Origin of the sequence: Rhodococcus sp. CH91, assembly GCF_022554085.1 — a bacterium.
Lineage (GTDB): Bacteria > Actinomycetota > Actinomycetes > Mycobacteriales > Mycobacteriaceae > Rhodococcus.
Genome location: NZ_JAKFYR010000007.1, coordinates 57,373 through 172,715 on the forward strand (window position 1 = coordinate 57,373; position 115,343 = coordinate 172,715).

108 protein-coding genes (2 of these 108 only partly in view) are annotated in these 115,343 nt (G+C 68.9%); 86 read left to right on the top strand and 22 right to left on the bottom strand.

Going from position 1 to position 115,343, the window contains the following annotated elements; translation table 11 throughout:
* The 17 genes from MOM01_RS14745 to MOM01_RS14825 form a co-directional block, all read left to right on the top strand.
* Window positions 1-1,284: the 3' portion of a UDP-N-acetylmuramoyl-tripeptide--D-alanyl-D-alanine ligase gene (locus MOM01_RS14745; protein WP_241386173.1), read on the top strand. 249 nt of this gene lie to the left of the window's left edge; only the last 1,284 of its 1,533 coding nucleotides appear in the window; its start codon lies off the left edge, out of view; its stop codon occupies window positions 1,282-1,284.
* The gene (gene mraY, locus MOM01_RS14750) at window positions 1,281-2,360 is read left to right on the top strand and encodes a phospho-N-acetylmuramoyl-pentapeptide-transferase (RefSeq protein ID WP_241386174.1); all 1,080 of its coding nucleotides are present in this window, start codon (window positions 1,281-1,283) and stop codon (window positions 2,358-2,360) included. Before MOM01_RS14745 ends, mraY begins: the two co-directional genes overlap by 4 nt.
* A gap of 1 nt (window position 2,361) precedes the next feature.
* Window positions 2,362-3,858 (top strand): UDP-N-acetylmuramoyl-L-alanine--D-glutamate ligase, encoded by a 1,497-nt coding sequence (gene murD / locus MOM01_RS14755; RefSeq protein ID WP_241386175.1) that lies wholly within the window; start codon window positions 2,362-2,364, stop codon window positions 3,856-3,858.
* 65 nt (window positions 3,859-3,923) lie between these two features.
* Window positions 3,924-5,321, top strand: coding sequence for a putative lipid II flippase FtsW (ftsW, locus tag MOM01_RS14760; RefSeq protein ID WP_241386357.1), 1,398 nt, complete (start codon window positions 3,924-3,926; stop codon window positions 5,319-5,321).
* A complete protein-coding gene (gene murG, locus MOM01_RS14765) occupies window positions 5,318-6,472 on the top strand; it encodes an undecaprenyldiphospho-muramoylpentapeptide beta-N-acetylglucosaminyltransferase (protein WP_241386176.1) in 1,155 nt (384 codons plus the stop codon). The genes ftsW and murG overlap by 4 nt, the downstream gene beginning before the upstream one ends.
* Entirely contained in the window at window positions 6,469-8,037 is a 1,569-nt protein-coding gene (gene murC, locus MOM01_RS14770; RefSeq protein ID WP_241386177.1) for a UDP-N-acetylmuramate--L-alanine ligase, read from the top strand. The genes murG and murC overlap by 4 nt, the downstream gene beginning before the upstream one ends.
* Before the next feature lie 95 nt (window positions 8,038-8,132).
* A complete protein-coding gene (locus MOM01_RS14775) occupies window positions 8,133-8,792 on the top strand; it encodes a cell division protein FtsQ/DivIB (RefSeq protein ID WP_241386358.1) in 660 nt (219 codons plus the stop codon).
* Between the two features lie 246 nt (window positions 8,793-9,038).
* Complete coding sequence (ftsZ, locus tag MOM01_RS14780) at window positions 9,039-10,289, top strand: cell division protein FtsZ (protein ID WP_241386178.1); 1,251 nt, start codon at window positions 9,039-9,041, stop codon at window positions 10,287-10,289.
* Window positions 10,286-11,056: a peptidoglycan editing factor PgeF gene (gene pgeF, locus MOM01_RS14785; protein ID WP_241386179.1), complete on the top strand. Its 771-nt coding sequence runs from the start codon at window positions 10,286-10,288 to the stop codon at window positions 11,054-11,056. Before ftsZ ends, pgeF begins: the two co-directional genes overlap by 4 nt.
* A complete protein-coding gene (locus tag MOM01_RS14790; RefSeq protein WP_241386180.1) occupies window positions 11,053-11,787 on the top strand; it encodes a YggS family pyridoxal phosphate-dependent enzyme in 735 nt (244 codons plus the stop codon). The genes pgeF and MOM01_RS14790 overlap by 4 nt, the downstream gene beginning before the upstream one ends.
* A gap of 32 nt (window positions 11,788-11,819) precedes the next feature.
* Window positions 11,820-12,479: a cell division protein SepF gene (locus tag MOM01_RS14795; protein ID WP_241386181.1), complete on the top strand. Its 660-nt coding sequence runs from the start codon at window positions 11,820-11,822 to the stop codon at window positions 12,477-12,479.
* A 145-nt stretch (window positions 12,480-12,624) separates the two neighbouring features.
* Complete coding sequence (locus tag MOM01_RS14800) at window positions 12,625-12,915, top strand: YggT family protein (RefSeq protein WP_006554132.1); 291 nt, start codon at window positions 12,625-12,627, stop codon at window positions 12,913-12,915.
* Between the two features lie 149 nt (window positions 12,916-13,064).
* Window positions 13,065-13,910 carry a DivIVA-like cell division protein Wag31 gene (gene wag31 / locus MOM01_RS14805; RefSeq protein ID WP_241386182.1) on the top strand — a complete coding sequence of 282 codons (846 nt, stop codon included), beginning with the start codon at window positions 13,065-13,067 and terminating at the stop codon, window positions 13,908-13,910.
* A gap of 46 nt (window positions 13,911-13,956) precedes the next feature.
* Entirely contained in the window at window positions 13,957-14,229 is a 273-nt protein-coding gene (locus MOM01_RS14810; protein ID WP_241386183.1) for a hypothetical protein, read from the top strand.
* A gap of 289 nt (window positions 14,230-14,518) precedes the next feature.
* Complete coding sequence (ileS, locus tag MOM01_RS14815) at window positions 14,519-17,668, top strand: isoleucine--tRNA ligase (RefSeq protein WP_241386184.1); 3,150 nt, start codon at window positions 14,519-14,521, stop codon at window positions 17,666-17,668.
* An 88-nt stretch (window positions 17,669-17,756) separates the two neighbouring features.
* Entirely contained in the window at window positions 17,757-19,067 is a 1,311-nt protein-coding gene (locus tag MOM01_RS14820) for a DNA polymerase IV (RefSeq protein WP_241386359.1), read from the top strand.
* A gap of 122 nt (window positions 19,068-19,189) precedes the next feature.
* On the top strand, window positions 19,190-19,696 hold the full coding sequence (locus tag MOM01_RS14825) for a hypothetical protein (protein ID WP_241386185.1): 507 nt from the start codon (window positions 19,190-19,192) through the stop codon (window positions 19,694-19,696).
* A 127-nt stretch (window positions 19,697-19,823) separates the two neighbouring features.
* Here MOM01_RS14825 and MOM01_RS14830 read toward each other — a convergent pair whose 3' ends face one another.
* Window positions 19,824-20,780, bottom strand: coding sequence for a hypothetical protein (locus tag MOM01_RS14830; RefSeq protein ID WP_241386186.1), 957 nt, complete (start codon window positions 20,778-20,780; stop codon window positions 19,824-19,826).
* A 67-nt stretch (window positions 20,781-20,847) separates the two neighbouring features.
* Here MOM01_RS14830 and lspA point away from each other — a divergent pair, with 67 nt between their 5' ends.
* From lspA to dnaE, 5 genes are all read left to right on the top strand, one after another.
* On the top strand, window positions 20,848-21,480 hold the full coding sequence (lspA, locus tag MOM01_RS14835; RefSeq protein ID WP_241386187.1) for a signal peptidase II: 633 nt from the start codon (window positions 20,848-20,850) through the stop codon (window positions 21,478-21,480).
* A gap of 14 nt (window positions 21,481-21,494) precedes the next feature.
* On the top strand, window positions 21,495-22,403 hold the full coding sequence (locus MOM01_RS14840; RefSeq protein ID WP_241386360.1) for an RluA family pseudouridine synthase: 909 nt from the start codon (window positions 21,495-21,497) through the stop codon (window positions 22,401-22,403).
* A 3-nt stretch (window positions 22,404-22,406) separates the two neighbouring features.
* Window positions 22,407-23,048: a hypothetical protein gene (locus MOM01_RS14845; RefSeq protein ID WP_241386188.1), complete on the top strand. Its 642-nt coding sequence runs from the start codon at window positions 22,407-22,409 to the stop codon at window positions 23,046-23,048.
* A gap of 62 nt (window positions 23,049-23,110) precedes the next feature.
* Window positions 23,111-24,007 (top strand): EamA family transporter RarD, encoded by an 897-nt coding sequence (gene rarD, locus MOM01_RS14850; protein WP_308196998.1) that lies wholly within the window; start codon window positions 23,111-23,113, stop codon window positions 24,005-24,007.
* A gap of 38 nt (window positions 24,008-24,045) precedes the next feature.
* Window positions 24,046-27,582 carry a DNA polymerase III subunit alpha gene (dnaE, locus tag MOM01_RS14855; protein ID WP_241386189.1) on the top strand — a complete coding sequence of 1,179 codons (3,537 nt, stop codon included), beginning with the start codon at window positions 24,046-24,048 and terminating at the stop codon, window positions 27,580-27,582.
* A 48-nt stretch (window positions 27,583-27,630) separates the two neighbouring features.
* Here the strand turns inward: dnaE and MOM01_RS14860 are convergent, their stop codons facing one another.
* Window positions 27,631-27,855 carry a hypothetical protein gene (locus MOM01_RS14860; RefSeq protein ID WP_241386190.1) on the bottom strand — a complete coding sequence of 75 codons (225 nt, stop codon included), beginning with the start codon at window positions 27,853-27,855 and terminating at the stop codon, window positions 27,631-27,633.
* Window positions 27,856-27,970: 115 nt separating this feature from the next.
* Between MOM01_RS14860 and MOM01_RS14865 the strand changes: the two genes are divergently transcribed.
* From MOM01_RS14865 to ilvA, 3 genes are all read left to right on the top strand, one after another.
* Window positions 27,971-28,405 (top strand): nitroreductase family deazaflavin-dependent oxidoreductase, encoded by a 435-nt coding sequence (locus MOM01_RS14865; protein WP_241386191.1) that lies wholly within the window; start codon window positions 27,971-27,973, stop codon window positions 28,403-28,405.
* Between the two features lie 4 nt (window positions 28,406-28,409).
* Entirely contained in the window at window positions 28,410-30,176 is a 1,767-nt protein-coding gene (locus tag MOM01_RS14870) for a pyruvate dehydrogenase (RefSeq protein WP_241386192.1), read from the top strand.
* An 81-nt stretch (window positions 30,177-30,257) separates the two neighbouring features.
* A complete protein-coding gene (gene ilvA / locus MOM01_RS14875) occupies window positions 30,258-31,613 on the top strand; it encodes a threonine ammonia-lyase IlvA (RefSeq protein WP_241386193.1) in 1,356 nt (451 codons plus the stop codon).
* Here ilvA and treZ read toward each other — a convergent pair.
* A complete protein-coding gene (treZ, locus tag MOM01_RS14880) occupies window positions 31,610-33,358 on the bottom strand; it encodes a malto-oligosyltrehalose trehalohydrolase (protein ID WP_241386194.1) in 1,749 nt (582 codons plus the stop codon). The genes ilvA and treZ overlap by 4 nt on opposite strands.
* A 110-nt stretch (window positions 33,359-33,468) precedes the next feature.
* Here treZ and MOM01_RS14885 point away from each other — a divergent pair, with 110 nt between their 5' ends.
* A complete protein-coding gene (locus MOM01_RS14885) occupies window positions 33,469-34,155 on the top strand; it encodes a TetR/AcrR family transcriptional regulator (protein WP_241386195.1) in 687 nt (228 codons plus the stop codon).
* A gap of 5 nt (window positions 34,156-34,160) precedes the next feature.
* Here the strand turns inward: MOM01_RS14885 and MOM01_RS14890 are convergent, their stop codons facing one another.
* The gene (locus MOM01_RS14890) at window positions 34,161-34,574 is read right to left on the bottom strand and encodes a YchJ family protein (protein WP_241386196.1); all 414 of its coding nucleotides are present in this window, start codon (window positions 34,572-34,574) and stop codon (window positions 34,161-34,163) included.
* Between the two features lie 157 nt (window positions 34,575-34,731).
* Between MOM01_RS14890 and MOM01_RS14895 the strand changes: the two genes are divergently transcribed.
* Entirely contained in the window at window positions 34,732-35,217 is a 486-nt protein-coding gene (locus MOM01_RS14895) for a TIGR00725 family protein (RefSeq protein WP_308196994.1), read from the top strand.
* 75 nt (window positions 35,218-35,292) lie between these two features.
* Here the strand turns inward: MOM01_RS14895 and MOM01_RS14900 are convergent, their stop codons facing one another.
* Window positions 35,293-36,564: an amidohydrolase family protein gene (locus MOM01_RS14900; protein WP_241386198.1), complete on the bottom strand. Its 1,272-nt coding sequence runs from the start codon at window positions 36,562-36,564 to the stop codon at window positions 35,293-35,295.
* A gap of 366 nt (window positions 36,565-36,930) precedes the next feature.
* Here MOM01_RS14900 and MOM01_RS14905 point away from each other — a divergent pair, with 366 nt between their 5' ends.
* The gene (locus MOM01_RS14905) at window positions 36,931-37,152 is read left to right on the top strand and encodes a helix-turn-helix transcriptional regulator (protein ID WP_241386199.1); all 222 of its coding nucleotides are present in this window, start codon (window positions 36,931-36,933) and stop codon (window positions 37,150-37,152) included.
* Complete coding sequence (locus MOM01_RS14910; RefSeq protein WP_241386200.1) at window positions 37,149-37,661, top strand: DUF2029 domain-containing protein; 513 nt, start codon at window positions 37,149-37,151, stop codon at window positions 37,659-37,661. The genes MOM01_RS14905 and MOM01_RS14910 overlap by 4 nt, the downstream gene beginning before the upstream one ends.
* Before the next feature lie 10 nt (window positions 37,662-37,671).
* On the opposite strand, the gene treY is transcribed toward MOM01_RS14910, so the two are convergent.
* Genes treY through MOM01_RS14925 form a run of 3 tightly spaced genes read right to left on the bottom strand, consistent with a single transcriptional unit; the run spans window position 37,672 to window position 44,460 of the window.
* On the bottom strand, window positions 37,672-40,044 hold the full coding sequence (gene treY / locus MOM01_RS14915) for a malto-oligosyltrehalose synthase (protein WP_308196995.1): 2,373 nt from the start codon (window positions 40,042-40,044) through the stop codon (window positions 37,672-37,674).
* Between the two features lie 26 nt (window positions 40,045-40,070).
* On the bottom strand, window positions 40,071-42,329 hold the full coding sequence (gene glgX, locus MOM01_RS14920) for a glycogen debranching protein GlgX (protein WP_241386201.1): 2,259 nt from the start codon (window positions 42,327-42,329) through the stop codon (window positions 40,071-40,073).
* A gap of 49 nt (window positions 42,330-42,378) precedes the next feature.
* Window positions 42,379-44,460, bottom strand: a complete 2,082-nt coding sequence (locus MOM01_RS14925) for an acyltransferase family protein (protein WP_241386202.1) — start codon at window positions 44,458-44,460, stop codon at window positions 42,379-42,381.
* A gap of 150 nt (window positions 44,461-44,610) precedes the next feature.
* On the opposite strand from MOM01_RS14925, the gene MOM01_RS14930 reads away from it, so the two are divergent.
* The 7 genes from MOM01_RS14930 to MOM01_RS14960 all read left to right on the top strand — a co-directional run bounded on the left by MOM01_RS14930 (window position 44,611) and on the right by MOM01_RS14960 (window position 51,706).
* Entirely contained in the window at window positions 44,611-45,906 is a 1,296-nt protein-coding gene (locus MOM01_RS14930) for an adenosylmethionine--8-amino-7-oxononanoate transaminase (protein ID WP_241386203.1), read from the top strand.
* Between the two features lie 34 nt (window positions 45,907-45,940).
* Complete coding sequence (locus MOM01_RS14935) at window positions 45,941-47,080, top strand: 8-amino-7-oxononanoate synthase (protein WP_241386204.1); 1,140 nt, start codon at window positions 45,941-45,943, stop codon at window positions 47,078-47,080.
* Window positions 47,077-47,790 (top strand): dethiobiotin synthase, encoded by a 714-nt coding sequence (bioD, locus tag MOM01_RS14940; RefSeq protein ID WP_241386205.1) that lies wholly within the window; start codon window positions 47,077-47,079, stop codon window positions 47,788-47,790. Before MOM01_RS14935 ends, bioD begins: the two co-directional genes overlap by 4 nt.
* Before the next feature lie 78 nt (window positions 47,791-47,868).
* Window positions 47,869-48,156: a hypothetical protein gene (locus tag MOM01_RS14945; RefSeq protein WP_241386206.1), complete on the top strand. Its 288-nt coding sequence runs from the start codon at window positions 47,869-47,871 to the stop codon at window positions 48,154-48,156.
* Entirely contained in the window at window positions 48,153-48,989 is an 837-nt protein-coding gene (locus MOM01_RS14950; RefSeq protein ID WP_374112310.1) for a hypothetical protein, read from the top strand. Before MOM01_RS14945 ends, MOM01_RS14950 begins: the two co-directional genes overlap by 4 nt.
* Window positions 48,990-49,041: 52 nt before the next feature.
* Complete coding sequence (locus tag MOM01_RS14955; RefSeq protein ID WP_241386207.1) at window positions 49,042-50,958, top strand: fumarate reductase/succinate dehydrogenase flavoprotein subunit; 1,917 nt, start codon at window positions 49,042-49,044, stop codon at window positions 50,956-50,958.
* Window position 50,959: 1 nt separating this feature from the next.
* Window positions 50,960-51,706 (top strand): succinate dehydrogenase/fumarate reductase iron-sulfur subunit, encoded by a 747-nt coding sequence (locus MOM01_RS14960; protein WP_241386208.1) that lies wholly within the window; start codon window positions 50,960-50,962, stop codon window positions 51,704-51,706.
* A gap of 21 nt (window positions 51,707-51,727) precedes the next feature.
* On the opposite strand, the gene MOM01_RS14965 is transcribed toward MOM01_RS14960, so the two are convergent.
* Window positions 51,728-52,723: an ABC transporter substrate-binding protein gene (locus MOM01_RS14965; protein ID WP_241386209.1), complete on the bottom strand. Its 996-nt coding sequence runs from the start codon at window positions 52,721-52,723 to the stop codon at window positions 51,728-51,730.
* A gap of 116 nt (window positions 52,724-52,839) precedes the next feature.
* On the opposite strand from MOM01_RS14965, the gene MOM01_RS14970 reads away from it, so the two are divergent.
* Window positions 52,840-54,426, top strand: a complete 1,587-nt coding sequence (locus tag MOM01_RS14970; protein ID WP_241386210.1) for an MFS transporter — start codon at window positions 52,840-52,842, stop codon at window positions 54,424-54,426.
* 16 nt (window positions 54,427-54,442) lie between these two features.
* Here MOM01_RS14970 and MOM01_RS14975 read toward each other — a convergent pair whose 3' ends face one another.
* The 6 genes from MOM01_RS14975 to MOM01_RS15000 are packed head-to-tail and all read right to left on the bottom strand — an operon-like array spanning window position 54,443 to window position 62,301.
* Complete coding sequence (locus MOM01_RS14975) at window positions 54,443-55,594, bottom strand: VWA domain-containing protein (protein ID WP_241386211.1); 1,152 nt, start codon at window positions 55,592-55,594, stop codon at window positions 54,443-54,445.
* Window positions 55,591-57,792, bottom strand: coding sequence for a DUF5682 family protein (locus MOM01_RS14980; RefSeq protein WP_241386212.1), 2,202 nt, complete (start codon window positions 57,790-57,792; stop codon window positions 55,591-55,593). Before MOM01_RS14980 ends, MOM01_RS14975 begins: the two co-directional genes overlap by 4 nt.
* Window positions 57,789-58,907 carry an ATP-binding protein gene (locus tag MOM01_RS14985; protein WP_241386364.1) on the bottom strand — a complete coding sequence of 373 codons (1,119 nt, stop codon included), beginning with the start codon at window positions 58,905-58,907 and terminating at the stop codon, window positions 57,789-57,791. The genes MOM01_RS14980 and MOM01_RS14985 overlap by 4 nt, the downstream gene beginning before the upstream one ends.
* Window positions 58,908-58,930: 23 nt before the next feature.
* Window positions 58,931-60,343 carry a DUF5691 domain-containing protein gene (locus MOM01_RS14990; protein WP_241386213.1) on the bottom strand — a complete coding sequence of 471 codons (1,413 nt, stop codon included), beginning with the start codon at window positions 60,341-60,343 and terminating at the stop codon, window positions 58,931-58,933.
* Window positions 60,340-61,632: an SWIM zinc finger family protein gene (locus tag MOM01_RS14995; protein WP_241386214.1), complete on the bottom strand. Its 1,293-nt coding sequence runs from the start codon at window positions 61,630-61,632 to the stop codon at window positions 60,340-60,342. Before MOM01_RS14995 ends, MOM01_RS14990 begins: the two co-directional genes overlap by 4 nt.
* A gap of 42 nt (window positions 61,633-61,674) precedes the next feature.
* A complete protein-coding gene (locus MOM01_RS15000) occupies window positions 61,675-62,301 on the bottom strand; it encodes a TetR/AcrR family transcriptional regulator C-terminal domain-containing protein (protein ID WP_241386215.1) in 627 nt (208 codons plus the stop codon).
* A gap of 157 nt (window positions 62,302-62,458) precedes the next feature.
* Here MOM01_RS15000 and bioB point away from each other — a divergent pair, with 157 nt between their 5' ends.
* The 3 genes from bioB to MOM01_RS15015 all read left to right on the top strand — a co-directional run bounded on the left by bioB (window position 62,459) and on the right by MOM01_RS15015 (window position 64,423).
* Window positions 62,459-63,472, top strand: coding sequence for a biotin synthase BioB (gene bioB / locus MOM01_RS15005; protein ID WP_241386216.1), 1,014 nt, complete (start codon window positions 62,459-62,461; stop codon window positions 63,470-63,472).
* On the top strand, window positions 63,472-63,672 hold the full coding sequence (gene bsaP / locus MOM01_RS15010) for a biotin synthase auxiliary protein BsaP (RefSeq protein ID WP_241386217.1): 201 nt from the start codon (window positions 63,472-63,474) through the stop codon (window positions 63,670-63,672). Before bioB ends, bsaP begins: the two co-directional genes overlap by 1 nt.
* A gap of 127 nt (window positions 63,673-63,799) precedes the next feature.
* On the top strand, window positions 63,800-64,423 hold the full coding sequence (locus tag MOM01_RS15015) for an SOUL family heme-binding protein (RefSeq protein ID WP_241386218.1): 624 nt from the start codon (window positions 63,800-63,802) through the stop codon (window positions 64,421-64,423).
* On the opposite strand, the gene MOM01_RS15020 is transcribed toward MOM01_RS15015, so the two are convergent.
* Window positions 64,312-64,959, bottom strand: coding sequence for a DUF488 domain-containing protein (locus MOM01_RS15020; RefSeq protein ID WP_241386219.1), 648 nt, complete (start codon window positions 64,957-64,959; stop codon window positions 64,312-64,314). The genes MOM01_RS15015 and MOM01_RS15020 overlap by 112 nt on opposite strands.
* A gap of 89 nt (window positions 64,960-65,048) precedes the next feature.
* On the opposite strand from MOM01_RS15020, the gene MOM01_RS15025 reads away from it, so the two are divergent.
* Window positions 65,049-65,213, top strand: a complete 165-nt coding sequence (locus tag MOM01_RS15025; protein WP_241386220.1) for a hypothetical protein — start codon at window positions 65,049-65,051, stop codon at window positions 65,211-65,213.
* A 16-nt stretch (window positions 65,214-65,229) separates the two neighbouring features.
* Here the strand turns inward: MOM01_RS15025 and MOM01_RS15030 are convergent, their stop codons facing one another.
* The gene (locus MOM01_RS15030; RefSeq protein WP_241386221.1) at window positions 65,230-65,940 is read right to left on the bottom strand and encodes an NUDIX hydrolase; all 711 of its coding nucleotides are present in this window, start codon (window positions 65,938-65,940) and stop codon (window positions 65,230-65,232) included.
* Window positions 65,941-66,025: 85 nt separating this feature from the next.
* On the opposite strand from MOM01_RS15030, the gene nadA reads away from it, so the two are divergent.
* From nadA to nadC, 3 genes are read left to right on the top strand one after another with little or no spacing between them, the layout of a single operon-like run.
* Complete coding sequence (gene nadA / locus MOM01_RS15035; RefSeq protein ID WP_241386222.1) at window positions 66,026-67,057, top strand: quinolinate synthase NadA; 1,032 nt, start codon at window positions 66,026-66,028, stop codon at window positions 67,055-67,057.
* On the top strand, window positions 67,054-68,625 hold the full coding sequence (locus tag MOM01_RS15040) for an L-aspartate oxidase (RefSeq protein ID WP_241386223.1): 1,572 nt from the start codon (window positions 67,054-67,056) through the stop codon (window positions 68,623-68,625). The genes nadA and MOM01_RS15040 overlap by 4 nt, the downstream gene beginning before the upstream one ends.
* Window position 68,626: 1 nt before the next feature.
* Entirely contained in the window at window positions 68,627-69,493 is an 867-nt protein-coding gene (gene nadC, locus MOM01_RS15045; protein WP_241386224.1) for a carboxylating nicotinate-nucleotide diphosphorylase, read from the top strand.
* Between the two features lie 45 nt (window positions 69,494-69,538).
* On the opposite strand, the gene MOM01_RS15050 is transcribed toward nadC, so the two are convergent.
* Window positions 69,539-70,699, bottom strand: coding sequence for a lycopene cyclase family protein (locus MOM01_RS15050; RefSeq protein ID WP_241386225.1), 1,161 nt, complete (start codon window positions 70,697-70,699; stop codon window positions 69,539-69,541).
* Window positions 70,700-70,898: 199 nt separating this feature from the next.
* On the opposite strand from MOM01_RS15050, the gene MOM01_RS15055 reads away from it, so the two are divergent.
* Window positions 70,899-72,383, top strand: coding sequence for a WS/DGAT/MGAT family O-acyltransferase (locus MOM01_RS15055; RefSeq protein WP_241386226.1), 1,485 nt, complete (start codon window positions 70,899-70,901; stop codon window positions 72,381-72,383).
* A gap of 62 nt (window positions 72,384-72,445) precedes the next feature.
* Here MOM01_RS15055 and MOM01_RS15060 read toward each other — a convergent pair whose 3' ends face one another.
* Window positions 72,446-73,921 (bottom strand): MDR family MFS transporter, encoded by a 1,476-nt coding sequence (locus MOM01_RS15060; RefSeq protein ID WP_241386227.1) that lies wholly within the window; start codon window positions 73,919-73,921, stop codon window positions 72,446-72,448.
* A gap of 111 nt (window positions 73,922-74,032) precedes the next feature.
* Here MOM01_RS15060 and MOM01_RS15065 point away from each other — a divergent pair, with 111 nt between their 5' ends.
* The 13 genes from MOM01_RS15065 (at window position 74,033) to MOM01_RS15125 (ending at window position 85,377) form a co-directional block, all read left to right on the top strand.
* Entirely contained in the window at window positions 74,033-74,647 is a 615-nt protein-coding gene (locus MOM01_RS15065; RefSeq protein ID WP_241386228.1) for a TetR family transcriptional regulator, read from the top strand.
* 66 nt (window positions 74,648-74,713) lie between these two features.
* The gene (locus MOM01_RS15070) at window positions 74,714-75,040 is read left to right on the top strand and encodes a DUF2470 domain-containing protein (RefSeq protein ID WP_241386229.1); all 327 of its coding nucleotides are present in this window, start codon (window positions 74,714-74,716) and stop codon (window positions 75,038-75,040) included.
* A gap of 271 nt (window positions 75,041-75,311) precedes the next feature.
* Window positions 75,312-76,634: a histidinol dehydrogenase gene (gene hisD / locus MOM01_RS15075; protein ID WP_241386230.1), complete on the top strand. Its 1,323-nt coding sequence runs from the start codon at window positions 75,312-75,314 to the stop codon at window positions 76,632-76,634.
* Complete coding sequence (locus MOM01_RS15080; RefSeq protein WP_241386231.1) at window positions 76,631-77,764, top strand: histidinol-phosphate transaminase; 1,134 nt, start codon at window positions 76,631-76,633, stop codon at window positions 77,762-77,764. The genes hisD and MOM01_RS15080 overlap by 4 nt, the downstream gene beginning before the upstream one ends.
* Complete coding sequence (hisB, locus tag MOM01_RS15085; RefSeq protein WP_241386232.1) at window positions 77,761-78,375, top strand: imidazoleglycerol-phosphate dehydratase HisB; 615 nt, start codon at window positions 77,761-77,763, stop codon at window positions 78,373-78,375. The genes MOM01_RS15080 and hisB overlap by 4 nt, the downstream gene beginning before the upstream one ends.
* A gap of 3 nt (window positions 78,376-78,378) precedes the next feature.
* Window positions 78,379-78,534 carry a hypothetical protein gene (locus MOM01_RS15090; RefSeq protein ID WP_241386233.1) on the top strand — a complete coding sequence of 52 codons (156 nt, stop codon included), beginning with the start codon at window positions 78,379-78,381 and terminating at the stop codon, window positions 78,532-78,534.
* Window position 78,535: 1 nt separating this feature from the next.
* A complete protein-coding gene (locus MOM01_RS15095) occupies window positions 78,536-79,693 on the top strand; it encodes an MFS transporter (protein ID WP_241386234.1) in 1,158 nt (385 codons plus the stop codon).
* A 10-nt stretch (window positions 79,694-79,703) separates the two neighbouring features.
* A complete protein-coding gene (gene hisH / locus MOM01_RS15100; protein ID WP_241386235.1) occupies window positions 79,704-80,339 on the top strand; it encodes an imidazole glycerol phosphate synthase subunit HisH in 636 nt (211 codons plus the stop codon).
* On the top strand, window positions 80,336-80,590 hold the full coding sequence (locus tag MOM01_RS15105; protein WP_241386236.1) for a hypothetical protein: 255 nt from the start codon (window positions 80,336-80,338) through the stop codon (window positions 80,588-80,590). Before hisH ends, MOM01_RS15105 begins: the two co-directional genes overlap by 4 nt.
* A 122-nt stretch (window positions 80,591-80,712) precedes the next feature.
* Entirely contained in the window at window positions 80,713-81,792 is a 1,080-nt protein-coding gene (locus MOM01_RS23350) for an isopenicillin N synthase family dioxygenase (RefSeq protein ID WP_241386237.1), read from the top strand.
* Window positions 81,793-81,882: 90 nt separating this feature from the next.
* Window positions 81,883-82,959 (top strand): ABC transporter substrate-binding protein, encoded by a 1,077-nt coding sequence (locus MOM01_RS15115; RefSeq protein WP_241386365.1) that lies wholly within the window; start codon window positions 81,883-81,885, stop codon window positions 82,957-82,959.
* On the top strand, window positions 82,956-84,587 hold the full coding sequence (locus MOM01_RS15120) for an ABC transporter permease (protein ID WP_241386238.1): 1,632 nt from the start codon (window positions 82,956-82,958) through the stop codon (window positions 84,585-84,587). Before MOM01_RS15115 ends, MOM01_RS15120 begins: the two co-directional genes overlap by 4 nt.
* Before the next feature lies 1 nt (window position 84,588).
* Complete coding sequence (locus MOM01_RS15125; RefSeq protein WP_241386239.1) at window positions 84,589-85,377, top strand: ABC transporter ATP-binding protein; 789 nt, start codon at window positions 84,589-84,591, stop codon at window positions 85,375-85,377.
* A 1-nt stretch (window position 85,378) separates the two neighbouring features.
* Here the strand turns inward: MOM01_RS15125 and MOM01_RS15130 are convergent, their stop codons facing one another.
* Window positions 85,379-86,365, bottom strand: a complete 987-nt coding sequence (locus tag MOM01_RS15130) for a helix-turn-helix transcriptional regulator (protein ID WP_241386240.1) — start codon at window positions 86,363-86,365, stop codon at window positions 85,379-85,381.
* Window positions 86,366-86,427: 62 nt separating this feature from the next.
* On the opposite strand from MOM01_RS15130, the gene MOM01_RS15135 reads away from it, so the two are divergent.
* The 17 genes from MOM01_RS15135 (at window position 86,428) to MOM01_RS15215 (ending at window position 103,812) form a co-directional block, all read left to right on the top strand.
* On the top strand, window positions 86,428-88,737 hold the full coding sequence (locus MOM01_RS15135) for an ATP-binding cassette domain-containing protein (protein WP_241386241.1): 2,310 nt from the start codon (window positions 86,428-86,430) through the stop codon (window positions 88,735-88,737).
* Between the two features lie 5 nt (window positions 88,738-88,742).
* Complete coding sequence (gene priA, locus MOM01_RS15140; RefSeq protein ID WP_241386242.1) at window positions 88,743-89,477, top strand: bifunctional 1-(5-phosphoribosyl)-5-((5-phosphoribosylamino)methylideneamino)imidazole-4-carboxamide isomerase/phosphoribosylanthranilate isomerase PriA; 735 nt, start codon at window positions 88,743-88,745, stop codon at window positions 89,475-89,477.
* A gap of 3 nt (window positions 89,478-89,480) precedes the next feature.
* Window positions 89,481-90,323, top strand: coding sequence for an inositol monophosphatase family protein (locus MOM01_RS15145; RefSeq protein ID WP_241386243.1), 843 nt, complete (start codon window positions 89,481-89,483; stop codon window positions 90,321-90,323).
* Entirely contained in the window at window positions 90,320-91,093 is a 774-nt protein-coding gene (gene hisF, locus MOM01_RS15150; RefSeq protein WP_241386244.1) for an imidazole glycerol phosphate synthase subunit HisF, read from the top strand. The genes MOM01_RS15145 and hisF overlap by 4 nt, the downstream gene beginning before the upstream one ends.
* Window positions 91,090-91,452, top strand: coding sequence for a phosphoribosyl-AMP cyclohydrolase (gene hisI / locus MOM01_RS15155; protein WP_241386245.1), 363 nt, complete (start codon window positions 91,090-91,092; stop codon window positions 91,450-91,452). The genes hisF and hisI overlap by 4 nt, the downstream gene beginning before the upstream one ends.
* A gap of 26 nt (window positions 91,453-91,478) precedes the next feature.
* Window positions 91,479-91,658: a tautomerase family protein gene (locus tag MOM01_RS15160; RefSeq protein WP_241386246.1), complete on the top strand. Its 180-nt coding sequence runs from the start codon at window positions 91,479-91,481 to the stop codon at window positions 91,656-91,658.
* A 109-nt stretch (window positions 91,659-91,767) separates the two neighbouring features.
* Window positions 91,768-92,904 (top strand): acyl-CoA dehydrogenase family protein, encoded by a 1,137-nt coding sequence (locus MOM01_RS15165; protein WP_241386247.1) that lies wholly within the window; start codon window positions 91,768-91,770, stop codon window positions 92,902-92,904.
* On the top strand, window positions 92,901-94,181 hold the full coding sequence (locus MOM01_RS15170) for an acyl-CoA dehydrogenase family protein (RefSeq protein ID WP_241386248.1): 1,281 nt from the start codon (window positions 92,901-92,903) through the stop codon (window positions 94,179-94,181). Before MOM01_RS15165 ends, MOM01_RS15170 begins: the two co-directional genes overlap by 4 nt.
* An 80-nt stretch (window positions 94,182-94,261) precedes the next feature.
* Window positions 94,262-95,845: an anthranilate synthase component I gene (locus MOM01_RS15175; protein ID WP_241386249.1), complete on the top strand. Its 1,584-nt coding sequence runs from the start codon at window positions 94,262-94,264 to the stop codon at window positions 95,843-95,845.
* Window positions 95,842-96,507 carry a TIGR02234 family membrane protein gene (locus MOM01_RS15180; RefSeq protein WP_241386250.1) on the top strand — a complete coding sequence of 222 codons (666 nt, stop codon included), beginning with the start codon at window positions 95,842-95,844 and terminating at the stop codon, window positions 96,505-96,507. Before MOM01_RS15175 ends, MOM01_RS15180 begins: the two co-directional genes overlap by 4 nt.
* Before the next feature lie 91 nt (window positions 96,508-96,598).
* Window positions 96,599-97,408: an indole-3-glycerol phosphate synthase TrpC gene (trpC, locus tag MOM01_RS15185; protein WP_241386251.1), complete on the top strand. Its 810-nt coding sequence runs from the start codon at window positions 96,599-96,601 to the stop codon at window positions 97,406-97,408.
* Between the two features lie 113 nt (window positions 97,409-97,521).
* Window positions 97,522-98,784 (top strand): tryptophan synthase subunit beta, encoded by a 1,263-nt coding sequence (gene trpB, locus MOM01_RS15190; RefSeq protein WP_241386366.1) that lies wholly within the window; start codon window positions 97,522-97,524, stop codon window positions 98,782-98,784.
* Window positions 98,781-99,584 carry a tryptophan synthase subunit alpha gene (trpA, locus tag MOM01_RS15195; protein WP_241386252.1) on the top strand — a complete coding sequence of 268 codons (804 nt, stop codon included), beginning with the start codon at window positions 98,781-98,783 and terminating at the stop codon, window positions 99,582-99,584. Before trpB ends, trpA begins: the two co-directional genes overlap by 4 nt.
* Window positions 99,581-100,567: a prolipoprotein diacylglyceryl transferase gene (gene lgt / locus MOM01_RS15200; RefSeq protein WP_241386253.1), complete on the top strand. Its 987-nt coding sequence runs from the start codon at window positions 99,581-99,583 to the stop codon at window positions 100,565-100,567. Before trpA ends, lgt begins: the two co-directional genes overlap by 4 nt.
* Window positions 100,564-101,415 carry a TM2 domain-containing protein gene (locus MOM01_RS15205; protein WP_241386254.1) on the top strand — a complete coding sequence of 284 codons (852 nt, stop codon included), beginning with the start codon at window positions 100,564-100,566 and terminating at the stop codon, window positions 101,413-101,415. Before lgt ends, MOM01_RS15205 begins: the two co-directional genes overlap by 4 nt.
* A 91-nt stretch (window positions 101,416-101,506) precedes the next feature.
* Window positions 101,507-102,928 (top strand): pyruvate kinase, encoded by a 1,422-nt coding sequence (gene pyk, locus MOM01_RS15210; RefSeq protein ID WP_241386255.1) that lies wholly within the window; start codon window positions 101,507-101,509, stop codon window positions 102,926-102,928.
* A complete protein-coding gene (locus MOM01_RS15215; RefSeq protein WP_241386256.1) occupies window positions 102,925-103,812 on the top strand; it encodes an acyl-CoA thioesterase II in 888 nt (295 codons plus the stop codon). Before pyk ends, MOM01_RS15215 begins: the two co-directional genes overlap by 4 nt.
* On the opposite strand, the gene MOM01_RS15220 is transcribed toward MOM01_RS15215, so the two are convergent.
* Window positions 103,772-104,305: a MarR family winged helix-turn-helix transcriptional regulator gene (locus tag MOM01_RS15220; RefSeq protein ID WP_241386257.1), complete on the bottom strand. Its 534-nt coding sequence runs from the start codon at window positions 104,303-104,305 to the stop codon at window positions 103,772-103,774. The genes MOM01_RS15215 and MOM01_RS15220 overlap by 41 nt on opposite strands.
* On the bottom strand, window positions 104,302-104,919 hold the full coding sequence (locus tag MOM01_RS15225) for a DJ-1/PfpI family protein (protein ID WP_241386258.1): 618 nt from the start codon (window positions 104,917-104,919) through the stop codon (window positions 104,302-104,304). The genes MOM01_RS15220 and MOM01_RS15225 overlap by 4 nt, the downstream gene beginning before the upstream one ends.
* 363 nt (window positions 104,920-105,282) lie before the next feature.
* On the opposite strand from MOM01_RS15225, the gene MOM01_RS15230 reads away from it, so the two are divergent.
* The 11 genes from MOM01_RS15230 to nuoF all read left to right on the top strand — a co-directional run.
* Window positions 105,283-106,311, top strand: coding sequence for an isopenicillin N synthase family dioxygenase (locus MOM01_RS15230; RefSeq protein WP_241386259.1), 1,029 nt, complete (start codon window positions 105,283-105,285; stop codon window positions 106,309-106,311).
* A gap of 45 nt (window positions 106,312-106,356) precedes the next feature.
* On the top strand, window positions 106,357-107,193 hold the full coding sequence (locus MOM01_RS15235) for a MetQ/NlpA family ABC transporter substrate-binding protein (protein WP_241386260.1): 837 nt from the start codon (window positions 106,357-106,359) through the stop codon (window positions 107,191-107,193).
* Window positions 107,193-108,212, top strand: a complete 1,020-nt coding sequence (locus MOM01_RS15240) for a methionine ABC transporter ATP-binding protein (protein ID WP_241386261.1) — start codon at window positions 107,193-107,195, stop codon at window positions 108,210-108,212. The genes MOM01_RS15235 and MOM01_RS15240 overlap by 1 nt, the downstream gene beginning before the upstream one ends.
* Window positions 108,213-108,225: 13 nt before the next feature.
* Window positions 108,226-108,894, top strand: coding sequence for a methionine ABC transporter permease (locus MOM01_RS15245; RefSeq protein WP_241386262.1), 669 nt, complete (start codon window positions 108,226-108,228; stop codon window positions 108,892-108,894).
* Between the two features lie 360 nt (window positions 108,895-109,254).
* Window positions 109,255-109,536, top strand: coding sequence for a hypothetical protein (locus MOM01_RS15250; RefSeq protein ID WP_241386263.1), 282 nt, complete (start codon window positions 109,255-109,257; stop codon window positions 109,534-109,536).
* 30 nt (window positions 109,537-109,566) lie between these two features.
* Entirely contained in the window at window positions 109,567-109,965 is a 399-nt protein-coding gene (locus tag MOM01_RS15255) for a hypothetical protein (protein WP_241386264.1), read from the top strand.
* A gap of 296 nt (window positions 109,966-110,261) precedes the next feature.
* The gene (locus MOM01_RS15260) at window positions 110,262-110,621 is read left to right on the top strand and encodes an NADH-quinone oxidoreductase subunit A (RefSeq protein WP_241386265.1); all 360 of its coding nucleotides are present in this window, start codon (window positions 110,262-110,264) and stop codon (window positions 110,619-110,621) included.
* Between the two features lie 42 nt (window positions 110,622-110,663).
* Window positions 110,664-111,218, top strand: coding sequence for a NuoB/complex I 20 kDa subunit family protein (locus MOM01_RS15265; RefSeq protein ID WP_241386266.1), 555 nt, complete (start codon window positions 110,664-110,666; stop codon window positions 111,216-111,218).
* On the top strand, window positions 111,215-111,931 hold the full coding sequence (locus tag MOM01_RS15270; protein ID WP_241386267.1) for an NADH-quinone oxidoreductase subunit C: 717 nt from the start codon (window positions 111,215-111,217) through the stop codon (window positions 111,929-111,931). The genes MOM01_RS15265 and MOM01_RS15270 overlap by 4 nt, the downstream gene beginning before the upstream one ends.
* Before the next feature lie 92 nt (window positions 111,932-112,023).
* Complete coding sequence (locus tag MOM01_RS15275) at window positions 112,024-113,289, top strand: NADH-quinone oxidoreductase subunit D (protein ID WP_241386367.1); 1,266 nt, start codon at window positions 112,024-112,026, stop codon at window positions 113,287-113,289.
* On the top strand, window positions 113,286-115,343 hold the 5' portion of the coding sequence (gene nuoF / locus MOM01_RS15280; RefSeq protein ID WP_241386268.1) for an NADH-quinone oxidoreductase subunit NuoF. Its footprint extends 99 nt past the window's final position; the window shows 2,058 of its 2,157 coding nt (coding positions 1-2,058); its start codon is at window positions 113,286-113,288; its stop codon lies beyond the right edge, outside the window. Before MOM01_RS15275 ends, nuoF begins: the two co-directional genes overlap by 4 nt.

Here is a 115,343-nt window from a genome sequence, read left to right on the forward strand (position 1 = left end):
CCGATTCCGCCCGCGCAGACCAACGCCCTCGCGCTCGAACACGACAGGGACGGCGCCGGGGCGGCTGTACTCGCCGCTCTCGCGAAGCTCGCCCGATACGTCGTGGACACGCTCACGGAGGCGGGTCTGACGGTGGTCGGTGTCACCGGTTCGGCCGGGAAGACCTCGACGAAGGACATGATCGCAGCCGTGCTCTCACCGCTGGGTGAGGTAGTGGCCCCGCCCGGCTCCTTCAACAACGAACTCGGCCACCCCTGGACGGCGCTCCGGGCGACGGAGACCACCCGTTTCCTCGTCCTCGAGATGTCGGCACGCGGTCCCGGCCACATCGCCGCTCTGGCCCGTATCGCTCCGCCCCGGATCGGTGTGGTGCTCAATGTCGGCACCGCCCACATCGGGGAGTTCGGTTCCCAGGAGGTCATCGCGCGCACCAAGGGCGAGCTCGTCGAAGCCCTTCCGGCTGCGGCCGGGGGTGGTGTGGCGATCCTCAACGCCGACGACACGCTCGTGGCGGCGATGGCGTCGCGCACCACCGCCCGCATCGTGAACGTCGGCACTGCGCCGCAATCGGACTACCGCGCCGAGGATCTACGGCTCGACGACCGGGCGCGCGCCTCCTTCACGGCCGTGGCCCGCGTGGACGGCCGTGAGCATCGCGTGCCCGTGCGTCTCGCCGTGCACGGCGAGCACCAGGTCGGCAATGCGCTGTCCGCTATCGCGGTGGCGGTCGAATGCGGCGCGACGCCCGAGCAGGCCGCCGACGCCCTCGCGACGGCCGGGCCGGTGTCCGCACATCGCATGGCGGTGCAGACACGCTCGGACGGGGTGACCGTCATCGACGACGCCTACAACGCGAATCCCGACTCCATGCGCGCCGCCGTGAAAGCGTTGGTGACGATGGCGCGTTCCGGCCCGGTGCGCCGCCGCACCTTCGCGGTGCTGGGGGAGATGGCCGAACTCGGCGACGACAGCGTCGTCGCGCACGACGCCATCGGCCGGCTCGCCGTCCGCCTGGACGTCACCCGCATCATCGCGGTCGGCGCCACGCGCCCGGTCCGGGGTCTGTTCCAGGGCGCAGTGATGGAAGGATCCTGGGGTGAGGAAGCAAGCCATGTACCGGACGCCGACGCCGCGATCGCGTTGCTACGACAGGAACTGGAACCGGGTGACATCGTGCTGGTGAAGGCATCACAGGCGGTGCGGCTGTGGACGGTCGCCGAAGCCGTCCTCGCGGATGATCCCGGGAACACCGACGGTGTCGCGAGGACGGAGGACGCCCGGTGAGACAGATCCTGTTCGCGGCGGGTATCGCTCTCGCAGTATCGATCCTGCTCACCCCTGTCCTCATCAAGATGTTCTCGAGGCAGGGCTTCGGCCAGGAGATCCGCGTCGAGGGTCCCCAGAGTCACCAGTCGAAGCGCGGTACCCCCACCATGGGTGGCGTCGCGATCCTGGCGGGCCTGTGGGCCGGTTACTGGGGCTCGCATCTCATCGGGATGGGCTACGACGCGGAGGGGCCCACCGCATCGGGCCTGCTGGTGCTGGGACTGACGACGGCGCTCGGTGGTGTCGGTTTCCTCGACGACTTCATCAAGATCCGTAAACAGCGCAATCTGGGACTGAACAAGACCGCCAAACTCGTCGGTCAGCTCGTCGTCGCGGTGGCGTTCGGCATCCTCGCCTTGCAGTTCCGCAACGCGGACGGCCTGACCCCGGCCAGCACCGATCTGTCCTACGTGCGCGACATCGCGACGGTCTCGATGGGCTCCGTCGTGTTCATCCTGTTCGTCTACCTGCTGGTCAGCGCGTGGTCCAATGCGGTGAACCTCACCGACGGCCTCGACGGTCTCGCCGCAGGGTCGATGGCCCTGGTGCTCGGCGCCTACGTCATCATCACCTTCTGGCAGTACCGCAATGCCTGCGCGGTGGAGCCGACCGCCGGTTGTTACGACGTCCGCGACCCGCTCGACCTCGCGTTGCTGTGCGCTGCCGGTGCCGCCGCCTGTATCGGTTTCCTGTGGTGGAACGCCGCCCCGGCCAAGATCTTCATGGGTGACACCGGGTCGCTCGCCCTCGGCGGCATGCTCGCCGGTCTGTCCGTCACGACCCGCACCGAGCTGCTCATGGTCGTCATCGGCGCGCTCTTCGTCGCGGAGGCCGCCTCGGTGGTCATCCAGGTGGCGGTCTTCCGGTCGAGCCGCCGGCGGGTGTTCAGGATGGCGCCCTTCCATCATCACTTCGAACTCGGCGGCTGGGCCGAAACCACGGTGATCATCCGGTTCTGGTTGCTCGCCGCCATCGCATCGGCGATCGGGCTGGCCCTGTTCTACAGCGAGTACCTCGCGGCGATCGGGGACTGACATGGTGAACGGAGTGGAGTGGCTCAGGGGCCGGCGGGTGCTGGTCGCCGGTGCGGGGGTTTCGGGTCGCGCGACGATCCGGCCCCTCACCGACCTCGGCGCCGAGGTCACCGTCACGGACCGTAACGAGCGCGCCCTGGCCGAGTGCGCGGCGTTCGGTGCGCGGACGGTGGACCTCGACGAGCTCGTCGACGACGCGGCGGCGCTGCGCGACTACGCCCTCGTGGTCACGAGCCCCGGTTTCCCGCCCGGCGCGCCGCTGCTCTCGCGCGCGGCCGGTGCCGCGGTGCCGATCTGGGGCGACATCGAACTGTCGTGGCGGATCGACCGCGCCGAGATCTACGGACCGTCCCGGCGATGGCTCGTGGTCACCGGAACCAACGGCAAGACCACCACGACCATGATGCTGCACGCGATCCTCGAAGCTGCCGGTCGAAACAGTGTCGCCTGCGGCAACATCGGACTTCCCGTACTGGACGCCCTGCGCCGCGACGACCCGCGCGCCGACGTGCTCGCGGTGGAACTGTCGTCCTTCCAGCTGCACTGGGCGCCGTCCGTGCGCCCGGATGCCGGTGTCGTGCTCAACATCGCCGAGGATCACCTGGACTGGCACGGCGGCATCGAGAACTACGTCGAAGCCAAGCTCGGTGCCCTCACCGGTGCGGTGGGTGTACTCGGTCTCGACGACCCGATCGCCGGGAGCCTGCGCGACCGTTCCCGGGCGGTGTTCACCGTCGGGTTCACGCTGGGATACCCGAAGGAAGGCGAACTCGGGATCAGCGGTGAGTTACTCGTCGATCGGGCGTTCGCGGATTCCGCGGTGCTCGCCCACGTCGACGATGTCACCCCACCGGGGCCGGCCGGTCTGTCCGACGCACTGGCGGCGGCCGCGCTCGCCCGGGCCGTCGACGTCCCGGAATCGGCCGTGCACGACGGTCTGCGCCGGCATCGGGTCGGTCCGCATCGCGCCGCGCCGGTCGGGCAGGTGGACGGTGTCCGGTACATCGACGATTCGAAGGCGACCAACCCGCACGCGGCACGCAGTTCGCTGCTGGCCTGCGACCGTGCGGTGTGGATCGCGGGCGGACTGCTCAAGGGCGCCCGCGTGGACGACCTGGTGGCGGAGGTGGCTCCGCGCCTGTCCGGGGCCGTCCTGCTGGGCCGGGATGCGGGCGAGATCGCGCAGGCACTCGCGCGACACGCCCCCGAGGTCCCGGTGGTCCTGGTGGACACGCGCGACGATGAAGCGATGACCGATGCCGAGGGGACGAGCGCGACCACGGCCGAGAAGGTACGGCGGATCGCCGAGCCGGGTGCCGACGGTCCGGCCGCGATGCGCCGGGCCGTCCGCGAGGCCGCTGCCCTCGCCTCACCGGGGGAGACGGTGCTGCTCGCGCCCGCCGCCGCGTCGCTGGACATGTTCGCCGACTACGCGGAACGCGGACGCAGTTTCGCGTCGGCGGTCGAGGAACTCCGCGGGGGCGGGACGCCGCGGTGACCTCTCGGGCAGGGGCGACCTCCGACGATCCGGTGGCGGGAGTGCGCGGCCGGTTCGGCGCGTGGATGGCGCGGCCGCTCGCGTCCTTCCACCTCGTCGTGACCATCGCTGTGCTGCTCACCGTGCTCGGTCTGGTCATGGTGCTGTCCTCGTCGAGCGTCGGTGCGGTGGCCACCGCCGGGTCGGCGTACGGATTGTTCACCTCTCAGGTGATCTTCGCCGTACTCGGCATGGTGATCTTCTACATCGCGTTGCAGATCCCGATCCGTCTGCTCCGGCGATTCGCCTTCCCTGCCTTCGCCTTCTCCGTGGTGCTGCTGGTCCTGGTGCTCATTCCCGGTATCGGCACCGTGTCGCAGGGCACCCGGGGCTGGTTCGTCATCGCCGGGGTGTCGTTGCAGCCGGCCGAGATCGCCAAGATCACACTCGCGGTGTGGGGTGCCCATCTGCTCGCCTCCCGGCGCGGCGAGAATTCGACCCTGCGGGAGATGCTGATCCCGCTCGTCCCGGCCGCGCTGCTGGTGACCGGCCTGATCGTGCTGCAGCCGGACCTCGGCACGACGGTCTCGATCGTGATCATCGTGCTCGCCCTGTTGTGGTTCGCAGGTCTACCGCTGAAGGTGTTCCTCGGGATCGTCGGCACAGCGGTCTCCCTCGCCGTGGTCCTGGCACTGACGGCCGGTTACCGCTCCGAGCGTGTGCGGGCCTTCTTCAACCCGGGTGACGACCCACAGGGAGCCGGTTATCAGGCGCGACAGGCGAAGTTCTCGCTCGCGGACGGTGGCCTGTGGGGTCGCGGGCTCGGTCAGAGCCGGGCCAAATGGAGCTATCTGCCCAATGCGCACAACGACTTCATCTTCGCGATCATCGGTGAGGAGCTCGGCTTCCTCGGCGGCGTCGCGGTCATCGGTTTGTTCGGACTGTTCGCCTACGTCGGGCTGCGGATCGCGATGCGTTCGGTCGATCCCTTCCTGCGGTTGTTCACCGCGACCGCGACGACGTGGATCATCGGGCAGGCGCTCATCAACATCGGCTACGTCGTGGGACTGCTTCCGGTGACCGGTCTGCAGTTGCCGCTCGTGTCGGCCGGTGGCACGTCCACCGCGACCACACTGCTCATGTTCGGCCTCATCGCCAACGCGGCCCGGCACGAACCCGAGGCGATCGCCGCGCTGCACGCCGGCCAGGACGGCCGGTTCGCGCGACTGCTGCGGCTGCGCAAGCCGGAACCTTATCGAGCGGGCCGTACGACGGCGCGCCGCCGGCGGCCCCCGGCCCCGCCCGAACAGCGCGGCGCGACCCGGGCAGGGCGGCCGGCGGAGGGCCGGAACCAGCCCCGGAAGGGAGCGGGCAGGGCACGACGCGCGCAGCCCGCGCAGGACCCGGGACGGGGCCGGCAACAGACGAACCGCGCGAGACGCGGAGCGAACGGACGAAGCGGAGAGCGAGGGAATCGCAGGTGAGTGGGGAGAGGCCGGCACTGTCGGTGGTGGTGGCCGGAGGCGGCACTGCCGGACACATCGAACCGGCGCTCGCGGTGGCCGACGCCGTCCGGGCCCTCGTGCCGGACGCGCGGATCACCGCGCTCGGCACCGAGCGCGGACTGGAGACGAACCTGGTGCCGCGCCGCGGCTACCCCCTCGAACTCATCCCGCCCGTGCCGCTGCCCCGCAAGCCGACGGTGGATCTGCTGAAGCTTCCGGGCAGGATCGTCGCTTCGGTGCGCCGCACTCGGCAGATCCTCGACGAGGTCGAGGCGGATGTGGTCGTCGGTTTCGGGGGATATGTGGCGTTGCCCGCCTACCTCGCGGCCGGGTCCGGTCCGTTTCGCCGACGCCGACGCATCCCGGCCGTCGTCCACGAGGCCAATGCGAGTGCGGGTCTCGCCAATCGGATCGGCGCCCTCCGGGCGGAAAGGGTGCTCGCTGCGGTTCCGGGATCGGGAATCGTGCGCCGCGGTGACGCCGGGATCGTGGGGATCCCGGTCCGGTCGTCGATCACCGGGCTCGACCGGGCCTCGTTGCGCGCGGAGGCGAGGCGGCATTTCGGCCTGCCCGACGACGTGCCCGTCCTGCTCGTGTTCGGCGGCTCGCAAGGGGCACGTTCACTCAACGAGGCGGTTTCCGGAGCCTCCGCCGCGCTCGCGGACGCCGGTATCGCCGTGTTGCACGCCCACGGACCGAAGAACACCGTGGACGTCCCTGTGCACCCCGGGCATGCGCGCGCTCCCTATGTCACCGTGCCCTACCTCGAACGGATGGATCTCGCCTACTCGGCGGCCGACGCCGCGGTGTGCCGATCCGGCGCGATGACGGTCGCGGAGGTGTCCGCGGTGGGACTTCCCGCGGTGTACGTACCCCTCCCGCACGGGAACGGCGAACAGGAACTCAACGCCCGCCCGGTCGTCGAGGCAGGGGGTGGCATCCTCGTCGCGGATGCCGCCCTGACCTCGGATTACGTCGCGACCGAGGTCGTGTCGCTGCTCGGAGACCGGCAGCGGCTCGCGGAGATGGGCCGCCACGCCGCCTCCGCCGGACACCGGAGCGCGGCGGACGAGATGGCACGCATAGTGCTCGAGGTTGCCGGAGTGGAACCGAACAGGAGTGAACGATGAGTGCGCAGTTGCCCGCCGAACTCGAGCGGGTGCACATGGTCGGTATCGGCGGAGCCGGGATGTCGGGCATCGCCCGGATCCTGCTGGCACGCGGGGGGCAGGTGTCGGGTTCCGACGCCAAGGAGAGCCGAGGTGTGCTCGCCTTGCGGGCGCGGGGTGCGCAGGTCCGCATCGGGCACTCCGCAGAGGCCCTCGACCTGCTCGACGGTGGCCCCACCGCCCTGGTCACGACGTTCGCGGCGATTCCGCAGGACAATCCCGAACTGGTCGCCGCGCGGGAGCGGGGGATCCCGATCCTGCTGCGCCCCACGGTCCTCGCATCCCTGATGCGCGGGAACCGCACGTTCCTGGTCTCGGGCACCCACGGCAAGACCTCGACGACGTCGATGCTCGTCGTCGCCCTGCAGCACTGCGGCTTCGATCCGTCCTTCGCGGTGGGCGGTGAACTGAACGAATCGGGCACCAACGCTCATCACGGAAGCGGCGACGTGTTCGTCGCCGAAGCGGACGAGAGCGACGGGTCGCTGCTGCAGTACGACCCGAACACCGTCATCGTCACCAACATCGAGGCCGACCATCTGGACTATTTCGGGACACCGGAGGCGTACACCGCGGTCTTCGACGAGTTCGTCGCCCGGATCGCATCCGGGGGCCTGCTCGTGGTGTGTCTCGACGATCCGGGTTCTGCCGCCCTCGCCGAACGTGTCGTCGCGCTCGGGCGAGACGACCTGCGGGTCCAGGGCTACGGCACCGCCGACGTCCTCGGGACCGAGGGGGACCACCGAGGCGTTCCCGTCGGAGTGAGGCTGCTGCGCTGGGAAGCCAAGGACGTCGGGGGTGTCGCCGAGTTCCACCTGGCAGGGGAGGATTCCCCGCGGACGGTGCGGCTGTCGGTCCCCGGGCGCCACATGGCGCTGAACGCTCTCGCCGCCCTGCTCGCGGCGCTCGAGGCCGGGGCGCAGGTCGACGAGGCGCTCGAGGGCCTGGCCGGTTTCGGTGGTGTACACCGCCGCTTCCAGTACACCGGCCGTGAGTACGGCGTGCGCGTCTTCGACGACTACGCCCACCATCCCACCGAGGTTCGGGCGGTGCTGGCGGCTGCCGCGGAACTCGTCGCCGGCGAGCCCCTGCGCTACACCGAGACCGGCACCGAACGACCCCGGGTGATCGTGGTGTTCCAGCCGCACCTCTATTCGCGGACCGAGGCGTTCGCGACCGAGTTCGGAGCGGCGCTCGACCTCGCCGACGAAGTGGTGGTGCTCGACGTCTACGGCGCCCGGGAGGAGCCGATCCCGGGGGTGAGCGGAGCGCTGGTCGCCCGTGCGGTGACCAAACCCGTGCACTACCAGCCGAACCTGTCCGCGGTTCCCCGCCAGGTCGCGCGTCTGACCAGGCCCGGCGATGTCGTGATCACCATGGGTGCCGGGGACGTGACGATGCTGGGCCGGCAGATCCTCGATGCGCTGCACAGCAAGCCGGGCCGCTTCCGCCCGTCCCCCTCCGCGCCGGATCCGGGCGGTTTCCGTGCCGGCGGCGGTGCCGGATCGGAGTCGACGGGCCCGTGACACCCACCTCGGTATCCTCGCGCGAGCGCCGTGGACGGCCCTCGCGGGCGCGTCGTGAACGTGAACGCGCTGCCCGCCGGCCGTTCGGCCGGTCGGTGCGGTTGAGGACCGTGTTCGTCGGGGCGGGTGTGGTCGCGGTGCTGCTCGGCGCGATCGCGGTCGCCTGGTTCTCACCGCTGCTGTCGGTCCGGACGATCGAGGTGACCGGGATCGATGTCGTCACCCACGAGGACGTGGTCACCGCTCTCGACGTCGCCGAGGGCACGCCGCTGCTGCAGGTGGACACGGCGGTGGCGGCCCAACGGGTCGCGACCATCCCGCGTGCGGCTTCGGTGCGGGTACAGCGGGTGTATCCGTCGACCCTGCGCGTCACGGTCACCGAGCGGCAGGCAGTGGTCTTCTTCGAATCGCCCGAGGGCACCCATTCGGTGGACAGGGAGGGGGTGGACTTCGCGGTCGAACCTCCACCGATGTTCACTCCGCGGCTGGTGACGCCCTCGCCGGGCACGGGTGATCCCGCAACCCGGGCTGCCGTGCAGGTGCTCGATTCGCTGCCGCCGGATCTGCGGGTCCAGGTCGAGTCGATCGAGGCGTCCTCCGAGTCCGATATCGCTCTCGTTCTCACCGACGGGCGGGTCGTGGTGTGGGGCGGGATCGATCGTTCCGAGCGCAAGGCCGCGGTGATCGGTCCGCTCCTGACACAGCCGGGGCAGCGATTCGACGTCGCGAGCCCCGACCTGCCGACGGTGAGGTGAGCGAGTCGGTGAAATTCGTGCGGCGTGTTCGGCGCGTCTGCTGGCTAATCCCTGCACCCGTGCCATAGCGTCTCGGGCAGTCGACTACTTGACATAACCTTCAAGCTGTGGTTGAGGGTTGGTGGAGAGTCGACACCCGCGAGGATCGTCACCATGACGGACAGACGTGACCGACATCCAGCGTGACCCAGACCCAGCATCACCCGGAGCCATGCACCACCCGGAACTTCAGGAAGGCGAGAGCACATGACGCCCCCGCACAACTACCTCGCCGTAATCAAGGTCGTCGGTATCGGCGGTGGCGGCGTGAACGCGGTCAACCGCATGATCGAGCAGGGACTCAAAGGAGTCGAGTTCATTGCCGTCAACACCGACGCGCAGGCACTGCTCATGTCGGACGCCGACGTCAAGCTCGATGTCGGACGGGAACTGACCCGCGGACTCGGCGCCGGCGCAGACCCGGAGGTCGGCCGCAAGGCCGCCGAAGACCACAAGGACGAGATCGAGGAAGTGCTCAAGGGCGCCGACATGGTCTTCGTGACGGCCGGCGAGGGCGGTGGAACCGGTACCGGCGGCGCTCCCGTCGTGGCGAGCATCGCCCGCAAGCTCGGCGCGCTCACCGTCGGCGTCGTCACCCGGCCGTTCTCGTTCGAGGGCAAGCGCCGCGGCGGCCAGGCCGACACCGGTATCCAGACGCTGCGCGAATCCTGCGACACGCTCATCGTCATCCCGAACGACCGGCTCCTGCAGCTCGGCGACGCCGCCGTGAGCCTCATGGACGCCTTCCGTTCCGCCGACGAGGTGCTCCTCAACGGTGTGCAGGGCATCACCGACCTGATCACGACTCCGGGCCTGATCAACGTCGACTTCGCCGACGTCAAGGGCGTGATGTCGGGTGCCGGCTCGGCGTTGATGGGCATCGGCTCGTCGCGAGGTGAGGGCCGGGCCATCAAGGCCGCCGAAGCGGCGATCAACTCGCCGCTGCTCGAAGCGTCGATGGAAGGTGCACGGGGCGTCCTGCTCTCCATCGCGGGCGGATCGGATCTCGGCCTGTTCGAGATCAACGAAGCCGCCTCGCTGGTCCAGGAAGCAGCGCACATCGACGCGAACATCATCTTCGGCACCGTCATCGACGACTCGCTCGGAGACGAGGTCCGCGTCACTGTCATCGCGGCCGGCTTCGAAGGGGGGACCCCGGCGCGCCGTCCCGTCGACGTGGGCCAGCAGCAGTCCGGCCAGCAACAGCAGCAGCAACAGCAGCAACAGCACCAGCAGCAGCAACCGGCCGGTCGCCCCGGCACGATCGGGGTCGGACGCGCAGGCGATCTCGGTCGCCCCGAGCGTGAGAGCGCCGAATCGAATCCGGTGCGCGAGCCTGCGCCGGCCCCCGCCGGACAGCCCCCCGTGGGGGCGGGCAACACCAGCGCACCCCGCAGCGCGGACATCGACGACGACGGTGACGACGACGTCGACGTGCCGATCTTCATGCGCCGTTGACCGCTCCGCAACGACTGCTGCGCGCCCGCCGGGTCGTGACCACACGATCCGGCGGCGTGTCCGCTCCTCCCTACGACAGCTTCAATCTCGCCGATCACGTCGGTGACGACCCTGCGGCCGTCACCGCCAATCGTCGCCGGCTCGCGTCGGCCGTCGGGCTTCCGCCCGAGCGCTTCGTCTGGATGGAACAGATCCACAGCCGCAACGTCACCGTCGTGGACGGACCGGTGGACGGGCCCGTGCCCGCCACCGATGCACTGGTCACCCGGGAGGTCGGACTCGCGCTCGCGACCCTCAGCGCCGACTGCGTGTCGATCCTGCTGGCCGACGAGACGGCCGGCGTGATCGCCGCAGCGCACGCCGGCCGGGTGGGTGCGCGCATCGGGATCCTGCCGCGCGTCCTCGATGCCATGGTCGAGCTCGGGGCACGCCCCGGCCGCATCGGCGCATTGCTCGGACCGGCCGCGAGCGGTCGCAACTACGAGGTGCCTGCTGCCATGAGAGCCGACGTCGAGAGGCATCTTCCGGGAAGCGCCACCCGCACGAGTCGCGGTACTCCCGGTCTCGACCTGCGTGCGGGTCTGCGCCGGCAGCTCGCCGAGTACGGCGTGACGGCCGTTGCGGAGGATCCGCGGTGCACCGTGGAGGACACGACGCTGTTCAGTCACCGGCGCTCGGCGCCCACCGGCAGGTTCGCATCCGTGATCTGGCTCGAGGATGTGGACCGCGGTGCCGGAGTCGGCGAAGGCGAGGAGGGAACGGCGTGAGCGATGACGCCTCGGCGCACCGGCGCCGGGAACTCGCCGACCGCCTCGCCGCCGTCCACGAACGGCTGGCCGACGCCGCTCGCGCGGCCGGCCGGGATCCGTCCGAGGTCGCCTTGCTGACGGTCACCAAGTTCTTTCCCGCCTCGGACGCCGTTCTCCTCCACGAGCTGGGGTGCACTCGTTTCGGTGAATCCCGCGAGCAGGAGGCGAGCGCGAAGATCGCGTCCTTCCGGGAGTCCGTCACGGAGCCGGTCGAATGGCACATGATCGGACGCGTGCAGCGCAACAAGGCGCGCGCGATCGCTCGCTGGGCCCACACGGTGCATTCCGTGGACAGCGTCCGGCTCGCCCGGGCCTTCGAGAAGGGAACGCGGGCGGCCCTCGACGCGGGGGAGCGGACCACCCCCGTGCGCGCCCTGTTGCAGGTCAGTCTGGACGGGGACGTCGAGCGGGGTGGTGCGGTCGCCGACGATCTGCCCGCCCTCGCGGACGCGGTCGCGGCGTCCGACGTGCTCGAACTCGGGGGCGTGATGGGGGTTCCGCCGCTCGGATGGGAACCCGACCGTGCGTTCGAGCGGTTGCACGAGGTGCACGCGCGGCTCCTGAGGGACCATCCGGCCGCGGTCGAACTGTCTGCGGGGATGTCCGGTGATCTAGAACACGCGATCCGGTGGGGTTCGACGTGCGTGCGTGTCGGAACGGCGGTCTTGGGGTATCGCCCGTTAGCCTGATTGACAACCGCCGCGCGAGGGAAAGGCGATCGATGAGCACACTCCACAAGTTCAAGGCGTACTTCGGGATGGTGCCGCTCGAGGATTACGAGGACGAATACCTCGACGATCCGGCGAGTGGCCGACGCGACCGCGAGAGGGAGTACGGCGACGCGCCCTACGGGGGCTACGCGCCCTCGCATCGCGACGACTACGCACCGTCGCACCGCGAGGAGCCGGTCCGTGAGTTCGAGCACGACGAGTTCGACCGGTACGACCCGGCGCCCCGCCCGCGGGTCGAACCCATCACGGCCCGCAGCGCCCGTCCGGCGCCGGTCCCGGCCCGCGTCGCGGGACGGACGGCCCTGGGTGTGGAGGGCCGGCTCGAACGGCCCGAACCGCGCCGTGGGGCGCTGTTCGACGAGGGAGGACCGTTGTCCAAGATCACCACCTTGCGTCCGCGCGACTACAGCGAGGCACGGACCATCGGTGAGCGTTTCCGGGACGGCACCCCGGTCATCATGGACCTCGTGGAGATGAGCAACGCCGACGCCAAGCGGCTGGTGGACTTCGCAGCAGGTCTCGCCTTCGCGCTGCGGGGTTCGTTCGACAAGGTGGCCACGAAGGTCTTCCTGCTCTCGCCCGCGGATATCGATGTCTCCGCCGAAGAGCGGCGGCGTATCGCCGAGACGGGTTTCTACAACCAGCAGTAGGCGATCCGCTGCGTCGACGGGCGGTCACGCCCGTCCTTCCGTCGCCCTCCCTCGACTGTCCCGACACGCCCGGCCATGATGCAGATCACTGCAGGCCGGGCGTTTCGGTTTTGATAGGCCCGTCTTCTTCGGGCATTGTGGGAAGGTGGCCGTTTTCGAGGTGCTGTGGTTCCTGCTGTTCATCTTCTGGCTTCTGCTGATCGGACGGATCATCGTCGAGTTCATCAGGACCTTCGCGCGGGAGTGGAAGCCGTCGGGCTTCGTCGTCGTCGTGCTCGAAGCGATCTTCACGGTCACCGACCCGCCGGTGAAGCTGCTGCGGCGGCTGATCCCCCCGCTCAACCTCGGCGGGGTACGGCTCGATCTGTCCATCATGGTCTTGCTGTTCATCGTGTATTTCCTCATGGCATTCCTGCCGCGTGGCGGCGCGGCGTGACCCACGGACGGTGCCGTGTCGAGCCGTTCGAAAGCTGCCGTGTGCCACAATGGAGTGCCGGATACAGTGGTTCCGATAAAGCGGGACGCACTGTCGATAACACTGAACGCCTGCTAGACCGCTTACTCGACGCGTGAAGGGATCCTTCCATGCCGCTGACACCAGCTGATGTGCACAATGTCGCGTTCAGCAAGCCTCCGATCGGGAAGCGTGGTTACAACGAGGACGAGGTCGACGCCTTCCTCGATCTCGTCGAGCAGGAGTTGACGAACCTCATCGAGGAGAACGCCGACCTGCGCCAGCGGGTGGCCGAACTCGATCAGGAGCTCGCCGAGGCCAAGAAGGCACCGCGCAGCGCGTCCTCGTCCACGCCGGCCGCTCCGTCCAAGCCGGAACCGGCACGAGTGGTCGAGACACCCAAGCCCGAGGCCGCCCCGGCTCCCGCACCCGCGCCCGTCGCGACGGCACCGTCGACCGGTGACGCCAGCATGCAGGCTGCGAAGGTCCTCGGTCTCGCTCAGGAGATGGCCGACCGCCTGACAGGTGATGCCAAGGCCGAAGCCGAAGAGCTCGTGCGCAACGCCCGGACCAACTCCGAGCAACTCGTCTCCGACGCCCGCACCCGGAGCGAGGCCATGGTGGCCGACGCTCGGCAGAAGGCCGATGCGATGCTCGCCGATGCCCGTACCCGCTCCGAGACCCAGCTGCGCCAGGCCAAGGAGAAGTCCGACGCCCTGCAGGCTGACGCGGAGAAGAAGCACACCGAGATCATGGCCACGATCAACCAGCAGCGTTCCGTGCTGGAGGGCCGCATCGAACAGCTCAAGACGTTCGAGCGCGAGTACCGCGTCCGTCTGAAGTCGTACCTCGAATCCCAGCTCGAGGAGCTCGAGCAGCGCGGTTCGGCGGTCCCGGTGGACGGTGGACAGGAAGCGTTCAACCAGTCCAACTCGTCGTCGTTCGGCTCGTCGTCCTTCGCGAAGGGCACCAGCTGACCGAGGACCCGGACCTGGTGCTGTACCTCGGCAGAGGAGGGGCGTCGTGCTCGTCGTCACGCTGGTACTCGCAGCCGTCGGATTCGGTCTGCTCGTCATCGCCCTGATGACCGGATCGGTGATCTGGGCGTGGGGTTGTATCGCGGTGTGCGTCGTGGGAGCGGTCCTCCTGCTGGTGAACGCACTCGGTGCGCGAACCGCAGGTGAGGGCGGCTCGGTCGACACCCGCTCTGCGGGCCGGGGCGCCGCATCGGAGGAATCTCCTGTTCGCCGCGCACCGCGACGACGCCCGGGCGACCGGAATTCTCCGGATCGCTGAAGCGTCCTACACTGGGAACCGCCGAGGTCGAACCTCGGGAAGACATCGTCGAGGGGAACCTCGACCCCCGCGATGCGGGGTGGCGTCGATCCGGCCATCACCGGGGAGCCTCCGGAAGAACGGCGACCTTCCCGTCGCTCAGTAGAACCGGACGGGTGGGCCCGTCACAGCCCGAACGAGTGGCCGTCCCCACGGGGGCGTGCAAGCGGGGTGGTACCGCGGTAGCCGTGCAGGTGCACGGTCGTCGTCCCCGTGCCGAGACGTAATCCAGGCACGGAGGAGCGACGCTGTGACCGACAACCACACTGCCCCGGATCCCACCGAAGCGACGACCGGCGGCTATCCCCGTGTCGACTTCGGTCTGCCCCGCGATTCGGGTGTCGACTTTCCCGCGCTCGAGGAGCGCGTGCTCGCCGGGTGGGCCGCCGACGACACGTTCGAGGCGTCCTTGCGCAATCGGGACGGCGCCGAGGAGTTCGTCTTCTACGACGGGCCTCCCTTCGCGAACGGTCTGCCGCATTACGGGCACCTGCTCACCGGCTACGTCAAGGACGTGGTGCCCCGATTCCAGACGATGCGCGGCAAGAAGGTCGACCGCCGGTTCGGCTGGGACTGTCATGGTCTGCCCGCGGAACTCGAGGCCGAGAAGCAGCTCGGCATCACCGACAAGTCGCAGATCGACTCGATGGGCCTCGCGGAGTTCAACGCCTACTGCAAGCAGTCCGTGCTGCGGTACACGGGGGAGTGGCGCGACTACGTGACCCGGCAGGCCCGATGGGTCGACTTCGACAACGACTACAAGACCCTGGACCTCGACTTCATGGAGTCGGTCATGTGGGCATTCAAGTCGCTGTACGAGAAGGGCTTGATCTACCAGGGCTTCCGGGTGCTGCCCTACAGCTGGTACGAGCAGACACCGCTGTCGAACCAGGAGACCCGCCTCGACGACGCCTACAAGATGCGGCAGGATCCTGCCGTCACCGTCGACATGGTCTTGCGGGCGCCGGGCTCCGAACTCGACGGTGCGTGCGCTCTCATCTGGACCACGACACCGTGGACACTGCCGTCGAACCTCGCGATCGCGGTCCATCCCGACATCGACTACGTCGCCGTGAAGGGAACCGACGGCAAGACCTACCTGCTCGCCCAGGACCGTCTCGGCCACTATGCCCGCGAACTCGGGGACGAACCGGAAGTGCTCGGGCGTTATCGCGGCGCAGACCTCGTCGGCCTCGCCTACGAGCCGCCGTTCGACTTCTTCGTGGGCCGGGACAACGCGCACCGGGTCATCGCCGCCGACTACGTCACCACCGAATCCGGCACCGGAATCGTCCACCTCGCACCGGCTTTCGGTGAAGAGGACATGGAGTACTGCCAGCGCAACGGAATCGAATTGGTGCAGCCGCTCGACCCGGGCGGCAGGTTCACCTCGATGGTGCCCCCGTACGAGGGATTGCAGGTCTTCGATGCGAATCCCGTGATCATCAAGGATCTCAAGGCATCCGGGAAACTGCTGCGGCACGAGACGATCGAGCACTCCTACCCGCATTCGTGGCGCTCGGGCCAGCCGCTGATCTACATGGCCGTGCCGTCCTGGTTCGTCGCCGTCACCCGCTTCCGCGACCGCATGGTGGAGCTGAACCAGGAGATCACCTGGGTGCCGGAGCACATCCGGGACGGACAGTTCGGCAAGTGGCTCGAAGGTGCCCGCGACTGGAACATCAGCCGTAACCGCTACTGGGGCAGCCCGATCCCGGTCTGGGTCTCGGACGATCCGGAGTACCCGAGGGTCGACGTCTACGGTTCGCTCGACGAGCTCGAGCGCGATTTCGGGGTGCGTCCGACCGACCTCCACCGTCCGATGATCGACGAACTCACCCGGCCGAATCCCGACGACCCCACCGGCAAGTCGACGATGCGCAGGGTTCCCGAGGTTCTCGACTGCTGGTTCGAGTCGGGCTCGATGCCGTTCGCGCAGGTGCACTATCCGTTCGAGAACCGCGAGTGGTTCGACACGCACTATCCCGGCGATTTCATCGTCGAGTACAACGGCCAGACCCGCGGGTGGTTCTACACCCTGCACGTCCTCGCAACCGCACTGTTCGATCGCCCCGCCTTCAAATGTGTTGCGGCGCACGGCATCGTGCTGGGTGACGACGGACTGAAGATGAGCAAGTCCAAGGGCAACTATCCGGACGTCAACGAGGTGTTCGCACGCGACGGCTCCGACGCGATGCGGTGGTTCCTCATGTCCTCGCCCATCCTGCGCGGCGGCAATCTCGTCGTCACCGAGCAGGGGATCCGCGAAGGCGTGCGGCAGGCACTGCTGCCGCTGTGGAACGCGTGGAGCTTCCTGCAGCTCTATGCGACCAAGCCGGGCACCTGGCGCACCGACTCGACCCACGTGCTCGACCGGTACATCCTCGCCAAGCTCGCGCAGACCCGCGATGCGATCACCGAGGCCCTCGACACCGTCGACATCGCCGGGGCGTGCGACGAACTGCGCACCTTCTGCGATGCGCTGACCAACTGGTACGTCCGGCGCTCCCGTTCGCGTTTCTGGGACGAGGACACCGAGGCGATCGACACACTGCACACCGTCCTCGAGGTGGTCACCCGCCTTGCGGCGCCGCTGCTGCCGATGGCCTCCGAGGTGATCTGGAGGGGTCTGACCGGGGGCAGGTCGGTACACCTGGCGGACTGGCCGGCCCACGACGACCTGCCGTCCGATCCCGCGCTCGTCACCGCGATGGACGAGGTGCGGGGCGTGTGCTCGACCGTGCTGTCCTTGCGCAAGGCGCAGCATCTGCGCGTGCGTCTGCCGTTGCCGCAGGTCACCGTGGCCACTCCCGGTTCGGACCAGCTCGATCCGTTCGTCGACCTCATCAAGGACGAGGTCAACGTCAAGCGCGTCGTGACGACCGACGACGTCGAGGCACACGGCCGGTTCGAGGTGGTCGTGAACGCACGTGCCGCCGGGCCCCGTCTCGGCAAGGACGTGCAGAAGGTCATCAAGGCGGTCAAGGCGGGGGACTGGTCGGAGGCCGAGGACGGCTCGGTCACCGCGGCCGGTATCACCTTGCTTCCCGAGGAGTACACCCTTCGGCTCGTCGCGGCCGAACCCGAGTCGACCGCGGCCCTGCCCGGCGGCAACGGTCTGGTCGTGCTCGACACGACCGTCACCGAGGAACTCGAAGCGGAAGGCTGGGCCAAGGACCGCATCCGCGAGTTCCAGGACGCGCGGCGCTCCCTGGGTCTCGAGGTGTCGGACCGCATCTCGGTCCGGTTCGAGGTACCGGCGGACCGTGCCGAATGGGCGGCTCGCCACCGCGATCTGATCGCAGGGGAGATCCTCGCGACGACCTTCGAGCTGGGTGCTCCCGAGGGCGACGTGATCGAGCTCGGCGAGGGGACACGCGCATCGATCGTCAAGGCGTGATCGGCACGACGCCCTCCCGGGCCGAGCGCTCTCCGCGCGCGGCGAGCACTATTGTCGGTGCGTGCCCGTCTCCGTGAATCGGCGCTGGGTGTTGCACCTGGATCTCGACGCCTTCTTCGCGTCCGCCGAGCAGCTGACCCGGCCGACCCTGCGGGGTCGGCCGGTGCTCGTCGGTGGGCTCGGCGCGCGCGGGGTGGTCGCCGGGGCGAGTTACGAGGCCCGCGTCTACGGGGCTCGCTCCGCGATGCCGATGAGCAGGGCCCGCCGTCTCGTCGGGCCTGCGGCGGTGGTCCTTCCGCCCCGCGGAGTGCTCTACCGGGAACTCAGTGCCCTGGTGTTCGACACCCTGCGGGCCCGGATACCGGTCCTCGAAACCCTGTCTCTCGACGAGGCATTCGCCGAACCGTCCGAACTGGCGGGTGCCGAGGCCGGTGAGGTCGAACAGTTCTGCTCCGCATTGCGCGACCACGTCCGGGAGCGGACCGGCCTCGTCGCGTCCATCGGAGCGGGATCGGGCAAGCAGATCGCGAAGATCGGGTCGGGTCTCGCCAAACCTGACGGTGTGCTCGTCGTGCGGCCCGAGGACGAACTCGTTCTGCTCCACGGCCTGCCCGTACGCAAATTGTGGGGTATCGGTCCGGTCGCCGAAGACCGCTTGCGGCGTCTAGGCATCGAGACGATCGGAGATCTCGCCGCTCTGCCGGTGACCGAGGCCGCCTCGATTCTCGGAGGTACCGTCGGGCCGGGCCTGCACCGGCTGGCCAACGGCTTCGACGACCGGCCCGTCGCCGAACGGGCCGAGGCCAAGCAGGTCAGTGCCGAAACCACTTTCCCCACGGACATCGTGGCGATGTCCGAGCTGAGGCGGGCGATCACCGCGTCGGCGTCTGCGGCGCACTCGCGGCTGCGCAAGGACGGGCGCGCGGCCCGCACCGTGGTGCTCAAACTGCGCAAGGCCGACATGTCGGTACTCACCCGATCGTCGACCCTGGCCTACGCCACCGAGGATGTTCGAGTGCTGACCTCCGCGGCGCAGCGACTCGCGCTCGACCCTCTCGAGATCGGGCCGGTGCGTCTCGTCGGTGTCGGATATGCGGGTCTGTCCGCGATCGCACAGGACACGCTGTTCCCCGAACTCGACCGGACGGCGACGGACGTCGCCGGACCGGCGGTGGACGGCGAGGGGGAGGCCGCGGTGGCGACCGAACCGGCGACACGGTGGACGGCCGGCACCGACGTCGCCCATCCCGAATTCGGGCACGGCTGGGTTCAGGGTGCCGGGCACGGCGTGGTCACCGTCCGGTTCGAGACCCGCAGCACCGGTCCGGGACCGGTCCGCACTCTCGACGAGGACGATCCGTACCTGAATGTCGCGGATCCGCTCGCCAGCCTGAACTGAAACAGGTTCCCGGTGTCCTCATGGTCTTCTTACCACCTCCGGGTACTCTTGCGGGCGATCCGCTGCCGGATGACCGAGCACGACGCACGTGTCGTGCACGACCGAACGAGAAGGACGAGAAGTTGAAGCTTCGCAAGATCACCGTCGCCACCGTGGCGCTCGCCGCCGCCCTCACGATGTCCGCCTGCAGCTCGGACGACGGAGGCAACTCGGCCGAGACCACCGCGGAGACCACCACGACCACGACCGAGACTGTTGCGGCCGTCGACTACCCGCCGGTGCCCTCCGCCGAGGAGCTCAACGCCGAGCTCGCGCGCGCTTTCGACCTGAACGTCCCGGCCTCCGAGAAGACCGATCTGGTTCAGGGCGCCGAGGAGGATCCGGAGCTGATCAACAAGGTCGCCCAGGCAGCCAACGACGCCGGTGTGCAGGTCAACGTCGTCGACGTGACCGACAACGAGAACGGCACCATCACCGCCGGTGTCGAGATGGCACTCGCGGGCAGCGAGCAGCCGTCGTTCGGCACCGTCGACTTCGTCGCAGAGGACGACAACTGGAAGGTGTCGAAGGACTACGCGTGCTCCATCGTGATCAACATGGCACAGCTGCAGTCCCCGGCCTGCGCCTGATGTAGCCCTCGTCCGGAACGAAACGACGGCCGACGCGCGACCCCGCGCGTCGGCCGTCGTGGTTCCCCGCGCGTCGGCCGTCGGGGTTCCCCGCGCGTCGGCCGTCGTGGTTCCCCGAAGGGGCCGGTCACTGTTCGGGGGTTCCCCATCCCACCCGGTCGACCTGCGACTGGGACAGGCGCGCCGCGCCGTCCGGCTCGACGTAGGTCTGGTTTCCCCGCACCGTCAGAGTGCCGTCGACGGGCAGAGGGAGCGCCGGGTCGATCCTCATCGTGCCTTCGCCGGCCATCGTGTACTGCTCGATGTCCAGCCGGCCCTGGCCGTTCGGCAGGATCCACGTCGATTCCCGCGGCCTCTGCTCGACCTTCACATCGACCGTGATGCGATCGTCCTCCCGATCCACGAGCGTCGCGGTGCCGACCTGATCGAGAGTGATCCCCGCACTCATCACCTGCTGCTGGATCTCCCACACCGCACCCACGCCGATCGCTTCCCCGGGGAACGACACGATCCGGTAGACGGCCTGATAGAAGGCCTGCTCAAGGGCCGAGCGTGCGATATTCGTCGCTGCGGAGGCGGGCGCGAGACGAAGCGCACTGATGGCCCCGTTCGGCCCGATCGTCAAGCCCGCACCGGAACCCTCGGCGTCGCCGAGCGCGGACGCGAGTGTCGGATCCGGCGAGGTCGCCGAACCGATCGTGATGTCGACCAGCGTGCTCGGATCCTCATCGGAGATGGCCCGCTCGACAGTGGCGGACAAGGGGAGCGTCAACTCGGGTGTCGAGAAATCCTGTTCCGGCTCGTCGCCCACCCGCTGGAACACCTCGGACCGGGTGGTCAGGACGACGGACTGCTGCACCCCCGCCTCCGGAGCGAGGCGAACCACCGAACGAGGTTCGGCGCCGGGGTCGAGCACCTTCGTACTGACAGCGGACACGGGCACCGTCACCTCCGTCGACGTCGCCGCGGTCACGGCGGGAGCGCCGTCCGAAGAGGCGCCGCAACCGGCGACGAGAGTGGAGAGGGACAGGACAGCCGCGAGGGCATAGGGCCCCGGACGGGAGAATCTGGACAGCGCAGGCACGACACCCAGGGTAGCCACGACGGGAGGCGGGACCGCCGTGGTCGCTCCGGTAGGGGATGATGGAACGGTGACGAACGAAGCTTCCCGACCCGACCGCGACGCGGAACCCGGGGTTCCCGGTCGCGTCGACGAGTCGACGCCGCCGTCCCGGCCTGCGGACGCCGGCAGACGCATGCTGCGGCCGCTGCTGCTCGTGGCGCTCGTCGTCTACGTCGCGGACCTGGCGACGAAGGTGCTCGCCGTCCACTACATCGACCCGGCCGACCCGATCCCGATCATCGGCGACACGGTCACACTGACACTCATCCGCAATCCGGGTGCGGCCTTCTCGATGGCGACAGGCATGACGTGGCTGCTCACGCTCGTCGCGATCGCCGTCGTCGTCGGCATCGTGAAGATCGGCCGCACCCTGAGGTCGCGGTGGTGGGCGCTCGGTCTCGCGCTCGTCCTGGGGGGAGCGCTGGGCAACCTCACGGATCGCCTGTTCCGCTCCCCGGGCCCGCTGCAGGGCCACGTGGTGGATTTCGTGTCCGTCGGATGGTGGCCCGTGTTCAACGTCGCGGACTCCTCGATCGTGTGTGGAGCGATCCTGCTCGTGGCGTTGACGATCTTCGGCATCGAACCGGACGGGAAGACCGCGAAGGACCGCGACCGGACCCCGGACGAATCGGACGAGACGAGAAAGGAATCACACCAGTGAGGGAAACCCGCGCGATGCCCGTGCCCGACGGGCTCGACGGGATGCGTGTCGATGCAGGCCTTGCGCGCCTGCTCGGTCTGTCCCGGACCGTGGTCGCCACGCTCACCGAGGAGGGTGCCGTCGTGGTCGACGGCGCGGCCGTGGGCAAATCCGACCGGCTCTCCGGCGGATCGTGGCTCGAGGTGGAGCTACCCGAACCGCCCCGCCCCCTGACCATCGAGGCGCAGCCTGTCGAGGGCATGGAGATCCTCTACGCCGACGACGACATCGTCGCCGTCGACAAGCCCGTCGGCGTCGCCGCCCACGCGAGTGTCGGATGGACCGGCCCGACGGTGATCGGGGGCCTCGCCGCGGCGGGCTACCGCATCTCCACCTCCGGCGCCCACGAGCGGCAGGGCATCGTGCACCGCCTCGACGTGGGCACCTCCGGTGTCATGGTGGTGGCGACCTCCGAACGCGCCTACACCGTGCTCAAGCGCGCGTTCAAGGAGCGCACCGTCGAGAAGCGGTACCACGCGCTCGTCCAGGGTCACCCCGATCCGAGCAGCGGCACCATCGACGCCCCGATCGGACGGCACCGCAGCAGCGACTGGAAATTCACGGTGACCGCCGACGGCAAGCCCAGTGTCACGCACTACGACACGATCGAGGCGTTCCAGGCCGCGAGCCTGCTCGACATCCATCTCGAGACGGGACGGACCCACCAGATCCGCGTGCACTTCTCGGCGCTGCGGCATCCGTGCTGCGGTGATCTGACCTACGGCGCCGACCCGCGCCTGGCGGCCCGGCTCGGACTCGAGCGACAGTGGTTGCACGCGTGCACTCTCGGGTTCTCGCACCCCACGCGTGGACACTGGGTCGAGATCACGAGCAAGTATCCCCCGGATCTCGAGCACGCCCTCGGCGTGCTGCGCAACGCCTGAGTCATGACCCGCGCGACACCGTGGGCGGCCGTCGTCGTTCTCGTTCTCGCCGTCCTTCTCGCAGGATGGATGTCACCCGTGCGGCCGGCGTCGGTGCGCAGCGACGCACTCGGGCCGGATCACGGCGAGGTGGTCGCCGACTATCTCGCGAGGGCCGGCGACAGCCTCGCCGACGATGCGGACGGGCTCCCGCGCTGGGGTCTGGTGTCGTTCGTCGCCCCGGTGGGGATGGAGACGGTCGTCGCTCTCGGCAGCGACGTGAGGGTCGGGCAGATCCTGTTCCGCGTCCCGATCGATCGCGTTCAGACTCCGCTCGTGTCGATCTCCGTACCGGAGAACCCCGAAGCGGTGCGGCGGGCGCAGGCGGCCGCCGCGGGCCGGCTGAGCGCCCTCCGATTCGGCACCGAACGGGCCCAACGTGCCGGGGCGGTATCCGCGCAACGGCTCGCTGCGGGATGCGAGTGCGTGGTCGGTGCCGTCGTCCGCGGCACGCCGGCTCAACTGCGTGCGGTCGCGGCCGTTCCGTCCGTGCGGGTCGTGGAAGCTCTGCCGCCGGACGCGGTCGCGGGCCGGTTCTCCGTGTCACCGCTACTGCCCGAGCACGTCGACAAGGTGGTCCCCGGCCCGGACGACGGCCAGTTGTGAGCGCGACCGGGAGCGAGAAAGCGGCGGCCGGGACGGCGGCGTCGTCGCCGAACCCGAATCTCGTGCGGACCGGTGTGCTGTGCGGACTCGGTGCCTACGGTCTGTGGGGAATGTTCCCGGCCTTCTTCGGGCTGCTCGCGCCGTCCGGCGCCGTGGAGATCCTCGCGCACCGCGTCCTCTGGACGCTCCTGCTCATGCTGATCGTGCTCGGTGTCATGGGGCGCCTGGGCACTCTGCGTGGACTGTCCGCCCGCACATGGGGGCTGGTCGCCGCGGCGTCCACGGCGATTGCCGTCAACTGGGGTGTCTACATCTACGGGGTGGTCTCGGGCCGGGTGGTGGAGACCGCGCTCGGCTATTTCGTCAACCCGCTCGTCAGTGTGGTGTTCGGGGTCCTGTTCTTCCGGGAACGGTTGCGGTCGGCGCAGATCGGCGCCTTGGTGCTGGCGGCGTGTGCGGTGGTGGTGATCACCGTGGACTACGGCAGGCCCCCGATCATCGCCCTCACGCTCGCCCTGTCGTTCGCCTCCTACGGGGTGATCAAGAAGATCGTTCCGCTCGACCCACGGACCTCCCTGGCCGGTGAGGGAGTGGTGGCCGCCCCCTTCGCTCTCGGTTACGTGATCTTCCTCGCGGTGACGGGCACCGGCACCTTCCTCGGATACGGAACGGATCACACCGTGCTGCTCGTGTCCGCGGGCGTCGTCACGGCGGTTCCGCTGCTGCTCTTCGGTGCCGCCGCCCAGCGGGTCCCGCTCGCGACCCTGGGAATGCTGCAGTACCTCACGCCGAGTCTGCAGATGGCATGGGGCGTCTGGGTGCTGGGGGAGGACATGCCCGCCTCGCGGTGGATCGGCTTCGCCCTGATCTGGACCGCTCTGGCCGTGTACAGCACGGATGCGCTCGTGCGTGCGCGCCGACAGCGTGCCGTGCTCACCGTGGAGGCTCGCGAGGCTTAGACTCGTCTCTGCCCACAGACATCCCGGGAGAGGCACGCGTGGCTGACTCGTTCGTTCATCTGCACACCCACACCGAGTACTCGATGCTCGACGGTGCCGCCAAGGTCGGGCCGTTGTTCAAGGAGGCGCAGCGGCTGGGGATGACGGCCGTCGGCATGACCGACCACGGGAACATGTACGGCGCCAGCGAGTTCTACAACGTCGCGAAGAAGTTCGGCATCAAACCGATCATCGGTATCGAGGCGTATGTGGCACCGGAGTCGCGGTTCTCCACCAAGCGTGTGCAGTGGGGTGATCCCAGCCAGAAGTCCGACGACGTCTCGGGTTCGGGTGCCTACACCCACATGACGATGGTCGCCGAGAACTCGACCGGCCTGCGCAACCTGTTCAAGCTGTCGTCGCTGGCGTCCATCGAGGGCCAGCTCGGCAAGTGGGCGCGTATGGACGAAGAGCTCATCGCGCAGCATCACGAAGGCATCATCGCCACCACCGGGTGCCCGTCGGGCGAGATCCAGACGCGGTTGCGCCTCGGCCACGACCGTGAGGCCCTCGAGGCCGCTGCGAAGTGGCAGGAGATCTGGGGCAAGGACAATTTCTTCCTCGAGTTGATGGACCACGGTCTGTCCATCGAGCGCCGCGTCCGCGAAGGCCTGCTGGAGATCGGCCGCAAGCTCGACATTCCGCCGTTGGTGACCAACGACTGTCACTACGTCACCAAGGACGCCGCCGAGAACCACGAGGCGCTGCTGTGCATCCAGACCGGTAAGACTCTCTCCGATCCCACCCGGTTCAAGTTCGACGGCGACGGCTACTACCTCAAGTCCGCGCAGGAGATGCGCGAGCTGTGGGATCGCGAAGTGCCCGACGCCTGCGACAACACGCTGCTCATCGCCGAGCGTGTGCAGTCCTACGACGAGGTGTGGACCCACCGCGACCGGATGCCCGTCTTCCCGGTGCCGGAAGGGGAGACGCAGGCGAGCTGGCTCCACAAGGAGGTCATGCGCGGTCTCGACCGTCGCTTCCCGGCCGGCCCGCCGCGCGAGTACGTCGAGCGCGCCGAGTACGAGATCAAGGTCATCAATCAGATGGGCTTCCCCGCCTACTTCCTCGTCGTCGGCGACCTCATCAACCACGCCCGCGAGGTGGGTATCCGCGTCGGACCCGGCCGCGGCTCGGCCGCCGGTTCGCTCGTCGCCTACGCGATGGGTATCACCAACATCGATCCCATCCCGCACGGCCTGCTCTTCGAGCGGTTCCTCAACCCCGAACGCGTGTCGATGCCCGATATCGATATCGACTTCGACGATCGCCGCCGCGGTGAGATGGTGCGCTACGCCACCGAACGGTGGGGCAACGACAAGGTGGCCCAGGTCATCACGTTCGGCACCATCAAGACGAAGGCGGCGATCAAGGACTCCGCGCGAGTGCAGTTCGGCCAGCCCGGATTCGCGATCGCCGACCAGATCACGAAGGCTCTGCCTCCGCCCATCATGGCGAAGGACATCCCCGTCTCGGGCATCACCGATCCGAGCCACGAGCGGTACAAGGAGGCCGCAGAGGTTCGTCAGCTGATCGAGTCCAACCCCGACGTCAAGAAGATCTACGAGACCGCGCTCGGCCTCGAAGGGCTGATCCGTAACGCCGGCGTCCACGCCTGCGCGGTGATCATGTCGTCCGAACCGCTCATGGACGCGATCCCGCTGTGGAAGCGTGCCCAGGACGGCGCGATCATCACCGGCTGGGACTATCCCTCGTGCGAGGCCATCGGCCTGCTGAAGATGGACTTCCTCGGTCTGCGCAATCTCACCGTCATCGGCGACGCGATCGAGAACATCAAGGTCAACCGCGGGATCGATCTCGATCTCGACACCCTGCCGCTCGAGGATCCGCCGACCTACGAACTGCTCGCGCGCGGCGACACGCTCGGTGTGTTCCAGCTCGACGGCAGCGCGATGCGCGATCTGCTGCGCCGGATGCAGCCCACCGGCTTCGAGGACATCGTGGCCGTGCTGGCGCTGTACCGTCCCGGCCCGATGGGCATGAACGCGCACAACGACTACGCCGACCGGAAGAACGGGCGGCAAGAGGTCAAGCCCATCCATCCCGAACTCGAGGAACCGCTGAAGGAGATCCTCGCCGACACCTACGGTCTGATCGTCTACCAGGAGCAGATCATGCAGATCGCTCAGAAGGTGGCCGGTTACAGCCTCGGGCAGGCCGACCTGCTGCGTCGTGCCATGGGCAAGAAGAAGAAGGAGATCCTCGACGAGGCCTACGACGGTTTCGCGGAGGGCATGAAGAACAACGGCTTCTCGCAGGCCGCGATCACCGCCCTGTGGGACACCGTCCTGCCGTTCGCCGGCTACGCCTTCAACAAGTCGCACGCCGCCGGCTACGGTCTGGTGTCGTTCTGGACCGCCTACCTCAAGGCGAACTATCCGGCCGAGTACATGGCCGGTCTGCTCACCTCCGTCGGCGACGACAAGGACAAGGCTGCGGTCTACCTGTCCGACTGCCGCAAGATGGGCATCACGGTGCTGCCGCCGGACGTCAACGAATCGCACACCAACTTCATGTCGGTGGGCGAGGACATCCGCTTCGGCCTCGGCGCGGTCCGGAACGTGGGCACGAACGTCGTGGCCTCGATCATCAAGGGACGCGAGGAGAAGGGCCGGTACACCGACTTCTCCGACTATCTCAACAAGATCGATACGATCGCGTGCTCGAAGAAGGTCACCGAATCCCTCATCAAGTCGGGTGCCTTCGATTCGCTCGGTCATCCCCGCAAGGGTCTGATGCTCGTGCATGCCGATGCGATCGATGCCGTGATGAGCACGAAGAAGGCCGAGGCGATCGGCCAGTTCGACCTGTTCGGGGGTGCCGACGCCGACGAATCCGTCGCCTCGGTGTTCAATGTCCGTATCCCCGAGGAGGAATGGGATTCGAAGCACCTCCTCGCGCTCGAACGGGAGATGCTCGGGCTCTACGTTTCGGGGCACCCGCTCAACGGGGTCGAGCACGTCCTCGCGTCCCAGGCCGACACCCACATCCCGGCGATCCTCGAAGGCGGGATCAAGGACGGTACGCAGGTCACCGTCGGCGGGATCCTGGCGTCGGTGAACCGTCGCATCAACAAGAACGGCCTCGCCTGGGCGTCCGCGCAGCTCGAGGATCTCACCGGTGGCATCGAAGTGCTGTTCTTCCCGCAGTCCTACGCCGTCTACGGCATGGACGTCGTGGAGGACTCGGTGGTGCTGGTCAAGGCCCGGGTCTCCATTCGCGACGACCGGATCTCGTTGATCGCGAACGATCTCGTCGTCCCCGACCTCTCACAGATCGGCGTGGCGAAACCGGTGTCGGTATCGATGCCGACGCGGCTGTGCACACCGGACAAGGTGGGTGCACTCAAGAACGTGCTCACGCGCCATCCGGGCTCGTCGGACGTCCACGTCCGGCTCATCACGGGCAGCAAGGTCACGGTGCTCAGACTCGACGAAAGCCTGCGGGTGGAGCCGTCGTCGGCGCTGATGGGCGACCTGAAGGCGCTGCTCGGTCCGGGCTGCCTGGCGACCTGATCGAGCGGGTGGGGGAGCGGCCGGATCCGGTCGCCGGGGGCTCCGCCGCTATCCCCGGAGGTAGTAGGCCCGCCGCGCCCACCACACGAGGGTCGCGGCGGCCGCGGCGGTGAGCACCGCGGTCTGCGCGGTACCCGTGACGAGGAAGAGCACCAGGAGGGCGATGAGCCCGACCGCGACGGCCTCGAGCTTGTACAGCGGCCATGCGGTGCCGGCGATGTCGATGTGGTCTTCGCGCGCGACCTCGCGTGACGGCGAGTCGAGTGTCGTCATCGCTCCTCCTGCGGGTCCGGAAAGTCTTTCCTCAGGCTACGCGCAATCGAGAATTCGGGTCAACGAACTTTCGGGTGTACGTGTGTCGCATCACCGAACCGTGTTCACTGGACCCATGCCACTTACCGGAGAATACGAACCCAGCCCGTCGACGTGGGCGGCCGATCAGGTCGCGACCTACGAGTCCTCGGGCGGAACCGAAGGCACCACGCTCGGCGGCAGGCCTGTGGTGATCCTGACGACACGCGGCGCCAAGACGGGCAAGCTGCGGAAGACCCCGTTGATGAGGGTCGAACACGACGGCACCTACGCGGTCGTCGCCTCCCTCGGAGGCGCGCCGAAGAATCCGGTCTGGTATTACAACGTCGTCGCAGACCCGCACGTCGAGCTGCGCGACGGCACCGAGGTCTACGACATGGTCGCCCGCGAAGTACACGGCGACGAGAAGGCCCTGTGGTGGGAGCGCGCCGTCGAGGCGTATCCGGATTACGCCGACTACCAGACCAAGACCGAGCGCTCGATCCCGGTGTTCGTCCTCGAACGGAAATAGACCGATGGCCGGGCGCACCGTCGCGGACCAGCTCGTCGCTCAGCTCGTGGACGCCGGGGTCCGGCGGATCTACGGCATCGTGGGTGACAGTCTCAATCCGGTGGTCGACGCGGTGCGCCGGACCGGCGGCGCCGCCCGGGGTGGCATCGACTGGATCCACGTGCGCCACGAGGAGGCGGCCGCGTTCGCCGCTGCGGCCGACGCCCAGATCACCGGAGAGCCGGCGGTGTGCGCCGGCTCGTGCGGACCGGGAAACCTGCATCTGATCAACGGGCTCTACGACGCCCACCGGTCGGGCGCGCCCGTACTGGCCATCGCGTCGCACATCCCGTCGACGCAGATCGGAACGGGCTACTTCCAGGAGACCCACCCCGATCGGCTGTTCGTCGAATGCTCGACCTACACCGAACTGATCAGTGCGCCTGCCCAGGCGCCACGCGTCGTACACAGCGCGATGGCCCATGCCCTGGCCGGTCCGGGGGTCGCGGTGGTCATTCTGCCCGGCGACATCGCGGCCCTGCCCTCGGAGGGCACCGCCCCGCGGCTGGTCCGCACCGGGGCGCCCACGCTCGTCCCCGATCCTGCCGATGTCCACGCCCTCGCCGAGGCCGTCAACGAGGCCGACAAGATCGCGATCTTCGCAGGAGAGGGGGTCCGGGGTGCGCGGGAGGAGTTGCTCACGCTCGCCGATACGGTGGCGGCGCCCGTCGGGCACAGCCTGCGCGGCAAGGAATGGATCCAGTACGAGAACCCGTTCGACGTGGGAATGACGGGCTTGCTCGGATACGGTGCCGCGCACGACGGTATGCACGGCGCGGACCTGCTGCTCCTCATCGGCACGGACTTCCCGTACGACCAGTTCCTCCCGGACGTGCGCACCGCCCAGATCGACGTGGATGCCGCGCGGCTGGGCCGGCGCACCGAACTCGCCCTCGCTGTGCACGGAGACGCCGCCGCGACGTTGCGTGCCCTGCAACCGCTGATCCACCGCAAGACCGATCGCGGGTTTCTGGAACACACTCTCGAACGGCACCGGAATCTCATGCAGAAGGTCGTCGGGGCGTACACCACACCGGTCGGACAGCGGAAACCGATCCATCCCGAATTCGTGGCATCGATTCTCGACGATGTCGCTGCCGACGACGCAGTGTTCACATCCGACACCGGGATGTGCAATGTGTGGTCGGCCCGATACCTGAATCCGAACGGGCGGCGACGGTTCCTGACCTCGGCGTTGCACGGATCGATGGCCAACGCACTGCCGCATGCGATCGGCGCGCAGACGGCCGCACCCGACCGTCAGGTCGTGTCCGTCAGCGGCGACGGCGGACTGGCGATGCTCCTCGGGGAACTCGTCACCGTCGTCATGCACCGGCTGCCCATCAAGATCGTGCTCTTCGACAACTCGACGCTCGGCATGGTCAAACTCGAAATGCTGGTGGACGGTCTCGCAGATTTCGGTGTCGACGTACCGCCCGTGGACTACGCGCGAGTGGCCGAGGCGCTCGGCATCTTCTCGCGTCGCGTCGAGGACCCTGCGGACGTGGAGCACGCACTGCGGGATGCCTTCTCCCGGCCGGGTCCCGCACTGATCGACGTCGTCACCGATCCGCGGGCGCTGTCGCTACCACCGACGATCACGGGCGAACAGGTCAGGGGCTTCGCGCTGGCGATGTCGAAGGTCGTGATGAACGGGGGAGTGGGCGAGGCCGTGCAGATGGCGAAATCGAACCTTCGGAACGTGCCGAGACCGTCGCAGTTCGGCTCCTGAGACCGGGACTACCGTCACCGTCGACGGCGCGGTCCGGGGTCCGCGTTGTCGGTGCCGAGCGGGAAGTGGCAGCATTGACCGGTGACCTCCACCGCGCGAGCTGCCGAACCGACCCACGAGACCACCGTGCCCAGCGCGGCGGACATCGATGCGGCAGCCGAGCGAATTTCGGAGGCGGTCGCACCGACGCCGCTCGAGCTCAGCCCCCGCCTGTCCGCTCTCGTCGGCGCGAACGTCTACCTCAAGCGTGAGGATCTCACCCGGGTGCGCTCGTTCAAACTGCGCGGGGCGTACAACGCCATGGCGCAGCTCGACGCGGCAGAGCGCGCTGCGGGCGTGGTCACGGCCAGTGCCGGCAATCACGCTCAGGGCGTGGCCTACGCGTGCCGCGTCATGGGCATCCAGGGCCGCATCTACGTGCCCACCCGCACTCCGAAGCAGAAGCGCGACCGGATCCGTGTCCACGGCGGAGACAGTGTCGAGCTCATCGGGGTCGGCGACAGCTTCGATGCCGCCGCCGCGGCCGCCGCGGCGGATGCCGCGCGCACCGGTGCGACCTTGATCCCGCCCTTCGACGACGCCCGCACGGCGGCCGGGCAAGGCACGATCGCTCGCGAGATCCTCGAGCAACTCGACGGTGACCTCGACGTCCTCCTCGTTCCGGTCGGGGGCGGAGGTCTCATCGCAGGCCTCGCCGCGTACCTGCGCGAGCGGTCGCCGCGCACATCGATCGTCGGGGTGGAGCCGTCCGGTGCCGCGTCCATGACCGCCGCGCTGGTCGCCGGCGGACCGGTGACGCTGCCCGAGGTCGAGCCGTTCGTCGACGGTGCCGCGGTCAAGCGCATCGGCGACATCCCGTATGCGGTCGTCTCCGAACTCGGGGCCGAGGTCGTGTCCCATTCGAGCTTGCCCCTCGTGGCCACACTGCGCCGGGAAGGGCTGGGCCGCGCGCACTTCGGGATGACCCAGATCGACGAGGGTGCGCTGTGCACCACGATGCTCGAGCTGTACCAGAACGAAGGCATCATCGCCGAGCCTGCCGGTGCCCTGTCCGTGGCGGCGCTCGAGTCGGTGTCGGTGCAGCCGGGAGCGAACGTGGTGTGCCTGGTGTCGGGCGGCAACAACGACGTCTCGCGCTACGGCGAGATCATCGAGCGTTCACTCGTCCACCGCGGGCTCAAGCACTATTTCCTGGTGGACTTCCCTCAGGAGCCGGGCGCCTTGCGCCGGTTCCTCGACGAGGTTCTCGGGCCGGACGACGACATCACCCTGTTCGAATACGTCAAGCGCAACAACCGGGAAACCGGTGCCGCGCTGGTGGGCATCGAACTCGGCGCTGCGGAAGGTCTTTCGTCCCTGCTCAATCGCATGGACGCCTCACCGATCGACGCACAGCGACTCGAGCCCGGCTCTCCCGCCTACCGCTATCTGACCTAGTCCGGGCTGCCGACGAGGCTTTCCAGGACGACGAAGGAGTGGCCGGGGATCAACACCGCGGATTCGGTGCGGTTGACCACCGGTTCGTCCCACCACAGCACCGGTCTTCCGCCCACCGGCACGGTGACGGGATCGGGTCCGAGATTGCAGGCGACACGCAGGGTGCCGCGGTGCACGACGATCCATCTCTCCTCCTCGTCGTACGTCACGTGCACGTGTTCGAGCCACGGGTCGGTGAGCTCGGGGCGGGCCCGGCGCAGCGCGATCAGTGCGCGATAGCACTCCAGCAGGCGGATGTGCCCACGGGCCTCGCGTTCCTCCCAGTGCAGTTTCGACCCGAGGAAGGTCTCCGGAGCCTGAGGATCGGGCACATCACCCGCATTCCAGCCGTGCTCGGCGAATTCCCGTCGACGACCCTCGACGACGGCGGCGGCGAGTTCCGGCTCGGGATGCGAGGTGAAATAGCGGAAGGGGGTGCTCGCACCCCATTCCTCACCCATGAACAACATCGGGGTGTACGGGGAGGTGAGCACGAGCGCGGCCTTCACGGCCAGCTGACCGGCGTCGAGATAGGCGCCCGGCCGGTCGCCGAGTGCCCGGTTACCGACCTGATCGTGGGTGCAGGTGTATGCGACGAGCGCGCTCGCGGGTGTCCGACGGACGTCGAGCGGGCGCCCGTGGACACGGCCGCGGAAGCTCGAATAGGTACCGGCGTGGAAGAAGCCGTGTCCCAAGGTGTATGCGAGGCAGTCGAGCGACCCGAAGTCACCGTAGTAGCCCTGGCGTTCACCGGACACCGCCGCGTGGACCGCGTGGTGGACGTCGTCGGCCCACTGCGCCTGAAGCCCGTATCCGCCGGCGGCCCGGGGAGTGATCAGCCGCGGATCGTTCAGGTCCGATTCGGCGATCAGCGACAGGGGTCGGCCGAGATGTGCGGACAGGCGGAACGTCTCGACCGTCAGTTCCTCGAGGATGTGCGTCGCCGTGTGATCGACGAGTGCATGTACGGCGTCCAGCCGCAGTGCGTCGATGTGGAAGTCACGGAACCAGCGCAGCGCGTTGTCGATGACGTAGCGGCGCACCTCGCCGGACGCGGGCCCGTCGAGATTGATGTTGTCGCCCCAGATGCCCGGTGCTGCGGCGAGATACGGAGCGAACCGGCCCAGATAGTTCCCCGAGGGCCCGAGGTGGTTGTAGACCACGTCCAGTGCGACGCCGAGTCCGCGCGCATGGGCGGCGTCGACGAAGCGCTGCAGAGCGTCGGGCCCGCCGTAGGGCTCGTGGACGGCGTACCAGAGCACTCCGTCGTACCCCCAGCCGTGTTCGCCGTTGAAGGCGTTCAACGGCATGAGTTCGACGAAGTCGACTCCGAGGTCGACGAGTTCGTCGAGGCGTCCGATGGCGGAGTCGAGGGTGCCCTCGGGGGTGAAGGTACCGACATGCAGTTCGTAGAGGATGCTGCCGGCGAGCTGACGACCTGTCCAGTGGTCGTCGGTCCATTTCGTGTCGTCGAGTACGTGGAGGCAGGAGGGTTCGTGGACGCCGCCGGGCTGACGGGGCGACCGCGGGTCGGGGAGCACGGTGTCGGTGTCGTCGTCGAGCACGAATCCGTAGCGGGCACCGGGGGAGACATCGACGTGGGCGCGCCACCAGCCGTGGTCGTCGCGCTGCATGTCGTGGAGGGTGCCGCCGGCGAACAGCCGGACTGACGAGGGAATCGGAGCCCAGACCTCGAAGGTGTGCATCGGACCAGCATGCCCTCTCGACCGGTGCGACGCAGCGGATGCCGTGTCCGAGTCCCGTTCCCGGGCGAGGCAACTTTTGTTGCAGCGATGCTGCACTCGATACTGATGGGGTGAACCCGAAACCCGAACGCGACCGCCGACGGTACGATTCGCCGCTCAGGGCGGAGGCGGCACGCCGTACCCGCGCCACGATCCGCGATGCTGCCGCACGTCTGTTCGTTCGTGACGGCTATGTGAGCACGACCGTCAAGAACATCGCCGAGGAGGCCGGTGTCGCCGTGCGCACCGTGTTCACCGCGTACCCGGGAGGCAAGGCCGAGATATTCCGCGAGGCGCTCGACCACGCGGTCGCAGGGGACGGCGCCCGTGACAACGACGATTCCCACTCGGCCGGCGTTGCGGAGGCGGAACGGAAACGACGCGGTGACACCGTCTCCCACGTCGACCTGGTCGTCGAACAGCTGGTCGCCTACGGAACCACGATGCTCGAACGGGCGGGGGGCCTCCTGATGACCTCCGTCGAGTCCTCCGGCGCCGACCCCGACATGCGCCGCTTCGCCGCCGACGATGCGCGGGCCACGGCCGAGAACGCCCGCACTCTCGCCGAAGGACTCGAACATGCCGGCTGGCTGCGCGAGGACGTCACCGTCGAACACGCGGCCGACGTCCTGTTCACACTGAGTTCCCCGCAGGTGCACGCCCTGCTCCGGCGCGACTGCGGATGGGATGTCGAGCGGTACCGGCAGTGGTTGTCCGGAACGTTGCGTGCGACGTTGCTGCGGCGCACCGCTCGGTGAGAGGTTCAGTCGTCGGCGCGATCGTCGAGATAGAGCCAGTCGCCGTGCTCGCGTACGAACCTGCTGTGCTCACGCATGGATCCGGGGACGCCGGCTGCGATCCAGTGCGCGCGGAAGTCCACCGTGCCCGCGGAGTGGAGGAAGCCGCCACCGGTCGTATGCAGCACTTCGAGTCCGGTCCAGCGCTGATCGGGGTCGAAGTCGACCGAGCGGGGGCGCGTGGAGGGGTGCCAGGTGCGCAGCAGGTGCTTGTCGTCGCCCACGGCGAACGCCGTGTACCGCGAGCGCATCAGCCGCTCGGCGGTCGGGGCGCTCTGACCGGCCAGGAGCGGTCCGCAGCATTCGGACAGTGACGGCCCGCGGCCGCACGGGCACGGGGACTCCGGGTGGGCGTCGGCGCTGCGGTCGGCTCTGCTCATGGCCACAGTGTCCCCCTTCCGGTGCACTGCGACCGCACAGGGGTGAGGCCGGCGCGGTGGCCGGGAGCAGGCGCTCACTCGATTCCGGGGCCGGGGCCGGGGCCGGGGCCGAAAGATGTTCTCGGACCGCGCGCTGTGGAGCGCTCCATGATGCACAATGCCGAACATGAACGCGCAGCGTTACGTCGGGGTCGTGGGTCCGGGTGAAGCCACGCCCGAACAGCGACGCATCGCCCGCCAGGTCGGGGGTCTTCTCGCGGGGCGCCGGGCGGTGGTGGTCACCGGGGGCCTGGGTGGCGTCATGGCCGCCGCCTGCCGCGGCGCGGTCGAAGCCGGGGGTACCACGCTCGGTCTGCTGCCCGGGGACGACCGCGCCGAGGGCAACCCCTATCTGACCGTCGCTGTGCCCACCGGGCTCGGCGAGATGCGCAACGCGCTGCTCGTGCGCAGCAGTGATGCGCTGATCGCGGTGGGGGGAAGCTGGGGCACGATGAGCGAGATCGCGCTCGCGGTGCGTATCGGGGTGCCGGTCGTCGCCCTCGGTGGCTGGCGGATGCCGGCTGCGGGTGTGCTCGACGTGGAATCACCCGCCGAGGCGGTGGAGTGCCTGCATGCGCTGCTGTGGCGCAAGGACCCGGTGTGAGTCGGCCGTGACGACGATGCCCGCCGATCGGAATCGGCGGGCATCGTCGTCGGTGTCCCCGTGTGGGGCGGGCGGCTACGAGTTGGCGAGCTCGTAGCGGCGGCGGTACTCCTCCTTGGAGGTTTCGCTGATGTCCACGTCGGTCGCGCGGGCGCGGAGGGCTCCGACGGTGGCCTGTTCACGCGGGATGTGTGCGAAGGGATCCCAGCCGAAGAAGCGGGCGGCGTTGGCGAAGGTGATCTTGTCGATCTCCTCGTCGGTGCATCCGGCGGAATCGAGTTCGCTCTTGAGCATCTCGGGGGAGTGCGGCCAGGTGGAGTCCGAGTGCGGGTAGTCACACTCCCACGCGATGGTGTCGACGCCGAGGCGATGCCGGTTGTTCAGTCCGCTCGGTTCGGTGATGTAGCAGGCGAGGAAGTTCTTACGCCACACGTCCGTCGGGCTCATGCCCTCGGGGAGGAAACTCGTGCCGGTCCAGGACTGGTTGACGATGTGCCGGTCGAGGCGGTCCAGCCAGGGCGCGACCCAGCCGACGCCGCCTTCGCTCATCGCGACCTTCAGATCGGGGAACTTCCGGAACGCGCCGCTGAGCATCATGTCGGTCGCCGCGATCGTCGAGATGAGCGGCGTGAGGATCATCATGTCGTCGATGTTGAAACCCGCAGGCCGCTTGACCAGGTTGATGCCGCCGCCGATGTGCAGCGACAGCACGATGTCGTGGTCGACGCAGGCCTTGAAGATCGGATCCCAGTGGTCCGACTTGAAGTCGGGATAACCCTCACCGACGCCGTAGGGCGTTTCCGGGATGCTGATCGAGCGGCATCCCATCGCGGCGATGCGCTCGATCTCCTTCACCGACTCCTCGGCGTCGTAGAACGGGATGATGCCGATCGGTATGAACCGGCCCGGATGTGCGTCGGGCACCTCGCCGACGACCCAGTCGTTGAACGCCTTCAGTGCGACGAGGGACAGTTTCTTGTCGGGCAGGCTCGCGAGGTGGGTGCCGGCGAATCCGGGAAAGGTGGCGAACAGTGTCGCCGCGAGGGTGCCGTTGGCATCCATGTCGCGCACGCGCAGGTCCATGTCGTACACGGCGGGGCGCATCTCCGCGTAGCCGGTGGGATCCATGCCCCACTCGTGCTTGGGCCACGAGACGACGGCGTTGAGGCCGGAACTGCCGACGACGGTGCCCTGGAACTGCCAGGCCTGCACATTGGGGTTGCGTGGGTTGGCGGTGAGTTTGGGAGCCTGGTCCATCAGGCTCTTGGGGAAGTGCTTCTCGAAGATGTCCGCAGGTTCGACCACGTGGTCGTCGATGCTGATCATCACCATGTCTTCGGTGTTCATCCGATCCTCTCCCTGGACTGCGCAAAGGTACTGCCGGCGTCGGCGCTCACGATGAGAACTAGATTTCCGTATTCGAGAACATAAATCAAGGAAAGTGCTGAAACGGATCGAATCCGTGCCGCATCTGCGTGGTGCCCCCGCCCTGCTGCGGGAACGTGCAGAGCGGAAGTTCCCGAGCGTCCGCCAATTTCGCAGCCTTGTACGCACCGAACCTGTCGACGAGTGGTAGAAGGAAATTCTCTATTGGGAGAACAGTAATCTCATTCATGCACTCGACTGCTGCGGGATCGCAACTTCGTAGGTTCGCTCGAGGCGAAAAAGACAAGAATGCTTGACATAAGATGACAAGCAGAGTTTACTTTTTTCGTGCCGGGTACACCGAGGGACAACAGGGTTCGCGAGTTCCGCAAGAAGGCCGGGCTCACCCAGGCCGCGCTCGGGGAGGCGGTCGGCGTCAGTAGACAGAGCATCGTGTCCACCGAGAAGGGCGATTACGCCCCCAGTGTGTACCTTGCGCTGCGTCTCGCCCGCACACTCGGCACCACCGTCGAGGTCCTGTTCCCGCTCACCACGAAGGAGTTCTCATGACGATCTTCCTCAGAGCCGCGCGCATCATCGGCGACCTGGACGACGACTTCTACCGCGACGAGCGTCAGCGCGACGTGTGGAACGAAGCCTCCGCGGTGGGATTCCAGGTGTTCTCGTGGACCTCTCTGCTGGGAGCCGCGGTGCTTCCGTGGGTCGCCGGCCGGACGGGTGCATGGACGGCCCTCGGCATCCTCGTCGTCTGGTTCCTGGCGTCCGTGACGACCCTGCTCTATGCGCGGATGCGGGATGTCGACGTCTACGCCACCGCCACGCTGTGGAGGCCGCGCGGGCTTGCGGCCGCAGGGCTGTACCTCGTCGGGATCGCCGGCATCTTCGTCTCCCTGCGGTTCGGCGGCGAACCCTTCGACAACGATCCCGCGACCTGGGCCGGACGAATCACCGGTGCCACCCTCGTACTCCTCCTCGCCGCGGGCGCGGTCGCGTGGAACCGCCGCCGGACCCGCGTGCGCCGCGCCGAGGAGGACGCCCGCGACGCGCTCGAGCCGTGAGCAGGCGACGCTAGGCGGGGCCGCGGTCGCGCACGAGCGCGGCGACGGGTAGCCGTGCGAAGAGCTCGGCCGCCTCGGCCCGGCCCGAGAACGTCTCTCCCGACAGCAGGTCCGTCCAGCGGCCCTCGGGCAGCTCGAGGACGGTGGCGCCCCATCCGGTGCGCGAGAGCGAGACGGTGTGGCGCGATGCGCACGCGATGACATCGAGGGTGTCGGGGTTCGCGCCGCGGGCGAATGCCAGCAGGTGCCCGGCGGCCGGGCCGGACGCGAGCAACGGGGTGTAGGCCCTGCCGACGAAGCTGTCCGGCCGCGATCGACGCACCTGCAGGGCGGTGCGGACGATCCGGAATTTGGTAGGTGCCGAATCGGATTCGTCCAGCAGGCGTCGCCGGAGATCGAAATCGACCGGGCGCCGATTGTCGGGATCGACGAGGGAGTCGTCCCACAGTTCGGTGCCCTGGTAGACGTCGGGAACCCCCGGACCCAGCAGTTGCAGCAACTTCTGGCCCCACGAGACCGCTGCGACATGCGGTTCGAGTGCGGAGACGAAGTCGGTGAGATCGCGAGCGACGGGGCCCTCGCACACGGTGTCGAGCCATCGGGCCACGGCGTCCTCGAACTCTTCGTCCACCTCGGTCCACGTCGACCGAGTAGCGTTCTCCCGCAACGCTTTACGTGAGTACTCGTGGATCCGTCCGCGCAGTTCGGCGGTGACGACCCCGTCGAGCGGCCAGACTCCGAACAGTGTCTGCCACAGGAACAGGCCGATAGCCGGGTCGGGAGCGGGCGCGCGGTCGTTCCACGACTCGAGCCGGCGAGCCCAGTCCTCTGCGACCTGCGAGAGCACACCGATCCGGGCCCGGACGTCCTCGCTGCGTTTCGTGTCGTGTGTCGACAGGGTCGTCATCGTCCGCGGCCAGTGCCGTGCCCGTCCGCTCCACGCGAGGTGGAACTCGGCGGGGGTGAGGGACAACCGGCCGGGCTGCCCGCCCACCTCCTGCAGTGAGATCAGCCGGGCCGCTCGGTAGAACAGGCAGTCCTCGACCGCCTTGGCGGTCGCGGCTCCACAGATCTGCCCGAAGCGGCTCGCCACCTCACCGCTCAGCGTCATCGCCTGGGCGAAGGTCGCCAGGGCGGGTTCGAGCGAGGGATTCACCCGGGCGAGGTCGCCGACGATGCGGGGCACCAGAGTCCGCAACGGCGCGTAATCCGCACGGTAGACGGGCAGTCGCGCGGCCACGCCGATCACCGCCTCCCGCAGCGCGTCGTCGGAGCACTCCGTAGGACCGGTGACGCGGCGGACGGCCCGCAGCAGCCTGCGCACCTCCGGCGAGAGCCCGTTCTCGAGCACCGATCGCTTGAGATCGTGCTCGCGCGCATGCAGCCACGGCCCATCACCCTCCGAGCCGGTGAAGATCCGCGACAGCGCGTTCAGTTCCACTTCCCCGGACGGGTCGACGAACACCGCCGACAGCTCCCCGAGTGCGTCGTAACCCGTGGTGCCGTCCACCGGCAAGGTCGCGTCCAACGGCTCGGCGTCGCCCAGAATCTTCTCGATCACGAGCCATCGCTGCGGTCCGACGAGCTCGCGCAGACGCGCCAGATAGCCGGCCGGATCGGCGAGCCCGTCCGGATGGTCCACGCGGATCCCGTCGACCAGACCGTCGGCCACCCACGAGGCGACCTGCTCGTGCGTCGCGGCGAAGACGTCGGGATCCTCGACACGCACGGCGGCGAGGTCGTCGACGGTGAAGAATCGCCGGTATCCGATCAACCCGGAATCCCACGGCACGAGCCGATAGGCCTGCCGGCCGTGGACCTCCTCGCCGGTGCCCTCGTCCGTGCCGGGTGCGACGGGGAATCGCTTGTCGTAGTAGGCGAGCATCGGTTCGTCGCCGGAACGATCGACGGTCAGTGCGCGGATGTCGTCCTCCGACCCGAGGACCGGCAGTGCGATACGTCCGTCGGCCCCGTTGTCGGGCTCGAGATCGAGGTCGAAGAAGGAGGCGAACCGCGATCGCTGCCCGTGCTTCAGCACATCCCACCACCAGGCGTTCTGACACGGGTCGGCCACCCCCACATGATTGGGGACGATGTCGACGACCAGGCCGATGCCGCGCGCACGGGCCTCCCGCGACAATGTCTCCAGTCCGGCACGTCCCCCGAGCGCCTCGGAGACCGTGCCGGGATCGACCACGTCGTAACCGTGTGTGGATCCGACGGTGGCCGTCAGGACGGGGGAGAGATAGACGTGCGAGACGCCGAGAGCGTCGAGATAGTCGAGCAGGGCCACGGCGTCGGCGAAAGTGCACTCGTCGCCGCGCATCTGGAGTCGGTAGGTGGACAGCACCGCAGCAGGGTTCCCCCGGTCGCCGTGCGTCACACCTGATGTCTCCACCCTGCCCGCCGTCACCGGGTTCGCCGGAGCACCAGCACGGATCGCGCCTCCACCCGCACCGGTTTACCGGCGACGACCGTCTCCTCGCGCAATCCTTGCGGAATGTCGGTGTCGAGCGCGACCGTCCACTCCTCGGCGTGCGGACCGTCGGGGGTGACGAAATCGAGCGGCTCGTGATGCGCGTTGAAACACATCAGGAACGAGTCGTCGACGACACGCTGCCCACGCTGGTCCGGTTCGGGGATGCTCGATCCGTTGAGGAAGACCGCCAGGGACTTACCGAATCCGCTGTCCCAGTCCTCAGGGGTCATCTCGTCGCCACTCGGCGTTCTCCACGCGATGTCGCGGGACTGGTCGCCGCTGCGGATCGGCCGACCTTCGAAGAACCTCCGCCGCCGGAAGACCGGGTGCTCGGCCCGCAGCGCGATCACGTTGCGCGTGAACGCGAGCAGATCGGCGTTCGTCTCGGCGAGCGACCAGTCCATCCACGACAGCTCGTTGTCCTGGCAGTAGACGTTGTTGTTGCCCTGCTGCGTGCGGCCCAGTTCGTCACCGTGCGCGAGCATCGGCGTGCCTTGCGACAGGATCAGCGTCGCGAGCATGTTCCGCTGCTGGCGGGCGCGCAGTGTCAGGACCTCGGGGTCGTCCGTCGGGCCTTCCACGCCGCAGTTCCACGACCGGTTGTGCGACTCGCCGTCGCGATTGTCCTCACCGTTGGCGTCGTTGTGTTTCTCGTTGTAGGACACCAGGTCCGCGAGCGTGAAGCCGTCGTGGGCCGTGACGAAGTTGATCGACGCGCCCGGCCTGCGACCGGTGTCCTCGTAGAGATCGGACGAGCCGGTCAGTCGCGAGGCGAACTCGCCAAGAGTCGACGGTTCGCCACGCCAGTAGTCGCGGACCGTGTCGCGGTACTTGCCGTTCCACTCGGTCCACTGCGCGGGGAAGTTACCGACCTGGTACCCGCCTTCGCCGACATCCCACGGCTCGGCGATGAGCTTGACCTGCGAGACCACCGGGTCCTGCTGGACGAGATCGAAGAAGGCCGACAAGCGGTCGACGTCGTGCAGTTCGCGCGCCAGGGTCGAGGCGAGGTCGAAGCGGAACCCGTCGACGTGCATCTCGGTGACCCAGTACCGGAGCGAATCCATGATCAGCTGCAGGGTGTGCGGGTGACGGGCGTTGAGGCTGTTGCCCGTTCCCGTGTAGTCCATGTAGTAGGCCTTGTCGTCGTCGACGAGCCGGTAGTAGGCGGCGTTGTCGATGCCGCGGAAACTGATGGTGGGACCGAGATGGTTGCCCTCGGCGGTGTGGTTGTAGACCACATCGAGGATGACCTCGATACCCGCTTCGTGGAACGCGCGCACCATCGCCTTGAACTCGGCGACCACCGCACTCGGCTTGTTCGACGACGAATAGTCCGCGTGCGGCGCGAAGAAGCCGAAGGTGTTGTACCCCCAGTAGTTCCGCAGCCCTTGATCGATCAGCACCTGGTCGTGCATGAACTGGTGCACGGGCATCAGTTCGATCGCCGTGACGCCGAGATCGAGTAGGTGGTCGATGATCGCCGGATGGGCGAGCCCGGCGTAGGTTCCCCGCATGTGCTCGGGGACGTCCGGATGCGTCGCCGTCATGCCCTTGACGTGGGCCTCGTAGATGACCGTCTCGTTGTAGGGCCGCCGGGGATGGCGATCCATCGCCCAGTCGAAATAGGGATTGATCACCACGGTGGTCATGGTGTGTCCGAGCGAATCCAGCGCCGGCAGATCGGCGGCGGATCCGGAAGCCTGGCCGGTCGCGATCCTCTCGGGCTCGTCGCCGTCGGGTGCCGTATCGGCCGGCTCGGCGTCCTCCGGAGCGTTCTCCGCCTCGGCTTCGCTACCGGGCAAGGGATAGGAGAACAGCGACGGGTCACCGTCGAACGAACCGTCGAACGCCTTGCCGTACGGATCGAGGAGAAGCTTGCTCGGGTCGCAACGGTGGCCGTTCTCCGGATCGAACGGCCCGTGCACGCGGTAGCCGTAACGCTGGCCGGGGGTGACCGTGGGGAGGTAGGCGTGCCAGACGTAGCCGTCGACCTCGTCCAGAGGTATGCGTGTCTCGACACCCTCGCGTGAGATGAGACACAGTTCGACCTTCTCGGCGATCTCGGAGAACAGTGCGAAGTTCGTTCCGGCCCCGTCGTAGGTCGCGCCCAGGGGGTACGGCGATCCCGGCCACACTTCCAGCGTTTCGGGCAGATCCTCGGTGGTGCTCGCTCCGGTGGGCTCCATGACCGCCCACAGTAGCCGTCCGGCGGTACAGGCACTCGGAGAGTGAGCGTCACCACCATCCGGTGGCGGGACCGAGTTGCCTGCCGAGCTCGGGAGTCAGAGTCCGCACGTAGGTCGTGGTGAGATGGTCCTCGTCGCGATAGATGAGGATGTTGCCCTCGACGACACGGCACAGGTCCTGGCGGCAGAAACTGTCCGACAGATCGAGCAGGGACACGGTGGGCAGGTGGGCGGATGCGGCGACAGCCGGATCGACCGGGTCCAGCGCCTCCGCACGCGGCACGCCGCACGACTCCGCGGTACCACCGCCGGCGAGGCAGTCGGCGGCCCGGTAGGCGACCTCCTCGCGGAACAGCCACGGGTTGTCGCGGATCGCGACCACCGGGATCCCGTAGCCGGCGAGCGTCTCCCACAGATCGATGTACCAGAACGGGGTGAAGTCACCGGGACCCTCGCCCTGATCCTTGGTGCGCGTCGACGTGGTGAACACGTAGTCGGGCGGATCGGCCCGCAGTTCCGCGAGGACGGCGGTGGACCAGGTGTCGCACTCGACCGTCGGTGATTCCTCCACGAGCGGTGCGATCGGATCCGACAACGGGCAGCCGACCTTGAGGTAGGTGTCGAGCCGGAAGCCGTGCTCGACGCCGAGGGCGTGGAGAGCGGCGAGCCAGTGCTCCGAATGGGATCCGCCGACGAGCGTCATCCGCCGGGTCGCGAGCGGATCACCGTAGGTGCACGTCAACGGGGTGCGGTTGGTGTGCTGGGCGATGCAGTTGTCGAGGGTGGCAGGAGGAAGATCGAGATGCGCGACCAGCAGCGGCGGCTGCACCGGCTGCGGCTCGGCGGCAACCGCGGGATCGAACGCCGCGGCACCCGGATACAGCTCCGCCGGCAGGCCGGAGGTCCGTGCCAGGGCTTCGGCGGAACGGTCGAGGTGGGTGTGCCAGGTGTTGGCGATACCGGCGAGTGCCACGGCCGCGACGGTCACGAGACCCACGAGGGTGGTCCGGGACGGACGGCGGGGTTCGGTGCGGCGGATGGGCTCTTCGAACCATCGGGTCGATGCCTCGGCCAGAAGCAGGGACACGACGACGACGACGAGTCCGCCCATCACGCCGGCCGAGGGCCGGCCGCTCACGACGAGATAACCGATGAGGATCGGCCAGTGCCACAGGTACAGCGAATAGGCGACCGTGCCCAGCCGCACCACAGGTGCCGACGAGAGCAGTCGTGCCGAGGGGGTGTCGTGCTGTGCGCCACCGGCACCGGCTCCCGCCACGACGAGCGCCATCGCCGCACCGACGGGAACGAGTGCCCACGGGCCGGGGAAAAGAGCATTGCCGTCGAGGACGAAACCGCACGAGAGCAGCACCACGAGCGCGACCGCTCCGAGAACGATGCGCAGTGCGCGCGGTGCCCGCAACCAGGGCAGCAGGCACACCAGCAGGCCGCCGAGGGTCAGTTCCCACGCGCGCGCGGCACTGTCGTAGTACAGCCACGACTGCGGCCGGTCGGCGAGCACCGCATAGGTCAGGGACGCTGCGGTGAGCACGGCCAACAGGATCGTCAGCGGGATACGTACCGGCACCGACATCCGGCGCAGCAGCCAGGCGAAGCCGAACACCACGAGAAGGGCGGCGAGATAGAACTGGCCCTGTACCGCGATCGACCACAGATGTTGCAGTGGGCTGACCATGGGATCCGCGGCGAGATAGTCACTCGCGGTGCGGGCGAGATGCCAGTTCTGTACGAACAGCAGCGACGCGAAGGTCTGATCGGCGATCCGGAACCACTGCGTGGACGGAAGCAGCACGGCCGCCGCGGCCGCGATCGCGGTGAGTACGAGGACCAGCGGGGGAAGCAGGCGTCTGCCGACCCGGCGGAGGACCGGACGTGGATCGAGCGGCGCGGAGGATTCGGCGGTGCGCAGGAGCGATCCGACGAAGAAGAAGCCCGACAGGGCCAGGAAGACGTCGACCCCACCGGAGACGCGGCCGAACCACACGTGGAAGACCACCACCAGCGCGATCGCGAGTCCGCGGAGCCCGTCCAGATCGGCGCGACGCGTGGAGCGGGCGCCCGCTGTCTGCGCGGCACTGCCCAGTTCTCGCCCCGAAGTGTGGACGGACATCGAACGGCTACCCCCGGTGTCGTGCGTCTTCGGCTGTGCTGTGGCGTCCTGTGCGAGGCGCACCGGACGGTTGCCGTGAGTAACGTTCACGGCAACTCGGGCAGACTACGCGGCTGCGGAGGGTGACTGCCAACCGCCTACAGTCTGGGCGTGGGTAACTCTCCTGTCCCGCTCGAGCGGATCCGCACTCTCGACGCCCGGCATCTCTGGCATCCCTACGGGGCGTTTCCGGCGACCACCGAAAGCCTGGTGGTCGACCGCGCGCACGGCACCCGGATCGTCCTCGCCGACGGCCGCGAGCTGATCGACGGCATGAGCTCGTGGTGGTCTGCGGTGCACGGCTACCGGCATCCTGTCCTCGATGCCGCCGTCCGCGATCAGCTCGACCGGATGAGCCATGTGATGTTCGGCGGTCTGACGCACGAGCCGGCGGCGCGACTCGCCGAGCTGCTCGTGGACATCTCCCCGGAGGGGCTGGACACGGTCTTCCTCGCCGACTCGGGCTCGGTGTCGGTCGAGGTCGCCGTCAAGATGGCCGTGCAGTACCAGCGCGCGGTGGGCAGGCCCGGCCGTCGTCGGCTGCTCACCTGGCGCGGCGGGTATCACGGCGACACCTTCGCGCCGATGAGTGTGTGCGACCCGGAGGGGGGCATGCATGCTCTGTGGACGGACATGCTCGCGCGGCAGGTCTTCGCTCCCGCCCCACCGGCGCACTTCGATCCCGGTTATGTCACCCGGTTCGAGGCGATGGTGGCCGAGCACGCCGACGAGCTCGCCGCGATCATCGTCGAGCCGGTGGTCCAGGGCGCCGGGGGGATGCGTTTCCACGACCCCCGCTATCTGCTCGAGTTGCGCAGGATGTGTGACGAACACGGCCTGGTGCTGATCTTCGACGAGATCGCGACGGGTTTCGGGCGTACCGGCGAGCTCTTCGCCGCCGATCACGTGCGGGTGGCCCCGGACGTGATGTGCGTGGGCAAAGCGCTGACCGGCGGTTACCTGACTCTCGCCGCGACGTTGTGCACGCGCACGATCGCGGAGGCGATCAGTGCGGGTGAGGGGGGCGGTGTGATGCACGGCCCGACCTTCATGGGGAACCCGCTCGCGTGTGCCGTCGCGGTGGCGGCGGTCGAACTGCTGCTCTCCCGCGACTGGCGTGCCGAGGTCGCCGCACTGGGTGCCGGGCTGAGTGAGGGACTCGCGCCGGCGACCGAACTGCCGGGCGTCGTCGACGTGCGGGTGCTCGGCGGTATCGGGGTGATCGAACTCGCCGGACCGGTGGACATGCGTGCGGCGACCGACGCGGCGGTGTCGGCCGGAGTGTGGCTGCGCCCCTTCCGCAACCTGATCTATGCCATGCCTCCCTACGTGAGTACCGGCGCCGATGTCGCTGCGATCGCGGCGGGGATGACGGCGGCCGCCCAGGCGGGGGCGGTCCCGGAGTAGCGACTTGAACGGTGTTCAAGTATGGTCTCGGCTCATGACCGCACATCCCGGCCTCGCGTGGCTCGACGACACTGCCGCGGCGCGGCGCGCGGCCGGCCTGCGCCGGGAACCCGTGATCCGGACGTCCGGGCGCACACTCGTCGATCTCGCGTCCAACGACTATCTCGGCCTGACCCGTCATCCCGAGGTGCTGGCGGGGGCGACGGCGGCACTGCGGCGGTGGGGCGCCGGCGCCACCGGCTCGCGCCTGGTCACCGGTACCACCACCGAGCACGAGCTCCTCGAACGCGAACTGGCCGAGTTCGTGGGCGCCGACAGTGGACTGATCTTCTCGAGCGGGTACGCCGCGAATCTCGGTGCGGTCGCCGCGCTGGGCGGCAAGGACGCGCTGATCGTCTCGGACGCGGGCTCCCACGCCTCGCTCGTCGACGCGTGCCGGCTCTCGCGCTCGCGCATCGTGGTCGCCCCGCACAACGATGTCGACGCCGTCGCCCACGCCCTGGCCACGCGATCCGAACCGCGGGCGCTGTTCGTCACCGATTCCGTGTTCAGTACCGACGGGGATCTCGCCCCGCTGCGCGAGCTGCATCGCGTCTGCCGGACGCACGGGGCATTCCTCCTCGTCGACGAAGCCCACGGGGTGGGGGTCCGGGGTGCAGGCGGTCGCGGCCTGGTCCACGAAGTGGGTCTCGCCGGTGAACCGGACGTGATCGTCACCGCAACCCTGTCGAAATCCCTTGCCGCCCAAGGCGGCGCGGTGCTGGCCGATCGGAGTGTGCGGGAGCATCTCGTGGACACCGCGCGCACCTTCATCTTCGACACGGGCCTCGCGCCGGCGGCCGTCGGTGCCGCGCGCGGAGCCCTGGCGGTGCTGCGCGCCGAACCCGCCCGTGCGACGGCCGTTCTCGAGCAGGCCGCGCACCTCGCGCGGCTGACAGGCGTCGACGCCCCGCCGTCCGCCGTGGTCTCGGTGATCCTCGGTGACCCGCACGTCGCGGTCGAGGCGGCCCGGCAGTGCCGTGACCGCGGAGTGCACGTCGGCTGCTTCCGGCCCCCCTCCGTCCCGGCCGGCACCTCACGGTTGCGGCTGACCGCACGGGCGAACCTCACCCAGGGTGAACGCGCGCTCGTCGACGAGGTGCTCACCGACGTCCTCGCACACGTCCGGTCATGAGCGTCCTCGTCGTCACCGGAACGTCCACCGACGTCGGGAAGACCGTCGCGACCGCCGCGCTCGCCGCGCACGCTCTGGCGGCGGGCCGCCGTGTCGCGGTGTGCAAACCGGCGCAGACAGGCGTCGCCGACGACGCGCCGGGAGATCTCCACGAGATCCGCCGACTCGTGGGAGACGCCGTCCGCACGGTCGAACTCGCGCGGTATCCCGATCCGCTCGCCCCCGACACCGCGGCCCGGCGCAGCGGGCGCCGCCTGCTCGACCTCGACGAGGTCGTCGCCGTGATCCGCCGCCTGGACGCCGAGCACGATCTCACCCTGGTGGAAGGGGCGGGTGGTCTGCTCGTCCGCCTCGGTGCGAACGGTTTCACCCTCGCGGATGTGGCCGCCGCACTCGGTGCACCGGCGGTGATCGTCGCGGCGGCAGGCCTCGGAACCCTCAACCACACGGCACTGACCGCGGCTGCACTCCGCTCGGCAGGTGTCGTGTGCGCGGGCGTCGTCATCGGATCCTGGCCTGCTGCGCCGGATCTCGCGGCGCGGTGCAATCTCGACGACCTCCCGGACGTGGCCGGTGCACCGATTCTCGGAGCGATACCGGCCGGTAGCGGCGCCGTCGGGGCCGCCGAGTTCGCTCACGGCGCTGCCCGGTGGCTGTCCTCCTCGCTCACCACGAAACGGCCTGCGACGGGGGTTTCGGCTGTAGTGTGATTGGTGCCACACTGCAACTGGCCTGTCCCCATCGTGTCGGCCGGCGCGACATGCCGACCGCTCGGCCCGGAGGTACGGATGTCCACCACCGAATTGCAGGAACTTCAGCGCACCGTCACTCGCCTGCGCCAGTGCGTCGGATCCCTCCGCTCGCGGTACGGCGACGCCGCCGCCGTCCGGAGGCTGACGAACGATCTCGATCGTCTCGACATCGACGTACACGACTTCGCGGAATGCCCGCCGAGCGAGGTCCCCGGCCGGTGCGGTGAGCGCATCCCGATTCCCGACACGCCCTACGACGAATCGTTGTTCCGGGGAACGGATACGGACGACGAAGGTCTCGGCGGACTGCGCGGATCGCGGTGAGCACCTCCGAGTCGACGTCGCCGGCACACAGTGCACCCGTCGCCGGTGCCCGTCCCGCGCCCCGGGCGAGCATCGCGGCGCGCACGCTGCGCACCGATCGCTGGTGGCAGACACCCGCCCTCACCGTTCTCGGTCTCGGCGTGTTCGTGGTGTACGCGACGATCCGTTCTTTCGTGCGCAATGCCTATTACGTCGACGACTATCACTATCTGTCGCCGTTCTACTCACCGTGCGTGAGCGCGTCCTGCGTCGAAGGGGCGCGTCACTTCGGGACATGGGTCGGTCAACTCCCGATGTGGATTCCGCTGGCCTTCCTGTCCTTGCCGTTCCTCCTCGGATTCCGCCTGACCTGCTATTACTACCGCAAGGCCTACTATCGCTCGTTCTGGCTGTCGCCGCCCGCGTGTGCGGTCGCCGAACCGCACGCGCGCTACACCGGCGAGACCCGGCTGCCGCTGATCCTGCAGAACTCGCACCGCTACTTCTTCTACGCCGGTTTCGTGGTGTCGGTGATCAACACCTACGACGTGATCCTGGCCTTCCGCGGTCCGGGCGGTTTCGGCATCGGACTCGGCAACCTGATCCTGCTGATCAACGTGATCCTGCTCTGGGGGTACACACTGTCGTGCCACTCCTGTCGTCACGTCACCGGTGGCAGGCTCAAGCACTTCTCGAAACATCCCGTGCGGTACAGGATCTGGACGCTCGTCTCGAAGATCAACGCCCGACACATGCAGTTCGCGTGGATCACACTGGGCACCCTGATCGTCACGGATTTCTACATCATGCTCGTGGCGAGCGGGACCATCTCGGATCTGCGGTTCGTCGGCTGACGGATCCGCGGCGGCGAACCGGAAGGGCAGGACACCGGAACAGGGGGAACGGATGGTGGATGTCGAGCGGCACAAGGTCGACGTCGTGGTCATCGGGGCAGGCGGCGCAGGTCTGCGTGCGGTCATCGAGGCGCGGCAACGGGGTTTCTCCGTCGCCGTGGTGTGCAAGTCGCTGTTCGGCAAGGCCCACACCGTCATGGCGGAAGGCGGTTGCGCTGCCGCGATGGGCAACGCGAATCCGCGCGACTCCTGGCAGGTGCACTTCCAGGACACGATGCGCGGCGGCAAATTCCTCAACAACTGGCGGATGGCCGAACTGCACGCACGGGAAGCCCCGGACCGGGTGTGGGAGCTCGAAACCTACGGCGCGCTGTTCGACCGGACCCCCGACGGGAGGATCAGTCAGCGCAATTTCGGCGGGCACACCTATCCGCGACTCGCCCACGTCGGCGATCGCACCGGACTCGAACTCATCCGCACGATGCAGCAGAAGATCGTGTCGCTGCAGCAGGAGGACTACGCCGAGCACGGAGACTACGAGGCGCGGGTGCGCGTCTTCGCCGAATGCACGATCACCGAGCTGCTGAAGGACGAGCAGGGCCGCATCGCCGGGGCGTTCGGATACTGGCGGGAGACCGGACGATTCGTGTTGTTCGAGGCGCCGGCGGTCGTCATCGCGACCGGTGGTATCGGCAAGTCGTGGAAGGTGACGTCGAACTCGTGGGAGTACACGGGAGACGGTCACGCTCTCGCGCTGCGCGCCGGTGCCGCTCTGATCAACATGGAATTCGTCCAGTTCCACCCGACCGGGATGATCTGGCCCCCGAGCGTGAAGGGCATTCTCGTCACCGAGGGGGTGCGCGGCGACGGTGGGGTGCTGAAGAACTCCGAGGGTGAACGGTTCATGTTCTCCTACGTCCCGCCGGTGTTCAAAGGCCAGTACGCCGAGACCGAAGAGGAGGCGGACCGCTGGTACGAGGACCAGGAGAACAATCGCCGCACTCCCGACCTGCTGCCACGTGACGAGGTCGCACGCGCCATCAACTCCGAGGTCAAGGAAGGTCGCGGCACCCCGCACGGCGGTGTGTACCTCGACATCGCGTCACGTATGCCGGCCGCCGAGATCCTGCGCCGCCTGCCGTCCATGCAGCACCAGTTCAAGGAACTCGCCGACGTCGACATCACCGCCGAGGCGATGGAGGTCGGCCCGACCTGCCATTACGTCATGGGTGGTATCGAAGTCGATCCCGACACCGGTGCGGCCTCGGTGCCGGGGCTGTTCGCCGCCGGAGAGTGCTCCGGTGGGATGCACGGATCGAACCGGCTCGGTGGGAACTCGCTGTCGGACCTGCTGGTCTTCGGCCGCCGCGCCGGCCTCGGCGCAGCCGACTACGTGCAGGGCCTCGCGACGCGCCCGTCGGTCGCCGACTCCGACGTCGACGCCGCGGCACGCGCTGCACTCGCGCCCTTCGAACCCGCCGACGCCGAGCGCGCCGAGAACCCGTACGGCCTGCACACCGATCTCCAGCAGGTCATGCAGGACCTCGTGGGCATCATCCGTCGCGCGGACGAGGTCCAGCGCGCGCTCGACGAACTCGAGGTGCTGCGCGGCCGGATCCGCAACGTCGCGGTGGAAGGGCACCGGCAGTTCAACCCCGGCTGGCATCTCGCGCTGGACCTGCGGAACATGCTGCTGGTGTGCGAATGCGTCGCCCGGGCAGCTCTGCAGCGCACCGAAAGCAGGGGAGGACACACCCGCGACGACTACCCGTCGATGGATCCGGAATGGCGCCGCACCCTGCTCACGTGCCGTCTCGCCGGTGGCGACCGCTTCGTTCCGGATGTGTCGGTCACCGCCGAGCGGCAGGAGCCGATGCGCCCCGACCTGCTGGAACTGTTCGACGTCGACGAGCTCGGCAAGTACTACACCGACGAGGAACTCGCGGGCCATCCCGGACGGAGGGGTTGAGATGGGATATCAGGCGTCGTTCAGGATCTGGCGGGGCGACGCCGGGGGAGGCGAACTCCGCGACTACACCGTCGAGGTCAACGAAGGGGAAGTCGTCCTCGACATCCTGCATCGCCTGCAGGCCACGCAGGCACCGGACCTCGCCGTGCGATGGAACTGCAAGGCGGGCAAGTGCGGATCCTGCTCGGCGGAGGTCGACGGTCGTCCACGCCTGACCTGCATGACCCGTATGTCGCTGTTCGACCCGGACGCGACCGTCACCGTCACCCCCATGCGAACCTTCCCGATCATCCGCGACCTCGTCACCGATGTCTCGTTCAACTACCGGAAGGCCCGTGAGGTCCCGGCATTCGCACCTCCGCCGGATCTCGCCCCGGGGGAGTACCGGATGCAGCAGATCGACGTGCAGCGTTCCCAGGAGTTCCGCAAGTGCATCGAGTGCTTCCTGTGCCAGAACGTCTGCCATGTGGTGCGCGACCACGAGGAGAACAAGCCTGCGTTCGCCGGCCCCCGCTTCTTCATCCGGCTCGCAGAACTCGAGATGCATCCGCTCGACGTCGCCGATCGCCGGGACGCCGCGCAGGACGAGGACGGTCTCGGTCTGTGCAACATCACCAAGTGCTGTACCGAGGTGTGCCCCGAGAACATCCACATCACCGACAACGCGATCATCCCGATGAAGGAACGCGTCGCCGGTCGCCGCTACGACCCGCTCGTCTGGCTCGGCAACAAACTCTTCCGGCGCTGAGGCAGGGAAGTCCCGCCGGGGTCAGTTCACCCGCTCGGCGACGAGCGGAACGAGCTCGTCGAGTGCGAACGGAACAGAGAGCGCCGAGTTGGTCGAGAAGGCCGCGGAGATGTCGGAGTCGCTGTCGAGAACGAGGAAGCGTCCGTCCCGGACCGCCGGAATCTGCTGGAACACCGCGTTGTTCGTCACCTCGTCGGCCGCCACATAGATCGGGAGCACGATCAGCAGATCCGCGTCGAGCAGGTTCAGGTTCTCGTCGGAGACCGGGATGAAGAAGTTGTCCGACGCGGCGGACTGCACCTGCGGATTGTTCACGAATCCGAGCTCGGTCATGAAGTCGACACGGGAATCTCCGGCGACGTAGGCGCCCCAGCCCTCGGAGGTGTAGGCGGCTACGGTGACGGTCTTGCCCGCGAAGGCGGGGTTGTCCGCGACGGCCTGCGCGAATTCCGCGTCGATCTGCGACAGCACTTCGGCACCCTTGTCCGGAACACCGAGAGCGGCCGCCACGGCGGTCACCTGATCGTCGAGCGAGGTGAGGTAGGCATCGCTGCCCTCGGGGCCGCTCACCGTGGTCGCGATCTTCGACAACGCCTCGTACCGGCTGAGCTCGCCGGAACTCTTGGTATCGAGGATCAGATCGGGCGCTTGTGCCGCCAGCATCTCGTAGGACGGTTCGATCGTGCCGATCAGTTCCGGCGACGAGGCATAGAGCCCTTCCGCCCACGGGCCGACGCCGTCGCCGCCGAACGCGAGCCAATCGCTGGCCGCCACCGGCTGCACACCGAGGGCCAGTGCGGTTTCGGCGTCCCCCCAGCCCAGTGCCGCCACCCGCTCGGGTGCGGTGTCGACGGTGACCTCCCCGAACTTCGTGGCGACGGTGGCGGGGAAGGCGCCCCCGGCCGGTGCCGAAGCGGTTTCGGTCTCGGCGTCGTTCGATCCGCACGCGGTCAATGCGATCGCGGTGGCCGCGAGCAGCACGGTGGATCGGAGCAATGTGGCAGGTCGACGTGTCATGGGGGCCTCGCGTCTGTCGGAAGGTAGGTGAGGCGATCCTAACCGGGCGGGAGGATCGAGCGGGAATCCCGTCCGAAACCCCGCAGGGCATCGGGAGAGAGCGCACCATATGCTCCGTGACCACTGTCGACGAGGTCCGGCCCACCCGCGCGCCGCTGGTGCTGGCCTCGCTGATTCTCGTCGCCGCGGTGGCGAACCTGAACCTTGCCGTCGCGAACGTGGCGCTGCCCGATATCGGGAAGGCCTTCGACGCGAGCCAGACCGAACTGAACCTCGTCGCGGTCGGCTACTCCGTCGGCCTCGCCGCTTCGGTGCTGTATCTCGGCGCCGTCGGCGACCGCTACGGGCGCAAGAGGATGCTGCTGCTCGGCATGGCGTTGTCCGTCCCGGCATCGGCGATCGCGGGGTTCGCGCCGAACGCGGAGGTACTGTTCGCGGCGCGGGTGCTCGGGGGCATATCCGCGGGCCTGGCGTTCCCCACCACGCTGGCACTGATCACCGCGTTGTGGTCGGGCGCGGGACGGACCCGCGCGATCGCGCTGTGGTCGTCGATCGGCGGCGGATTGACCGCGCTCGGCCCGCTCGTCGCCGGCGCTCTGCTCGAGAGCTTCTTCTGGGGATCGGTCTTCCTCGTGACGATCCCATTGGCACTGCTCGCCTTCGGACTGACCCGGGTGTTCGTGCCGAGTCATGTCAACGAGTCGACCGAGCCGGTCGATCATCTCGGCGGGATCGTCTCGGTGGTTCTCGTCGGTTCGCTCGTCCTCGGAATCAACTTCGTGCCCGTCGACGGGATGCTCACCGTCGCGGTGTCCGCTCTGGTGATCGCGCTCGCCGCGACGATCGTGTTCGTGATGCGCCAGAAGCGGGCGCGCAACCCCCTGTTCGACCTGCACGTCGCCCGGCGTCGCATCTTCTGGGTCGCTGCGGTCGCGGGCATCATCGTCTTCGGCGCTTTGATGGGCACGATGTACATCAGCCAGCAGTACCTGCAGAACGTGCTCGGCTATTCGACCCTCGCGGCCGGTTCGGCGGCGCTACCCGCAGCGCTGGTGATGGTGCTGGTGGCGCCCCGCTCGGCGAAGCTCGTCGAGTCGCGCGGCTCCCGCTTCACGCTCCTGTCGGGGTACACGGCGATCGTGGCGGGGCTGGTCGCCGCGCTGACGCTGTGGGACGAGGACGCCCACTACTGGGTGATCGCCCTGGGATTCATGTGCCTGGGTGCCGGGGTGGGGCTGGCCGGCACACCCGCCTCGCACTCGCTGACCGGTTCGGTCCCGGTCGCCCGAGCCGGAATGGCCTCCGGCACAGCGGATCTGCAACGCGATCTGGGTGGGGCCATCGTCCAGTCGATCCTCGGGGCGTTGCTCACGGCCGGCTACTCGGCCTCTCTCGCCACCACGATCGCGGCGAATCCTCAGGCCTCGTCCGCCGACGAGCAGACTCGAACCGCGCTGGAGAAATCCTTCGCGGGCGCCGTGGCCGTCGGTGAACAATTCCCGCAGTACGCGCCGCAGATCCTCGCTGCCGCGCGGGCGGCGTTCCTCTCCGGCGACACGCGCGCCTACGCGGCCGCGATCGTCATCGTGGTGGTCGGAGCAGCAGTGATCGCTGTCGGATTCCCCTCACGCGACGCCGAGACCGCACTGCTCGCCCGGTATGCACAGGAGGACGGGAAACCGGCCGGGAATCCTCCGCGGTGAGAGTCGGCCGAGCCGGTCATACCGACTGCGCCCAGCGACCGACGTCACCACGTTCGAGCGCGACGGCGAGCAACTCCGGAAAACGGTCGGGCGTGCACGCGAAGGCCGGCACCCCCAGCTCGGCCAGAGCAGCCGCGTTGTCGCGGTCGAAGGCCGGCGCCCCGTCGTCGGCCAGGGCGAGCAACACCACGACCTGTACACCGGCGGCGAGCATCTCGCGGACCCGCGAGAGCATCTCGCTGCGGATCCCACCCTCGTACAGATCCGAGATCAACACGAACAACGAATCGGCGGGTCGCGTGATCAGCGACCTGCTGTACGCGATCGCCCGGTTGATGTCGGTGCCTCCGCCGAGCTGGGTGCCGAACAGCACCTCCACGGGATCGGCGAGCATGTCGGTGAGGTCGACGACCGAGGTGTCGAAGACGACCAGAGAGGTCCGAAGCGCCCGCATCGACGCCAGAACCGCGGCGAAGACCGACGCGTACACCACGCTCGACGCCATCGAACCGGACTGGTCCACCGCGAGCACCACATCGCGTTTCACCGCCTGTGAACGCCGCCCGTAACCGACCAGCTTCTCGGGCACCACCGTGCGATGCTCCGGCAGGTAGTGGGCGAGATTCGCGCGGATCGTGCGATCCCAGTCGATGTCGCGCAGTTTCGGGTTCGATGTCCGCGACGATCTGTTCAGCGCACCCGTGACCGCCGCGCGGGTGTGCTGCGCGATACGTTCCTCGACCTCCCGGACGACCTTCTCCACGACCGTGCGAGCCGTCGCCTTGGTGGTCTCCGGCATCACCCGGTTCAGGCTCAGCAGCGTTCCCACGAGATGCACGTCGGGTTCCACCACCTCGAGCAACTCCGGTTCGAGGAGCAATCGGGTCAACCCCAGTCGATCCACCGCGTCGCGCTGCATCACCTGGACGACGGACGTCGGGAAATAGGTCCGGATGTCGCCGAGCCAGCGCGCGACCCGGGGAGCGGATCCACCCAGGCCCGCGGTGCGAGGGCCGCCGCCCGGACCGGCGTCGTATAGGGCGGCCAGCGCGGCGTCCATCGCGCTGTCGTCCGCGGAGGTGAGCGTGCCCGTCGATTCCTCGGCCGCCTCACCCAGAGCGAGCCGCCACCGGCGCAGACGTTCGTGCCCCTCGGGTTGCGGTGTCATACGGTCACTCCCAGGATCGACGCGGTGGCGGTCAGAGCGATGCGGCCACGTCCGGTGGCAGTCGGTGCGCCGGTCTGCCGGGTTCGTTCGCCCCGGACCGTCTGCCCGAGAAGACGCCGCTCGCCGAACGCGAAGGCGCCGAAGGTGCGTCGCAGCACGGGCAGGACGTCGACGAAATCCTCCTCGGTGAGGCCGCTGATCCACTCGTCGACGAGCTCGAACAGGGCGCTGTCGTGGACCAGCAGGAGCCCGCCACCGCCGAGGAAACCGTCGATCCAGCGAGCCTTCGCTGCCGCGGGTGAACCCACCGACAATGCCCGCGCGACCCGCACCGCGGCATCGTGCCCGTCGAGCCGGCCGGCGTCGCGCAGCATCCGCGTGGTGCGGCCGGTGAGCAGGCCGTCCACGTCGTCACGGTCGCTCACCCGGGCCAGACTGTCGAGCCAGCGCGCGGTCGTGATCGGGTCCTCGCGCACGGCAAGGGCGAGATGCACCTCGTCGATCGCAGTGCGCAGCGCATCGGCGGCGTCGTGGTCGAGACCGGTCACCGCTGCCGGAAGACCGGCACAGGTGCGTGCGAGCAGGGCGTCGCAGACGTGTTCGAGGGAGGAGAGGTCGGTGCCACGCACGTCGCCGTAGCGGACCGTGCGGACGAGCGTCGGCAGGGCTCCCATCAGGTGCAGAACATCGTGATCGAGTGCGGCAGCCGCGTCGATCGCCGTCACCAGCGTCGGGACGGTGGCCCGCAGGTCCGCGAGCAGTGCCCGTTCCAGGAGGGCGGTGAGGTCGGCAAGAGTGGCGCCGGGCCGGGCCGCCCGTTCTGCCAGCCTGGCGGCCGCGGCGGATTCCACGGTCGTGCCCCATCGCGACGCCACGACGATCGCCACCGACGATTCGGGTTCCCATTTCAGCGTCCACGTCTCGCGGAAGGTGCCGGTCGAGCGCACCTCGCTCTCCGCGGGTGTGCCCCAGTCGATGTCGAGCAAGGCCAGCCGGTGCAGCAGTCGCGACCGCGCGAGGTCGATGTCCCTGCGCAGGTCCAGGTCGAGATTCTTCGCTTCGGCGGACCGCTTGAGCCGTAACGACTTCGACTGCTTCTGCAGGTCGGTGTCGAGCGGGACGGTCGGGGTGTCGTCGGAGACGGAACCGAGTGCCTCGCCCACCACGAGCCGGCGTGTGACGAGATCGAGCAGGACGTCGTCGCCGTCGCACAGCGCCGCGCGGGTCGCCTCGACGACCTCGTCGAGTCCGGCGACCGCGCGACCGCGCAGGGCCGCGAGCGTGTCGGCCAGCCGCGTCGCCTCGATGACATGGGCACTCGAGACCGGCAGATCCTCCTCGCGCAGAACGCGTGCCACGCGCGTGAACCAGCGCGCGGTCGTGTCGCCGGGCCGGGTGAACAGATGGTGGTACCAACCCGGCGAGGTGATACCGGCGCCGTAGCCGGAGGACAGGGACAGCCTCGAGTGACTCCACGGCACCCAGGTGAGAGCAGTCTTCACCTTGGGCATGCCCTTGAGCAGGCGCGCGTCGGGAGCGGCGGGCCCGAGTCGGCCCGTCAGCGCAGGCGCGTGCATGGCTCCGCACACGACGGCGATCGCGCGGGCACCGGCCTTGACGGTCGCGCGCAGCACCTGCCGCATGTGCGCCTCGCGACGAGCGGTGTGCTCGTCGATCTCGATGTCCTCGCGCAATGCCCGCATCGCGTCGGTGATCTCGTCGAAGGCCTGCGCGGTGCCGTGCTCGACCACGGCATCCCACCACTGCTCGAAGTCGGTGTGTCCGGCAGCTCGGGCGAGCGCGCCGAGCAGGTCGTCGGTGGCGCGGTCGCCGGTCTCCCGGTCGGCCGCGAGCGACATCGCCGCCGGCAGGTCGCAGAAGCGCACGTCCGCGTCGTGCAGATGGGCCCACCGCAGGGCCTGCCATTCCGGGGAGAAGGCCGCGAACGGCCAGAAGGCCGCCCGCGCCGGCTCGTCGCGTGCGTAGGCCAACAGTGCGACGGGGGGCACCATGTCGTCGCCGGCCGCGAGGGCGAGAACCGGATCGGCGTCGGACGGTCCTTCGATGAGCACGGTGTCCGGTTCGAACTCCGTGAGTGCCTGCAGAACCGCACGTGCCGAACCCGGCCCGTGGTGCCGGATCCCGAAGACCCGGATCTCGGCGGGAGTATCCGTGCGGCCGAAGAGAGCGTCGGTCACCCGGTGATCTCCCGGCACGCCCGGTAGAAGTCGGACCAGTCGCCTCGTTCACGCACGACGGCTTCGAGATATTCGTTCCACACCACGCGGTCGGACACCGGGTCCTTCACCACCGATCCCAGGATGCCCGCAGCCACATCGGATGAACGCAGCACACCGTCGCCGAAGTGCGCCGACAGGGCCAGCCCGCCCGTGACGACCGAGATCGCCTCGGCGGTGGACAACGTTCCCGAGGGCGACTTGAGCTTGGTCCGGCCGTCGGTGGTCACGCCGCTGCGCAGCTCACGGAAGACGGTGACGACGCGGCGGATCTCCTCGGCTGCCGCCGGCACCGCGGGCAGTTCGAGTGCGGCGCCGAGCTGTTCGACACGGCGGGTCACGATCGCGACCTCGTCCTCCTCGTCGGCCGGAAGCGGCAGCACTACGGTGTTGAACCGCCGGCGCAGCGCCGAGGACAGATCGTTGACTCCGCGGTCGCGGTCGTTCGCGGTGGCGATCACATTGAAACCCTTCGCCGCCTGCACCTCGATGCCGAGTTCGGGGACCGGGAGGGTCTTCTCGGACAGGATGGTGATCAACGCGTCCTGCACGTCGGCGGGGATACGGGTGAGTTCCTCGATCCGGGCGACGGCGCCCTCGTGCATCGCCTTCATGACCGGAGAGGCGACCAGGGCGTCGGGACTCGGTCCCTCCGCAAGCAGGCGCGCATAGTTCCAGCCGTAGCGCACGGCGTCCTCGCTCGTCCCCGCCGTCCCTTGCACGAGCCGGGTGGACGAACCGCTGATCGCGGCGGCGAGATGCTCGGAGACCCACGTCTTCGCAGTGCCGGGAACGCCGAGCAGGAGCAGAGCGCGATCGGTCGCCAGCGTGGCGACGGCCACCTCCATCAGTCGACGCGGTCCCACATACTTCGGGGTGATCACCGTGCCGTCCGACAGGTCGCCGCCGAGCAGATAGGTCACCACGGCCCACGGCGACAGCCGCCACGACGGTGGGCGGGGCCGGTCGTCGAGTCGGGCGAGCGCGGCGAGCTCGTGCGCGTACTGCTGCTCGGCGTGCGGGCGCAGCAGGGCGGTGCCGGATTCGGTGGGCCCGGATGCGGTGGGCCCGGACACGGCGGGGGACGACTCGGCGTCGGTCAACTCAGCTCCTCGTGGATCGTCTTGCGGAGAGTCAGGATGTCGGCTGCGCTTGCGAACAGGTGCAGGCGCCCGAGATCGTCGGTGCGGTTCGCGGCGTCGGCGAGCAGATCGGCGAGATCGAAGGGCGCCCGGTGCGCGAGCAGAGCCAGGACATCGCGGACGACGGGGGTCGTCGTCAGTGTCGTGTACAGCGCGGTGAGCACCTTCTCGGCGACGTCGTGCGGCCACGGCGCCGGGAGAGCGGCGAGCAGACCGCCGTCGAGCATCCTGGCGGCGGGTGCCTGTCGAAGATGCGTCAGCAGGACCTCGCGGGGCAGCACCCGTGCGACCGAGACGTCGACGGCGCTGGTGCAGCGCAGCAACGCCGCAGCCCATTCGCCGTCGTGCTGCCGGGCGGTCGCCACGCCCCAGGCTTCCGTCAGAGCCGCCCGCAACCGCTCGTCGATGTCGAGTTCGAGGGGTGCGCTGCCGCCTCCCGGACGGGGCCACAGCGACAGCGGCGCCGCGGAGACCGCCGCAGCGACCAGATCTTCCGCCCGGTGAGCCCGAGCGTCGCCGAGACCGTCGCGCAAGGCGTCCGGATCCAGGCGATCCGGTACCTCGACGGTGAGGCTGGACCCGTCGATGCGCACCCACTGCTGCGCACGCACCCCCATGCGATACGCGAACCCCGAGGCGGGCAGACGGGGGAGAAGGTCGAGTGCCACGGCACGGACCTTGCTGCTGCGGTCGTCGAGAGCGTGCTCGAGCAGTTCTTCGTCGTACGGGCCGAGACCGACCTCGAGCAGTGCCAGCAACTCGGCGCGCCGGCCCGCGGTGTGCGAACTCCACGAGGCCGCGAGCATCGCCGTGGCGGCCGCCGGATCGTGCGCCCGCGACGCCTCGAACCATCGGCGGCGGCGAGCGGGCGGACCGTCGTGCCAGGCTGTCTCGTCGTTCGGATCCGGAGGCAGCAGATCCACCCACTCCGGGTTGCGTGAGGCCACCCAGCGTCCCCGCGTCCCGGTCAGGGCGACGAGCCGGTCGCGGTGTACCGCGTCGGTGGCCGCCACGGCCAGCAGGTCGACCACGATGTCGTGCGACGCCCGGAATCGCGCGGCCACCTCGAACCACTCGTCGAGCAGGGGGGAGCGCACCGCGAGCAGTGCACGCAGACGTTCGGCCGCAGCGCCCGGAAGGACGGGACGGTCGTCGTCCGGAGCGGGTGCGGGCAGGTCGCGGACGACGGGCACGGTCGCCGCGGTGAGGAAGGCCGATTCCAGGGCCACAGCCGCGAGCAGGGCCGAAGCGTGGTCGCCGGCGAGATCGGCGGCGGCCTCGGCGGTGTGCAGCGAGGCGAAATCCGGCGTCGATCGCGCAGTTCCGAGAAGTGCTGCTGTGGTGAGCGATTCGGGGACTGTTCCGGTCACCAGGTCCTCACGCATCCTTCGGTGAACAGTGACACCGGGGTGAGCGACACCCCGTCCCAGTCGCCGCAGACGGTGACCGGATGCCCGCCTGCGACGGCATGCAGCCGCCATCGGCCGTCGTCGTCGCCGGTGATGGGCACGGCGCGTCCGGACCGGTCGACGACGAACCAGCCGTCGTCGGTGTCGACGGGCACGACGGAGCCGAGCAGAACCGGCCATGCGCGCAGCCACGGATCTGCTCCCCGCATGCGCGCGTACTCGTCCAGTGCGGTGTCCAGATCGGTCGCCGGGAGTGTCGTGAACGGCTCCGGATCCGAGTGCCGGCGACCCGGCACCGCACGTAGAGGGGCGGACGCGGGGTAGAAGTGCAGGTCTGCGTCGATCGACGAACCCGGGGCAGGCATCGAGGTGGTGAACCGTGCCGTGCCGTGCGCGAAGTCGAGGAGAAGTGCCCACCGGCCGGTAGCACGTCCTCGCAACCAGATCCTGCGGGTGAACATGCGGCTCTCCTCGGTGATGCGCGTCGCGAGGACCTGCCAGCGGTCGCGCACCGCGGGTTCGGCGCGCACCTCCTCGACGCGGACACCGAACCCGAGGTGAGTACGGAGCGACCGCACGAGCGGACCGGGCAGTTCGTTGCGCTGCCGGTACGCGACGACCATCAGATGCAGACGTGCATATTCGGTGAGCAGGCGGGCGGGCCAGTCCTCGTCGCGCTCGACCACCGACGCCAGCGTGCGCAGGCTCGAGGCCACGCCGGGCGCCTGGGCGTCCACCATGCGGGCGGCGATCTCCTCGTAGGTGTCGTAACCGTGATCGACCGAACCGAGACCGTGCCGGATGCGGTCGGTGAGCCACCGGTCGAGGTCCTCGAGTCCTGCCGCGACCCGTTCGGCGCGGCGCTGGGCGGCCGCCGGATCGGGCACCTTCACCGGTTCGTCGGCCGGCGGGTCCGGGATCGTGGCGGCAGCGGCCCGGGCCGAGAGCCATTCGACGACGAAGGCGGGCGGATCACCCGCGGCCAGCGCGCCTTCGGACCACCGCACGAGCAGCGACAAGGCGTGCTTGCAGGGCACCTTCCGGCTCGGGCACGAGCAGAGGAAGGCGGGCGCGTTCGGATCGATCGCGGTGCGGTAGGGCGTCGTGCCGCGTCCGCGGCACAGTCCCCACAGCACCGCACCGTCGTGGCCGGTCTCGGCCCACGCCGCAGCCACGCCGCGCGCCGCCGTCATCGAGGACGGATCGGGCGCGACGGCGTTGATCTGCTGGAGGGTCCAGGGCGTGGTCACGAGCGTCGAAGGTAGGGGAGTGGTCCGACAGGTGCGGGGCGATCAGGACGTCGCACGGCTCGCCAGGCGAGCGCGGACGCCGTCGATCAGCAAGCGCAGGCCGAACTCGAATCGTACGGCCGGGTCGCCGTCGAGCAGGTCGGCGTCGGCGCCGGCCGGTTGCGCGGTGGCGACATCGGGGGAAAGGGGCGCGTGCGTGAGCGCGCCGAGCTCGGCCAGCTGCGCCCGGGACTGTTCGTCGACCGTGTGGCCGAGGACGTAGTGGAGCAGTGCGTAACCGGTGAGTTCGGCGTAGGCCCGCGACAGACCGGCGCGTTCCGCGGTGGCGACGAAGGCGTCACGTGCTCGTGAGGTGGTGAGACGGGAGGCATAGGTCGAGGCGACGAGTTCCGCGCCGTCGCGGTGGGCGAGCAACGCGCCCCGGAAACGATGGGCGAGTTCGGCGATCGCGTCGTCCCAGCTCTCGCTCGTGGAGGGTTCGTCGGCGCCGTCGAGGATACGGTCGGCCATGGCGCCGAGCAGGGTCTGCTTGTTGGGGAAGTGCCAGTACAGTGCGCCGGGCTGGACGCCGAGCGACGACGCGAGCTTGCGCATCGTCAGGTCGCCGAGTCCGTACTCGTCGAGGATCGCCATGGCGCCGTCGAGGACGTCGCCGCGTCGCAACTGCACTGCTTCTTCGCTCCTGCTTCTCCCGGGCCGACGGTGGTGATCCGCCGTGAATCCGCGCCGGCGGATCCGTGCCTTTGACAGTATCGGACGGCTCGCCCTAACCTGAACGCCGTTCAATTGAACGATGTTCAATTCCTCGTCACATCAGGAGACGGCAGTGACCCAGGCACCCGCACGCACCGACATCCTCGACACCGCTCGCGACCAGGTGCTCGGTCGCGGAATCGGATTCGATCGTGATCAGACCCTCGCGGTGCTGCAGCTGCCGGACGAGCACATCGACGACCTGCTGGCAGTCGCACACGAGGTGCGTATGGCCTGGTGTGGGCCGGAGGTGGAAGTCGAGGGAATCATCAGTCTCAAGACCGGTGGCTGCCCCGAGGACTGCCACTTCTGCTCACAGTCCGGACTGTTCGCCTCCCCGGTGCGTGCCGCGCGGCTCGACATCCCGTCGCTCGTGGAGGCCGCGAAGCAGACCGCGAAGACCGGCGCCACCGAATTCTGCATCGTGGCCGCTGTGCGCGGTCCCGACGACCGGCTCCTCGCCCAGGTCGCCGCGGGCATCGAGGCGATCCGCAACGAGGTCGACATCCAGATCGCCTGCTCGCTCGGCATGCTCACCCAGGAACAGGTCGACCGTCTCGTCGCGATGGGTGTGCACCGCTACAACCACAACCTCGAGACCGCACGGTCGCACTTCCCGAAGGTCGTCACCACCCACACCTGGGAGGAACGCTTCGAGACCCTGCGCATGGTGCGCGAGGCGGGCATGGAGGTGTGCTGCGGCGGCATCCTCGGGATGGGTGAAAGTGTCGAGCAGCGGGCGGAGTTCGCGGCGGAGCTGGCCGCTCTCGAACCCGACGAGGTGCCGCTGAACTTCCTGAATCCCCGTCCCGGCACTCCCTTCGGGGACCTCGAGGTGCTGCCCGCGACCGAGGCGCTCAAGGCCGTGGCGGCGTTCCGGCTGGCGCTGCCGCGCACGATCCTCCGCTTCGCCGGCGGCAGGGAGATCACCCTCGGCGACCTCGGTGCCCGGAAGGGCATCCTGGGCGGCATCAATGCCGTCATCGTCGGCAACTACCTCACGACGCTCGGCCGTCCCGCCGAAACGGATCTCGACCTGCTCGGCGAGCTGAAGATGCCGCTCAAGGCCCTCGGCGAGACGATCTGATGTTCGACCCGTTCACCGGCGAGACGATCGTCGACGGCGCGTGTCGTACTCCCTCCGCCGCAGTGCGACTCGGGCTCGAACCGCCCCGCTTCTGCACGCAGTGCGGTCGGCGGATGATCGTGCAGGTCGCGCCGGACGGATGGTGGGCGCGGTGCTCGCGGCACGGGACCGTCGACTCGTTCGCGATCGAACAGCGCTGAGACCCCGTCTTCCGTCCGGTCGGGTCGCTGCAAGGGTGGGTCTGCCGGCCGGCCGATGGCCGGCGGGATGTGACAACCCGGCGAACGGCTCGTATATCTGGAGTCAGGCGTACGACGGGAGGCCGTGATGCGGGTGATGTCGATGGTCGGCGACACGGCGAAAGGGCTGGGCTCGCTGGTGGGAATCCGCACCGGTACGGAAGAGCCTCGGTATGCGACCGAGGACAGGACCCACGGCCTCGAGATCCGTCGATACGGTCCACGCATCGCCGCCGAGACGGTCGTGCCGGCCGGTCCGGGAAGTGCCCGCGACACGGGTTTCCGGCGATTGGCCGGGTACATCTTCGGCGGCAACACCGGCAACTCGAAGATCGCGATGACCGCACCGGTCTCCGAGGCCGCCGAGCCGGACGACTCGCGCCGCATCCGGTTCTTCATGCCGTCGGAGCGGACGATGGACGCCCTGCCCACTCCGGAGAACCGGGAGGTGAGGCTGGTCGAACTCCCCGGCGAGACGGTCGCGGTACTGCGTTTCAGCGGTGACCGCGACGCCGCCGCGGTCACCGCGCACACCGCCGACCTGCGACGTGCGCTCGCGGACACCGAGTGGGCCCCGACGGGGGAACCCGTCGCCTGGTTCTACGACCCGCCCTGGACCCTCCCGTTCCGCCGCCGCAACGAGGTGGTCGTCCCGGTGGAGCGGCGCCCCGGGCCGGGTGACCGGCCGGGCTCCGGATCCGCCGCGGGATAGGTCACGACACCCTCGGGGCCGACGGTCGGCTTCGCGCCCCACAGCCCCAGCTCGTGGAGTCTCGGCTTCGCGCCGTTCATCAGGTGCACGACGGTCCATCCACGGGCGGTGAGCGTGTTCGCGATCAGCGATCGGTGGCAGCGCCAGGGCATCGGCTCACCGCACAGGATCGCGACCCGCTGCGCCGACGCGAGGGCGGTGAGTTCTGCGAGACCGTCCTCGAACTCGCCGGTGAGGGTGTAGTCGGCATAGTTCTTGAAACTCGCGTTCTGCCAGCCCGCGTTGATCGCCGGATCGATGTCCCGCTGCCGTGGCCGCCTGCCCCCGAGTTTCTCGAAGTGCCGATACCCGATGCCGGCGCTGTCGAGCCAGGAGGGCATCGCGTCGGCATCGAACTGCGGGCTGCGGCGCGAGCCGGGCATCTTGCGGACGTCGACGACCGTCTCGATGTCCGCCGACGCGAGGGTGTCGAGCACGACCTCCTTCGGGCACGTCCAGTGGCCGATCGTCCACAGTTCACTCGAGGTGGTGCCCATACGGTCATTCTCCCCGCCCGGGGCGGTCTCGACACGACAGTCGGTCTGTAACGATCGAACCCCCTTGTCCGACAATCCCGTCGAACCGTATGACGAGCAAGGGGAGGGTGGGCATGGGCTCGGTCGATGTTCTCGAATGGATCCGTGAAGGTTATCTGGCCGGAGATCCGGTGCGATCCGCGATCTTCGTCGGATCGATGTACCTGACGATGCCGCTGCAACTGCTCGCGGTGATCCTGGGAAGGCCCTTCTGATCCCGTTTCCCGGGATCTACACCGGCGGCCGCAGGGCGGCGAACTCGTCGGTCACACGCAGCTGCGAATCGGTGAATCGGTAGAGCGCCGGCGGCCGTCCTCCGGTCTTGCCGGAGGGCGCCGTGTTGCCGGTCCGGGTGAGTACCCCGCGGCGGGCGAGTACGCGCTGGAGGTTGGTCGCGTCGACTTCGTATCCCAGTGCAGCGCAGTAGATGTCGCGAAGCGTCGACATCGAGAACTCGGCGGGGGCCAATCCGAACGCGATGTTCGTGTACGACAGCTTCGCGGCCAGGCGCGCGTGGGCGTTCGCGACCATCACCCCGTGGTCGAAGGACATCTCCGGAAGCTGTGACACGGGATGCCAGGCGGTGTCGGGTGGCAGTTGCGGGTCCGAGGTGAGGGGAATGAGCCCGAGATAGGTCGACGCGATGGTGCGGGGGCCGGGCACCCGGTGCGGGTCGGAGAAGACCGACAGCTGCTCGAGGTGCGCGACCTTGCGGACGTCGACCTTCTCGGCCAGCTGCCGCCGCGCCGAGGCCGTGAGGTCCTCGTCGTTCCGGAGTTGCCCGCCGGGGAGCGACCATGTGCCGGCCTGCGGGTCGAGAGCGCGCTGCCACAGCAACACCCCGAGTTCGGGCTCGTCCCGACGTCTTCCGGAGCCGTCCTCGAAGTGGCGAACCTGGAACACGGCGATGAGCACTTCGTGACGGGTGTTACTATGTGACATGTTTTCGATCCTAAGTCGAAAACCTCGAACACGGAAATCCTGGTGCAGCCCGCCGGGACGACACACCCCTCGAAGGAGCAAGGCCATGACCACGACCGAGTGGGCGGGAGCCGCCACCATCGTCGACGGCCCCGGCGGTTACACGGGCGTCGAGGCGACGCCGGAGTGGGCCGAGGAGGTCCGTCGGCTGGCCCGTGAGCGCAACGCCACGTTGCTCGCGCACAACTACCAGCTTCCCGCGATCCAGGACGTCGCCGACCACGTCGGCGACTCGCTCGCACTCTCGCGCATCGCCGCCGAGGCCGAGGAGGGCACCATCGTCTTCTGCGGCGTCCACTTCATGGCCGAGACCGCGAAGATCCTCAGCCCGAACAAGACCGTGCTCATCCCGGACGAACGCGCCGGTTGCTCTCTGGCCGACTCGATCACCGCCGACCAGCTGCGCGAGTGGAAGGCCGACCATCCCGACGCCGTCGTCGTCTCCTACGTCAACACCACCGCCGAGGTCAAAGGCCTGACCGACATCTGCTGCACGTCGTCCAACGCCGTCGACGTGGTCGCCTCCATCGACCCCGACCGTGAGGTGCTGTTCCTTCCCGACCAGTTCCTCGGCGCCCACGTCAAGCGCGTCACCGGCCGCGAGAACATGCACATCTGGGCCGGGGAATGCCACGTGCACGCCGGCATCAACGGCGACGAACTCGCCGCCCAGGCCAAGGCCCACCCGGAGGCGGACCTGTTCGTCCACCCGGAATGCGGTTGCGCGACCTCGGCGCTCTACCTCGCCGGCGAAGGCTTCGTGCCCGACGACAAGGTCAAGATCCTCTCCACCGGCGGCATGATCGACGCCGCCCGCGAGACGGGCGCGAAGCAGGTCCTCGTCGCCACCGAGGTCGGCATGCTCCACCAGCTCCGCAAGGCCGCTCCGGGCATCGACTTCCAGCCGGTCAACGACCGCGCGTCGTGCCCCTACATGAAGATGATCACCCCCGCGGCGTTGCTGCGCTGCCTGCAGGAAGGGCGCGACGAGGTCCACGTGGACCCGGCGGTGGCCGAGCGTGCCCGGCTGTCCGTGCAGCGCATGATCGCCATCGGTAACCCGGGCAGCGGCGAGTGACGACGTCCGTCACCGTCGCCTGGGAGGACCACGCGGATCTCGTGGTCGTCGGAGGCGGGGTCGCCGGGCTCACGGCGGCCCGCGCCGCCTCCCGCCGCGGAGGACGGGTGCTCACCGTCAGCAAGGGCGGACCCACCGACACCGCCACCCAGTACGCCCAGGGCGGCATCGCCGTGGTCGCCCCGGTCGGTGACAGTGTCGACGCCCACGTCGCCGACACCCTCGCCGCCGGCGGCGGATTGTGCGACGAGGACGCCGTGCGCTCGGTCGTCTCCGCCGGCCCGGACGCGGTGGCAGCCCTGCGTGATCTCGGGGCCGTCTTCGACACCGCCGGCGACGGAGATATCGCCCGCACCCGCGAAGGCGGTCACAGCACCCGGCGCATCATCCATGCCGGTGGTGACGCGACCGGCGCCGAGGTGCAGCGAGCACTCGGAGCGGCCGGTCTGCCCGTCCTGTTCGGTGCCACCGCCGCACGGGTCCTCACCGGCTCCCGCGGAGTGACCGGACTGCTGGTCCTCGACTCCCGCGGATTCGGGGTCGTCCATGCCCCCGCGGTCCTGCTCGCGACCGGTGGTCTCGGCCAGCTGTACGCGTGCAGCACGAACCCGCCCGGTGCCACGGCGGACGGAATCGCACTCGCACTTGCCGCCGGGGCCGGCGTCGCCGACCTCGAGTTCGTCCAGTTCCACCCCACTGTGCTGTTCACCGAGGGCGGGACGGGAAGACGACCGCTCGTCAGCGAGGCGGTGCGGGGGGAAGGGGCGCGGCTGCTCGACTCCCGCGGCCGGTCGATCACCGAGGGCGTGCACCCGCTCGGCGACCTCGCACCCCGCGACGTCGTCTCGCGGGCGATCGCCGACCGAATGCGGGAACTCGACGAGAGCCACGTCTACCTCGACGCGCGTCACCTCACCGGATTCGCCGCCCGGTTTCCCACCATCACCGCGATGTGCGCCGAGGCGGGACTCGATCCCGGCCGGGATCTGCTCCCCGTCGCTCCCGCCGCGCACTATTCGTGCGGCGGCGTCGTCACCGACGTGCACGGCCGCACCCGCATCCCCGGCCTGTACGCGGCCGGCGAAGTGGCGCGCACAGGCCTGCACGGCGCGAACCGGCTCGCCTCCAACAGCCTTCTCGAGGGGCTCGTCCTCGGCGAACGAGCCGGAACGGCCGCGGCGCTCGAGCGGGCCGGGATCCCCAGCGAAGCCACCGAGATCCCCGACCTCGACCCGGTCTCCTGTGATCGCGCGAGAGTGCAGCAGGTCATGACACGACACGCGCTCGTCGTGCGGAACGGCGACGGGCTGGCCACCGCCACAACCGACCTCGACGACGCGACGAGCGGGGATCGGCCCATCGACGCGGTTCGCCTCGAGGATGCGGCGCTCACCGTCACCGCGAGGGCGCTGCTGCTCGCCGCGCAGCGCCGCACCGAGTCGCGCGGATGCCACACCCGCAGCGACCACCGGGACACCGACCCCGCGCAGGCGCGCAGTGCGGAACTGCGACTCGACGCCGCTGGCGCACCGATCTTCACCACACCGGAACTGACAGGAGCCAACTGAGATGACCACCGCGCTGCCCGCCGGGCTCGACCTCGACGAGACCCGTGCACTGGTCCGCCGGGCGCTCGACGAGGACCTGCAGTACGGGCCGGACGTCACCACCGAGGCCACCGTGCCCGCCGACGCCGTCGCCACCGCCTCGGTGGTCGCGCGACAGGCCGGCACCGTCGCCGGTATCGACGTCGCTCTGCTCGTGCTCGACGAGGTGGTGGGGTCCGAGCACTATCGCGTGCTCGACCGCGTCGCCGACGGCGTGCGGGTGTCGCCGGGCGACGCCGTCCTGACCGTCGAGGCGCCGACCCGCGGGCTGCTCACCGCCGAGCGCACCATGCTCAACCTGCTGTGCCACCTGTCGGGAATCGCGACGGCCACCTCGCACTGGGTCGACGCCGTGGCCGGGACCGACGCGAAGATCCGCGACAGCCGCAAGACCCTGCCGGGGATGCGCGCGCTGCAGAAGTACGCGGTGCGGACGGGGGGTGGCGTCAACCACCGGATGGGACTCGGCGACGAGGCCCTCATCAAGGACAACCACGTCGCGGCGGCGGGATCGGTCGTCGCCGCGCTGCGCGCAGTACGCGAGCACGCCCCGGACGTCGCGTGCGAGGTCGAGGTCGACACTCTCGAACAGTTCGACGAGGTGCTCGCCGAGAACGTCGAGCTGATCCTGCTCGACAACTTCCCGCTGTGGCAGACGCAGATCGCGGTGCAGCGCCGCAACACCCGCGCGCCGCAGACGCGTCTCGAGTCGTCGGGCGGCCTGTCCCTGGACGTCGCGGCCGACTACGCGCGCACGGGCGTGGACTATCTCGCGGTGGGCGCACTCACCCACTCGGTGACCGTGCTCGACTTCGGCCTCGACATGTGAGATCCCGCGGCGCCGAGCGCCCCAACGCACCCGGCGCCCGCGAGCTCAGCGGTGCGCCATCGCGCGGATCAGCGGCCCGGCCGGCAGGGAGGCGAACAGGGTCGCCTCATCGCGGACCGAGGAGTCCTCGTCGAGGAAACGCAGGACAGGGGCAGCCGAGTCCCGCGCGAAGAGTTTCGCGAACATCTCCTCGAGGAAGTTCGGATGCTCGACGATCACCCGCAGCAGCGCGCGGTTGTAACGCGTGAACCGGGCGGCACGCTTCGGTAGATCACAGGGATGGCCGTGCAGGGCGAACGAGCGGGCGATCGCTTCGCTGTCCCGCTGGATCCGTTCGTAGGCGTATCCGCTCGACGCCTCGAGCAACCCGGCCGCCGCACCGACCCGCACGACACGGCCCTGTACCCGGTCCGGTGGGTGTGTGGTCAGCGGAAGCCTGCCCCCTTCGGCGGGTTCGGCGTCGACGCTGCCGCCGTCGAGGCCGAGGACGTCGGTGAGATAGGTACACACCGCATCACGATGGGCCGCGAACTCGATCGCGGGGCCGGTGGCATCGGTGAAACAGGTGTGCTCGACGAGGGCGTGCTGGGCATCGGTGGGCAACACGTACAGGAACGATGCGGCCGTCTGCTCGGTCCGGAAGTCGAACAGCACGGGCACGTGCGGGTCGAACACCGGGCTACGCGATCGGACGCGGAAGCCGAGAAAATCGAGTGCGGCGTCGGCGCCGGCCGTGGAGGACGCGGGGCCCCGGGCGTCGAACACCCAGTGGGGACGCAGCTCGCGTCCGTCGCCGAGAAGCACGCACGGACCCGATCCGGACTCCACGATCTCCGTGACGTGCCCGGTCACCGAGCCCACGTCGGCGACCGGGTCGGTGTGCCGCCGGACTTCGGCGAGCAGGTGTGCGCCGTGCACCACGCGATAGCGGTACTCGTCGAGAGACAGTTCCCGATCGCGGCCCCCGGCACGAACACGGATGCGCGCGAACGATTCCGAGGCGGCAGGATCGAGCAGACCCGGCCGCCGCGTCCACGACGCCCATGCGGCCCGGGCGATGTCGTTGCGTCCGTCGTCGAGCAGCACGATCGGGCCGGGGCGCGCATCCGCCGCGGCGAGATGGGCGACCAGCGACAGCCCGCTGAGTCCGCCCCCGAGGACGGCGATTCCTCCCGACGTCGGTCCGTTCCACGGTCGGAGAACCACGGTGCCTCCCGGTCGGCTGCGAAGGTATCCGGCGGGCGGATCGTCGTCCGCTGCGATACCGGAACACGCGTCGGACCAGACGGTACCCGCGGCCGCGCCTTCTGCGGTAGAACTGACAGCACATCGACGCAGCAGGATCGGTCACGGCAGTCGGGGGTCGCTCGTGACGGATGCTCGGCAGGGGAGGAAGTCAGGCACGATGCGGTTACCGATGTCGCCGACCGACTCGATGTTCCTGCTCGGCGAGTCGCGCGATCACCCCATGCATGTCGGTGGTCTCCTGCTGCTCCAGCCTCCGGAGGGGCACAAGGCGATCGATCTGCGGGCGATGTTCGCCGAGGCGCTCGCCCGCGAGGAGCCGGCCGGGGCCTTGTGGCGCAAGCGGCCCACCCGCTCACTGTTCACTCTCGGGCAGTGGGCGTGGGAGGACGATCCACGCTTCTCGATCGACTACCACGTCCGGTTCAACGCACTGCCGGCGCCCGGCACGATGGACGACCTGTGGGAGCTCGTCTCCCGCCTGCACGCATCCCTGCTCGACCGAACCCGCCCGCTGTGGGAGATGCATCTGATCGAGGGTCTCGCCGACGGTCGCTACGCCCTGTACGTGAAGATCCACCACGCGCTCGCCGACGGGGTGGGAGCGATGCGTCTGCTACGACGCGCGTTGACCACCGATCCGGAACGGACCGGCATGTCCGCCCCGTGGGCGGTCGCGGAGGCACCGTCCGCGACCCGCTCGCCGATGGGCACCGCGATCGGATTCCCCGGTGCCGTCGTCCGGGCGGCCACCGGCACGGTGAACGAGGCCGTGCAGGTGGTGTCCGAGGCCGCGGCGCTCGTGCCGGCGCTCGTGGGCACCGTCGACCGCGCCCTGCACAACCGCGGTGGTTCGCTCTCGCTCGGCGCGCCACGCACCATCCTGAACCGTCAGATCTCCGGATCGCGCAGGTTCGCGGCCCGTTCCTGGCCGCTCGAACGGCTCCGCATGGTGGCCAAGGCCGCGGACGCGACCGTCAACGACGTGGTGCTCGAACTGTCGGGCGGAGCGCTGAGGGAATTCCTTGCCGAACACGATGCGTTGCCGGACGATTCGCTGGTCGCGATGGTTCCGGTGTCGCTGCGCAAGGAGCGGGAGTCGGCGGGCAACGAGATCGGCGTCCTCATGTGCACGCTCGGCACACACTGTGCCGACCCGGTGGAACGTCTTGCGTCCGTGCGGACGTCGATGATCGAGGGCAAACACGCGATGCACTCGATGTCGAGACTCGGCCGCCTCGCGACGAGCGCGGTGGGCATCGCGCCGCTTGCCGTCGGGGTGCTCACCGGGAACCGGGCGCTGCCGTGGCCGCCCTTCAACGTGATCGTCTCGAACGTGCCGGGTCCCGAGACTCCGCTGTACTGGAACGGTGCACGTGTCGACGCGGTGTATCCGCTCTCGGTGCCCGTCGACGGGCAGGCACTGAACATCACGTGCACGAGCACCGACGACGAGATCGCCTTCGGGCTCACCGCGTGCGGTCGCACGGTGCCGGATCTCGTCCGGCTGCTCGATCATGTCGACGCCGAACTCGAGGCACTGGAGTCCGCGCTCGGTGTCCGTGTGCACCACGACGATGCCCGCGTCCGTGTGCACCACGACGATGCCCGCGTGCCCGGGGAGGGCGACACCGGATCCGGGTGACCGGCCGGTCGCCGCGACGCCGGTGCCGGCGGGGACGCCGCTCCCGGCCGGCACCGACGTGATCATGCGTCGACGGGTTCGGGTGTCGAACGATCTCCCGGGGCACGGACGAACGGTGCCAGGACGACAGCGACGAGCGCGATGCATCCGCCGACCACGAAGGCGGTCTGCATGCCGGACGCGAGCGCTCCGGCCTCGCTCGGGGCGCCCGCCTTCTCGGCGCCGATCGTCATGGCGGCGACGAGCACCGCGATGCCCGCGGCACCGGCGAGCTGCTGGAGCGTGTTCATGATGGCGCTGCCGTGGCCGTACAGGCGGGGAGGCAGCGAACCGAGCGAAAGCGTCATGAGCGGGGTCATCAGCATCGCCATGCCGATGCAGAACATCACGTGCATCGCGACGACGAGACCGACGGCGGTATCGGTGCCGATCTGCGTCAGCGACCACTGCCCGCCGGCGAGCAGGAGCGCGCCGGGGACGAGGAGCGGCCGCGGGCCGACCCTGTCGTACAGGCTGCCGACGATCGGGGAGATCACGCCCTGTACGAGTCCACCGGGCAGGAGCAGCAGGCCGGTGGTGAGGACCGAGAGGCCGAGGACCGACTGGAAATAGATCGGCAACACGATCACGGTGCCGAGCATCGTCGCCATGCAGGCGACCACGATGCCCACCGAGACCCGGAAGGTGGGGGAAGTGAACGGTTTCAGGTCCAGCAGCGCGGAACCGTTCTGTGCCAGCTTCTGCTGCCGCGTGACGAACAGTGCGAGCGCGAGGATGCCGACGATCAGCGAGACCACCGGGGTGAGGGCACCCTCGGAGACGAGCGTGCCGATGTTCGCGAGGCCGTAGACCACGCCGCCGAAGGCGAACACCGAGATCACGATGGAGGGCACGTCCAGTGGGGCGTTACGGGTGAGGCTGCGGATCCGGACGAAGAAGAAGCCCGCGCCGAACACGAGCACGCCCAGGACGAGCATGATGCCGAACAGCCACCGCCAGCTGAGGGCGTCGACGACGATACCGGCGAGCGTCGGCCCGACGGCGGGTGCCACCGAGATGACGACGGAGTTCAGCCCCATGACGGTGCCCCGGTGCTGTACGGGCACCTCCGAGATCGTCGTGGTCATGAGCAACGGCAGGACGACGGCTGTGCCGGCGGCCTGGACGATGCGTGCGAGCAGCATGATCGCGAAGGTCGGCGCGACCACGGCGAGCGCGGTACCCACCAGGAACAACGTGATCGCGACCAGAAACAGGGTGCGGGTCGTGAACCGCTGCAGCATGAAGCCGGTGGTAGGGATGACCACGGCCATGGTGAGCATGAAACCGGTGGTCAGCCATTGGGCGGTGGATGCGGTGACCGAGAAGTCCTGCATCAGCTGCGGTAACGCGACGCTGAGCACGGTCTCGTTGAGGATCATGAGCAGTGCGGCGAATACCAGCACGCCGATCACGGTGGTCAGTGTCCGGGTCGAGGTGGTGCCCTCGCCCGAAGCGTCACCGGCCGGGAGGTCTTCCCGTTGTCGGACGTCAGTCATCGGAACCTTTCTCGCGGATGGACGAGCCCGCACTGTGTCACATTGTGACAATTTGTCGTAAGCTGACAAACAACCGATGTGTGCGAGATCGCATCGACCGAAGGGGTGCCGATGACCGCGACCGACGACGACCTGCCCCGCGATCTCCGCGCGCGCCGACGCCTCGACACCCGTTACGAAATTCACCGCGCCGCACTGGATCTGTTCGAGGAGCGCGGGGTGCGGGAGACCACGGTCGCGCAGATCGCCGACCGTGCGGGAGTGTCCTCCCGGACCTTCTTCCGTTACTTCACCTCGAAGGAGCAGGCCGCCCTGCCGGGGCAGCGACGCCTGTTCTCGATGATCGAGCGGCTCGATGTCACCGGTGCCGAACCGGCCGAGATTCTTCACGCGATCGAACGCGCCACCGAGAAGGTCGTGGGCCGCGGCAGCGATCCCGAACTCGAGGAGCACAGACGGGTGGCGCTCCTGCTCGCGGCTCATCCGGAGTTGCAGGCCCTGGCCGCCGCTCAGGAGAAGGCGCTCGCCGGCCGGCTGCGGGAACGTATCGCGGAGCAGGCGGCGGAGGCGGATCCCACGATGGTGCGTCTGCTCGCCGAACTGGCGGTCACCGTGTGGCGTACGACCTGGGACAGGTGGGGGGAATTCGCAGTCGCCGGCATCGACCGGGATCCCGTCGACGTGTATCGCGAATGCCGGGAGTCGTTGCGTCGCATCGTCGGATGACGGGCCTGCACGGAGTCCGGGACCGAACGCGGTGCCGGGCGCCGGTGATGGCTAGGCTGGGCGGCCGTGACCGACTTCGACAGCCACGTCGTGGCGGCTGTGACCGCCCACATGAACGACGATCATGCCGCCGACAGCCTGCTCATCGTGCGCGCCTTCGCGGAACCCCGCGCGACCGGGGCGCGCATGACGGGCGTGGATCGCCGGGCAGGGGAGTGGAGCGTGGTCGTCGACGGTCGCGACCAGGCGGTGCGGATCCCGTGGATCGAGCCCGTCACCGATCGGGCGGGGCTCCGCGCGGCCGTCGTCGACCTCTACAAGGCCGCGGGCGCCCGTCTCGGGGTCGGCACCGGCGACCGATCGCCCGAAGAGCCCGGCCACGGCCCGGTGTGACAATGCTCACTACCGTCCGGGTCGTGCTCGGCGAGCACCTCCGCCGCGCACCGGCCACCTCGTGGACGCCTCGTGCATCCCGCTCCGGCGAATACCGGTGGGCGTCGGGCCGGCCGGGGCCCCGCGGAGGGGGCGCGTAGCCTGCCGACGGTCCCGCCCCGTAGGTCGGCCGACGGTGGTTCGAGGGCCCGTCGAGGGAGTGCGCGACGAGACTCGGACGGTCATCGCGGATAATGGGGGACGATCCCTGTTCTGCGAGAGAGGACACCTCATGCTTGCCCGCACCGACCTGCGCGGTCGTACTCCCACCACTGCGGAGCTGAGGGGCGCACTGCCCCGCGGCGGAGTGGACGTGGATGCGGTGCTCCATCAGGTCCGTCCCGTCGTCGAGGACGTGCGCGACCGCGGCGCCGACGCGGCCCTGGACTACTGCGAGAAGTTCGACGGTGTCCGCCCCGCCTCGGTGCGTGTCCCCGTGGCCGAACTCGACCGGGCACTCGCCGAACTCGACCCTGCTGTACGGGCGGCACTCGAGGTCGCCATCGACCGCACACGGGTCGTACACGCCGCACAGCGGCGTACCGACGTCACCACCGAGGTCGTGCCCGGAGGCACCGTCACCGAACGGTGGGTGCCGGTCGAGCGCGTCGGCCTCTACGTCCCCGGCGGCAATGCCGTCTATCCGTCCTCGGTCGTGATGAACGTGGTCCCGGCGCAGGCCGCCGGCGTCGAATCGCTCGTCATCGCGTCCCCGCCGCAGAAGAACTTCGGTGGGCTGCCCCACCCGACCATCCTCGCCGCCGCAGCACTCCTCGGGGTCGAGGAGGTGTGGGCCGTCGGCGGCGCGCAGGGCGTCGCCCTGCTGTCCTACGGCGGTACCGACACCGACGGCAGCGAACTCGCCCCGGTCGACATGATCACCGGCCCCGGCAACATCTACGTCACCGCCGCCAAGCGGTTGTGCCGCGCAGTCGTCGGTATCGACGCCGAAGCCGGCCCCACCGAGATCGCGATCCTCGCCGATCACACGGCCGACCCGGTGCACGTCGCGGCCGATCTCGTCAGCCAGGCCGAGCACGACGTGATGGCCGCCTCGGTGCTCGTGACCACCAGCACCGAACTCGCCGATGCGGTCGACGCCGCGCTCGCCGCCCAGCTCGAGCTCACCAAGCACCGCGAGCGGGTCGCCACGGCGCTGTCCGGCAGTCAGTCGGGCATCGTCCTCGTCGACGACCTCGAGCAGGGACTGAAGGTCGTCAACGCCTACGCGGCCGAGCACCTCGAGATCCAGACCGAGAACGCCTCCGAGGTGGCCGCCCGCGTCCGCTCTGCGGGTGCGATCTTCGTCGGACCGTGGGCGCCGGTCTCGCTGGGCGACTACTGCGCCGGTTCGAACCACGTGCTGCCCACCGCCGGTTGTGCGCGGCACTCCTCCGGGCTGAGTGTGCAGACCTTCCTGCGCGGCATCCACGTCGTCGAATACACCGAAGCCGCCCTGAAGGACGTCTCCGGTCACGTCATCGCCCTGGCGAACGCCGAGGACCTGCCCGCCCACGGCGAGGCCGTGCGACTGCGATTCGAGGCACTGAAGTGAGCGAATCGACCGTTCCGGGTGCCCGGATCACCCTCGACGATCTCCCGTTGCGCGAGAACCTGCGCGGCAAGTCGCCCTACGGCGCCCCTCAGCTGACGGTGCCGGTGCAGCTGAACACGAACGAGAACCCGCATCCGCCGACCCGCGCCCTCGTCGACGACGTCGCCGAGGCGGTCCGCAAGGCCGCCACGCAGCTGCACCGCTATCCCGACCGTGACGCGGTCGCGTTGCGCACCGACCTCGCCGCCTATCTCAGCCAGGCGTCCGGTGTCTCACTCGGTGCCGAGAATGTCTGGGCGGCAAACGGTTCCAACGAGATCCTGCAGCAGCTCCTGCAGGCCTTCGGAGGCCCCGGACGCAGCTCGATGGGCTTCGTGCCGTCGTACTCGATGCACCCGATCATCGCCGACGGCACGCAGACCGAGTGGCTGCCCACCTACCGGCGCGACGACTTCACGCTCGACGTCGAGGCATCGGCGGCGGCGGTTCGTGAGCGACGGCCCGACGTCGTCTTCGTCACCAGCCCCAACAATCCGACGGGGCACAGCATCCCGCTCGATCAGTTGCGCGTGATCCTCGACGCCGCACCCGGCATCGTGATCGTCGACGAGGCCTACGTCGAGTTCTCCTCGCAGCCGAGCGCTCTGTCGCTGATCGACGAGTACCCCTCGAAGATCGTCGTCTCGCGGACGATGAGCAAGGCATTCGCCTTCGCCGGTGGACGGCTCGGTTATCTCGCCGCCGCCCCCGCGGTGATCGAGGCGCTGCTGCTCGTGCGCCTGCCCTACCACCTGTCGGTCGTCACCCAGGCGGCCGCCCGCGCCGCCCTGAGGCACGCCGACGAAACCCTGGCATCGGTCGCGGAACTGGCCGCCCAGCGCGACCGTGTCGCGGCGGAACTCATCCGGTTCGGCTACGACGTGATCCCCTCCGACGCCAACTTCATCCTCTTCGGTCGCTTCGCCGACTCCGCCGCCACCTGGCAGCGCTATCTCGACGAAGGCGTGCTCATCCGCGATGTCGGCATCCCCGGCTATCTCCGCACCACGATCGGCCTGACCCACGAGAACGACGAGTTGCTGCGGGTGAGCGAGAAGCTCGCAGCCACGGAAATCGAGGCATCCAGATGAGCGACCGCATCGCGCGCGTCGAACGCACGACGAAGGAATCGAGCATCACCGTCGAGGTGAATCTCGACGGCACGGGCCGCACCGACATCTCGACGGGTATCCCGTTCTACGACCACATGCTCACCGCCCTCGGGCAGCACGGTTGCTTCGACCTGACCGTCCAGGCCCAGGGCGACGTCGAGATCGACGCCCACCACACCGTCGAGGACACCGCGATCGTGCTGGGGCAGGCCTTCGGTCAGGCGCTCGGCGACAAGCGCGGCATCCGCCGGTTCGGCGACTGCTTCATCCCGATGGACGAGACCCTCGCCCACGCCTCCGTGGACGTCTCCGGCCGCCCCTACTGCGTGTTCACCGGTGAACCCGACTACATGGTGCACTCGGTGATCGGTGGTTATCCCGGTGTGCCGTACTCGACGGTGATCAACAGGCACGTCTTCGAGTCGTTCGCATTCCATGCCCGCATCGCCCTGCACGTACGGGTGCTCTACGGCCGCGACCCGCACCACATCACCGAAGCCGAGTTCAAGGCCGTCGCCCGCGCGCTGCGCGAGGCTGTCGAACCCGACCCCCGGGTCAGTGGTGTGCCGTCGACGAAGGGCAGTCTCTAGTCCGTGGACGTCGTCATCACCTATCTGTGTTTCATCGTCGCCGGAATCGCAGCAGGCGGAACCTGGTCGATGTGGAAGGCGCGCAACACGCTGTTCGCGGGCGTCCTGCTGGCACTGACCGTGCTCGCAGGCATCGCCGGCATCGTTCGGCTGCTCTGACGTGGGGGAACGGCAAGGACTGTTCGCTGTCCGCGGACTGATTCCCGCATGGTCGACATCCGCCGCGGCCTTCGGCGGTTTCTCGCTGTTGTTGCCGGTCGTGCCCTGGGCGATCGCCGAGGAGGGCGGCAGCGACACGCTCGCGGGGTCCGTCACGGCGGTGTTCATGTTCACCACCGTCCTCACCCAGCTCGCGATGCCGCGGCTGCTGCGGGCGTTCGGTCACCGCGCGACCCTCGTGACGGGATGCCTGTTCCTCGGCCCACCCTCGCTGTTGTTCCTCGCATCCATTGCTCCGGCGGCGGTGCTCGGAACCTCTGCGCTCCGGGGCATCGGCTTCGGCATGATCACCGTCGCCTCCGCGGCGCTGGTCGGTGAACTGGCCCCGTCCCGGCTGCTCGGGCGGGCCACCGGCATGCTGGGAATCGCGATCGCCGCATCGCAGACCGTCGGACTGCCCGCGGGCCTGGCGATCGCCGAGCGGTTCTCCACCACGCCGGTCTTCGTCCTCGGTGCTCTCGTCTCGTCCGCCGGGCTCTTCGCGGCGATCCGCCTTCCACGACTGTCGGCCAAGCAGGCACGGAGCGGGCCGAAGGTGCCACCGCTCGTGATGCTGTTCCCGCTGGCGGCGGTCGGTGCCGGTGCGATCGCCTACGGCGGGCTCACCTCGCTGCTGAGTATCGCGGTCGCCGATCTGCCGGTGGCGGCCGCCCTGGCCGTGCTGAGTGCGTCCTCGCTGGTCGGCCGGTACGCGGCGGGATCGGTGGCCGACCGGATCGGTGCCGGCAAGATGTTGCCGGTCGGTCTCGGATCTGCCGCGCTGGCCATGGTTCCCTTCGCGCTCGTCGCCGACGGCAGAGGGGGAGCGGCCCTCCTGATCGGTGCCGCGCTGTGCTTCGGTCTCGGTTTCGGTGTCGTGCAGAACGAGGCACTGCTCGTGGCCTTCCGCCGAGCCGGGGCAGGGAACGCCGGATCGGCGAGTGCCGCCTGGAACATCGGCTTCGACGCCGGTACCGGTGCCGGCTCCTTCGCCCTCGGCGCCGTGGCTGCGGCCTCCGGATATCCGACGGCCTTCGCCGTCGCCGCCGTCCTGGTGCCGACCCTGCCGCTGCTCGCCCGACTGGCCGGCCCGTCGGAACGTCCACGTCCCACCGCATAGAATCGAGATCATGAGCGCAACCACGGTCGCCGTCCTGGACTACGGCTCGGGCAATCTGCATTCCGCGACCCGGGCGATCGCCCGTACCGGCGTCCACGTGGAGGTCACTGCGGATCCGAAGATCGCGCTCGCCGCCGACGGGCTCGTCGTGCCCGGGGTCGGCGCGTTCGACGCGTGCATGAAGGGCCTGCGCGGTGTCGGCGGCGAGAAGATCATCGGAACGCGGCTGGCCGGTGGCCGGCCCGTGCTCGGTATCTGCGTGGGCATGCAGATCCTGTTCGAACGTGGCGTCGAGCACGGCATCGAGACCGAGGGCTGCGGGGAGTGGCCGGGCACGGTCGAGCGTCTGGACGCGCCGGTGCTGCCGCACATGGGCTGGAACACCGTCGAAGCCGCCGCCGATTCGGTCCTGTTCGCCGGGATGGACGCCGACACCCGCTTCTACTTCGTCCACACCTATGCCGCCCGCACGTGGGAGCTCGACGATCCGGAGCGGCTCGCACCGCCGAAGGTGACCTGGGCCGAGCACGGCAGCCGGTTCGTCGCTGCCGTCGAGAACGGTCCGCTCTCGGCCACCCAGTTCCACCCGGAGAAGTCCGGCGACGCCGGCGCACAGCTGCTGCAGAACTGGGTCAACTCGTTGTGACAGCCCCGCGGCGCGGCCGGCCGAGCAAGGAGTTCTCCTTCGGCCGTCACGCGCTGATGTCCGTCGGCGCCGCGACCGTCGTGCTGCTCGTCACCGCGATCGTCGTGGTGGCGGTCCGGCCGACGCCGGTCGTCGGGCTCGTCATCGCACTCGTCGGCATCGTGGCGGCGGTCGTGGCCATGGGCGTGGTGTCGACGCGATCGGCCCGCCGCGCCTTCGGTCCCGCCGAGGGCGACCGTCCCGGAACCTGACGCGCCGAACCGAGCTCGCCCCGCGTGTGCCGTAACGCAGCCGGTACGGAATCGGACAAACCGGTTACCTGTAGTTAATCTACGCAACAATATTCGTCATCGACGTGCCCAACGATGAACGAGTGACGAAAGCCAGCCCCACCTCCGCATCCGTCGTCGACTCCCCGGTCCTCCTCGACGGATACATCCCCCGGATCGACCTGTCGCAAGCCCTCACAGGAGACCCCGAGGCTCGCGCCGCCGTCGGCCGTGCCCTCGACAAGGCTTGCCGCACCTCGGGGTTCTTCGTGCTCTCCGGTCACGGGATCGACCGTGGCCTCATCGATCGGGTCCTCGATGCCACCCGTCGCTTCTTCCATGTGCCCCTCGAGCAGCGCCGTCACCTCGCCGCACCTCCCGGCGACGTGACCCTGCGCGGCCTGCGCCTGTTCCACGAGGGCCGCGTCAGCACGAAGGGACGCGACGGTGCCAGCGCCGACGGTCTCGCGACCGGCCTCGACTCGCCGCCGGACCTGTGCGAGCTGTTCACCATGAACCGAGCGGGGGAGCCCGGCGTGGCCGACACCGCCGAACTCGCCGAAGGCGCCGAGGTGTGGACGCGACCCAACCGCTGGCCCGACCTCGCCGGCCTCGAGGACTTCCGCCCGGCCTGGCTCGAGTACTACGGCGAACTCGAACACCTCGCCCTCGAGGTCATGCGCTTCTTCGCGCTCGGCCTCGAACTCGACGAGCACTACTTCGACGGACTGTTCGACAACCACCTCACCAACCTGTGCGCCAACTACTACCCGCCCCTCACCACGCCCCCGGTGGAAGGGCAGTTCCGCAAGTTTCCGCACACCGACTCCGGCACCCTCACGATCCTGTACCAGGACGAGGAGGGCGGCCTGCAGGTCGTCGACCGGTCCACCGGCGAGTGGGTGGACGTGCCGTTCATCGAGAACTCGTTCGTCGTGAACATCGGTGACCTCATGGCGATCTGGACCAACAACCGCTGGGTCTCCACCCACCACCGGATCCTGCCCCCGCCGCCGGAGAAGTGGGACCGCGAACGCATCTCGATGCCGTTCTTCCACACCCCCAACTGGTCCGCGGTCATCGAGTGCCTGCCCTCGTGCACCGACGCCGTCACCCCACCCGCCCACGAACCGGTGCACTCCGGTGAGTATCTCGAGTACAAGGTCGTCGGTCTCACCGCCTGAGATGTCCCCGCCCCACCCCCGCCCCACCCCCGTCCCACCGCCGGTCGCCCCGCCCGGCGGTTCTCCCCAGGAGTCCATCCCGTGACGACCATGCCCCGACGTGCGTTCCTTGCCCGCTCCCTCGGCGGACTGATTCTGCTCGGCGCCGGATCCACGCTGCTCACCGCCTGCTCCGGCGGCGGCAGCAGCGCCGCCGGCAGCGCGGGATCCGTCGCGTTCCGGCTGTCCTACACCCACTCGGTGTCCTTCGCCGGCACCTACCTCGCGATAACCGACGGCTTCTACGCCGCTCAGGGCATCGAGCGGGTGGAGCTGATCGAAGGCGGCCCGACCGCGACACCCACACCCCTCGACGTCGGGGTCGGCAAGGCACTGCTCGGTGTCGCCTCGACACCGGACCAGGTCGCCACCGCCCGGCTCAACGGGGGAGCGGCGGTGAAGATCGTCGGCGCGCTGTACCAGAAGAACCCGTACGCCGTGACGTCCCTGGCGAGCGCACCGATCCGGACTCCGCAGGATCTCGTCGGCCGCACCATCGGCGTGCAGGCCGTCAACGAGACCGTGTGGACGGCCTTCCTCGAAGGAGCCGGCATCGATCCGGCATCGGTGACCACCGTGCCCGTCCAGTTCGATCCCTCGCCGCTGACCCAGGGGGAGGTCGACGGGTGGTTCTCCTTCGTCACCAACGAGCCTGTCACGCTCGCCGCCGCCGGCTACGACGTCGAGACGCTGCTCCTCGCCGACAACGGCTACCCGCTCGTCGCACAGGTGTACGTCGCCGACGAATCGACCCTGTCGGGAGAGCGGCGTGCCGACCTCGTCAAGTGCCTCACCGCCGAGATCGAAGGATGGATCGCGGCGATCACCGACCCCGAACGTGCCGCATCGATCACCGTCGACTCCTACGCCCCCGATCTCGGCCTCGACCTCGCCGTCCAGACAGACATCGCCCGCATCCAGAACGGCCTGATCGTCGCCGGCGACACCCGCAGCTCCGGCCTGATGACCGTCACCGACGATCTCGTCGCCCAGAACCTCGCGACCCTCGCCGCTTCCGGCCTCGACATCTCCGCCGACGACCTGTTCGACCTGTCGGTGCTGGCCGAGGTCTACGACGCGCGACCCGACCTCGCGACGGCGCTCGCCGACGTCGCGATCGACGGATGAACACCGTCGCCGCCGGTCCGGTGACACCGGCGCGTCTCCCGAGCGCGCCACCCGTCCGGCGAGCTATCCGCTTCCGGCCGGACCGCCGGCTCGTGTCCGGCGCACTCGGCTTCGCGGGACTGCTGCTCGTGTGGACCCTGCTCGCCGTGGCCCGTCCGGCCCTGATCCCGACCCCGGCCGCCGTGCTCGGCTCCGTCGTCGACCACGGTGATCTCATCGCGGCGAACACCCTGTCGACCACACGCGTCGCCGCGCTCGGCTGGCTCGCCGGCAACGCGATCGCGGTGGCGCTCGGGGTGTTCGTGCTCCTCGTGCCGCGACTCGAGGCGTCCGTCCTGAGGCTGGCCGCCGTCGTGTCGTTCCTGCCCGCTCTCGCGATCGGGCCGGTGCTGTACGTCCTCCTCGACGGCGACACCCCGAAGATTGTGATCTCCGCACTCGGGGTCGTCCTCACCACCGTCGTGGGCACGGTCGTCGGTCTGCGCGCGGTGAGCCCGACGGTGCTCGACGTCGTGCGCGCGACCGGCGGCGGGCTCGGCGCCGAACTGCGTTTCGCCCGCATCCGCGCCGGCCTGCCGAGCCTGCTCGCAGGCCTGCGCATCGCCGGCCCCGCGGCCGTTCTGGGCGCGATCATCGGCGAATATCTCGGCGGCTCCGAAGGTCTCGGCCCCGCCATGATGACCGCCCAGCAGCAGCTGAACGTGCCGCTGACGTGGGCGCTGGCGCTCGCCGCGACCGCCGTGGCCGGCATCGCCTACGCCGTTCCGGCATCGGTGAACCGGTGGACCTCACCGTGGGCCGCCACCGTGTCCACCGCCTCGGTCACCTTCGGCCCGGCCGCCCGGACCGTGCCCGGATGGCGACGCCTCCTCGGAGTGGTCGGGGGACTCGCCGCCGCCGTGACGGTGACCTTCGCGGTGTGGTGGGCGGCCGTCGAGCTGCTGCAACCGAGTCCGATGGTGGCCAAGACACCCGCGGACGTCGCCGAGTTCCTCGTCACCGGCGACCGCGCCGCGGAACACCGTGCCGTGGTGTTCGACGCGCTCGGGCAGACCCTCTCGTTCGCGGCGGTCGGATACCTCGCCGGCACCGCCGCGGCATTGCTGCTGGTCGCGGTGCTGGTGCGCTTCCCGGCCCTCGAATACGTGGCGATGCCCCCGGCGATCGTGCTGCAGTCGGTGCCCCTCGGAGTCTTCACCCCGATCTTCATGATCGTCTTCGGGCGAGGGCTGTTCACGGCCGCGGCGATCTGCGGCGCGGTCACCTTCTTCCCGACGCTCGTCATGACGCTGGCCGCTGTGCGGGCGGTGCCGAGCAGCGTCACCGACGTGTTCGCCGCGAGCGGCGCGAGCGCGACCCGCACCTTCCTGTGCGCCCAGGTCCCCGCCGCGTTGCCCGCGCTGCTCGCCGCCGCGCGGATCGCGGTTCCGGCCGCGGTCGTCGGTGCCCTGCTCGTCGAATGGCTCGCCACCGGAACCGGTCTCGGTTACCTGATGCTGCGCTCGACCACCACCTTCGCCTACGACCAGCTGTGGGCGGCGGTCGTGGTGTGCACCCTGACGATGATCGCCGCCTACACGATCGTGACCGCCCTGGAGTCCTGGGTGTTGGCACGGATGGGAGATTGACATGCAGAGCACCCCGGGCATCTCCGTCTCGGCGGTCCACAAGTTCTTCGACGGCCGTACCGGTCCCGTCGAGGCCCTCACCGACATCTCGTTCGACGCCCCGCCCGGTTCGTTCACCGCGGTCGTCGGGCCGTCCGGCTGCGGCAAGTCCACTCTGCTGCGCATGCTCGCCGGCCTCGACGCCCCCACCGCCGGGAGCGTGAGGGTCGCAGGGGAGGACCCCGACGTCGTGCGCCGCCGTCACGGTGTCGGTATCGCCTTCCAGGACCCGGCCCTGTTGCCGTGGCGGTCGGTCGCCGCGAACGTCGCGTTGCCCCTCGCGGCGGCCGGCCGCTCGGACCCCGAGCTCGTCACCGAACTCGTCCGGCTCGTCGAGCTCGGTGACTTCGCCGACGCGCGTCCCGCCCACCTCTCGGGCGGTATGCGTCAGCGCGCCTCCATCGCCCGGGCATTGGTGTCCGAACCGGACATCCTGCTGCTCGACGAGCCGTTCGGTGCGCTCGACGACATGACCCGGCAGAACCTCAACGGGTTGCTGCAGGAGATCTGGACCCGCCGCGCGACGACGACGCTGCTCATCACGCACTCGATCGAGGAGGCCGTCTTCCTCGCCGACCGGGTGTTGCTGATGTCGGCGCGGCCGGGCCGCATCCGCGCGGACTTCGAGATCGACCTGCCACGCCCGCGCCTGCCGGAGATCAAGCGCACCCCGCAATTCCATCGCCTGTGCGACGAGATCTCGGACGCGTTGTTCTCGTCCGACGATCTTCTCGTACCGGCCGTGCCCTGATTCACCTCGCGCCGTCCTCGGAGAGGACGACGGTGTTCTCCGCTGCGTCGCGCAGACGGTCGGCGAACACCGCGCAGGCTCGGACGACCTCCGGGTCCGCGAGCATCCGGACATCGGCGTCGAGGGTGGCGAGCACCAGGACGAGCCACTGCCACGACTCCACCGCGAGGTGCACCTCGGTCCGGTCGTCACCCGCCGGGCGGATCTCGGCGTCCTGGTACTTCAGCGCGTCGGCCACCCGGGCGGCCGGGGCCGCCACGTTCAGGTGCACCGGTGTCCGGCCCTGCCGGAGTCCCCGGCGCAGGTATTCCGTGGCGGACCCGGCGGGAAGCGAGCGGGGCGTGAAACGCCGGCCGGTGCGGAGCAGGTCCCGCACGCGGTCGAGACGGAAGACCCGCCAGTCCTCGCGGTCGGCGTCCCATCCGAGGAGATACCACCGCAACAGGTGGTGGACCTGCCGGTACGGCTCGACCCGGCGAGAGGTCGGCGAGCCCTGCGCGTCGACGTAGTCGAAGGTGAGCGTGTCGCACCGCGCGATCGCCTCCGCCACGGTGCCGAGCAGCTCTGCCGACACGCTGGGAGCCTGCAGCGCACTCGTCTCCACCGCACTGCGGACGGCCGCGACCCGCGGGCGCAGCCGCGCAGGCAGGAACTGGTCGAGCTTGCCGTAGGCGCGGGTCGCGGCGTCGTCCAGTCCTCCTTCGGCTGGTCCGGCCGCGGCGAGAGTGCCGAGCCCCAGCAGCACCGCGACGGCCTCGTCGTCGTCGAGCACCAGCGGCGGCATCGAGCGTCCCGATCCGAGACGGTAGAAACCACCGGGCCCGGAACGGGTTTCGACGGGATATCCGTAGCCGCGCAGACGGTCGACGTCGCGCCGGAGCGTCCGGCGACTCACCTGCAGCCGCCGGGCCAGCTCGTCCCCGCCGATCGCGCGTCCGGTCTGCAGGATCGACAACAACGCGAGCATCCGCTCGGTGACGTCCGCCATGCCGCCATCCTCCCACCGGTTGCGGTCAGGATCCGGCCGCAACCGGTCGTAGCGTCGCACTCATGACCACCACCGTCACGACAACCGAGGCGACGGTGCGAGGCCGCGCCATCACGATCCGCCGCGCCCGCACCCACAATCTGGCCGACATCGATCTGACCGTCCCGCGCAACCGGCTCGTGGTGATCGTCGGGGTGTCCGGCTCCGGCAAGTCGTCGCTGGTCTTCGACACGATCGCAGCGGAGGCCGGCTACCAGCTCAACGAGACGTACCCGCCGTTCACGCGCAACCGCCTGCCGAAATGGACACGACCCGACGTCGACCACATCGACGGTCTGACGCCGGTGATCGTCGTCGACCAACGCCGGCTCGGCGGCAACGCCCGCTCGACGGTCGGCACCATCACCGATACCTGGACCTATCTGCGGCTGCTGTACTCCCGGGTGGGCACGCCCGTTCTCGGGGAGTCGAACCGCTTCTCGTTCAACGACCCCACGGGAATGTGCCCGGCCTGCTCCGGGCTCGGCGAGATCGTCGTCAGCGCTGTCGAGAGGTTCCTCGATCTCGACAGGTCCCTCGCCGAGGGCGCGATCCTGGTGCCCGGATTCGGCAACGGCGGGTACTGGTACTCCCAGTACGCCGACATCGGCTCCTTCGACGCGGACACCCCCCTGCGCGAGTGGAGCCCCGCCGAACGGAAGGCGCTGCTCTACGGCGGCGAGGCCGCGGCGGCGCTGAGCCACAGACCGCCCGAGGGCTACGAGGGCGTCGTCGAGAGGTTCGAGCGCATCCACCTGCATACCTCCGACAACCTCTCCGAACGCAAACAGGAGGTCATCCGGCGCTTCACCCGCGCCGAGACGTGCCCGGACTGCGGCGGGGAACGGCTGAACGCGGCCGCGCGGGCGGTCACCCTTCGCGGCCGCACGATCGGGGAGCTGTCCCGCCTCGAGATCACCGAATTGCTCGAGGTCGTGCGCACGATCGACGACGAGCGCGCCGCGCCGGTGGTGTCCGCGCTGGTGGGCCGGCTCGAGGCGATGGTGACGATCGGCCTCGGCTATCTCGCGCTCGCCCGGCCGACCACCACACTGTCGGGCGGCGAGTCGCAACGGATCAAGATGGTCCGGCACCTCGGATCGAGCCTGACGGAGATGACCTACGTCGTCGACGAGCCGACGGTCGGTCTGCATCCCGCCGACGTGGAGTCGATGATCGGGCTTCTCGAACGGCTCCGCGACAGCGGCAACACCGTGCTCGTCGTCGAACACGATCCGGCCGTGATGGCCCGCGCCGACCAGGTGATCGAGATCGGTCCCGGTGCAGGTTCGTCGGGTGGCCGTCCGGTCTTCCAGGGCACCTTCGACCGGTTGCGGAAGGCCGACACCCCCACGGGCCGATCGCTGCGGCGCGACGTCGACCCCGGTCGCCGCGCCCGTGAGGCGACCGGTCGTCTCACGATCGCCGATGCGTGCCGCAACAACCTCCGGAACGTCACGGTGCGGATCCCCACCGGCGTCCTCACGGTGTTCACCGGCGTGGCAGGATCGGGAAAGTCCAGTCTTGCAGCCGAACTCGTCGACCAGCACGACGCCACGGTGATCGACCAGCGGCCGGTGAGCGCCAACCGCCGCTCCACCCCGATCACCTACACCGGCATCGCACCCGCCCTGCGGCGGATGTTCGCCGAACACAACGGTGTGCCGGCTAGCCTGTTCAGCGCGAACTCGGCGGGTGCGTGCCCGGCGTGCAGGGGAGCCGGCGTCGTGCACATCGACCTCGCGTTCATGGACGGCCACGAGGTCGTCTGCGGCACCTGCCACGGCCGTCGCTTCACGGCGGAGGTCCTCGGCTACACGGTGAACGGGTTGTCGATTGCGGACGTCGACGACCTCACGGTCGGCCGGGCCCTCGAGAAGCTGGCGCATCCGGACATCGTGCGGGTGCTGGGCACACTCGCCGGCGTCGGTCTGGACCATCTGCGTCTCGGCCGGTCGCTCGACACGCTCTCGGGGGGTGAATCCCAGCGGGTGAAGATCGCGAGGGAACTCGGACGGGCGGACGGACCGGCCCTGTACGTGCTCGACGAGCCGACCACAGGGCTGCACGCGAACGACATCAGGGTGCTGCTGCGGGTGCTCGACGATCTCGTCGAACGCGGGCACACGGTCGTCGTCATCGAGCATCACACCGATGTGATCCGGCACGCCGACCACATCGTCGACCTGGGTCCCGGTCCCGGGCGACGGGGCGGCACCGTGCTCTACGAGGGGAGCGTCGACGGCTACAGAGGTCACGACACCGCGACCTCCCGCGCTCTCGACGCCATCCCCCCGCGTTTGGCGTCGTCACCGGGCCAGGCATTAATGTAGGCGCAGTGAGCCTGGTCCTTTTGCCTGCAGTCGATGTCGCCAACGGTGAAGCAGTTCGCCTCGTTCAGGGAGAGGCGGGCAGCGAGACCGGTTACGGCTCGCCCCGCGACGCCGCCCTCGAATGGCAGAACGCCGGAGCCGAATGGGTCCACCTGGTCGACCTCGACGCGGCGTTCGGACGTGGCGACAATCGTGATCTCCTCGCCGGTGTCATCGGCGAACTCGACGTGAAGGTCGAACTGTCGGGCGGGATCCGCGACGACGCGACCCTGGCCGCGGCCCTCGCGACCGGTTGCGCCCGCGTGAATCTCGGCACCGCGGCCATCGAGAACCCCGAGTGGTGCTCGCGCGTCATCGGCGAACACGGCGACCGGATCGCCGTGGGTCTCGACGTGAAACTCCTCGACGGCCAGTGGCGGCTGCGTGGTCGCGGCTGGGTTTCCGACGGCGGCGATCTGTGGGAGGTGCTCGAGCGTCTCGAACGCGACGGCTGCTCGCGGTACGTCGTCACCGACGTCACCAAGGACGGCACCCTCACCGGCCCGAATCTCGACCTGCTCCGGGAGGTGTGCGCTGCGACCGACGCGCCGGTCGTCGCATCCGGAGGCGTCTCGACGATCGACGACCTGCGTGCCATCGCGACGCTCGTCGACGAGGGCGTGGAAGGGGCGATCATCGGCAAGGCGCTGTATGCCGGGCGATTCACGCTGACCGAGGCGCTCGACGCCGTCTCCCGCTGACCCATGGCCGATCCCGCAGACCTGACCAGACTGCTCGCCGTCGCGAGTGGTGTTCTCGACGAGGTCTCGGATCGTTTCGTCGCCGGCCACGGAGCGCCACGGTCCGTCGACAAGGGGCCGAACGACTTCGCGACCGACCTCGACCTCGAACTCGAACGGCGCATCTCCGGTGCTCTGACCGAGCGCACCGGCATCGCGGTGCACGGCGAGGAGTTCGGCGGCCCGTCCGCGGACGAAGGCACCGTCTGGTTGCTCGACCCGATCGACGGGACGATCAACTACTCCGCCGGATTGCCGATGGCCGGTATCCTGCTCGCGCTCGTCGAGAACGGTGAACCCGTCCTCGGGCTGACCTGGCTGCCGTTGACGAATCAGCGCTTCGCCGGGATCGCTGCCGGACCCCTGCTCGTCGACGGTGAACCCGCCGAGCCGCTGCGGCCCGCCCGGCTCGAGGACGTGATGATCGCTGTGGGCAGCTTCGACATCGACAGCCGCGGCCGCGTCCCCGGCACCCGGCGTCTGGCCGTGATCACCGAGCTGAGCCGGCGGGTCGCGCGCCTGCGGATGCACGGTTCGACGGGTGCCGACCTCGCATACACCGCGGCAGGTGCGATCGGCGGTGCCGTGGTGTTCGGCCACCATCCCTGGGACAATGCGGCGGGTGTGGCGCTCGTGCGGGCTGCCGGGGGAATCGCCACCGATTTCGGGGGTGAGCCGTGGCGGATCGGTTCCGGATCGGTGGTCGCTGCGGCCCCGGGAGTGCACCGCGAGATACTGGAGATCGTGCAATCGGCGACAGAGCAGTCCGTCGCCGAACAGTTGGGTTCCGAAGGAGATCGAACATGACACTGGCCGTGCGGGTCATCCCGTGCCTCGACGTCGACGCGGGGCGGGTGGTCAAGGGTGTCAACTTCGAGAACCTGCGTGATGCGGGTGATCCGGTCGAACTCGCCGCCCTCTACAACGAGCAGGGCGCCGACGAACTGACCTTCCTCGACGTGACGGCCTCGAGCGGTGACCGCGGCACGATGCTCGACGTCGTGACCCGCACCGCCGAGCAGGTCTTCATCCCGCTCACGGTCGGGGGCGGCGTGCGCACGGTCGAGGACGTGGATCGGTTGCTGCGTGCCGGCGCCGACAAGGTCTCGGTCAACACCGCCGCCATCGCCCGGCCCGACGTGCTGCGCGAGATGTCCGAGCGGTTCGGATCGCAGTGCATCGTGCTGTCCGTCGATGCGCGCACCGTTCCCGCCGGTCAGGAACCGACCGCGAGCGGCTGGGAGGTCACCACCCACGGAGGTCGCCGCGGCACCGGGATCGACGCGGTCGAGTGGGCTCGTCGTGGCGAGGAGCTCGGGGTGGGGGAGATCCTGCTCAATTCCATGGATGCGGACGGCACCAAGGCCGGTTTCGATCTGAAGATGATCGCCGCGGTCCGTGAGGCCGTGCACGTGCCCGTGATCGCCTCCGGTGGCGCCGGGGCCGTCGAACACTTCGCTCCTGCCGTGCAGGCGGGTGCGGATGCCGTCCTCGCGGCCAGCGTGTTCCATTTCCGTGAACTGACGATTCCGCAGGTCAAGGACGCGATGCGCGCGGAAGGAATCACGGTCCGATGAGCGCGCTTCTCGATCCGGCGATCGCCGAACGTCTCGAGCGCAACGACGACGGCCTGTTCGCGGCCGTCGTGCAGGAGCGGTCCACCGGTGCGGTCCTCATGATGGCGTGGATGGACGACGAGGCGCTCGCCCGCACTCTCGCGACCCGCAAGGCCACCTACTACTCCCGGTCGCGGCAGCAGTACTGGGTCAAGGGGGAGACCTCCGGGCACACGCAGTACGTGCACGAGGTGCGTCTCGACTGCGACGGCGACACGGTCCTGCTGGTGGTCGATCAGGTGGGTGCGGCATGCCACACCGGCACGCACACCTGCTTCGACACCGACGTCCTGCTCGCCGCGCAGCCGAGCGCCGAGTAGTCGCGGCGGGCTGCGACAATGCCCGCATGCCTCTGATCCAGATCAGCCAGACTCCCGGCCTCACCGACGAACAGAAGTCCGAGGTGATCGCTGCCGTGACGCGTGCCTATGCGGAGGCCGCGGGCCGTAATCCGTCGTCCGTGTGGGTGACGATCACCGAGATCCCCCGGGAGAACTGGGGTGTCGGCGGCACTCCACTGGGCTGAGTCCCCACCGCGTCACCACCACCGGACCGAAGAATACCCTTTCGCATTTTTCGAGAATAGTGTTCTCTGTATTGAGAGCCACATCTCGGCCGCACGCGAAAGGGTATGCATGCTGCTCGATCCGAGTCCCGATCAGGCCTTCCTTCGAGAGACCACCGCGCGCTTCCTCGACGAGCGGATTCCTGTCGAAGAAGTCCGCAGGTTACGAGACGATCCCGCAGGCTTCCGACCCGAATACTGGCGCGCGGGTGCCGAACTCGGATGGACCGGTCTACTCGTGGACGAGGCGCTCGGCGGGGGCTCGCTGAGCGAGTTCGGACTCGTCGACCTCACCTTGCTCGCCTACGAATTCGGCCGGCACGCCGCTCCCGGACCGCTCGGGCCCACCAATGTCGTCGCCGAACTGCTCGGACGTCATCCGGACGGACACCAGGACGCGCTCGACGCGCTGATCGCAGGCACGTCGACCGCGGCCTGGTGCTTCGCGGAGACCAGACCCGGAAGTCGCGCGGCGTCTCCTCCGGTCGAGATCCGGGTGGACGGAGCGGACCTCGTCCTCGACGGCACCGCACGGCCGGTCGAAGCCGCGGTCTCTGCGGATCTGCTCCTCGTCACCGGCCGCACCGGGGACGCGAGGACCAACCTCCTGCTGCCCCGCGACACGCCGGGTGTCCTGGTGACGCCCCTGAACTCCATCGACGTCACGCGCCGGTACGCGACGGTCGAGTTCCGTGAGGTCCGGGTTCCCGCTGCGGCCGCCCTGGGTGGAGTGGCAGAGGGCGCGCGAGACGCCGAACACGCCCTGCGCACCGCTCTCGTCGTCTCCTGTGCAGAGACCGTCGGTGCGCTGCAGGCGGCCTTCGATCTCACACTCGACTGGGCGTTCGACCGCTACGCCTTCGGCCGGCCCCTGGCGTCCTATCAGGAGATCAAGCACCGCTTCGCCGACATGAAGTCGTGGCTCGAGGGCGCGCACGCCATCGCCGACCGCGCTGCCGAGGCAGTGGCCCGCGACAGCGCCGACGCTGCCGAACTCGTCTCGGCCGCGAAAGCGTTCGTCGGAGATTACGGCGGGGAACTGATCCAGGACTGCGTGCAGATCCACGGCGGGATCGGTGTGACCTACGAACACGACCTGCACCTGTTCGCCCGCCGCGCCGCTGCCGGCCGTGCGAATCACGGAACGCCGGCCGAGCATCGGTCGCGGCTCGCCGGCATCGTCGAACTCCAGGAGGCCACCCGATGACGGTCGCAGCATCCCCCGAGCGGGACATCGAGTCCGTGGAGGAATTCCGGCTCCGGGCCCGCGCATGGATCCACTCCACACTCGAACGCTCCGATCCCGCCGTCGGCGTCGGGGTACTGCGCGCAGAAGCCTCCGACGAGGAGGAACTCGCCGCCGTGCAGCGGGAACGCGACATCCAGCGCGCGATGTTCGACGCCGGTCTCGCGGGCATCCGTATCCCCACCGAGTACGGGGGCCGGGGCCTGACGCGCGCCCACCAGCGGGCGCTCGACGAGGAACTCGCCGGCTACGAATATCCCTCCCGGTTGCAGGTGCCCACCTTCGTGCCGTGCGCAGCGGTGCTGCTCGAATTCGGTACCGAGGAGCAGAAGCGCGCACACATCCCGGCCATTCTCCGCGGCGAGGAATTGTGGATGCAGATGCTGTCCGAACCGAGCGGAGGTTCCGATGTCGCCGGGGCGGTGACCACAGCCGTGCGGGACGGGGACGACTGGATCCTCAACGGATCGAAGATCTGGACGACCGGAGCGTGGTGGTCCGACTGGGCGTTGTGCCTGGCCCGCACCAACTGGGACGTGCCGAAGAATCGGGGACTGACGGTCTTCATGGTTCCGTTGCGGCAGGTGGGTGTCGAAGTGCACCGCATCGAGATGCTCAGCGGCTCGAAGGAGTTCTGCCAGGAATTCCTCACCGAGGTGCGGATCCCCGACTCCTACCGGATCGGCGAGGTCGACGACGGCTGGACCGTGGGTACGCGCTGGATGTTCCACGAGCGCATGTATCTGAATTCGCCGTACACGACCATTCCCGCGGGAACGGCCCGCGGCGGATCCCGTATGCCCGAACTGTTCGCGGTCGCACGCGACGCGGGCAGGCTCGACGATCCCGTCGCCCGCGACCTGCTGGGTGAAGCGCGGATGCTCGAGCTCGTCAAGAACGCTGTGGGAGAGCGTATCTCGTCCGGAATCGCTGCGCGCACCCTGTCGGATCAGACAGCCGGTATCGCGCGGCTGATGTCCGGGATCGTCGAGAGCCGGCTGGTCACCATCGCCTACGAGTTCACCGACGCCAACGGGGCCGCCTGGGACGACGCCGACGGCGCGGTCGCCGAGCGTGGTGTCGACCAGTTGATGCGTCAGGTGTGGTGTATCGCCGGAGGCACGACGGAGATGGCGCGCAACGCCATCAGCGAGCGCGTCCTGGGCATGCCCCGTGAATACGGTCACGACCCCGGCACCCCGTTTCGGGACGTACCGAGGAGTCGCCCTGCCCGGTGACAGGGCCGATGAGAGGCAGGTGCGCTCACGCACCCGACCGCGCCTGCATCGTCGGCCACGCCCCCTGGGATGATGGGTGCATGTCCGGCGAGCCCACCACCATTCCCGCAGCCACCACCGATTCCTCGGGTGGCGACAGGCCCGATTCGACAACCACCCGCGAGCAGTTCCGTCAGCTCGCGGCCGAGCACCGTGTGGTTCCCGTGACCCGCAAGGTGCTCGCCGACGCCGAGACCCCGCTGTCGGCCTATCGCAAGCTCGCGGCCGACCGGCCGGGAACATTCCTGCTCGAGTCGGCCGAGAACGGCCGGTCGTGGTCGCGGTGGTCGTTCATCGGCGCCGGAAGCCCGGCGGCGCTGACCGTCACCGACGGCGACGCCACCTGGTACGGGCACGTCCCCGCCGGGGCTCCTACCGGCGGCAATCCCCTCGAGGTGCTCGACGAGACACTGCGGTTGCTCCACACCGACCGCATCCACGGTTTGCCTCCGCTCACCAGCGGAATGGTGGGTTATCTCGGCTACGACGTCGTCCGGTATCTCGAGAAGCTGCCGACGCTCGCCGAGGACGACCTGCGCATCCCCGAGATGGTGATGCTGCTCGCCACCGACCTCGCGGCCGTCGACCACCACGAGGGCATGATCTGGCTCATCGCCAACGCCGTGAACTGGGACGGCTCCGACGAGCGTGTCGACGAGGCCTACGACGACGCCGTCGCCCGGCTCGACCGCATGACCGAGGCTCTCGCCGCGCCGGCGCCCGCCACCGTCGCGACCTTCGCCCGTCCCGAGCCCGACTACCGCCGCCAGCGCACCACCGAGTCCTTCTGCACCGACGTCCGCAAGCTCATCGGTGACATCGAAGCGGGTGAGGCCTTCCAGGTGGTGCTCTCGCAGCGATTCGAGATCGACTGCCCCGCAGCACCGATCGACGTCTACCGGATGCTGCGCGCCTCCAACCCCAGCCCGTACATGTTCCTGCTCCACATCCCGGGCCCCGAGGGGGAGACCGCCTTCTCGATCGTCGGATCGAGCCCCGAGGCACTCGTGACGGTCTCCGACGGGGTGGCCACCACCCATCCCATCGCCGGCACCCGCTGGCGCGGCGCGGACGAGGAAGAGGATCTCCTGCTCGAGAAGGACCTCGTCCACGACGAGAAGGAGAACGCCGAGCATCTGATGCTCGTCGACCTCGGCCGCAACGACCTCGGCAGGGTGTGCGCGCCCGGCACGGTGGAGGTGCACGACTACCGCCACATCGAGCGCTACAGCCACGTGATGCACCTCGTCTCGACCGTCACCGGCCGCCTGGCCGACGGCAAGCACGCCCTCGATGCCGTCACGGCGTGTTTCCCCGCCGGAACCCTGTCCGGGGCGCCCAAGGTGCGGGCGATGGAACTGATCGAGGAACTCGAACCCACCCGACGTGGCATCTACGGCGGCATCGTCGGCTATCTCGACTTCGCCGGCGACGCCGACACCGCCATCGCGATCCGTTCGGCCCTCGTCAAGGACGGCGTCGCCTACGTCCAGGCAGGAGCGGGTATCGTCGCCGACTCCGATCCGGAGGCCGAGGACACCGAAGCCCGCAACAAGGCGATGTCCGCCCTCGCGGCCGTCGCCGCGGCATCCACGCTCACCACCTACGGCGGTGACGCGCGGTGACCGGCGAGACACAGCAGGCCGCCGGGTCCGGCGGACGGCGGCGCCGGCCGACCGTGATCGCCGCCCTGCTGCTCGCGCTCGGCGCGGCCTTGCTGTGGGGATCGAGCCGCATGACCTGGGTCACCGCGGTCTCATCCGACGGTCTCGGTCTCGACCGGGTCGACGATCTCGAAGGCGGTCGCTGGGCTGCGGCCCTGACCCCGCTCGCTCTCGTACTGATCGCCGCCGTCGCGGCGGTCTTCGCCGTGCGCGGACTCGCGCTGCGCCTCGTTTCGCTCGTCGTGGCGGCGGTCGCCGTCGCGGTAGCGGTCCCGGCCGTGAACCTGCTGGCGGGCGGCGCCGATCCGGACGTCGCGGCCGGTGTCGCCGAGCTCCCGGACAGGGCGAGCGTCACTGCGGTCGACGTGCACCCGCTCCCGGCCGTCCTCGTGCTCGTCGGTGCGGTCGTGGTGCTCGCCGCGGCGGTGACGCTCTGGCGCACGCCACGCGAGCAGGCGGGATTGTCGTCGAAGTACGACGCTCCGGCAGCGCGCCGGGAAGCGGCGACCCGCCGTGCGGAGAACGACGAACCCCTGTCCGAACGCGGTCTGTGGGATGCGCTGGACGCGGGCGAGGACCCCACCGACGACGACGGCAAGGGTGATTCCGGCACCCGGCGGTGACCGCTGTAAACCAGTTCACTACTCTCTAAGTCAGATCCGATGAGCTTGATCACATCGGGATTGAGCAGGGTGGGAAAGGACTCGAGCCACGATGACAGTTCTCGATTCGATTCTCGACGGAGTACGAGCCGACGTCGCCGCCCGCGAGGCGGTCCTCGATCTCGCCTCCGTCAAGGCTGCCGCTGCGAGTGCGCCCCCACCGATCGATGCCAAGGCCGCGCTGCGTGAGCCGGGCATCGCGGTCATCGCGGAGGTCAAGCGTGCCAGCCCGTCGAAGGGTGCGCTCGCCGACATCGCCGATCCCGCCGAGCTCGCGGCCGCCTACGAGTCCGGCGGCGCCCGGGCCATCAGCGTGCTCACCGAGGAACGCCGATTCAACGGAAGTCTCGCCGATCTGGACGCGGTGCGACGCGCCGTCCGGATCCCCGTGTTGCGCAAGGACTTCATCGTCGGGCCCTATCAGATCCACGAGGCCCGCGCGCACGGTGCGGATCTCGTCCTGCTCATCGTGGCCGCGCTCGAGCAGACTGTGCTGACCGCCCTGATCGACAGGGTCGAGTCGCTGGGGATGACAGCTCTGGTCGAAGCCCACACCGAGGAGGAGGCGGACCGTGCCCTCGAGGCGGGCGCGACCGTCATCGGGATCAACGCCCGCAACCTCAAGACCCTCGAGGTCGACAAGACGACGTTCTCCCGCATCGCGCCCGGACTGCCCAGCAACGTGCTCAAGATCGCCGAGTCCGGTGTCCGGGGTCCGGCGGACCTGCTCGCATACGCGGGAGCGGGTGCCGACGCCGTGCTCGTGGGCGAAGGCCTGGTGACCAGTGGGGATCCGCGTCAGGCCGTCGCCGAACTGGTGACGGTGGGCACGCATCCGTCGTGCCCGAAGCCGGCCCGCTGACCCGTCCGCGAGGGTTCGGACCCGGCGGTGATCCATCCCACCGGGTGGGGCAGACTGGACGGGTGACTGCAGACGATTCCGTACTTTCCGCCAAGGGCCGCGGTCTTCCCTCGATGAGTGAAGCCCTGGTCGCTCCGACCGCACACGAACCCGACGTACGCGGCCATTTCGGGGTCTTCGGCGGACGGTACGTACCCGAGGCGCTCATGGCGGTGATCGAGGAGGTCACGGCGGCCTACGAGAAGGAACGCGTCGACCCGGGCTTCCTCGCCGAACTCGACCGCTTGCAGCGCGACTACACGGGTCGTCCGTCGCCGGTCTACGAGGCGACACGGCTCGGTGAGCACGCGGGGGGCGCACGGATCTTCCTCAAGCGGGAAGATCTCAACCACACCGGCTCTCACAAGATCAACAACGTGCTCGGGCAGGTGCTGCTCGCCAAGCGCATGGGCAAGAAGCGCGTGATCGCGGAGACGGGCGCCGGCCAGCACGGTGTCGCCACCGCCACCGCGTGCGCCCTGTTCGGCCTCGAATGCCGCGTGTACATGGGCGAGGTCGACATGGATCGGCAGGCACTCAACGTCGCCCGGATGCGTCTGCTCGGTGCGGAGGTCGTCGCGGCGCGGACCGGTTCGCGAACCCTCAAGGACGCGATCAACGAGGCGATGCGCGACTGGGTCACCAACGCCGACACCACCTACTACTGCTTCGGTACCGCGGCGGGCCCGCATCCCTTCCCGGCCATGGTCCGCGACTTCCAGCGCATCATCGGACTCGAAGCGCGCGCTCAGGTCCGGGCACTGACCGGCCGCCTGCCCGACGCCGTCGTCGCGTGCGTGGGCGGAGGGTCCAACGCGATCGGCATCTTCCATCCGTTCATCGACGACCCCTCCGTCAAGCTCGTCGGATGCGAGGCCGGGGGAGACGGTGTCGAAACGGGGCGGCACGCCGCCACCATCGGCGGGGGAACCCACGGCGCGCTGCACGGCGCCTTCTCGTATCTGTTGCAGAACGAGGACGGGCAGACCATCGAATCGCATTCGATCTCGGCCGGTCTCGACTATCCCGGTGTCGGACCCGAACACGCCTGGCTCGCCGATACCGGCCGCGCCGAATACCGTGCCGTCACCGACAGCGAGGCCATGGATGCCTTCGCCCTGCTGTGTCGCACCGAGGGGATCATCCCCGCGATCGAATCGGCGCACGCGGTCGCCGGGGCCGTGAAACTCGGCCCCGAACTCGGTGAGGGCGCCATCGTCCTCGTCAGCCTCTCCGGGCGCGGAGACAAGGACGTCGACACTGCGGCGAAGTGGTTCGGTTACCTGCCGGCCGACGAGTCCGCCGACAAGACCGGTACCGAAGGAGCAGCCCAGTGAGCGCCCCGCACGAACGCCTGACGCAGATCTTCGAGACCTGCCGCGCCGAGAACCGCGCCGCACTCGTGGGTTACCTGCCGGTCGGTTATCCGACCGTCGAGCGCTCTATCGAAGCCATGACGACGCTCGTCGAGGGCGGCTGCGACCTCGTCGAGGTCGGTATCCCGTACAGCGACCCCGTCATGGACGGCACGACCATCCAGGACGCGGCGTTCGAGGCGATCGCCAACGGTGTCCGGGTGCGCGACGTGTTCCCCGCCGTCGAAGCGATCACCGCGGCAGGTGGCGCTGCGGTCGTGATGACCTACTGGAATCTCGTGCTCAAGTACGGCGTGGAGAACTTCGCGCGCGACCTCGCTGCTGCCGGGGGACTCGGCATCATCACGCCGGATCTCATCCCGGACGAGGCGGACGAGTGGAACGCGGCTGCGGAGCAGTACGGTCTGGGCAAGATCTTCCTGGTCGCGCCGTCGTCGACCAACGAACGCCTCGCGACCACCCTCGAGCAGTGCCGGGGCTTCGTCTACGCGACCTCCACCATGGGGGTCACCGGCGCACGCGATTCCGTCGACAACCGGGCGCCGGAGATCGTCGCGCGTGTGCGCACGCACTCGAACATCCCGGTCGGTGTCGGACTCGGCGTCCGCAACGGGGCGCAGGCAGCGGAGATCGCGGGTTACGCCGACGGGGTGATCGTGGGTTCGGCGCTGGTCAGTGCCCTCGCCGAGGGCCGCGACGCGCTGCTCGCCCTGACGCAGGATCTCGCGAAGGGTGTTCGCTCCGCTAACGTGCACTCGTGACCTCCACTGCGTCTGTTCTGGCTTATCTTCCGAGTCCGCCGCAGGGCGTCTGGTATCTGGGGCCGTTCGCCCTCCGTGCCTACGCCCTGTGCATCATCGTCGGGATCGTCGTGGCGATCTGGTGGGGGGACCGCCGCTGGGTCGCCCGAGGCGGACAGCCGGGCACCGTCCTCGACATCGCCGTGTGGGCGGTGCCTTTCGGCCTGATCGGTGGGCGCCTCTACCACGTCGCCACCGACTGGCAGAAATACTTCGGGGAGGGAGCGGATCCCGTCGACGCCCTCAAGATCTGGGAGGGTGGTCTCGGCATCTGGGGAGCCGTCGCACTCGGTGCGGTGGGCGCATGGATCGGTTGTCGTCGTCGCGGGATCCCGCTTCCGGCCTTCGGGGACGCGCTGGCTCCGGCGATCCTGCTGGCCCAGGCCATCGGGCGGCTCGGAAACTGGTTCAACCAGGAACTCTACGGTCGCGAGACCACCCTCCCGTGGGGACTCGAGATCTACGAGCGGCGCAACGACGCGGGGCAGGTCGCGCCCGGGCTCGTGGACGGTGTGTCCACCGGTGAGGTGGCCTTCGTGGTGCACCCGACCTTCCTCTACGAGTTGCTGTGGAATCTCGGTGTCGTGGTGCTGCTGGTTCTCGTCGATCGGAAGTTCGCTATCGGCCACGGGCGGCTGTTCGCTCTCTACGTCGCCGGATACTGCGCAGGACGGTTCTGGATCGAACTCATGCGCACGGACGCGGCCACCGAGATCGCCGGTCTCCGGATCAACACGTTCACCTCGGCGATCGTGTTCGTACTCGCGGTCGCGTACATCGTTCTCGCGCCCAAGGGGCGGGAGGAGCCGGCGACCTTGAACCCCGCGTCCACGGAGACCGCGCCGGTCACCGGGACGCGCGCTGCCGACACCACCGGGACGTCACCGTCCGCCGGTAGAGTCGACGACGCGACGTCCGGAGAGAGCAAGGGGGACAATTCGTGACCACACAGGAGCCGGGAGCCTCGGAAACGCCCGATTCGGAGTCCGCCAAGCCGGACTTCACGAAGCGTGACGAGTCCGCATCCCGGCCGGACACCGCGGATCAGGCGCCGGATCGAAGCCACACTCCGCCCCCCGATCTAGGGCGTGCCTTCGACTACGACGCCACTGCGCAGGCATCGCTCTCGGCGCAGCCCCCCACCGTCGAGTCCCTCGGCGGCGCTGCCGGGACGCCGGGCCCCGGATGGGACACCTATTCGGGTGTGGGCAACGGGCCGGGCTGGGGCACCACGCCCAGTTACCCGCCGCCGCCCGAGCACCAGTCGGACTATCCGCCCCCGGGCGACTATCCCTACGGCGACCACGCGGGCCGGCAGGACGGAGGACCTGGGCCGGTCTACGGGGCGCCCGATCCGCACTATCCGATCGGCTCCCCGCCGCAGAATTCCTCGCAGTCCGCCGGGCCGACTCCGGCGACGTCCTCCTACGGTCCTCCGCCGTACGGCGGCTCGGGATACGGGCCGCCGCCCGGATACGGGGCGCCTGCCGTCCCCGGCTACGCCGGTCAGCCGAATCCCTACGGACGGGATCTCGAGGCGCCGTACGGCCGTGATCCCTACACGGGCGCACCCTATTCGGACAAGAGCAAGGTCACGGCGGGTGTCCTGGGAATCCTCCTCGGTGGCTTCGGTGCCGGGCGCTTCTATCTCGACCAGCCCGGTGTGGCGGTCGCACAGATCGCGGTCACCTGGCTCACCTGTGGGATCGGTGGCATCTGGCCGTTGGTCGACGGCATTCTCATGCTCACCGGCAAGGTGCAGGACAAGAACGGGCGCCCGCTTCGCCCGTGATGCCGCGGTACTTCCGTTTCCGCGATGCCCCGGCGACACGCGCCGGGGTGCTGAGATGGAGGGGGCGGGCGACGGGGACTAGGCTCGAACCGTGACCCGACGCACCAAGATCGTTTGCACTATGGGGCCGGCCACCGCCGACCCCGATGTCCTGAGGAAACTCGTCGACGCCGGAATGGACGTCGCCCGCCTGAACTTCAGTCACGGAGAGCACGCCGACCACGAGGGCCACTACAACCGTGTCCGCGCCGCATCGGAGGACTCCGGCCACGCGGTCGGCATCCTCGCCGATCTGCAAGGCCCGAAGATCCGCCTGGGCCGTTTTGCCGAGGGCCGCACGGTGTGGGAGAACGGGGAGGTCGTCCGCATCACCGTCGACGACGTCGTCGGCCACCACGACCGTGTCTCGACCACCTACAAGGAACTCGCTCAGGACGCCGTCGCAGGCGACCGTCTGCTCGTAGACGACGGCAAGGTCGGGCTGGTCGTCGAGTCGGTCGAGGGCAACGACGTCGTCTGCCGGGTCACCGAGGGTGGACCGGTCAGCAACAACAAGGGCGTCTCCCTGCCGGGAATGAACGTCTCCGTTCCGGCTATGTCGGAGAAGGACATCGAGGACCTCGAGTTCGCGCTGCGCCTCGGTGTCGACTTCATCGCGCTGTCGTTCGTACGGTCCCCCGCGGACGTCGAACTCGTTCACGAGGTGATGGACCGCGTCGGCCGGCGTGTCCCGGTGATCGCCAAACTCGAGAAGCCCGAGGCCGTCGAGAACCTCGAAGCGGTGGTCCTCGCGTTCGATGCGGTGATGGTGGCACGCGGTGACCTCGGCGTCGAGCTTCCCCTCGAGGAAGTGCCGCTGGTGCAGAAGCGCGCGATCCAGATCGCCCGCGAGAACGCCAAGCCCGTCATCGTCGCGACGCAGATGCTCGAATCGATGATCGAGAACTCGCGCCCGACCCGGGCCGAGGCCTCCGATGTGGCCAACGCGGTGCTCGACGGTACCGATGCCGTGATGCTCTCGGGGGAGACCTCCGTCGGCAAGTTCCCGGTCGAAACGGTCCGCACGATGGCGCGCATCATCACCGCGGTCGAATCCGATTCGACGGAAGTGCCTGCGCTGACGCATGTTCCGCGTACCAAGCGCGGTGTCATCTCCTATGCCGCCCGCGACATCGGTGAGCGTCTCGACGCGAAGGCGCTCGTGGCCTTCACCCAGACCGGCGACACCGTGCGCCGTCTCGCGCGTCTGCACACGCCGCTGCCCTTGCTCGCTTTCACGCCCGTCCCGCACATCCGCAACCAGCTGGCGCTCACCTGGGGGACCGAGACGTTCTCGGTCGAGCCGGTGGACACCACCGATCAGATGGTCGAGCAGGTCGACGCCGCGCTGCTGTCCCTGGGGCGCTACCAGCGTGGCGACCTCGTGGTGATCGTCGCCGGAGCGCCCCCGGGGCGTTCGGGGTCGACCAACCTCATCCACGTTCATCGTCTGGGTGAGAAAGACAGTCGGTGACGCACGCCGACACGACCGATCTCGATGTTCTCCTCGATCTGCTGGATCTGCAGCAGATCGGGGAGAACGTCTTCCGCGGCGAGCACCCGGCGCAGGTCGGCAGCCGGACCTTCGGTGGGCAGCTCGTCGCTCAGGCGCTCGTCGCTGCAGGTCGCACTGTGGGTGATCGTCCCGTGCACGCGCTCAACGCCCACTTCATCCGGGGCGGTGATGTCAAGCGGCCCATCGACTATCACGTCGTCACCCACCGCGACGGCCGCGATTTTGCGAACCGGATGGTCACCGCCTGCCAGGACGGGCAGGAACTGTTCGTCATGCTCACCGCATTCCAGCGGTGGGGCCGGGGCCTCGAGCATTCGGTGACCGTCCCCGACGTCCCGCTGCCCGATGCGCTGCCGCCGATCGGGGAGCGGCTGCGCGGCTTCGAGGAACAACTGCCGCATTTCGTCGGAGCGCTCAAACCGATCGACATGCGGTATGCCAACGACCCGGCCTGGATCCTCCGCGGGACCGGTGAGAAGCTCGGCCACAACCGGGTCTGGATGCGCGCGGACGGGCAACTCCCGGGCGACGACCCGCTTCTCCACGTCGCCACGCTGGCCTACGCGTCGGACACGACCGTGCTCGATTCGATCCTCACCACCCACGGTTTGTCGTGGGGACTCGATCGGATCGTCGCCGCGACCGTCAACCACTCGATCTGGTTCCACCGCCCACTCCGCTTCGACGAGTGGCATCTGTACGCCACGGAGTCGCCGGTGGCGGCCGGTTCGCGCGGGATGGCCACCGGGCGCTACTTCACCATCGAGGGTGAACTCGTGGCCACGGTGGTCCAGGAAGGGCTCATCCGTCATTTCCCTCCGCGCCGCCCGGCGGGGGACTGACCGCAGGTCGTGCACTGCGCGCTTCGTCCGATGCGGGGGAACGTTCGGCCAGTCGATCGAGTGCGGCGGACAGGGCGCGCATCCCTTCCACGACGGTTCCGAGTTCCTCGAGACCGGTCTCCTCGCGAAGCCCTCGCGCGGCGACGGCATGCGCCGGGGCGATGGCACGGATCGCCTCGCGACCGGCGGGCGTCATCGCGACGAGCTTGGCGCGCCGGTGCGCGGGATTGGGTCGGTACTCCGCGAGACCCCTGTCGACCAGAAGATCGGCGACGCGCTGCACGCTCTGCCGGGTGATGCCCATCTCGCGTGCGATGGTGGAGACCGGCAGGGGAGTGGGTGAGAGTGCACCGAGGACCTGCCACCAGGTGGCGGTCAGGCCGACGGGACGCGCCAGTGTCTCGGCAAGTGCGAGGAACTGCCCGTTGAGACGGAAGACGGTCACTGCTGCCGCGCTGAGCAGTTCGACCTCGGTGTCGTTTCTCTCCGTCACGACCCGGACGTCATGAGGTCGTGGTAACCGCGGGGGTCGTGGTCCCCGTACAGGGCGTACCAGGCGGCCAGAGTGCGCGGTTCGTAGAGGTCGAGCCGTTCGAAGATCGCGCGGGCGAAGTCCACCGGGGTGATCCCGCTGGCGGTGATCAGATCGCCGTCCGTGACCGCGGGCTCGTCCCGATACAGGTGGCTGCCCCCGTATCCGACGGCCTGCAGGAATTCGGCGGCATTGCTCGTGTGTGACCGATCGTCGAGCATTCCTGCAGCGGCGAGCGCGCCGGTGGCACCGCACGTTGCGGCTACGGGGACACCGGAGTCGAGGAACTGCCGGGCCTTGTCGACGAAGGGGGCAAAGGCTTCCGTGGGCCAGATGTCGTTGCCGGCGAGGATCAATATCGCGCTGTCGGCCGGGTCCACTTCCTCGAGGTGCATGTCCGGCACGATCCGGAGTCCGCCCATCGTCGTGACCGGCTCCCGTGAGGCTCCGACCGTGCGGATGCGGTACCGCCCGGGCTGCCGCTGCCATGCGGGATTCGATATCGCGGTGGTGACGTATCCGATCTCCCAGTCCGCCAGGCTGTCGTATACGGCGACGTGAACTGTTTCAGTCATGACAACATGCTGTCAAAATGACAGGACGGTGTCAATGCACCGTCGCCGAGAGGTACGGGTGATTTGCCCGCTGGTCGCAGAGGCGATTAGCCTCGATCGGGACCACCTTGCGGTGTCACTGTCGTCGAAGGCCGCATCGGGCCTCATCGGAGGAGAACATGGGCAACACCCCCACGCAGACTGTGAGCACACGCGCTCGTCGCGCCGTGGCTCCTGCGTGTTGTCGTTGCCGCTGATCGTCCCCGCCCAGGGGCGGCACGCCCCCGTGCTTCCGAGGTTCCCCGGAACCCGCCGGGACCGAGAGTCCGGCGCAGGCCCGGCCCTCGGAGTACGTGCATCCGATGTGGTTTCGAAAGGCTCATCATGTCCGATTCGGCGGCATTGCCCGTCATCGATCTGTCCGACCTCGACGGCGACCGGGCCACCCGCGCTGCGCTGCTCGATCGTCTCCGGACGGCCACCCACGAGATCGGCTTCTTCCATCTCGCCGGTCACGGGATCGACCCTGCGCTCGCAGACGAACTCGTCGCCACGGCCCGCGCGTTCTTCGCCCTCCCCGAGGCGGAGAAGCTCGCAATCGAGAACGTCCGCTCGCCCCACTTCCGGGGTTACACGCGCGTCGGAGGCGAACGTACCCAGGGATATGTCGACTGGCGCGAACAGCTCGACATCGGTCCGGAACGCGAGGCCGTCACCGAGCTCGACCCCGAGCGTCCCTGGGAGGTGCTGCACGGTCCCAATCTGTGGCCGGCAGGCATTCCGCAGCTACGGGAGTCGGCGCTGCGCTGGATCGACGAGGTCGGCGAGGTCGGCCGCCGACTCCTCGGCGCCTGGGCCGAATCGCTCGGCGCCCCGGCCGACCACTTCGACGAGGCGTTCGCCGATCCCGACCCTCTTCTGAAGATCGCGCGGTATCCCGGGCACGACCGGTCGATCACCGATCAGGGCGTCGGCAGCCACAAGGATGTCGGAGCGCTGACGCTGCTGTATCCCGAACCGGGCAGCACCGGCTTCCAGGTCGAACGCGAGGGCCGATGGGTCGAGATCGAACCCCTCCCAGGACATTTCATCGTCAACATCGGTGAGCTCCTCGAGGTGGCCACCGGGGGCTACCTGCAGGCGACAGTCCACCGGGTGCTGCCCCCGCCCGCCGGCACCGACCGGGTGTCGTTGCCGTTCTTCCTCAATCCCGGTCTCGACAAGGCACTTCCGCCGGTGGACCTGCCCGCGGACCTCGCAGCTGCCGCACGCGGCGTCGGGCCCGACGAGCACGGCGGAAGACTGCACGCGGTCTACGGACTCAACGCGCTCAAGTCCCGTCTGCGGGCACACCCGAACGTGGCGGAGCGTTTCCACGGCGATCTCCTCCGTCGCCTCGCCGCCTCCCGATAATCGATTCTGTCCGTCCCGTACCCCCCAACGGAAGGTAACCACCTGATGTCCCTGCGTCGTATCATCGTCGCGTCCGCCGCTCTCACCCTCGCCGCGGGCCTCGCGGCCTGCTCGTCGTCCGAGAGCGACGGCACGACCCTCCGGATCTCCGCGTCGTCGACCCCGCACGTCGAGATCCTCGATCAGATCGTGAACACCGGAGCGCTCGGCGACTACCGGCTCGACATCGTCGAGATCACCGGCGAGGTCGATCCCAACGAGCTGCTCGAGGCCGGTGACGTCGACGCGAACTTCTTCCAGCACGAGCCGTACCTGACGGACTGGCAGAAGCAGAAGGGTGTGGACGATCTCGTACAGGTCGCCGACGTGCACCTCGAGCCCATCGGCCTCTACTCGAACAAGATCACCTCGCTCGACGAGCTGAAGGACGGCGACACCGTCGCCGTGCCGCGCGACACCACCAACTACGCTCGTGCGCTGTACCTGCTCGAATCCGCAGGTCTGCTCGAGATGGACGTGCCCTTCGAGGAGGCCGACCTGTCGGTGGTCACCGAATCGAACATCACCGCCAATCCGAAGAATCTGAACCTCGTCGGCATCGAGCGCCCCCAGCTCGCCCGCCAGCTCGACGACGCGCAGATCACCGCCGCCGTCATCAACTCGAACTACGCGCTCGAAGCCGGCCTGAATCCCTCCGAGGACGCCATCCTCACCGAAGAGGTCGAGGGCAATCCCTTCTCCAACCTGCTGGTCGTGCGGGCCGAGAACGAAAACGACCCGGTCGTCACCGCCCTGGCGGAGGCCCTCGAATCGCCCGAGACCGCTGCCTGGATCGACGAGACCTACTCGGGTGCGGTGCTGCCCGTCCACCCGACGAACTGATGATCGTCGTCGAGAACCTCGTCAAGACCTTCCCCGGAGCCGGGCGTTCCGGGGAGGTCGCGGCGCTGCGCGGGGTGTCACTGCAGATCCCCGACGGGGAGATCTACGGCATCGTGGGACCGTCGGGATCCGGCAAGTCCACCCTGCTGCGTTGCCTGAACCTGCTCGAACGCCCCACCTCGGGACGGATCCTGCTCGGCAAGGACGATCTGTCGACCCTGTCCGGGGCGCAGCTGCGATCGGCCCGTCGCCGGATCGGAACGGTCTTCCAGCAGTTCAATCTGCTGCATTCGCGCACCGTGATCCGGAATGTGGAGTTCCCGCTCGAGGTGGCCGGGGTGAGCAAGGAGCAGCGCCGGAAACGAGCCCTGGAACTGCTCGATCTCGTCGGCCTGGCGGGCAAGGGCGAGAGTTATCCGTCGCAACTGTCCGGCGGCCAGCAGCAGCGTGTGGGGATCGCCCGTGCGCTCGCGGCCGAACCCGAGGTGCTCCTGTGCGACGAGGCGACGAGCGCCCTGGATCCGGACACCACCGACCAGGTCCTCGATCTCGTCGCCGAGGTGAACCGGCGGCTCGGCGTCACGGTCGTGGTCATCACCCACGAGCTCGGGGTGCTGCGCCGGATCTGCACCTCGGCCGCGCGACTCGATGCGGGCCGGGTCGTCGAGACCGGCCGGATCGTCGATCTCGTGGCCGACCCGCGGTCCGCGCTCGGGGCTGCGCTCGTCCCTGTCGGAAGCGATCCGTCGGTCGGCTCGAGCACCGACACCGCGCTGGTCACCGCCATCGGTGACGCCGCGCACGGGCCGTGGCTCGCGGAGATGATCCGTGCGCTCGACGCCGACGTGGCCGTCGTCGGGGGCCGGGTCGAGCAGGTCGGCAGCGTGACCGTGGGCCGCATGAGGCTGCGATTCACGGCGGGCACGAACCGGGCGCGTATCGAAGGATTCGTGGCGGAACGTCCGTACCTGAGCCTGGCGTGGGGGACGGAAGCCGAACTGGAGGGACTCACGGAATGAGGGTGCAGGCGCGATGAACAAGCTGCAGTGGTACGACGCCCTGCCCGAGGTGTGGGAAGCGACCCTCGAGACGCTCTACATGGTCGCGGTGTCGTTCGTGCTGACGGTCGTCGGTGGTGTGCTGGTCGGGATCGTGTTGCAGTTGACGTCCCCGTCCGGGCTGTGGCCCCGCAGGACGCTCAACACCGTCCTCGGGGTGGTCGTCAACCTGTTCCGGTCCCTGCCCTTCCTCATCCTGCTGATCGCGCTGATCGGGTTCACCCGATTCGTCGTGGGCACCGCGATCGGCCCGACCGCGGCGATCGTGCCGCTCACCATCGGTGCCATTCCGTTCTTCGGCCGCATCGTCGAATCCGCATTGCGGGAGGTCCCGCGCGGCAGGGTCGAGGCAGCGCAGGCGATGGGCGCCACCAACGGGCAGATTGTTCGCAAGGTGCTGCTCCCGGAGGCCCTGTCGCCGCTGGTGGCCGGTGCCACCCTCACGCTCGTGCTGCTGGTGGGGTACTCGGCGATGGCCGGGGTCATCGGCGGCGGGGGGCTCGGTGACTTCGCGATCGTGTACGGCTACCAGCGTTTCAACACTCCGGTCCTACTCGTGGCGGTCGTCGTGCTCATCGTCATGGTGCAGATCATGCAGTCGATCGGCGATCTGATGATCCGGAGACTCGCGCACCGGCGGTGACGACCCGCACAGGGCCGGTGCGCTCCGCGGTGGCAGAGGATGCGGTCACCTCTCGGCGGAGATCCGATCTCGGTGCTTCTCGTGGCATGCCGGATCGAGACGCGACCGGCTTCATCTCGATGTCGTCTACCTGCCCGTTTCGGGTGCCGCGATAATTTGGTGACCATCCACAATCCGATCGCGAGACCGATGTCACACTTGATAGTATTCTGTTATCGAATCCGCTCACGGCCGAGCGGGATCAGGGGAACAGACGCAATCGACCTCTCCGGAGGTTCGCTCGTCACCGACGATCCACGGTGGTGAGCCGAGTGTGGGGGACACGGGATGCGCTGTTCCGGGGAGGGAACGGAGAAGTTTATGGCCGCATCACGATACGAGACCTTCGAACTCGCGCCACGCTCCACCCGGCGGATACTCGCGATACTCGCTCTTGCGGGAATGCTCACGATCGGTTTCGTAGCCGCCGTGTTCACCGCGTCGTATCTCATCGGCGCCGCATTCGCGGCGCTGACCGGCACGTGCATCGTGCTGGCGCACCTGATGATCGCGCCCGCATCGATCATCCACGGCGACTCGGCGGAGACCGGCACGGCTCCCGAGGTCCGGAGACGACGACACCTTCTCGATAGTCGATCCTGATTCCGGGTCCGCTCGGCTAGCATCGGGCGCGTGAGCGACTCGCTGCGCATCCTCGTCTACAGCGACGATGCCGCCGTGCGGCAACAGGTTCGTGACGCCCTCGGCACCCGCCTGCATCCGGACCTGCCCCCGCTGCACTATGTCGAGGTCGCCACGCCCCCGGTGGTCGTCGAGCGCATGCAGCGAGGCGACATCGATCTCGCCGTACTCGACGGCGAAGCCGCGCCCGCCGGCGGTATGGGGCTCGCGCGACAACTCGAGGACGAACTCGATCGGTGCCCACCGATCGTCGTCCTGATCGCCCGGGCCGACGACGAATGGCTCGCCCGATGGTCCGGAGCGGAGGTGGCGATGCGCCATCCCGTCGACCCGATCCGCCTCGGTCGGCAGGTGCTCGCCCTGCTCAGCAGCCGTTCCCGCCCCGCCTGACCCTTGCCGACCCCTTCCGGGCCGCAGTCGGCCGTGAGCGGCGACGACGGGACGGAGAATCTACCCTCCTCCCAGGTACCGGTGGACCCGACACGCCGCCTCGAATCGAGCGTGTGAAATCGCGACAAGTCCGACGCGGACACCACTACTCTGTGCCCTAACTCACAACCGCCTGTGGTGCGGAACCCCGATCGGCAGGTCCGGCCGGAACGCACACGACGGAGTGGGTGCGCGGACGACGCACCGCCCGCGACCGGATTCGCGCGAGGAACCGGACGCGAGGAACCGGAGGTGGCATGAACGCATACGTACCGATTCTGGTACTCGGCGGGATCGCGCTCGCCTTCGCGGTCTTCTCCGTCGCGGTGGCGAGCATCGTGGGCCCGCGCAGATACAACCGGGCGAAACTCGACGCATACGAGTGCGGCATCGATCCCACCCCGCAGCCGGCGGGTGGAGGACGTTTTCCGGTGAAGTACTACCTCACCGCGATGCTGTTCATCATCTTCGATATCGAGATCGTCTTCCTGTATCCCTGGGCGGTCCATTTCGACGCACTCGGCGTCTTCGGTCTGGCAGCGATGGCGCTGTTCATGTTCAACGTCTTCGTCGCCTACGCCTACGAGTGGAGACGAGGTGGTTTGACGTGGGACTGACCTGCCACGTTCTCGTACGGCTCGAGAGGAGGTGAGGGAAGGATGGGAATCGAGGAGAAGGTTCCGAGCGGATTCCTGCTCAGCACCGTCGAAACCCTCGCGGGATTCGCGCGCAAGGGTTCCCTGTGGCCCGCGTCGTTCGGTCTGGCGTGCTGCGCCATCGAGATGATGGCCACCGCAGGTGGCCGCTACGACCTCGCACGTTTCGGCATGGAGGCCTTCCGGGCATCGCCACGACAAGCGGACGTGATGATCGTGGCCGGCCGGGTCAGCCAGAAGATGGCGCCCGCGCTGCGCCGTGTCTACGACCAGATGGTCGAGCCGAAGTGGGTGCTCGCGATGGGCGTGTGCGCTTCGTCCGGAGGCATGTTCAACAACTACGCGATCGTCCAGGGTGTCGATCACGTCGTTCCCGTGGACATCTACCTTCCCGGCTGCCCGCCCCGCCCCGAGATGCTCATCCACGCCATCCTGGCGCTGCACGAGAAGATCGCGCAGATGCCCCTGGGCGTGAACCGGGACGAGGCGATCCGTGCCGCCGAGGAAGCCGCACTGACGCAGCGTCCGCTCATCGAACTGACGGTGCCTCCGCGATGACCGATATCGAACGCTCAGGATCCGAGACCGGCGACCGCGCCGACGAGGTGATCGCGGTCCGGCGCGGCATGTTCGGAGTTCGCGGTTCCGGCGACACCAGTGGCTACGGGCGCCTCGTCCGCAGGGTCTCCCTCCCGGACAGCACTGCACGCCCCTACGGTGGCTACCTCGACGAACTCGTCGAGACCATCGAGGATGTGCTCGACGCACAGGCGGGCGAGACCGGCGCGGGTTACGCGCAGGCAGTGGAGAAGATCGTCGTCGATCGCCACCAGATGACGGTCTTCGTACGGCGCGAACACCTGCCCTCGGTCGCTCGCGTCCTGCGCGATCACCCGGATCTGAGATTCGAGCTGTGTCTCGGGGTGAGCGGGGTGCACTACCCGCAGGAGGCGGGACGCGAACTGCACGCGGTGTACCCCCTGGTCTCGATCACCCACAACCGCAGGGTGCGTCTGGAAGTAGCGATCCCCGACAGCGACCCCCACGTCCCGTCCGTCCACCGGATCTACCCGACGAACGACTGGCACGAACGGGAGACCTACGACTTCTTCGGGATCGTCTTCGACGGCCACCCGGCGCTCACCCGTATCCAGATGCCCGACGACTGGCGTGGGCATCCTCAACGCAAGGACTACCCGCTCGGCGGAATTCCGGTGGAGTACAAGGGTGCCCGAATCCCGCCGCCCGACGAACGGAGGGCGTACTCGTGACGAACGATTCTGCCGCCACCGATGCCGTCACCCCCCTCGACGCCGTTCCCGTCCCCGATGCCGACCCCGCTGGGGACGCCGTCTTCGACGCCGTGGGACGCGACTGGGACGAACTCGCCACCGCCGTCCGCGACAGCGGCGAGGACCGCATCGTCGTCAACATGGGCCCGCAGCATCCGTCCACCCACGGCGTCCTGCGACTGATCCTCGAGATCGAAGGTGAGACCGTCACCGAGGCGCGCTGCGGAATCGGCTACCTCCACACCGGGATCGAGAAGAACCTCGAATACCGGAACTGGACCCAGGGCGTCACATTCGTCACCCGCATGGACTACCTCGCTCCCTTCCACAACGAGACGGCCTACTGCCTCGGCGTCGAAAAACTGCTCGGCATCGACGATCTCGTTCCCGAGCGGGCCCAGATCGTCCGGGTGATGCTCATGGAACTCAACCGCATCTCCTCGCATCTCGTGGCACTCGCCACCGGCGGCATGGAACTCGGCGCCACGACTCCGATGCTCTTCGGCTTCCGCGAGCGTGAACTCGTCCTCGACGTCTTCGAGGCGGTCACCGGGCTGAGGATGAACCACTCCTACATCCGTCCGGGCGGACTGGCCCAGGACCTGCCGGACGAGGCGATCCCCATGATCCGCGACCTGCTGGCGCTCCTGCCGGGTCGGCTCGCCGATCTCGAAGCGCTGTTCACCGACAACCCCATCTTCATCTCCCGTACCCGCGACATCGGGTGCCTCGATCTCACCGGCTGCATGGCACTCGGGGTCACCGGGCCGATACTGCGCTCGACCGGACTGCCCTACGACCTGCGGCGTGCCGAACCCTATTGCGGATACGAGAACTACGAGTTCGAGGTCGTCACCGCCGACGGATCCGATTGCTATGCACGCTATCTCGTCCGGATCGGCGAGATGCGCGAGTCGCTGAGGATCGTCGAGCAGTGCCTGGACCGGCTGCGTCCCGGCCCCGTCATGGTGCAGGACGGCAAGATCGCCTGGCCGTCCCGGCTCGAACTCGGCCCGGACGGACTCGGCAACTCGCCCGCGCACATCCGCCGCATCATGGGCGAGTCGATGGAAGGGCTGATCCATCATTTCAAGCTCGTCACCGAAGGCATCCGGGTACCGGCGGGCCAGGTCTACGTCGGTGTCGAATCGCCTCGCGGTGAACTCGGCGTGCACATGGTCAGCGACGGCGGCACGCGTCCGTACCGCGTGCACTATCGCGACCCGTCGTTCACGAACCTGCAGGCCGTCGCTGCGATGTGCGAGGGCGGAATGGTCTCCGATGTCATCGCCGCCGTGGCCAGCATCGACCCGGTGATGGGGGGAGTGGATCGATGAGCACCGAATTCGCGGGCACCGCCGGAACAGCGGGCACGGAGAAGACCACGGCCGCAGTGCCGATGACCGAACCGGCGGCGCGCGAACCGGTCCTCGTACCGCTCGGACCGCGACCCGACGAGGACACCTTCCTCGCGCCGCCCGGCGCGCCACGCCGATATCCCGACGGTGTCCGCACCCGCCTCGACGCCGACGCGGACGTGATCGTCGCCCGCTATCCGCATCCGAGATCCGCCCTGCTGCCGCTCCTGCACCTCGTCCAGGCGGAGGACGGCTACATCACACCGGCCGGCATCCGCTTCTGCGCCGAGCGGCTCGGGCTGACCACCGCCGAGGTGGCCGCCGTCTCCACCTTCTACACCATGTACCGCCGCTCGCCGACGGGCCGCCATCACGTCGGGGTGTGCACGAACGCCCTGTGCGCGACCATGGGTGGCGACGAGATCTTCTCCGCGCTGTGCACCCGTCTCGGCGTCGGGCACGACGAGACCACCGCGGACGGCGCGATCACCCTCGAACACATCGAATGCAACGCGGCCTGCGACTACGCCCCGGTGATGACCGTCGACTGGGAACTGTTCGACAACCGGACCGTCGACACCGCTCTCGCGCTCGTCGACGAACTGCGCGCGGGTGGCCGGCCGGACCCGACGCGCGGCGCGCCTCTGCGTACCTTCCGCGAGACGTCGCGCCTGCTCGCCGGGTTCCCCGACGACAGACCCGGTGCCCTCGCCGCCGCCGGCACCGCCGGTCCGGCCTCCCTCGCAGGTCTGCACCTCGCGCGCGAACACGATATGCGCGCACCGGATCCGCAGGACGACCCCGGATCCGCATCATCTCCATCCGGTCTCACCCCCGTCCTCACTCGATACTGGGACGAACCGCACGCATGGACGCTCGAGGCGTACCGCCGCCACGGTGGATACGAGGCGCTGCCCCTGGCTCTCGGCTCGGATCCCGACGCCGTGATCCGCGCGGTCAAGGATGCCGGACTGCGAGGCCGGGGCGGTGCCGGCTTCTCCACCGGAACCAAGTGGTCGTTCATTCCGCAGGGCGACGACAAGCCGCACTATCTCGTCGTCAACGCCGACGAATCCGAGCCCGGTACCTGCAAGGACATCCCGTTCATGCTCGCGACACCGCACGCGCTGATCGAAGGTGCGATCATCGCCGCGTACGCGATCCGCGCCCACCACGCCTTCGTCTACCTGCGCGGTGAGGCCGTACCGGTGCTGCGACGATTGCACGCCGCGGTCGCCGAGGCCTACGACGCCGGATATCTCGGACGCGACATCCTCGGCTCCGGATACGATCTCGAACTCGTCGTGCACGCAGGTGCCGGGGCGTACATCTGCGGCGAGGAGACCGCACTGCTCGACTCCCTCGAAGGCCGACGGGGACAGCCGCGCCTGCGCCCGCCCTTCCCCGCGGTCGCCGGTCTCTACGCGTGTCCCACAGTGGTCAACAACGTCGAGTCCGTCGCCAACGTCCCGCCGATCGTTCGCAACGGCGTGGACTGGTACCGCTCGATGGGGACCGAGAAATCACCGGGCTTCGCGCTGTTCTCCCTCTCCGGGCACGTGACGACACCGGGCCAGTACGAGGCACCACTCGGCATCACCCTGCGGGAACTGCTCGGTTACGCCGGTGGGGTCCGTGCCGGGCGCCGGGTGAAGTTCTGGACCCCCGGTGGCTCGTCGACACCGATCTTCACCGACGAGCATCTCGATGTGCCCCTCGACTACGAGAGCGTGGCCGCCGCGGGATCGATGCTCGGCACCCGGGCGTTGCAGATCTTCGACGACACCACCTGTGTGGTCCGCACCGTCCTGCGCTGGACCGAGTTCTACGCGCACGAATCGTGCGGCAAGTGCACGCCGTGCCGGGAAGGCACGTGGTGGCTCGTGCAGATCCTCGACCGCCTCGAACACGGGCGGGGCACCGAGGCCGATCTGGAGAAACTGCTCGACATCTCCGACAACATCCTCGGCCGTGCCTTCTGCGCCCTGGGCGACGGAGCGACCAGCCCGATCACGTCGTCGCTGAAGTACTTC

What these genes read in the sequence shown, in the direction of transcription:
- MOM01_RS14795 (WP_241386181.1), top strand. Translation starts at nt 11,820, where the DNA reads ATGAGCACACTCCACAAGTTCAAGGCGTACTTCGGGATGGTGCCGCTC.
- MOM01_RS15230 (WP_241386259.1), top strand. Translation starts at nt 105,283, where the DNA reads ATGTCCGATTCGGCGGCATTGCCCGTCATCGATCTGTCCGACCTCGAC.
- hisB (WP_241386232.1), top strand. Translation starts at nt 77,761, where the DNA reads ATGAGCGACCGCATCGCGCGCGTCGAACGCACGACGAAGGAATCGAGC.
- MOM01_RS15125 (WP_241386239.1), top strand. Translation starts at nt 84,589, where the DNA reads ATGCAGAGCACCCCGGGCATCTCCGTCTCGGCGGTCCACAAGTTCTTC.
- MOM01_RS15120 (WP_241386238.1), top strand. Translation starts at nt 82,956, where the DNA reads ATGAACACCGTCGCCGCCGGTCCGGTGACACCGGCGCGTCTCCCGAGC.
- MOM01_RS15225 (WP_241386258.1), bottom strand. Translation starts at nt 104,919, where the DNA reads ATGACTGAAACAGTTCACGTCGCCGTATACGACAGCCTGGCGGACTGG.
- MOM01_RS14845 (WP_241386188.1), top strand. Translation starts at nt 22,407, where the DNA reads ATGACCCGCGCGACACCGTGGGCGGCCGTCGTCGTTCTCGTTCTCGCC.
- murD (WP_241386175.1), top strand. Translation starts at nt 2,362, where the DNA reads ATGGTGAACGGAGTGGAGTGGCTCAGGGGCCGGCGGGTGCTGGTCGCC.
- hisI (WP_241386245.1), top strand. Translation starts at nt 91,090, where the DNA reads ATGAGCGCGCTTCTCGATCCGGCGATCGCCGAACGTCTCGAGCGCAAC.
- MOM01_RS14925 (WP_241386202.1), bottom strand. Translation starts at nt 44,460, where the DNA reads ATGTCCGTCCACACTTCGGGGCGAGAACTGGGCAGTGCCGCGCAGACA.
- MOM01_RS15245 (WP_241386262.1), top strand. Translation starts at nt 108,226, where the DNA reads ATGAACAAGCTGCAGTGGTACGACGCCCTGCCCGAGGTGTGGGAAGCG.
- wag31 (WP_241386182.1), top strand. Translation starts at nt 13,065, where the DNA reads ATGCCGCTGACACCAGCTGATGTGCACAATGTCGCGTTCAGCAAGCCT.
- treZ (WP_241386194.1), bottom strand. Translation starts at nt 33,358, where the DNA reads ATGCACACCTTCGAGGTCTGGGCTCCGATTCCCTCGTCAGTCCGGCTG.
- trpC (WP_241386251.1), top strand. Translation starts at nt 96,599, where the DNA reads ATGACAGTTCTCGATTCGATTCTCGACGGAGTACGAGCCGACGTCGCC.
- MOM01_RS14965 (WP_241386209.1), bottom strand. Translation starts at nt 52,723, where the DNA reads ATGACACGTCGACCTGCCACATTGCTCCGATCCACCGTGCTGCTCGCG.
- MOM01_RS15265 (WP_241386266.1), top strand. Translation starts at nt 110,664, where the DNA reads ATGGGAATCGAGGAGAAGGTTCCGAGCGGATTCCTGCTCAGCACCGTC.
- trpB (WP_241386366.1), top strand. Translation starts at nt 97,522, where the DNA reads ATGAGTGAAGCCCTGGTCGCTCCGACCGCACACGAACCCGACGTACGC.
- hisF (WP_241386244.1), top strand. Translation starts at nt 90,320, where the DNA reads ATGACACTGGCCGTGCGGGTCATCCCGTGCCTCGACGTCGACGCGGGG.
- MOM01_RS14870 (WP_241386192.1), top strand. Translation starts at nt 28,410, where the DNA reads ATGGCCGGGCGCACCGTCGCGGACCAGCTCGTCGCTCAGCTCGTGGAC.
- MOM01_RS15015 (WP_241386218.1), top strand. Translation starts at nt 63,800, where the DNA reads ATGCGGGTGATGTCGATGGTCGGCGACACGGCGAAAGGGCTGGGCTCG.
- MOM01_RS15165 (WP_241386247.1), top strand. Translation starts at nt 91,768, where the DNA reads ATGCTGCTCGATCCGAGTCCCGATCAGGCCTTCCTTCGAGAGACCACC.
- MOM01_RS14955 (WP_241386207.1), top strand. Translation starts at nt 49,042, where the DNA reads ATGGTGGATGTCGAGCGGCACAAGGTCGACGTCGTGGTCATCGGGGCA.
- MOM01_RS15170 (WP_241386248.1), top strand. Translation starts at nt 92,901, where the DNA reads ATGACGGTCGCAGCATCCCCCGAGCGGGACATCGAGTCCGTGGAGGAA.
- MOM01_RS15175 (WP_241386249.1), top strand. Translation starts at nt 94,262, where the DNA reads ATGTCCGGCGAGCCCACCACCATTCCCGCAGCCACCACCGATTCCTCG.
- bsaP (WP_241386217.1), top strand. Translation starts at nt 63,472, where the DNA reads ATGTTCGACCCGTTCACCGGCGAGACGATCGTCGACGGCGCGTGTCGT.
- MOM01_RS15235 (WP_241386260.1), top strand. Translation starts at nt 106,357, where the DNA reads ATGTCCCTGCGTCGTATCATCGTCGCGTCCGCCGCTCTCACCCTCGCC.
- MOM01_RS15240 (WP_241386261.1), top strand. Translation starts at nt 107,193, where the DNA reads ATGATCGTCGTCGAGAACCTCGTCAAGACCTTCCCCGGAGCCGGGCGT.
- nadA (WP_241386222.1), top strand. Translation starts at nt 66,026, where the DNA reads ATGACCACGACCGAGTGGGCGGGAGCCGCCACCATCGTCGACGGCCCC.
- MOM01_RS14910 (WP_241386200.1), top strand. Translation starts at nt 37,149, where the DNA reads ATGACGATCTTCCTCAGAGCCGCGCGCATCATCGGCGACCTGGACGAC.
- MOM01_RS15025 (WP_241386220.1), top strand. Translation starts at nt 65,049, where the DNA reads ATGACGAGCAAGGGGAGGGTGGGCATGGGCTCGGTCGATGTTCTCGAA.
- MOM01_RS15060 (WP_241386227.1), bottom strand. Translation starts at nt 73,921, where the DNA reads ATGACTGACGTCCGACAACGGGAAGACCTCCCGGCCGGTGACGCTTCG.
- MOM01_RS14975 (WP_241386211.1), bottom strand. Translation starts at nt 55,594, where the DNA reads ATGACACCGCAACCCGAGGGGCACGAACGTCTGCGCCGGTGGCGGCTC.
- MOM01_RS14960 (WP_241386208.1), top strand. Translation starts at nt 50,960, where the DNA reads ATGGGATATCAGGCGTCGTTCAGGATCTGGCGGGGCGACGCCGGGGGA.
- MOM01_RS15250 (WP_241386263.1), top strand. Translation starts at nt 109,255, where the DNA reads ATGGCCGCATCACGATACGAGACCTTCGAACTCGCGCCACGCTCCACC.
- ftsZ (WP_241386178.1), top strand. Translation starts at nt 9,039, where the DNA reads ATGACGCCCCCGCACAACTACCTCGCCGTAATCAAGGTCGTCGGTATC.
- bioD (WP_241386205.1), top strand. Translation starts at nt 47,077, where the DNA reads ATGAGCGTCCTCGTCGTCACCGGAACGTCCACCGACGTCGGGAAGACC.
- MOM01_RS14895 (WP_308196994.1), top strand. Translation starts at nt 34,732, where the DNA reads ATGCCGAACATGAACGCGCAGCGTTACGTCGGGGTCGTGGGTCCGGGT.
- MOM01_RS15145 (WP_241386243.1), top strand. Translation starts at nt 89,481, where the DNA reads ATGGCCGATCCCGCAGACCTGACCAGACTGCTCGCCGTCGCGAGTGGT.
- MOM01_RS14945 (WP_241386206.1), top strand. Translation starts at nt 47,869, where the DNA reads ATGTCCACCACCGAATTGCAGGAACTTCAGCGCACCGTCACTCGCCTG.
- MOM01_RS14860 (WP_241386190.1), bottom strand. Translation starts at nt 27,855, where the DNA reads ATGACGACACTCGACTCGCCGTCACGCGAGGTCGCGCGCGAAGACCAC.
- MOM01_RS15020 (WP_241386219.1), bottom strand. Translation starts at nt 64,959, where the DNA reads ATGGGCACCACCTCGAGTGAACTGTGGACGATCGGCCACTGGACGTGC.
- MOM01_RS15270 (WP_241386267.1), top strand. Translation starts at nt 111,215, where the DNA reads ATGACCGATATCGAACGCTCAGGATCCGAGACCGGCGACCGCGCCGAC.
- MOM01_RS15065 (WP_241386228.1), top strand. Translation starts at nt 74,033, where the DNA reads ATGACCGCGACCGACGACGACCTGCCCCGCGATCTCCGCGCGCGCCGA.
- hisD (WP_241386230.1), top strand. Translation starts at nt 75,312, where the DNA reads ATGCTTGCCCGCACCGACCTGCGCGGTCGTACTCCCACCACTGCGGAG.
- nadC (WP_241386224.1), top strand. Translation starts at nt 68,627, where the DNA reads ATGACCACCGCGCTGCCCGCCGGGCTCGACCTCGACGAGACCCGTGCA.
- MOM01_RS14900 (WP_241386198.1), bottom strand. Translation starts at nt 36,564, where the DNA reads ATGAACACCGAAGACATGGTGATGATCAGCATCGACGACCACGTGGTC.
- murC (WP_241386177.1), top strand. Translation starts at nt 6,469, where the DNA reads ATGAGTGCGCAGTTGCCCGCCGAACTCGAGCGGGTGCACATGGTCGGT.
- MOM01_RS14865 (WP_241386191.1), top strand. Translation starts at nt 27,971, where the DNA reads ATGCCACTTACCGGAGAATACGAACCCAGCCCGTCGACGTGGGCGGCC.
- MOM01_RS15130 (WP_241386240.1), bottom strand. Translation starts at nt 86,365, where the DNA reads ATGGCGGACGTCACCGAGCGGATGCTCGCGTTGTTGTCGATCCTGCAG.
- MOM01_RS15030 (WP_241386221.1), bottom strand. Translation starts at nt 65,940, where the DNA reads ATGTCACATAGTAACACCCGTCACGAAGTGCTCATCGCCGTGTTCCAG.
- MOM01_RS15135 (WP_241386241.1), top strand. Translation starts at nt 86,428, where the DNA reads ATGACCACCACCGTCACGACAACCGAGGCGACGGTGCGAGGCCGCGCC.
- MOM01_RS14935 (WP_241386204.1), top strand. Translation starts at nt 45,941, where the DNA reads ATGACCGCACATCCCGGCCTCGCGTGGCTCGACGACACTGCCGCGGCG.
- MOM01_RS15115 (WP_241386365.1), top strand. Translation starts at nt 81,883, where the DNA reads ATGCCCCGACGTGCGTTCCTTGCCCGCTCCCTCGGCGGACTGATTCTG.
- hisH (WP_241386235.1), top strand. Translation starts at nt 79,704, where the DNA reads ATGAGCGCAACCACGGTCGCCGTCCTGGACTACGGCTCGGGCAATCTG.
- MOM01_RS15160 (WP_241386246.1), top strand. Translation starts at nt 91,479, where the DNA reads ATGCCTCTGATCCAGATCAGCCAGACTCCCGGCCTCACCGACGAACAG.
- ftsW (WP_241386357.1), top strand. Translation starts at nt 3,924, where the DNA reads ATGGCGCGGCCGCTCGCGTCCTTCCACCTCGTCGTGACCATCGCTGTG.
- MOM01_RS14890 (WP_241386196.1), bottom strand. Translation starts at nt 34,574, where the DNA reads ATGAGCAGAGCCGACCGCAGCGCCGACGCCCACCCGGAGTCCCCGTGC.
- MOM01_RS14840 (WP_241386360.1), top strand. Translation starts at nt 21,495, where the DNA reads ATGCCCGTGCCCGACGGGCTCGACGGGATGCGTGTCGATGCAGGCCTT.
- MOM01_RS15260 (WP_241386265.1), top strand. Translation starts at nt 110,262, where the DNA reads ATGAACGCATACGTACCGATTCTGGTACTCGGCGGGATCGCGCTCGCC.
- glgX (WP_241386201.1), bottom strand. Translation starts at nt 42,329, where the DNA reads ATGGAGCCCACCGGAGCGAGCACCACCGAGGATCTGCCCGAAACGCTG.
- MOM01_RS15055 (WP_241386226.1), top strand. Translation starts at nt 70,899, where the DNA reads ATGCGGTTACCGATGTCGCCGACCGACTCGATGTTCCTGCTCGGCGAG.